The sequence below is a fragment of the Curtobacterium sp. ME-Dv--P-122a genome, assembly GCF_030209645.1.
Taxonomy (GTDB): Bacteria; Actinomycetota; Actinomycetes; order Actinomycetales; family Microbacteriaceae; genus Curtobacterium; species Curtobacterium flaccumfaciens.
In genome coordinates this window covers 172,031-285,557 of the sequence record NZ_JARVRO010000014.1, presented here as the reverse complement: position 1 = coordinate 285,557, position 113,527 = coordinate 172,031, and the positions used below count along the sequence as shown (strand labels likewise).

103 protein-coding genes, 5 tRNA genes and 1 riboswitch (2 of these 109 cut by a window edge) are annotated in these 113,527 nt (G+C 71.5%); of the genes, 41 read left to right on the top strand and 67 right to left on the bottom strand.

Annotation, left to right across the window (positions count from 1 at the left end):
* The 14 genes from QRN49_RS16095 to rplU all read right to left on the bottom strand — a co-directional run.
* Positions 1–996 carry the 5' portion of a DNA polymerase Y family protein gene (locus QRN49_RS16095; protein WP_284756654.1) on the bottom strand. 633 nt of this gene lie to the left of the window's left edge, so 996 of the gene's 1,629 nt are visible here — the first part of the coding sequence; its start codon is at positions 994–996; its stop codon lies off the left edge, out of view.
* The gene (gene imuA' / locus QRN49_RS16090) at positions 993–1,862 is read right to left on the bottom strand and encodes a DnaE2-dependent mutagenesis accessory factor ImuA' (RefSeq protein WP_260689726.1); all 870 of its coding nucleotides are present in this window, start codon (positions 1,860–1,862) and stop codon (positions 993–995) included. The genes QRN49_RS16095 and imuA' overlap by 4 nt, the downstream gene beginning before the upstream one ends.
* Positions 1,863–1,908: 46 nt before the next feature.
* On the bottom strand, positions 1,909–3,426 hold the full coding sequence (locus QRN49_RS16085) for an anthranilate synthase component I family protein (RefSeq protein ID WP_284756653.1): 1,518 nt from the start codon (positions 3,424–3,426) through the stop codon (positions 1,909–1,911).
* Positions 3,405–4,328 carry an aldose 1-epimerase family protein gene (locus QRN49_RS16080; protein WP_284756652.1) on the bottom strand — a complete coding sequence of 308 codons (924 nt, stop codon included), beginning with the start codon at positions 4,326–4,328 and terminating at the stop codon, positions 3,405–3,407. The genes QRN49_RS16085 and QRN49_RS16080 overlap by 22 nt, the downstream gene beginning before the upstream one ends.
* A gap of 80 nt (positions 4,329–4,408) precedes the next feature.
* Positions 4,409–4,481 (bottom strand) — tRNA-Ala (locus tag QRN49_RS16075).
* 108 nt (positions 4,482–4,589) lie between these two features.
* On the bottom strand, positions 4,590–4,964 hold the full coding sequence (gene rsfS / locus QRN49_RS16070; RefSeq protein ID WP_027464721.1) for a ribosome silencing factor: 375 nt from the start codon (positions 4,962–4,964) through the stop codon (positions 4,590–4,592).
* A 132-nt stretch (positions 4,965–5,096) separates the two neighbouring features.
* Positions 5,097–6,614, bottom strand: a complete 1,518-nt coding sequence (locus QRN49_RS16065) for a hypothetical protein (protein WP_284756651.1) — start codon at positions 6,612–6,614, stop codon at positions 5,097–5,099.
* Entirely contained in the window at positions 6,611–7,210 is a 600-nt protein-coding gene (gene nadD, locus QRN49_RS16060) for a nicotinate-nucleotide adenylyltransferase (protein WP_027464719.1), read from the bottom strand. Before nadD ends, QRN49_RS16065 begins: the two co-directional genes overlap by 4 nt.
* 11 nt (positions 7,211–7,221) lie before the next feature.
* Positions 7,222–7,422 (bottom strand): hypothetical protein, encoded by a 201-nt coding sequence (locus QRN49_RS16055; protein WP_035807661.1) that lies wholly within the window; start codon positions 7,420–7,422, stop codon positions 7,222–7,224.
* Positions 7,423–7,462: 40 nt separating this feature from the next.
* Positions 7,463–8,728, bottom strand: a complete 1,266-nt coding sequence (locus tag QRN49_RS16050; protein ID WP_282820246.1) for a glutamate-5-semialdehyde dehydrogenase — start codon at positions 8,726–8,728, stop codon at positions 7,463–7,465.
* A gap of 402 nt (positions 8,729–9,130) precedes the next feature.
* Positions 9,131–9,949 carry a glutamate 5-kinase gene (gene proB / locus QRN49_RS16045; RefSeq protein WP_284756650.1) on the bottom strand — a complete coding sequence of 273 codons (819 nt, stop codon included), beginning with the start codon at positions 9,947–9,949 and terminating at the stop codon, positions 9,131–9,133.
* Positions 9,950–9,956: 7 nt separating this feature from the next.
* Positions 9,957–11,534, bottom strand: a complete 1,578-nt coding sequence (obgE, locus tag QRN49_RS16040; protein ID WP_284756649.1) for a GTPase ObgE — start codon at positions 11,532–11,534, stop codon at positions 9,957–9,959.
* A gap of 104 nt (positions 11,535–11,638) precedes the next feature.
* Positions 11,639–11,890 (bottom strand): 50S ribosomal protein L27, encoded by a 252-nt coding sequence (gene rpmA, locus QRN49_RS16035; RefSeq protein WP_017885976.1) that lies wholly within the window; start codon positions 11,888–11,890, stop codon positions 11,639–11,641.
* Between the two features lie 12 nt (positions 11,891–11,902).
* Positions 11,903–12,211 carry a 50S ribosomal protein L21 gene (gene rplU, locus QRN49_RS16030; protein WP_027464715.1) on the bottom strand — a complete coding sequence of 103 codons (309 nt, stop codon included), beginning with the start codon at positions 12,209–12,211 and terminating at the stop codon, positions 11,903–11,905.
* 179 nt (positions 12,212–12,390) lie between these two features.
* Here rplU and QRN49_RS16025 point away from each other — a divergent pair, with 179 nt between their 5' ends.
* Complete coding sequence (locus QRN49_RS16025; protein WP_128781310.1) at positions 12,391–12,663, top strand: DUF4031 domain-containing protein; 273 nt, start codon at positions 12,391–12,393, stop codon at positions 12,661–12,663.
* A gap of 215 nt (positions 12,664–12,878) precedes the next feature.
* On the opposite strand, the gene QRN49_RS16020 is transcribed toward QRN49_RS16025, so the two are convergent.
* Positions 12,879–13,808, bottom strand: a complete 930-nt coding sequence (locus tag QRN49_RS16020; RefSeq protein ID WP_284756648.1) for a hypothetical protein — start codon at positions 13,806–13,808, stop codon at positions 12,879–12,881.
* A 1-nt stretch (position 13,809) separates the two neighbouring features.
* Positions 13,810–16,821 (bottom strand): Rne/Rng family ribonuclease, encoded by a 3,012-nt coding sequence (locus QRN49_RS16015; RefSeq protein WP_284756647.1) that lies wholly within the window; start codon positions 16,819–16,821, stop codon positions 13,810–13,812.
* Positions 16,822–17,168: 347 nt separating this feature from the next.
* Between QRN49_RS16015 and QRN49_RS16010 the strand changes: the two genes are divergently transcribed.
* Both QRN49_RS16010 and QRN49_RS16005 read left to right on the top strand, forming a co-directional pair.
* On the top strand, positions 17,169–17,771 hold the full coding sequence (locus QRN49_RS16010; protein WP_244993419.1) for a vitamin K epoxide reductase family protein: 603 nt from the start codon (positions 17,169–17,171) through the stop codon (positions 17,769–17,771).
* A 31-nt stretch (positions 17,772–17,802) separates the two neighbouring features.
* Entirely contained in the window at positions 17,803–18,666 is an 864-nt protein-coding gene (locus QRN49_RS16005; protein ID WP_284756646.1) for a DsbA family protein, read from the top strand.
* A 71-nt stretch (positions 18,667–18,737) separates the two neighbouring features.
* Here QRN49_RS16005 and QRN49_RS16000 read toward each other — a convergent pair whose 3' ends face one another.
* Genes QRN49_RS16000 through ileS form a run of 5 tightly spaced genes read right to left on the bottom strand, consistent with a single transcriptional unit; the run spans position 18,738 to position 25,276 of the window.
* Positions 18,738–19,586 (bottom strand): DsbA family protein, encoded by an 849-nt coding sequence (locus tag QRN49_RS16000; RefSeq protein WP_282819037.1) that lies wholly within the window; start codon positions 19,584–19,586, stop codon positions 18,738–18,740.
* A 14-nt stretch (positions 19,587–19,600) separates the two neighbouring features.
* A complete protein-coding gene (gene ndk, locus QRN49_RS15995) occupies positions 19,601–20,020 on the bottom strand; it encodes a nucleoside-diphosphate kinase (protein ID WP_017885984.1) in 420 nt (139 codons plus the stop codon).
* 35 nt (positions 20,021–20,055) lie between these two features.
* Complete coding sequence (locus tag QRN49_RS15990; RefSeq protein ID WP_051596525.1) at positions 20,056–20,472, bottom strand: DUF4233 domain-containing protein; 417 nt, start codon at positions 20,470–20,472, stop codon at positions 20,056–20,058.
* Positions 20,469–22,022, bottom strand: coding sequence for a bifunctional folylpolyglutamate synthase/dihydrofolate synthase (locus tag QRN49_RS15985; RefSeq protein WP_284756645.1), 1,554 nt, complete (start codon positions 22,020–22,022; stop codon positions 20,469–20,471). The genes QRN49_RS15990 and QRN49_RS15985 overlap by 4 nt, the downstream gene beginning before the upstream one ends.
* Entirely contained in the window at positions 22,019–25,276 is a 3,258-nt protein-coding gene (gene ileS / locus QRN49_RS15980) for an isoleucine--tRNA ligase (protein ID WP_284756644.1), read from the bottom strand. Before ileS ends, QRN49_RS15985 begins: the two co-directional genes overlap by 4 nt.
* A 244-nt stretch (positions 25,277–25,520) precedes the next feature.
* On the opposite strand from ileS, the gene QRN49_RS15975 reads away from it, so the two are divergent.
* A complete protein-coding gene (locus QRN49_RS15975; RefSeq protein ID WP_214541139.1) occupies positions 25,521–26,543 on the top strand; it encodes a cation diffusion facilitator family transporter in 1,023 nt (340 codons plus the stop codon).
* Positions 26,544–26,595: 52 nt separating this feature from the next.
* On the opposite strand, the gene QRN49_RS15970 is transcribed toward QRN49_RS15975, so the two are convergent.
* Complete coding sequence (locus QRN49_RS15970; protein WP_284756643.1) at positions 26,596–27,195, bottom strand: acyl-CoA-like ligand-binding transcription factor; 600 nt, start codon at positions 27,193–27,195, stop codon at positions 26,596–26,598.
* A gap of 32 nt (positions 27,196–27,227) precedes the next feature.
* Between QRN49_RS15970 and QRN49_RS15965 the strand changes: the two genes are divergently transcribed.
* From QRN49_RS15965 to QRN49_RS15950, 4 genes are read left to right on the top strand one after another with little or no spacing between them, the layout of a single operon-like run.
* Positions 27,228–28,847, top strand: a complete 1,620-nt coding sequence (locus QRN49_RS15965; protein WP_284756642.1) for an ABC transporter substrate-binding protein — start codon at positions 27,228–27,230, stop codon at positions 28,845–28,847.
* Between the two features lie 5 nt (positions 28,848–28,852).
* Positions 28,853–29,848, top strand: a complete 996-nt coding sequence (locus tag QRN49_RS15960; protein ID WP_284756641.1) for an ABC transporter permease — start codon at positions 28,853–28,855, stop codon at positions 29,846–29,848.
* Entirely contained in the window at positions 29,845–30,744 is a 900-nt protein-coding gene (locus QRN49_RS15955) for an ABC transporter permease (protein WP_284756640.1), read from the top strand. The genes QRN49_RS15960 and QRN49_RS15955 overlap by 4 nt, the downstream gene beginning before the upstream one ends.
* A complete protein-coding gene (locus QRN49_RS15950) occupies positions 30,741–32,426 on the top strand; it encodes an ABC transporter ATP-binding protein (RefSeq protein ID WP_284756639.1) in 1,686 nt (561 codons plus the stop codon). The genes QRN49_RS15955 and QRN49_RS15950 overlap by 4 nt, the downstream gene beginning before the upstream one ends.
* Positions 32,427–32,573: 147 nt before the next feature.
* Here QRN49_RS15950 and proP read toward each other — a convergent pair whose 3' ends face one another.
* Positions 32,574–34,139 carry a glycine betaine/L-proline transporter ProP gene (proP, locus tag QRN49_RS15945; protein WP_284756638.1) on the bottom strand — a complete coding sequence of 522 codons (1,566 nt, stop codon included), beginning with the start codon at positions 34,137–34,139 and terminating at the stop codon, positions 32,574–32,576.
* 289 nt (positions 34,140–34,428) lie between these two features.
* Between proP and valS the strand changes: the two genes are divergently transcribed.
* Both valS and QRN49_RS15935 read left to right on the top strand, forming a co-directional pair.
* A complete protein-coding gene (valS, locus tag QRN49_RS15940) occupies positions 34,429–37,023 on the top strand; it encodes a valine--tRNA ligase (protein ID WP_284756637.1) in 2,595 nt (864 codons plus the stop codon).
* Between the two features lie 65 nt (positions 37,024–37,088).
* Complete coding sequence (locus tag QRN49_RS15935) at positions 37,089–37,340, top strand: hypothetical protein (RefSeq protein ID WP_284756636.1); 252 nt, start codon at positions 37,089–37,091, stop codon at positions 37,338–37,340.
* Between the two features lie 141 nt (positions 37,341–37,481).
* On the opposite strand, the gene QRN49_RS15930 is transcribed toward QRN49_RS15935, so the two are convergent.
* A complete protein-coding gene (locus tag QRN49_RS15930; protein WP_209079825.1) occupies positions 37,482–38,321 on the bottom strand; it encodes an alpha/beta fold hydrolase in 840 nt (279 codons plus the stop codon).
* Between the two features lie 122 nt (positions 38,322–38,443).
* Between QRN49_RS15930 and QRN49_RS15925 the strand changes: the two genes are divergently transcribed.
* On the top strand, positions 38,444–39,025 hold the full coding sequence (locus QRN49_RS15925; protein WP_284756635.1) for a TetR/AcrR family transcriptional regulator: 582 nt from the start codon (positions 38,444–38,446) through the stop codon (positions 39,023–39,025).
* A 227-nt stretch (positions 39,026–39,252) separates the two neighbouring features.
* Positions 39,253–41,277 (top strand): M3 family metallopeptidase, encoded by a 2,025-nt coding sequence (locus tag QRN49_RS15920; protein WP_284756634.1) that lies wholly within the window; start codon positions 39,253–39,255, stop codon positions 41,275–41,277.
* A gap of 230 nt (positions 41,278–41,507) precedes the next feature.
* Here QRN49_RS15920 and clpX read toward each other — a convergent pair whose 3' ends face one another.
* Positions 41,508–42,788 (bottom strand): ATP-dependent Clp protease ATP-binding subunit ClpX, encoded by a 1,281-nt coding sequence (clpX, locus tag QRN49_RS15915; RefSeq protein ID WP_017886000.1) that lies wholly within the window; start codon positions 42,786–42,788, stop codon positions 41,508–41,510.
* Between the two features lie 236 nt (positions 42,789–43,024).
* Between clpX and QRN49_RS15910 the strand changes: the two genes are divergently transcribed.
* Together QRN49_RS15910 and QRN49_RS15905 are read left to right on the top strand one after the other, a co-directional pair.
* Entirely contained in the window at positions 43,025–43,753 is a 729-nt protein-coding gene (locus tag QRN49_RS15910) for a YcnI family copper-binding membrane protein (RefSeq protein ID WP_284756633.1), read from the top strand.
* A 50-nt stretch (positions 43,754–43,803) separates the two neighbouring features.
* The gene (locus QRN49_RS15905) at positions 43,804–44,412 is read left to right on the top strand and encodes a copper resistance CopC family protein (protein ID WP_284756632.1); all 609 of its coding nucleotides are present in this window, start codon (positions 43,804–43,806) and stop codon (positions 44,410–44,412) included.
* A gap of 63 nt (positions 44,413–44,475) precedes the next feature.
* Here QRN49_RS15905 and QRN49_RS15900 read toward each other — a convergent pair whose 3' ends face one another.
* The 5 genes from QRN49_RS15900 to QRN49_RS15880 all read right to left on the bottom strand — a co-directional run bounded on the left by QRN49_RS15900 (position 44,476) and on the right by QRN49_RS15880 (position 47,766).
* Positions 44,476–45,135, bottom strand: a complete 660-nt coding sequence (locus QRN49_RS15900; protein ID WP_027464696.1) for an ATP-dependent Clp protease proteolytic subunit — start codon at positions 45,133–45,135, stop codon at positions 44,476–44,478.
* 26 nt (positions 45,136–45,161) lie between these two features.
* Positions 45,162–45,791, bottom strand: a complete 630-nt coding sequence (locus QRN49_RS15895) for an ATP-dependent Clp protease proteolytic subunit (RefSeq protein ID WP_035807635.1) — start codon at positions 45,789–45,791, stop codon at positions 45,162–45,164.
* Between the two features lie 167 nt (positions 45,792–45,958).
* Positions 45,959–47,266 (bottom strand): trigger factor, encoded by a 1,308-nt coding sequence (tig, locus tag QRN49_RS15890; RefSeq protein ID WP_027464695.1) that lies wholly within the window; start codon positions 47,264–47,266, stop codon positions 45,959–45,961.
* A gap of 53 nt (positions 47,267–47,319) precedes the next feature.
* Positions 47,320–47,396 (bottom strand) — tRNA-Pro (locus tag QRN49_RS15885).
* A gap of 94 nt (positions 47,397–47,490) precedes the next feature.
* Positions 47,491–47,766 carry a hypothetical protein gene (locus QRN49_RS15880; protein WP_284756631.1) on the bottom strand — a complete coding sequence of 92 codons (276 nt, stop codon included), beginning with the start codon at positions 47,764–47,766 and terminating at the stop codon, positions 47,491–47,493.
* A 54-nt stretch (positions 47,767–47,820) separates the two neighbouring features.
* On the opposite strand from QRN49_RS15880, the gene QRN49_RS15875 reads away from it, so the two are divergent.
* A tRNA-Gly gene (locus tag QRN49_RS15875) sits at positions 47,821–47,894 on the top strand.
* Between the two features lie 155 nt (positions 47,895–48,049).
* Here QRN49_RS15875 and QRN49_RS15870 read toward each other — a convergent pair.
* The 7 genes from QRN49_RS15870 to QRN49_RS15840 form a co-directional block, all read right to left on the bottom strand.
* Positions 48,050–48,340 (bottom strand): DUF1905 domain-containing protein, encoded by a 291-nt coding sequence (locus tag QRN49_RS15870; protein ID WP_284756630.1) that lies wholly within the window; start codon positions 48,338–48,340, stop codon positions 48,050–48,052.
* A gap of 245 nt (positions 48,341–48,585) precedes the next feature.
* Positions 48,586–49,557 (bottom strand): endo-beta-N-acetylglucosaminidase H, encoded by a 972-nt coding sequence (locus QRN49_RS15865; protein ID WP_284756629.1) that lies wholly within the window; start codon positions 49,555–49,557, stop codon positions 48,586–48,588.
* A 52-nt stretch (positions 49,558–49,609) separates the two neighbouring features.
* Positions 49,610–52,636: an alpha-mannosidase gene (locus tag QRN49_RS15860; protein ID WP_284756628.1), complete on the bottom strand. Its 3,027-nt coding sequence runs from the start codon at positions 52,634–52,636 to the stop codon at positions 49,610–49,612.
* A gap of 14 nt (positions 52,637–52,650) precedes the next feature.
* Positions 52,651–54,012 carry a glycoside hydrolase 5 family protein gene (locus QRN49_RS15855; RefSeq protein WP_284756627.1) on the bottom strand — a complete coding sequence of 454 codons (1,362 nt, stop codon included), beginning with the start codon at positions 54,010–54,012 and terminating at the stop codon, positions 52,651–52,653.
* Positions 54,012–54,989 (bottom strand): carbohydrate ABC transporter permease, encoded by a 978-nt coding sequence (locus tag QRN49_RS15850; RefSeq protein ID WP_284756626.1) that lies wholly within the window; start codon positions 54,987–54,989, stop codon positions 54,012–54,014. Before QRN49_RS15850 ends, QRN49_RS15855 begins: the two co-directional genes overlap by 1 nt.
* Complete coding sequence (locus QRN49_RS15845) at positions 54,986–55,864, bottom strand: carbohydrate ABC transporter permease (protein WP_284756625.1); 879 nt, start codon at positions 55,862–55,864, stop codon at positions 54,986–54,988. The genes QRN49_RS15850 and QRN49_RS15845 overlap by 4 nt, the downstream gene beginning before the upstream one ends.
* Before the next feature lie 33 nt (positions 55,865–55,897).
* Positions 55,898–57,172, bottom strand: a complete 1,275-nt coding sequence (locus QRN49_RS15840; RefSeq protein WP_284756624.1) for an ABC transporter substrate-binding protein — start codon at positions 57,170–57,172, stop codon at positions 55,898–55,900.
* A 118-nt stretch (positions 57,173–57,290) separates the two neighbouring features.
* Here QRN49_RS15840 and QRN49_RS15835 point away from each other — a divergent pair, with 118 nt between their 5' ends.
* Positions 57,291–58,322 (top strand): LacI family DNA-binding transcriptional regulator, encoded by a 1,032-nt coding sequence (locus QRN49_RS15835; protein ID WP_284756623.1) that lies wholly within the window; start codon positions 57,291–57,293, stop codon positions 58,320–58,322.
* 251 nt (positions 58,323–58,573) lie between these two features.
* Here the strand turns inward: QRN49_RS15835 and QRN49_RS15830 are convergent, their stop codons facing one another.
* A complete protein-coding gene (locus tag QRN49_RS15830; protein ID WP_284756622.1) occupies positions 58,574–59,404 on the bottom strand; it encodes a helix-turn-helix domain-containing protein in 831 nt (276 codons plus the stop codon).
* 132 nt (positions 59,405–59,536) lie between these two features.
* Between QRN49_RS15830 and QRN49_RS15825 the strand changes: the two genes are divergently transcribed.
* From QRN49_RS15825 to QRN49_RS15815, 3 genes are read left to right on the top strand one after another with little or no spacing between them, the layout of a single operon-like run.
* Complete coding sequence (locus QRN49_RS15825) at positions 59,537–61,105, top strand: sensor histidine kinase (protein WP_209049551.1); 1,569 nt, start codon at positions 59,537–59,539, stop codon at positions 61,103–61,105.
* A gap of 39 nt (positions 61,106–61,144) precedes the next feature.
* Positions 61,145–61,807: a response regulator transcription factor gene (locus tag QRN49_RS15820; protein ID WP_214561486.1), complete on the top strand. Its 663-nt coding sequence runs from the start codon at positions 61,145–61,147 to the stop codon at positions 61,805–61,807.
* A gap of 13 nt (positions 61,808–61,820) precedes the next feature.
* Positions 61,821–62,678 (top strand): EamA family transporter, encoded by an 858-nt coding sequence (locus QRN49_RS15815; RefSeq protein WP_284756621.1) that lies wholly within the window; start codon positions 61,821–61,823, stop codon positions 62,676–62,678.
* 67 nt (positions 62,679–62,745) lie between these two features.
* On the opposite strand, the gene QRN49_RS15810 is transcribed toward QRN49_RS15815, so the two are convergent.
* The 9 genes from QRN49_RS15810 to QRN49_RS15770 all read right to left on the bottom strand — a co-directional run bounded on the left by QRN49_RS15810 (position 62,746) and on the right by QRN49_RS15770 (position 72,135).
* Positions 62,746–62,898 (bottom strand): hypothetical protein, encoded by a 153-nt coding sequence (locus QRN49_RS15810; RefSeq protein WP_017886018.1) that lies wholly within the window; start codon positions 62,896–62,898, stop codon positions 62,746–62,748.
* Positions 62,899–62,999: 101 nt separating this feature from the next.
* Positions 63,000–63,329 (bottom strand): hypothetical protein, encoded by a 330-nt coding sequence (locus QRN49_RS15805; protein ID WP_035807629.1) that lies wholly within the window; start codon positions 63,327–63,329, stop codon positions 63,000–63,002.
* A 243-nt stretch (positions 63,330–63,572) separates the two neighbouring features.
* Entirely contained in the window at positions 63,573–65,234 is a 1,662-nt protein-coding gene (locus QRN49_RS15800) for a dipeptide ABC transporter ATP-binding protein (RefSeq protein WP_284756620.1), read from the bottom strand.
* On the bottom strand, positions 65,231–65,821 hold the full coding sequence (locus QRN49_RS15795; RefSeq protein ID WP_111024188.1) for a GbsR/MarR family transcriptional regulator: 591 nt from the start codon (positions 65,819–65,821) through the stop codon (positions 65,231–65,233). Before QRN49_RS15795 ends, QRN49_RS15800 begins: the two co-directional genes overlap by 4 nt.
* Positions 65,818–67,227 carry a serine hydrolase gene (locus tag QRN49_RS15790; RefSeq protein ID WP_284756619.1) on the bottom strand — a complete coding sequence of 470 codons (1,410 nt, stop codon included), beginning with the start codon at positions 67,225–67,227 and terminating at the stop codon, positions 65,818–65,820. Before QRN49_RS15790 ends, QRN49_RS15795 begins: the two co-directional genes overlap by 4 nt.
* An 84-nt stretch (positions 67,228–67,311) precedes the next feature.
* Entirely contained in the window at positions 67,312–68,202 is an 891-nt protein-coding gene (locus QRN49_RS15785) for an ABC transporter permease (protein WP_027464676.1), read from the bottom strand.
* Positions 68,199–69,140, bottom strand: coding sequence for an ABC transporter permease (locus QRN49_RS15780; protein WP_284756618.1), 942 nt, complete (start codon positions 69,138–69,140; stop codon positions 68,199–68,201). The genes QRN49_RS15785 and QRN49_RS15780 overlap by 4 nt, the downstream gene beginning before the upstream one ends.
* A complete protein-coding gene (locus QRN49_RS15775; protein WP_284756617.1) occupies positions 69,140–70,540 on the bottom strand; it encodes a M14 family zinc carboxypeptidase in 1,401 nt (466 codons plus the stop codon). Before QRN49_RS15775 ends, QRN49_RS15780 begins: the two co-directional genes overlap by 1 nt.
* Positions 70,541–70,548: 8 nt before the next feature.
* The gene (locus QRN49_RS15770) at positions 70,549–72,135 is read right to left on the bottom strand and encodes a peptide ABC transporter substrate-binding protein (protein WP_284756616.1); all 1,587 of its coding nucleotides are present in this window, start codon (positions 72,133–72,135) and stop codon (positions 70,549–70,551) included.
* A 179-nt stretch (positions 72,136–72,314) separates the two neighbouring features.
* Between QRN49_RS15770 and QRN49_RS15765 the strand changes: the two genes are divergently transcribed.
* Positions 72,315–72,974, top strand: coding sequence for an FMN-binding negative transcriptional regulator (locus QRN49_RS15765; RefSeq protein WP_284756615.1), 660 nt, complete (start codon positions 72,315–72,317; stop codon positions 72,972–72,974).
* Positions 72,971–74,440, top strand: a complete 1,470-nt coding sequence (locus QRN49_RS15760; protein ID WP_284756614.1) for an amidohydrolase — start codon at positions 72,971–72,973, stop codon at positions 74,438–74,440. The genes QRN49_RS15765 and QRN49_RS15760 overlap by 4 nt, the downstream gene beginning before the upstream one ends.
* Before the next feature lie 28 nt (positions 74,441–74,468).
* Here QRN49_RS15760 and QRN49_RS15755 read toward each other — a convergent pair whose 3' ends face one another.
* Genes QRN49_RS15755 through QRN49_RS15745 form a run of 3 tightly spaced genes read right to left on the bottom strand, consistent with a single transcriptional unit; the run spans position 74,469 to position 76,618 of the window.
* Positions 74,469–75,398 (bottom strand): Fpg/Nei family DNA glycosylase, encoded by a 930-nt coding sequence (locus QRN49_RS15755; protein ID WP_071246661.1) that lies wholly within the window; start codon positions 75,396–75,398, stop codon positions 74,469–74,471.
* A 43-nt stretch (positions 75,399–75,441) separates the two neighbouring features.
* Positions 75,442–75,930: a ribose-5-phosphate isomerase gene (locus QRN49_RS15750; protein WP_111192012.1), complete on the bottom strand. Its 489-nt coding sequence runs from the start codon at positions 75,928–75,930 to the stop codon at positions 75,442–75,444.
* A 46-nt stretch (positions 75,931–75,976) separates the two neighbouring features.
* Positions 75,977–76,618: a helix-turn-helix domain-containing protein gene (locus QRN49_RS15745; protein WP_111024194.1), complete on the bottom strand. Its 642-nt coding sequence runs from the start codon at positions 76,616–76,618 to the stop codon at positions 75,977–75,979.
* Here QRN49_RS15745 and QRN49_RS15740 point away from each other — a divergent pair.
* Entirely contained in the window at positions 76,617–77,135 is a 519-nt protein-coding gene (locus tag QRN49_RS15740; protein WP_259513384.1) for a GNAT family N-acetyltransferase, read from the top strand. The two genes, QRN49_RS15745 and QRN49_RS15740, sit on opposite strands and share 2 nt — an antisense overlap.
* 121 nt (positions 77,136–77,256) lie before the next feature.
* Here the strand turns inward: QRN49_RS15740 and QRN49_RS15735 are convergent, their stop codons facing one another.
* Positions 77,257–77,817 carry a mycothiol-dependent nitroreductase Rv2466c family protein gene (locus QRN49_RS15735; RefSeq protein ID WP_244993485.1) on the bottom strand — a complete coding sequence of 187 codons (561 nt, stop codon included), beginning with the start codon at positions 77,815–77,817 and terminating at the stop codon, positions 77,257–77,259.
* A gap of 213 nt (positions 77,818–78,030) precedes the next feature.
* Between QRN49_RS15735 and pepN the strand changes: the two genes are divergently transcribed.
* From pepN to QRN49_RS15720, 3 genes are all read left to right on the top strand, one after another.
* Positions 78,031–80,610 (top strand): aminopeptidase N, encoded by a 2,580-nt coding sequence (pepN, locus tag QRN49_RS15730; protein WP_284756613.1) that lies wholly within the window; start codon positions 78,031–78,033, stop codon positions 80,608–80,610.
* 73 nt (positions 80,611–80,683) lie between these two features.
* Positions 80,684–81,751, top strand: a complete 1,068-nt coding sequence (locus tag QRN49_RS15725) for a mechanosensitive ion channel family protein (protein WP_111039297.1) — start codon at positions 80,684–80,686, stop codon at positions 81,749–81,751.
* A 53-nt stretch (positions 81,752–81,804) separates the two neighbouring features.
* The gene (locus QRN49_RS15720) at positions 81,805–82,266 is read left to right on the top strand and encodes a globin (RefSeq protein WP_284756663.1); all 462 of its coding nucleotides are present in this window, start codon (positions 81,805–81,807) and stop codon (positions 82,264–82,266) included.
* A gap of 143 nt (positions 82,267–82,409) precedes the next feature.
* On the opposite strand, the gene QRN49_RS15715 is transcribed toward QRN49_RS15720, so the two are convergent.
* Positions 82,410–83,252, bottom strand: a complete 843-nt coding sequence (locus QRN49_RS15715; RefSeq protein WP_284756612.1) for an NAD-dependent epimerase/dehydratase family protein — start codon at positions 83,250–83,252, stop codon at positions 82,410–82,412.
* 46 nt (positions 83,253–83,298) lie between these two features.
* A complete protein-coding gene (locus QRN49_RS15710) occupies positions 83,299–84,000 on the bottom strand; it encodes a DUF8185 domain-containing protein (protein WP_071405518.1) in 702 nt (233 codons plus the stop codon).
* A 91-nt stretch (positions 84,001–84,091) separates the two neighbouring features.
* Between QRN49_RS15710 and QRN49_RS15705 the strand changes: the two genes are divergently transcribed.
* Complete coding sequence (locus tag QRN49_RS15705) at positions 84,092–84,955, top strand: acyl-CoA thioesterase (RefSeq protein ID WP_111030580.1); 864 nt, start codon at positions 84,092–84,094, stop codon at positions 84,953–84,955.
* On the opposite strand, the gene QRN49_RS15700 is transcribed toward QRN49_RS15705, so the two are convergent.
* The gene (locus QRN49_RS15700) at positions 84,942–85,394 is read right to left on the bottom strand and encodes an acyl-CoA thioesterase (protein ID WP_071405517.1); all 453 of its coding nucleotides are present in this window, start codon (positions 85,392–85,394) and stop codon (positions 84,942–84,944) included. The two genes, QRN49_RS15705 and QRN49_RS15700, sit on opposite strands and share 14 nt — an antisense overlap.
* Positions 85,395–85,426: 32 nt before the next feature.
* The gene (gene ettA, locus QRN49_RS15695) at positions 85,427–87,112 is read right to left on the bottom strand and encodes an energy-dependent translational throttle protein EttA (RefSeq protein ID WP_111030561.1); all 1,686 of its coding nucleotides are present in this window, start codon (positions 87,110–87,112) and stop codon (positions 85,427–85,429) included.
* A 189-nt stretch (positions 87,113–87,301) separates the two neighbouring features.
* Here ettA and QRN49_RS15690 point away from each other — a divergent pair, with 189 nt between their 5' ends.
* Entirely contained in the window at positions 87,302–88,039 is a 738-nt protein-coding gene (locus QRN49_RS15690; protein ID WP_071405515.1) for a hypothetical protein, read from the top strand.
* Between the two features lie 72 nt (positions 88,040–88,111).
* Here the strand turns inward: QRN49_RS15690 and QRN49_RS15685 are convergent, their stop codons facing one another.
* The 3 genes from QRN49_RS15685 to msrA all read right to left on the bottom strand — a co-directional run bounded on the left by QRN49_RS15685 (position 88,112) and on the right by msrA (position 89,689).
* Entirely contained in the window at positions 88,112–88,801 is a 690-nt protein-coding gene (locus tag QRN49_RS15685) for a single-stranded DNA-binding protein (RefSeq protein ID WP_284756611.1), read from the bottom strand.
* Positions 88,802–88,920: 119 nt separating this feature from the next.
* Positions 88,921–89,124, bottom strand: coding sequence for a hypothetical protein (locus QRN49_RS15680; protein WP_017886045.1), 204 nt, complete (start codon positions 89,122–89,124; stop codon positions 88,921–88,923).
* A 37-nt stretch (positions 89,125–89,161) separates the two neighbouring features.
* On the bottom strand, positions 89,162–89,689 hold the full coding sequence (gene msrA / locus QRN49_RS15675) for a peptide-methionine (S)-S-oxide reductase MsrA (protein WP_111024217.1): 528 nt from the start codon (positions 89,687–89,689) through the stop codon (positions 89,162–89,164).
* 150 nt (positions 89,690–89,839) lie between these two features.
* Between msrA and QRN49_RS15670 the strand changes: the two genes are divergently transcribed.
* Together QRN49_RS15670 and QRN49_RS15665 are read left to right on the top strand one after the other, a co-directional pair.
* Complete coding sequence (locus QRN49_RS15670) at positions 89,840–90,106, top strand: hypothetical protein (protein WP_017886047.1); 267 nt, start codon at positions 89,840–89,842, stop codon at positions 90,104–90,106.
* 89 nt (positions 90,107–90,195) lie between these two features.
* Positions 90,196–91,524 (top strand): hypothetical protein, encoded by a 1,329-nt coding sequence (locus QRN49_RS15665; RefSeq protein WP_284756610.1) that lies wholly within the window; start codon positions 90,196–90,198, stop codon positions 91,522–91,524.
* Positions 91,525–91,585: 61 nt separating this feature from the next.
* Here the strand turns inward: QRN49_RS15665 and QRN49_RS15660 are convergent.
* A tRNA-Arg gene (locus tag QRN49_RS15660) sits at positions 91,586–91,658 on the bottom strand.
* A 152-nt stretch (positions 91,659–91,810) separates the two neighbouring features.
* Here QRN49_RS15660 and QRN49_RS15655 point away from each other — a divergent pair.
* The 3 genes from QRN49_RS15655 (at position 91,811) to QRN49_RS15645 (ending at position 95,068) form a co-directional block, all read left to right on the top strand.
* On the top strand, positions 91,811–92,554 hold the full coding sequence (locus QRN49_RS15655; RefSeq protein ID WP_259513390.1) for an acylneuraminate cytidylyltransferase family protein: 744 nt from the start codon (positions 91,811–91,813) through the stop codon (positions 92,552–92,554).
* On the top strand, positions 92,551–93,423 hold the full coding sequence (locus QRN49_RS15650) for an N-acetylneuraminate synthase family protein (protein ID WP_071405510.1): 873 nt from the start codon (positions 92,551–92,553) through the stop codon (positions 93,421–93,423). Before QRN49_RS15655 ends, QRN49_RS15650 begins: the two co-directional genes overlap by 4 nt.
* A gap of 211 nt (positions 93,424–93,634) precedes the next feature.
* A complete protein-coding gene (locus QRN49_RS15645) occupies positions 93,635–95,068 on the top strand; it encodes a DUF6716 putative glycosyltransferase (protein ID WP_284756609.1) in 1,434 nt (477 codons plus the stop codon).
* On the opposite strand, the gene QRN49_RS15640 is transcribed toward QRN49_RS15645, so the two are convergent.
* Together QRN49_RS15640 and QRN49_RS15635 are read right to left on the bottom strand one after the other, a co-directional pair.
* A complete protein-coding gene (locus QRN49_RS15640) occupies positions 95,012–95,272 on the bottom strand; it encodes a thioredoxin family protein (RefSeq protein ID WP_284756608.1) in 261 nt (86 codons plus the stop codon). The two genes, QRN49_RS15645 and QRN49_RS15640, sit on opposite strands and share 57 nt — an antisense overlap.
* A 29-nt stretch (positions 95,273–95,301) precedes the next feature.
* Entirely contained in the window at positions 95,302–95,592 is a 291-nt protein-coding gene (locus QRN49_RS15635) for a hypothetical protein (protein WP_071405508.1), read from the bottom strand.
* Positions 95,593–95,675: 83 nt separating this feature from the next.
* On the opposite strand from QRN49_RS15635, the gene QRN49_RS15630 reads away from it, so the two are divergent.
* The 5 genes from QRN49_RS15630 to QRN49_RS15610 all read left to right on the top strand — a co-directional run bounded on the left by QRN49_RS15630 (position 95,676) and on the right by QRN49_RS15610 (position 99,468).
* Positions 95,676–96,125, top strand: a complete 450-nt coding sequence (locus QRN49_RS15630; protein ID WP_111024208.1) for a MarR family winged helix-turn-helix transcriptional regulator — start codon at positions 95,676–95,678, stop codon at positions 96,123–96,125.
* Entirely contained in the window at positions 96,122–97,363 is a 1,242-nt protein-coding gene (locus QRN49_RS15625; RefSeq protein WP_284756607.1) for an MFS transporter, read from the top strand. Before QRN49_RS15630 ends, QRN49_RS15625 begins: the two co-directional genes overlap by 4 nt.
* A gap of 817 nt (positions 97,364–98,180) precedes the next feature.
* Positions 98,181–98,819, top strand: a complete 639-nt coding sequence (orn, locus tag QRN49_RS15620; protein ID WP_111091505.1) for an oligoribonuclease — start codon at positions 98,181–98,183, stop codon at positions 98,817–98,819.
* A 75-nt stretch (positions 98,820–98,894) separates the two neighbouring features.
* A tRNA-His gene (locus QRN49_RS15615) sits at positions 98,895–98,970 on the top strand.
* A gap of 153 nt (positions 98,971–99,123) precedes the next feature.
* Positions 99,124–99,468 carry a metallopeptidase family protein gene (locus tag QRN49_RS15610; protein ID WP_035807616.1) on the top strand — a complete coding sequence of 115 codons (345 nt, stop codon included), beginning with the start codon at positions 99,124–99,126 and terminating at the stop codon, positions 99,466–99,468.
* 70 nt (positions 99,469–99,538) lie between these two features.
* Here QRN49_RS15610 and QRN49_RS15605 read toward each other — a convergent pair whose 3' ends face one another.
* Both QRN49_RS15605 and QRN49_RS15600 read right to left on the bottom strand, forming a co-directional pair.
* On the bottom strand, positions 99,539–100,807 hold the full coding sequence (locus QRN49_RS15605; RefSeq protein WP_284756606.1) for an acyl-CoA dehydrogenase family protein: 1,269 nt from the start codon (positions 100,805–100,807) through the stop codon (positions 99,539–99,541).
* The gene (locus QRN49_RS15600; protein ID WP_209136486.1) at positions 100,804–102,237 is read right to left on the bottom strand and encodes an LLM class flavin-dependent oxidoreductase; all 1,434 of its coding nucleotides are present in this window, start codon (positions 102,235–102,237) and stop codon (positions 100,804–100,806) included. The genes QRN49_RS15605 and QRN49_RS15600 overlap by 4 nt, the downstream gene beginning before the upstream one ends.
* Before the next feature lie 102 nt (positions 102,238–102,339).
* On the opposite strand from QRN49_RS15600, the gene QRN49_RS15595 reads away from it, so the two are divergent.
* A complete protein-coding gene (locus QRN49_RS15595; RefSeq protein WP_284756605.1) occupies positions 102,340–103,731 on the top strand; it encodes an MFS transporter in 1,392 nt (463 codons plus the stop codon).
* Between the two features lie 129 nt (positions 103,732–103,860).
* Here QRN49_RS15595 and QRN49_RS15590 read toward each other — a convergent pair whose 3' ends face one another.
* From QRN49_RS15590 to QRN49_RS15570, 4 genes are all read right to left on the bottom strand, one after another.
* Complete coding sequence (locus tag QRN49_RS15590) at positions 103,861–104,454, bottom strand: nucleoside/nucleotide kinase family protein (RefSeq protein ID WP_284756604.1); 594 nt, start codon at positions 104,452–104,454, stop codon at positions 103,861–103,863.
* Positions 104,447–107,119, bottom strand: a complete 2,673-nt coding sequence (locus tag QRN49_RS17960) for an ATP-binding cassette domain-containing protein (RefSeq protein WP_502869007.1) — start codon at positions 107,117–107,119, stop codon at positions 104,447–104,449. Before QRN49_RS17960 ends, QRN49_RS15590 begins: the two co-directional genes overlap by 8 nt.
* Before the next feature lie 2 nt (positions 107,120–107,121).
* Positions 107,122–107,760, bottom strand: coding sequence for an ECF transporter S component (locus tag QRN49_RS15575; protein WP_027464637.1), 639 nt, complete (start codon positions 107,758–107,760; stop codon positions 107,122–107,124).
* Positions 107,755–107,866: riboswitch (TPP riboswitch) on the bottom strand. It overlaps the preceding gene by 6 nt.
* 81 nt (positions 107,867–107,947) lie before the next feature.
* Complete coding sequence (locus QRN49_RS15570; protein WP_284756603.1) at positions 107,948–108,268, bottom strand: hypothetical protein; 321 nt, start codon at positions 108,266–108,268, stop codon at positions 107,948–107,950.
* Positions 108,269–108,396: 128 nt separating this feature from the next.
* On the opposite strand from QRN49_RS15570, the gene glgX reads away from it, so the two are divergent.
* The 3 genes in view from glgX to treZ are tightly spaced (each overlapping or abutting the next) and all read left to right on the top strand, a layout consistent with a single transcriptional unit that may run on beyond the window.
* Positions 108,397–110,628 (top strand): glycogen debranching protein GlgX, encoded by a 2,232-nt coding sequence (gene glgX / locus QRN49_RS15565; RefSeq protein ID WP_284756602.1) that lies wholly within the window; start codon positions 108,397–108,399, stop codon positions 110,626–110,628.
* A complete protein-coding gene (treY, locus tag QRN49_RS15560) occupies positions 110,625–113,126 on the top strand; it encodes a malto-oligosyltrehalose synthase (protein WP_284756601.1) in 2,502 nt (833 codons plus the stop codon). Before glgX ends, treY begins: the two co-directional genes overlap by 4 nt.
* Positions 113,123–113,527, top strand: the beginning of a protein-coding gene (gene treZ / locus QRN49_RS15555; RefSeq protein WP_284756600.1) for a malto-oligosyltrehalose trehalohydrolase. The gene runs 1,350 nt beyond the window's last position; 405 of the gene's 1,755 nt are visible here — the first part of the coding sequence; it begins with the start codon at positions 113,123–113,125; its stop codon lies beyond the right edge, outside the window. Before treY ends, treZ begins: the two co-directional genes overlap by 4 nt.

Sequence of the window (113,527 nt, the reverse complement as noted above, 5' to 3'; positions counted from 1 at the left end):
GTCGACCACGTCGGCGGCGTCGAACCAGCGCGGGTGCGCCCAGGTCCGTTCGAGCAGGATGTCGCGCTCGTCGACGATCCCCACGCGGATGGTCGTCGCCACGAGCCCCGCGGCCCGGAGTCGCTCGGCGAAGTCGTCGGCGGAACGCCGGAACGCGAACGCGATCTGGTCGGCACGGTCCAGCGGGGGTTCGAACGACGCCTCGACCCGGAGTTCCGGCGGGATCTCCCGCGCCGCGATCTCGCGGGGGTCGCGGCCCCCGGCCAACCGGTGCAGGAACGCCCCGGCCACGCCGAAGCGGTCCCGCACCTGTTCGTCGCCGAGTGCCGCGAAGTCGCCGAGCGTGGTGATGCCGAGCCGGTCGAGCACCGTCGTGAGGTCGGGGTCGCCGAGCACACCGAGCGGCAGGTGCGCGAGGAAGTCCGCCGATCCCCCGACGGGCACGAGCCGCACCCGTTCACCGGGACGCACCGGACGGGCGCGGGCGGCCTGGTCCGCCGCGAACGGGGTGTCGGCCACCCCGGCCCGCACCGCGGGGGCGCCGTGGTCGGCCGCGATGCCGGCGAGGGTCGCCGCCGCCGCGCGCTCACCGCCGTAGTACCGGGCCGGCCCGCGGGCGCGGAGCGCGAGGGTGCCCGGCCGCAGCACCTCGACCCCGGGGACCGCCGCCTCGACCGCACGGATGACGGGCTCGAAGGCGCGGTGGTCGAGGGCGTCGTCGTAGGGCTGCACGAGGAGCTCGGGGCATCGTGCCTGCGCCTCACGCACGCGGAGCCCCCGCACGACACCCTGCTCACGCGCGGACGCGGAGCTCGCGAACACGAGCCCCTTCGCGGTCAGGGCGAGGGGCTGCTCCGGCGGGGTGCCACCGGCCCGAGCCGCCGCGATGACCGGCCAGTCCGGGCACCAGAGCACGATCGTCCGGGTCGGGGGTGGTTCGGGCAGTGCCGCCCCACGCGTGATCGCGTCGGTCCGGACGCGCCCGGAGGCGATCACGACGCCACCGCCACGGGCCGCAGGACGCGGGTGTCCCCGGAGCCCACCGTCGGCACCGCTGTGGCGGCCCGGACCGCACCGTCGGCCGCGGGCAGGAGCAGCTCGGCGGTCGCCGGACGCACCGCGCCGGCACGCCCGGTCGCGGTCACGGTGGCCCGGCGCTCCGTCAGGTGGCCGTGGCCCTGACCGATGCCGCTCCACGTCGAGGACGTGACCCGCAGCGTGACGTCCGCCCCGGGCCAGGAGCCGAGCGCGACGAGTGCGCCACCGCGCTGTCGCAGGCGGGCCGACAGCCGTGCCACGTCGCCCGGCACGACCCGGCCGAGCGGTCGGGTGAGGACGATCTGGGCGACGTCGGCCATCGCCGCCGTCACGGCGAGCCACTGGTCGCCCGGATCGGGGACGAGCACGAGCCGTTCGAGGTCGATCCCCGCGGCGGCGGCGGCTTCGATCCCGAAGGACGGCACCCCGACGACCGCACACCACGCCCCGGCCGCCGAGGCTGCCTGCAGCATGGTGATCGCGAGCAGCACCGACTCGGGGACGGCGTAGGTGCCACCGACCCGGATCGCGCCGCCGGGCAGCAGGGGTTCGAGTGCCGGGGCGGTGGGGAGCCCGGCGGTGTCGACCCGGGTGGACTCCATGTCGGCCACCCGGGACCGCAGGGACGTGATGCGGTCGAGCGCGGCCCGGGCATCGTTCAGGTGGTCCGGCCCACGGCGCGCACCGCCACCGCCCGCACCGCTGCCGCCGCGTGCAGCACCGCTCCGCCCGCCCCGGTCCGGAGTGGGCGACCGGAGTGCCGCCGCCGTCTGCATGCCCTCATATTCGAACATGTGTTCGATGATGTCAATCGCGTCCGACATCCGTGGACAGTCTGGGTCGAACACGTGTTCGGATCAGGGCATCAGCTCACCAGCCGGCGACCGCCCCGACCCCGCCGAGCACCGACCGCGTCTTGGTCTCGACCTCGTCCGCCTCGTCCGCGGGCACCGACGACCAGGTCACCGCTCCCCCGGCTCCGAGGGTCCGGGAACGCACCGCCCCCGACTCGTCGAGCACGGTCACGAGGCTACGGATCGCCACCGACAGGTCGGCCGCCCCGCTTGCCGAGAAGTACCCGATCGCGCCCGAGTACACCCCGCGCGGCGCTCCCTCGAGCCGGTCCGCGATCGCCGTGGCACTGCTCTTCGGCGCCCCGGTCATCGACCCCGGCGGGAACGCCGCGTGCACCACGTCGGCCCGCGACGTCCCCGGCGGCAGCACCGCCCCGATCGTCGAGACCAGCTGGTGCACGCTGGCGTACGTCTCGACGGCACACAGCCGCTCGACGTGCACCGACCCGGGCACCGCGGTCCGCAGCAGGTCGTTCCGCAGCAGGTCGACGATCATCACGTTCTCGGCGCGGTCCTTCGGGCTCGCCGCCAGGTCGTCCCGCGCGGCCGCGTCCGCCACCGCGTCGGCGAGCCGCCGCCGCGTGCCCTTGATCGGCTCCGCGAGCACCGCTCCGGCCGCGTCGATCCGCAGGAACCGCTCCGGTGACCGGCTCGCCACGCGCAGCGGGCCGAGCCGCAGGAACGCGCCGAACGGCACCGGGTCGGCCGCCCGCATCCGCAGGTACTCGCCCAGGTGCGGGTCCGTACCGGGGCCGCCACGGGCCTCCAGTCCGACCGCGAAGGCGGTGGTGAGGCAGACCTGGAACGCGTTCCCCTCGCGGATCTCCGCGCGGCACGCGTCGACCGCCCGCTCGTAGGCGGCGCGCGTGACGCGTCCGGTCGCCGTGGACACCCCGGCCGGGAGGCCCGTGGCCGCGTCCGCGATGTCGGCCGACGTCGCGGGGGTGGGCACGTCCTCCAGCCATGCGCGGTTCCGCGCACTGGCCGCCGGTTCCGCGTCGGCGACGAGCGCGAGCGCCCAGGCGCCACCGGTGTGGTCGACGACGACGGCTCGGTCGACGAACCGCAGGTCGGCGTCGGCGTGCCCGTCGGCGGTGCGGTCCGGGCCGCCGGACTCGCGGCCGAGCTCGTAGCCGAGGAACCCGACCCAGCCCAGCGCGAACCCGCACCCGACGACCGGCTCGGGCAGGCGGGGCGTGCGTCGGAGCAGGTCCGCCAGCACCGCGAAGGCCGGACGCTCCTCGGACCGGGCGGGCCCGAACCACCCTTCGGCGGGCGCGGCGACCGTCAGGTGCGCACGACGGTCCTGGTGCCGGAACCGGGCGGCGAACGGCCCGTCCGTCCACGCCAGCACGGAGAAGCGTGCCCGGGGCCGAGCCGTGGCGGGAGCACCGTCCGGCAGGCCGGAGTCGAGCCACACCAGGTCCCCGGCGACCTGCGCCGCCAGGGCCGCGAGGTCGGGGACCGGGTCGAGTCGGCGGACCTCGACGCGGACGCCGGGGTCGGGGGTGCTCAGATCGCGGCGATCGTCCATGCGGCGGCGTGCGAGGCACCGGGCGCGAGCACCACGAGGCCGCGGTCCTCGCCGTCGTTGAAGGCGTCGGGGGCGCACGTCATCGGCTCGACGGCGAGACCGGCGCGGTGGTACTCGGGGACGACGTGGTCGGCGGTGTGCACCTGCGCCCAGCCGCACTCTGGCCCGAAGATCGCACGGACCCCGTGACCGTCCGCCGCCGTGACCGCGATGGTGGCGAGGCCGGCGGCGTCGCGGTCGAAGCCGGTGAAGGCGTGGTCGATGAACCGGTCACCGATCAGCGTGGGCGTACGCAGGTCGAACTCGTCGTGCACGGGGACCAGGTCGGTCGGGACGAGCCGGTCCGGCGTCACCTCGAGCACCTGGGCGGCGGGCAGGGTCAGGGTCCAGTCGTCGACGGTGCCGGTACCCGCGACGAGGTAGGGGTGCGGGCCGGTCCCCCACGGTGCGTCCTCGGCCCCGGTGTTCGTCCCGGTGATCGTCGTGTGCAGCCCCTCGGCGTCGAGCCGGTACTCCACGGTGACCTCGACGCGGTACGGGTAGCCCTGCTGCGCCTGGACGGTCGTGGCGAGCACCACGCGGTCGTCCGCCTGCTCCTGCACGCGGAAGTCCGTCCACGCGACGAGTCCGTGCAGGGCGTGGTGCCGTGCGGGCTCGGTGAGGGCCAGCTCGTGGTCGACGCCGCCGAACGAGTACTCGCCGTCGACGATCCGGTTCGGCCACGGGGCCAGGACGGCACCGCGGAAGACCGGGCGGACCTCGTCGGCGTCGAACGGGACGACCAGGTCTCGGCCCTCGTGCCGCAGGGTCCGCAGTGTCGCTCCGACGGTGGCGATGTCGGCCGTGTACCCGGCGGAGGCGATCGTCAGCGGGGACCCGGACAGCGGCGCGTCGTTGCTCATGCGCTCAGCGTATCGGGCCGCCGAGGCCCGCCGGGTGCACGAAAAAACCCCGCCGTTCCGAGGAACGACGGGGTTGAGGGTGGATCTGAGGGGACTCGAACCCCTGACCCCCTGCATGCCATGCAGGTGCGCTACCAGCTGCGCCACAGACCCAGATCGTGCTACTTCCGTACCAACCGGTTCCCCGGAGGCACCATAGAAGCGTACACCATGCGAACGCCGGGCAACGAAATCGAAGCCGTCACCCGGGCGCGTCGCTGATCAGGCGGTGTGGTCCACCGGGAGCTCGAGCGGGATCGTCGGGCAGTCGGCCCAGAGACGCTCGAGCGAGTAGTACTGGCGGTCTTCGTCGTGGAAGACGTGCACGATGATCTCGCCGAAGTCGATGAGGACCCAGCGGCCCTCGGTACGGCCTTCGCGGCGGAGCGTCTTGGCACCGAGCTCGAGGAGGCGTTCCTCGACGGCATCGGCGATGGACTGCACGTTGCGCTCGTTCCGACCGGTTGCGAGCAGGAACACATCCGTGAGCTGCAACGGCCCGGTCACGTCGAGAGCGACGAGGTCCTCGGCCTGCTTGGCGTCGGCCGCGAGTGCTGCGGCCTGCACGAGTTCCAGTGCGCGAGTGGAGGCGGTCACGGATTCCTTCCGGTCGTCGAACCGACGGACAGCCGGTTCGCTTGATGGGTCACGATCATAAGCCACCCCGCCGACAGCGGCCAGGCCAGGGTCGGCGGGGTGGTGGAGAACGGACGTCGAGGACGGCAGCGGTCAGCCGCCGAACGCGTGGGTGGTGAGCAGAGCGGTGATGATCACGCCGGCCGCAGCCAGCCCGACCGCGCCGACCGTCACACCGAGGATCAGCGGCGTGCGCGACTCCTTCGGCTTGGCGGCGGCGAGCACGACCTGACGGGTCGAGGTGTGGCTGGACACCGCGCGGCTGGCCCGGACCGGGCTGGCGTCGGTCTCGGGCTGCTCGTCCTGCTGCTCGAGCAGGCGGTCGACCTCGGCGCCGTCGATCGGCCGGTGCGACCCCGTCGACGACAGCGACGCGGGCAGGTCGATCGACCCGGTCAGGATCACCTCGCCCGTCGCGTTGAGCGCACCGGTGGGATCGGCCAGGGCCGAGTTCGGCAGGATGATCGCGTTCGTGTTCGTCACCGCGACGCGGCGGGTGCCGGTCTCGGCGTCGTGCACCTCGGAGTCGTTCGAGTCGTGCGCCTGCTGTGACCAGTGGCCCGCGGGCGGCGCGAAGGCCGTGGTCACCGGCTTCGGCTCGGTCGGACGCTGGAACGCGGCGGGGACCTTCGGGGCCTCGGTCGCGGGCTCGGGCAGCGGCACCTCGTTGGTGTCGTCGTCCTCGGCGTCGAGCGAGAGCGGGAACACCGCGGGGGTCGCCGCTGCGGCGTTCGTCGGGATCGGGACCGGCGTGACGGCGGGCTGCGACCCGGCAGCGGGAGCGGGAGCGTCGTCGGCAGACCGAGCCGGAGTGTCTTCGGACGACTCGTCCGCCGGTGCGACGTCGGTCGTCTCGTCCGCAGGGGCGTCGAACTCCGGGACGTCGTCCGCCGGGGCATCGGTCTCCGGCGCACCGGACTCAGGGACGTCGGTCGCGGACGCGTCGGACTCGGTGACGTCGGCGGGCGGCGACCACGTCGACCGGTGGCGGCGGGGCTCCTCGGCGTGCGCGGCGGCCTCGTCGAGGGGCTCGAGCGCGTCCGGGGACCCGTCGGCCTCGGTGGCCTGGGCGACCGCGGCCTGGTCGAGGACCGTCGGGGCAGCGGGCTGCTCGTCGTGCGCGGCCTCGACGTCCGGAGCGCTCTGCGGCGCGGCGGAGGGGTCGATCGTGTCCACCGACCCGAGGACGTCCTCGACGGTGCGGTCGGACGACTGGGGCGTGGGGTTCTGCAGCGGGACCGGCAGGACCGCCTGGCGCTCGGCAGCACGGAGCTGCCGGATCTGCCGACGGGTGAGCCCACCGCTGCCGGGGACGATCTCGGTCGCGGAGGCCGGCGGGAACGGTGGCACACCGGCCGCGGGTGCCGACACCGGGACGGACGGGGAAGGCCCGGGGTCGGTCTGCGCCGATGCCGGCGCGGACGACTGGGCGGGGCCACCGGGGGCCGGGGCGACGTGCGACCCGGGGCGGCGACGGGACTCGGCGGTCTCGGCGGCGGGTGCGGCGACGGTCGGGGGCGGCGTCGCGGGCTGCGAACCGGCCGCGGCGGCACGCTCCCGCTCGCGCGCCTGGCGCCGCGACAGGGGCGGCTGCGCGTCGGACGAACTCATGCAACGCTCCGATACAGATGGTGCTTGGAGATGTACTGGACGACACCGTCGGGAACCAAGTACCAGACGGGGAACCCCCGTCGAACCCGGTCACGGCAATCCGTCGAGGATATGGCCAGTGCAGGGACTTCGAGCAAGCTTACGTCCCGCTCGGGCAATCCGGTGAGGCTCAAGGCGTGTCCCGGACGCGTCACGGCCACGAAGTGCGCGAGGTCCCAGAGACCATCATGGTCTTTCCAGTCGACGATCTGCTGAACGGCGTCTGCGCCCGAGATGAAGACGAGCTGGGCATCCGGTCGCTGTTCGTGCAGGTCCCGCAGGGTGTCGACGGTGTACGTCGGCCCCGGGCGGTCGATGTCCACGCGGCTGACGGTGAACATCGGGTTCGACGCGGTGGCGATCACGGTCATCAGGTACCGGTGCTCGGCGTCGGTGACGTCGGACTTCATGTACGGCTGTCCGGTGGGGACGAAGACGACCTCGTCGAGGTCGAACGCCCGCGCCACCTCGGACGCCGCGACCAGGTGCCCGTGGTGGATGGGGTCGAACGTGCCACCCATCACGCCGATGCGTGGCCGTCCGGTGGTCTCGAGCATCGAGTGGTCGGTCAGATCTTGGTGTGACCGAACTCGTCGACACCCGTCTCGTGGTGGCGGGTGGCCTCGAACTTCTGCGAGTGGCGGTAGGCCACGTCGCGGAAGCTCCAGGTCACGAAGCCGAGGAAGATGAAGAAGAGGGCGCCGACCATCGGGAACACGAACGCGGGCGCCCCGGAGGCGTGCTCAGCAGCTTCTGCGAGGAGGGTCATCGTTCGTGCTCCGTTCGGTCGGGGAAAGACGCCGTTCAGTCTAGCCGCGGATCTGCCCGGAGCCGCGCACGATCCACTTCGTGCTCGTGAGCTCCGGCAGGCCCATCGGACCGCGCGCGTGCAGCTTCTGCGTCGAGATGCCGACCTCGGCACCGAAACCGAACTCGCCACCGTCGGTGAACCGGGTCGACGCGTTCACCATCACGACCGCCGAGTCGACGGTCGCCAGGAACCGTTCGGCGGTGTCGACGTCGTTCGTGACGATCGACTCCGTGTGGTGCGTCGACCACCGGGCGATGTGCGCCATCGCCGCGTCGACGTCGGGCACGACGCGGATCGACAGGTCGAGGTCCATCGACTCGGTCGCCCAGTCGTCGTCGGTGGCGCGGAGCACCCCGGGCACGATCGCCCGCGTGGCGTCGTCGCCGCGCAGCGTCACACCGGACGCCCGCAGCCGGTCGGCCAGCAGCGGCAGGAGCCGTTCGGCCGCGGCCTCGTGCACCAGGAGGGTCTCGAGGGCGTTGCACACGCTCGGCCGCTGCACCTTGCTGTTCAGGACGATGTCGACCGCACGCTGCTCGGGCGCGGACGCGTCGAGGAACACGTGCACGACGCCCGCACCGGTCTCGATGACGGGCACCTGCGACTCGGTGACGACGGTCTGGATGAGCGCGGCGCTCCCCCGTGGGATCAGCACGTCGACCAGGCCACGTGCCCGCATGAGCTCGGTGGCACCGGCGCGGCCGAACTCGTCGATGGTCTGCACCAGGTCGCGGGGCAGCCCGACCGACTCGACCGCGTCCTGGATCCTGGCGACGAGCACGGCGTTCGTGTGCTGGGCCGCCGACCCGCCGCGGAGCACGACGGCGTTGCCCGACTTGAGCGCGAGGGAGGCGATGTCGACGGTGACGTTCGGGCGTGCCTCGTAGATGGCCCCGACGACACCGAACGGCACGCGCACCTGGGTGAGCTGGAGTCCGTTCGGCAGCTGCGACCCGCGCACGTGCTCGCCCACGGGGTCGGTCAGTCCGACGACGTGTTCGACCGCGGCGGCGAGGGCCTCGATCCGGACGGGGTCGAGTCGCAACCGGTCGAGCAGCCCGGACGAGAGTTCGCCGTCCTCGCCGGCGACCAGGTCGTCGTGGTTCGCGGCGACGATCTCGTCGGTCGCGGCACGCACCGCCGCGGCGATCGCACCGAGGGCCGCGTCCTTGACGGCGGTGGTCGCGGTCGCGAGCGCCGACGAGGCGGCCCGTGCCGCCACGAGCTTGTCGGTGAGGGTCGGGGCGGGCGCGATCGACGACATGGACCGATTGTAGGTCCGCCCCTCGGTTCGTGACGGGCGTGCCGGACGCTCGCCGTGCCTCCAGGCCCGGTCCGCCCCACCGACCGGTCACGAAACGTCGTCATCTGCCTGCCGAGCGGTCACCGATCGTCGCTCCGCGGCGACCGTACCGACGGTTCCCGACCACACGACCGCGTCCCGACGGGGAGTCGTGACCGCCTGGAGGCCCGGCACCGGTCCCCGGGACCCGCACCGGGCCTCCAGGCGGTCGCGTCCACCCCGCCGGCCGGTCACGACACGTCGTCCTGCGCCGCGCGAGCGGTCACAGTCCGTCGCTCCGCGACGCCCACACCGACGGTCTCCGACCAGTCGGCACCGTCCCGACGGCGCGTCGTGACCGTTTCGGGCGCGGTGCGGGCTGCGTCAGGGACGCGGTGCGGCGTGGAACCAGGTGCCGAGGTGTTCGCCGGCCAGCGCGCGGTCGACCAGCGCCGTGTCGGTCACGAGCACCGCGGTGCCCGCCTCGGCCGCGAGCCGCGCGGCGGCGACCTTGGTCTCCGCTCCCCCGGTGCCGACGCCGGCGGTGCCGATCGAGCCGAAGGTGACCCCGGCGAGCTCGTCGCCGAACGGCACCTCGTCGATGCGGGTCGCGCCGGGCTGCTCCGGGGGTGCCGTGTAGAGCGCCTCGACGTCGGAGAGCAGCACGAGGGCGTCGGCACCGAGCAGTCGGGCCACCAGGGCCGCGAGCCGGTCGTTGTCGCCGAAGCGGATCTCGTGCGTGGCGACGGTGTCGTTCTCGTTCACGATCGGCAGCACGCGCAGGGCGAGCAACCGGTCGATGGCGCGCTGGGCGTTCACCCGGTGCGTGGGGTTCTGCAGGTCACCGGCGGTGAGCAGGATCTGCGCCGCGACGACACCGTGCCGGTCGAGTTCCTTCTGGTACCGGAACATCAGGACGTTCTGCCCGGTGGCGGCCGCCGCCTGCTGCGTGGCGAGGTCGTCCGGCCGACCCTCGAGCCCGAGGAACGGGAACCCGGTCGCGATCGCACCGGACGACACGAGCACGACCTCGGTCCCCCGGCCGTAGGCGGCTGCCAGCGCGTCCACCAGGGGGCCGATCTGGCCGGCGGCGTCACCGCTGACCGAGGACGAGCCGACCTTGACCACGATCCGCCGCGCACGCGGGATGTCCTCGCGCCGTGTGACGGGTCCGAGGTCGGTGCGGGCGGTCGTGTCGGTCATGCCGCGGTCACTCCTTCTGGTCGCTGGTCTCGACCTGGTCGGCGTCGAACTGGTCGCCGGTGCCGAGCTGGTCGCTGGTCACCACGTCGTCGTCCACCCAGAGCCCGGAGACGCGCTCCTGCTCGAGCTCGGCACGGGCGGCCGCCTTGGCGTCCATCCGCTCGAAGTACTCCTCGCGCCGCTCGTTGCGGGTCGGACGCGACGTCGCACCGATGCGGGCGTCGGTGCCACGGGCGCTCGTGATGAGCTCCGCGGTCGACGTGAGCGTGGGCTCCCAGTCGAACACCATGCCGCCGTCGCCACCGATGACGACGGTGGAGCCGGCGACGGCTCCGGCCTTGAACAGGCCGTCCTCGACGCCGAGCTTCGCGAGCCGGTCGGCCAGGTAGCCGATCGCCTCTTCGTTGGTGAAGTCGGTCTGCTGGACCCAGCGCTCCGGCTTCGCGCCCCGGACGCGGTAGAAGCGGTGCTCCTCGCCGCCCTCGGCGCGCACGGTGAACGGCTTCTCGTTGACCGACCGGGGGCGGAGCACGATGCGCTCCGGGACCGGCTCGGCCGCACGGGCGGCGCGGGCCTGCTCGACGATGTCGGCAAGGGCGAACGTCAGCTCGCGGAGCCCCTTGCGGGACGCCGTGGAGATCGGGAAGACGCGGTAGCCGCGGCCCTCGAGCTCGGCGGTGACGAACTCGGCGAGCTCCTGCGCCTCGGGCACGTCGATCTTGTTCAGGGCGATGAGCTGCGGGCGCTCGAGCAGCGGCACCTGGCCCTCGGGGACCGGGTAACGCTCGAGCTCGCCGAGGATGACGTCGAGGTCGCTGATCGGGTCGCGGCCCGGGTCGAGCGTGGCGCAGTCGATGACGTGGAGCAGTGCCTCGCACCGCTCGACGTGGCGCAGGAACTCCAGGCCGAGGCCCTTGCCCTCGGACGCGCCCTCGATCAGGCCGGGGACGTCGGCGACGGTGAAGCGGGTGTCACCGGACTCGACGACGCCGAGGTTCGGCGTGAGGGTCGTGAACGGGTAGTCCGCGATCTTCGGCTTGGCGGCGGAGACGGCCGCGATCAGCGAGGACTTGCCGGCGCTCGGGAACCCGACGAGGGCCACGTCGGCGATGGTCTTCAGCTCGAGGCTGATGTCCCCCGCCCAGCCCTCGGTGCCGAGCAGCGCGAAGCCGGGGGCCTTGCGCTTCGTGGTGGAGAGCGCCGCGTTGCCGAGGCCGCCCTGTCCACCGGGGGCCACGACGACGCGCATGCCGGGCTCGGTGAGGTCGGCGATGACCTCGCCGGACTCGTCGTACACCACGGTGCCGACGGGCATCGGGAGCTCGAGGACCTCGCCGCTCACACCGCTGCGGTGGTCACCCATGCCGGGCTGCCCGTTCTTCGACGAGCGGTGCGGGGAACGGTGGTAGCCGAGCAGCGTCGTCACCTGCGGGTCGGCCACGAGCACGATGTCGCCGCCGTCACCGCCGTTGCCGCCGTCGGGCCCGGCGAGGGGCTTGAACTTCTCACGGCGGACCGACACGCAGCCGTTGCCGCCGTGCCCCGCGCTGAGGTGCAGGGTCACGCGGTCGACGAAGGTCGCCATGGGTCCACTCCAGGTGTTTCGTTGTGCCGACGGGATCGTCGGCGGGAAAAGCGAAGGAGGGGCGGGCACTCGGCCCGCCCCTCCAGCTGCAGTCGTTCGAACGACTACGCGTTGACGATGTTGATGACCTTGCGGCCACCCTTGGTGCCGAACTCGACCGAACCGGACGAGAGGGCGAACAGCGTGTCGTCGCCACCGCGGCCGACGTTGGCGCCCGGGTGGAAGTGCGTGCCGCGCTGGCGGACGATGATCTCGCCGGCGTTGACGACCTCGCCACCGAAGCGCTTCACGCCGAGGCGCTGTGCGTTCGAGTCACGACCGTTGCGAGTGGAACTCGCACCCTTCTTGTGTGCCATGAGTTGACTCCCTTACGCGATCTTGGTGATCTTGACGCGGGTCAGCTCAGCGCGGAAACCCTGGCGCTTCTTGTACCCGGTCTTGTTCTTGAACTTCTGGATGATGACCTTGGGACCACGGAGGTCGTCGAGCACCTCGGCGGTGACGGTCACGTTCGCGAGCTCGGAAGCCGCCGACGTGATCTTGTCACCGTCCACGAGGAGCACGGGGGCGAGGTCGATGTTGCCCTTGTCGTCCGCCTTGGCACGGTCGATGGTCAGGATGGTGCCGACCTCGACCTTCTCCTGACGGCCGCCGGCGCGCACTACTGCGTAAACCACGTGGAAATCCTTACGTAACTCTGCTTGAGGGAAGTCTCGGGTGCCCACTTCTGCACGAGCGGCTCCCGGAAGGCCGGGCCCGATCGGCGACGCAGGCAGAACGGCCCGCTGACACCAGGGACCGAGAATACTCGATCACCCTGGGTCCGGTCAAACGGCGACACCCGTACGATTGCACGGTGACCGTGTTGATCGACCCACCGACGTGGCCCGCCCACGACACACTGTGGTCGCACCTCGTCAGTGATGAATCCTACGCGGAACTCCACGCGTTCGCTGCGCGGGCCGGTGTGCCGCGCCGTGCGTTCGACCACGACCACTACGACGTCCCGCTCTCGCGGTACGACGAACTGGTGGCCGCTGGCGCCTCGGCCGTGACCGGTCGCGAGCTCGTGCTGCGGTTGATCCGCAGTGGGCTACGCGTGGCGCAGCGGGACAAGCGCGGCATCTGACCGCGCGTCCGGACGGCCGGGAGGGGCGGCGCGCGTCCGCCCCGCCCGGCACCGCACACGGTGCGCCGCCGGCTCGCAGGGCCGCGCGAACGGTGCGAGGTTCCGGGTTCGGTGCGACGCGGAGACCGGCGCACCGAGTACGGAACCTCGCACGGCTCGAAGGGGCGGCGGTGTCGCGGCGGGGCGTCGCTCCGTGCGAGGGGCCGCGAACGGGCTCAGCGGGGCGCTGGACCGCCCCAGGGGTTCGCCGGGGGCTGCTGCTGGTCTGGGCGCGGCCCGGCGCCGTACTGCCCGCCGTACTGGCCGTGGGGGTCGGGCTGCACGCGCCCCTGCCCGTACGGTGCCGGCGGCTGCTGCTGTGGCTGCTGTGGTGCCTGCGGCTGGATCGTCGAGGGCGGGACCGCGTCGGCGGGTCGGACGGTGCCCGGCATCCCCGGGGTCGTCGACGAGCCACGTCCGCGGCGCGGCCGACCGAGCCAGAGCCAAGCCGCCGTGGCGGTCGCCAGGAGCATCACGGTGAACGGCAGACCGTTCTGCAGCGGTCGTGTGAGCACGTCGATGACGAGCTGGGAGCCGCCAGCGGTGGCCGCTCCGAACGAGCCGGTGAACACTCCGACGAGCATCAGGGCCACCGTGCCCGCGGCGCCGGCGAGGACCACGCGGAGCAGGAGCCTCGGCAGCGGGCTGCGGCGGTCGATCGGCGTCAGGAACGCCAGGGCCAGGAACGCGCCCACGTAGTACGGGAACGGTGCCACGAAGACCCCGGTCGTGAAGCTGCCGAGCAGACTCGTGCCGGCACCGTAGTGCCGGAACGGACTCACCACGAGCGAGGCGCCGAGCAGCCCGAAGAGCCCGGACACGAACTCGACGAGCACCAGGGCCACCACGGCGATGAGCGCACCGGCCGTGTTCGTCACCGAGGCGCCGGGCGCGAAGGCCCGGCGCGGGTCGGCCGGGACACGGGGCGGCCGCGGCGGAGCATACGGCGCGCCGGCACCGGGCTGACGCCCGTACTGCGGCACACCGCCCTGCTGCGGCGGCACCGGGCCGCCGGGCTGCTGGGCACCCGGGCCGGGCGGTGCGGGCTGGGACCAGCCCGCACCGTAGTACCCACGCTGCTGCTGCGGGTCGCCCGGGTTCGTCACGTCAGTTCCCCAGGATCACTGCGCCGTCGGAGCCGTCGGCGTCGTCGGTCGACTCCTCCGTCGGCGTGGCGGGAGCACTGATGCTCGGCGACGAGACCCGGCGGGAGCGCGAGCGCCCCTGTCCGGGCTGCTTCGGCTCCGGGAGCGCCTGGAGCACCGAGTCGAGCAGGGACTCGGCATCCGGGGCGACCGCGCGGGGCTCGCGCTTGGGCGCCGCGGCGATCGGGATGTCCAGGATCGCCACGGTGTTGTCGGTCGGCGTCACGGTGGCGCTCGAACTCACGCGACGGCGGGCCGGGGCCTTCGCCTTCGGTGCGGCTGCGGGCTCGGTGACGGCCGGAGCAGCACCCTTCGGCGCGCGCGCCTCGGGCTCGACGATCACGGCGGGCTCAGCGGTGACCGACGACCCCGGCGCGTCCGACTGCTCGGCAGCGGGTGCCTGCGGTGCATCGGTGGCCCGAGCGTCGGCAGCGGCCTGCTGGTCGCCGCTCTGCTGGTCTCCGGCGCGCTGGTCTCCGCTCTGCTGCTCTGCCCCGCGGCCGCCACGACCACGGCGACGACGCTTCGAACCGGTCGGCTGCTCGCCACCCGTGCTGTCCGGGCCGGTGGACGCGTCGGCCGACGACGGTGCCGTGGCCTCCGTCGCGGTCACGGCAGCGGCTGCTGCCTCTTGTTCGTCGTGCGAGAGGGTGGAGGCGGCGATCCGCGACAGCGCGTTCTTCACGTCGTCGGTGATCTGGTGCGCCTGGCCGGAGGCACCGTTCGACTGCCCCGAGGAACCGGAGTTCCCCTTGCCACCGTTGCCGTTGCCGTTGTCGGATCGGCCGTTCTCGTTGCCGTTCCCACCACGACCCTTGCGACGCCCCTTGCTCGGACCCGGGTCGGCGTTGTTGTCGTTGACCTTGGCGTTGACCTCGTCGAGGGACTCGCGCAGGCCGACACCGATCTTCTTGCGGGTCATCTGCACGAGGCCGAGCGAGGTGATCTCGGCGACCTGGTGCTTCGTGCGGTCGCGGCTCAGGCACTCGACCAGGCGGCGGAGCACGAGGTCGCGGTTCTCCTCGAGCACCATGTCGATGAAGTCGACGACGATGATGCCGCCGATGTCGCGCAGGCGGAGCTGGCGGACGAGCTCCTCGGCGGCCTCGAGGTTGTTCTTCGTGACCGTCTCTTCGAGGTTGCCCCCGGAACCGACGAACTTGCCGGTGTTGACGTCCACGACCGTCATGGCCTCGGTGCGGTCGATGACGAGCGAACCACCGGAGGGCAGCCAGACCTTGCGGTCGAGCGCCTTGTCGATCTGCTCGTTGAGGCGGAACTCCTCGAAGGAGTCGGGGCCCTCGTACCGGACGACGCGGTCCTTGAGGTCCGGGGCGACGGCCGACAGGTACTCGTCGATGGTGCCGCCGGCGGCCTCGCCGTCGATGATCAGCTTCGTGAAGTCCTCGTTGAAGACGTCGCGGACGATCTTGATGAGCAGGTCGGGCTCGGAGTGCAGCATCACCGGGGCGTGACCGCCGGCGACCTTCTTCTGGATGGCCTCCCACTGGCTGGTCAGGCGCTGCACGTCGCGGGTGAGCTGCTCCTCGGTCGCGCCCTCGGCGGCGGTGCGCACGATGACGCCCGCGTGCTCCGGCAGGACTTCCTTCAGGATCTTCTTCAGTCGGGCACGCTCGGTGTCCGGCAGCTTGCGCGAGATCCCGTTCATCGAGCCGTTCGGCACGTAGACCAGGTAGCGACCCGGCAGCGAGATCTGGCTGGTGAGGCGGGCGCCCTTGTGGCCGACCGGGTCCTTCGTGACCTGCACGAGGACCTTGTCGCCCGGCTTGAGCGCTGCTTCGATGCGGCGACCGTGGTTGCCGGTCTCGACGGAGTTCCAGTCGACCTCACCGGCGTAGAGCACGGCGTTGCGACCGCGACCGATGTCGACGAACGCCGCCTCCATCGAGGGCAGGACGTTCTGCACCTTGCCGAGGTAGACGTTGCCGATGAGCGACACGTTCTCGGACTTGGTGATGTAGTGCTCGGCGAGGATGCCGTCCTCGAGCACGCCGATCTCGATCGTCGACGAGCTGGAGCGGACGATCATCTGGCGGTCGACGCTCTCGCGGCGGGCGAGGAACTCGTCCTCGCTGACCACCTGGCGGCGGCGTCCGGCGTCGCGGCCGTCACGACGACGCTGCTTCTTCGCCTCGAGCCGGGTCGAGCCCTTGATGCGCTGCGGCTCGGTGATGAGCTCCGGCTCGCGACGGCGCGGCTCCTGGTGGTCGCGCGGCTCGCGGGCCTCGCGGTCGGCGCTCGAACCACGGCGACGCGAGCGACGGCGCGAGCCGCCCTGGTCGTCGCGGTCGTCACGGTCGCGATCGCGGTCGAAGCGGTCCTCGCGGTCGTAGCGGTCGTCCTCGTCGCGGTCACGATCACGGTCACGGTCGCGGTCGCGCTCGAACCGGGGCGCGCGCTGCGGCAGCTCCGGCAGCACCGGCGCGTGGAAGATCAGGCTGAGCGTGCTCGTGGCCTTCGGCACGAACGGCTCGTCGGCGGGTGCGGCGTCGTCGCTCGCCTCGGCCGTCGGTGCGGCGTCGGCCGGACGGGAGGCGCGGTCCGCGTCCGCCCCGTCGGTCGCGGTGCCCGACCGGTCGCCCGTCACGACCGGCAGGTCGCCGGTCAGCGTGCTCACGTCGTGCGGCTGGGCACCGCTGTCGGCGACGGCCTCGACCGCGACGGAGACCGCCCCGGTGTCGGTCGGCTCGACGGGCGACGCCGGCGATGCCGGGGAGTCGGGCGAGTCCGGCGAACCGGGAGAGTCCGGCGAACCGGCCGACGCGACGCTGGCCGCGGGACGGGCGTCAGCGCCGCCCGTCAGCGCGAGGGTCTCGTCGGCGTGGGGTGCCTGCTCGGCGCCCCCACGGGCCTCCTGGCCGGACGACCGGGCGCGGCGACCGCCGAACAGGCGGCTCCGGCGCTTCGGCGCGTTCTCGTCGTTGGTCGTGTTGTCGTTGTTCTGCTCCACCATGGACTGGTGCACTCCTCGGCCCCACTCGCACCCTTTCGGGTGGCGGGAATTCTGTGTCGTGGCGGGCGGCGTCGACGCCCCCGCGCTCGCTGTCTCGTGATCGGTCCGCGTCAACTTCTCGTTGCGTCCGCGCCCGTTCCGGTCCGGGCACCCGGCCCGTTCCGGCTCGGCATCGGAGTGACGCTGCCCGACCACAGTGCGCTCTCACCGCACCGGATCGTCCGGGTTCGGCCCGGTGGGGCGTCACTCGGAAAGCTCTCTTCGGTGTGCGGTTGGCCGCACGACCTCCAGGCATTATCGCATGCCGCACCCGGAAAGCACCGGAACCCGCATGCGATGATGACCGCGTGACCGCGTCTGCACCTGCCCCCCGTCGTCCGATCGCGATGGCGGTCTTCCTGCTCGTCACCGGGATCGTCGGCCTGTTCGGCTCGTTCCGGCTCGTCCTCGACGAGTTCACGAAGTACGAGAACCCGAAGGCCGTCCTGAGCTGTGACGTGAACCCGTTCATCAACTGCTCCGACGTGATGGCCAGCTGGCAGGGGCACCTGTTCGGGTTCCCGAACCCGCTGCTCGGCGTCATGGGGTTCGTCGCCCCGATCGCCGTCGCCGTGCTGCTGCTCGCCGGGTTCCGGAACGGTTCGCGCTGGTTCTGGATCGTCTTCAACGCCGGGGTCTTCCTGGCGTGGGTGTTCGTGACCTGGCTGTTCACGCAGACCGTCTTCGTCATCGGCGCCCTGTGCCCGTGGTGCATGCTCGTCTGGTCGATGACGATCCCGATGTTCTGGGTGTTCACGATCTGGAACACGGCCCAGGGTCGCTTCGGCGCCGGGGCGCAGCGTGTCGGGCGGTCGCTCCTGCCCTTCAGCTGGGCGTTCGCGCTGGCGAACTACCTGGTCATCATCGTCACGATCATCATCAAGTTCCCCGCGGTCCTCACCAGCTTCTGAGCCGTCCCCGCTGCCCCTACGCTCGGGATCGATGAGCGAGATCGAGAGCAGCAGGGCGCGCCGGGACGCCGCACGGGAACGTGCGCGAGCGGCACGGGCGGCGGAGCAGTCGCGCCGCCGTCGCCTCCGCACACTCGGCATCAGCGGGATCATCGTCGCGGGCCTCGCGGTGGTCGCGGTGGTCGCCCTTGTGCTCGCGAACTCCGTGCAGCCCGCCGGGCCGGGTCCGCGGAACACGGCGAGCGACGGTGTCCTGCTCACCGGGGCGCACGGCAGGATCGTGCCCGTCGAGACGCGAGCGGTGCCCGACGGCGGGACCCCGACGCCGACCGAACAGGACGGCTCGAAGACCGCGATCACGATCTACGCGGACTACATGTGCCCGTACTGCAACCAGTTCGAGACGGCCCAGATGCCCCGGATCCGGCAGTGGGTGGAGGACGGAACCGCCACCCTCGAGCTGCATCCGCTCGGGCTGCTCGACCGCGTGTCGCTCGGATCGCGGTACTCCACCCGCTCGGCCGCGGCTGCCGCGTGCGTCGCGGACCACGACCCGGACGCGTTCCTGGCCTTCAACAGCTCGCTCTACGACCACCAGCCCTCGGAGAGCACGCGCGGACTCACGAACGACGAGCTGGCGTCCCTCGCGCGCGAGGCCGGGGCGACGGACCCGGCCGTGACACCGTGCATCACCCGGCAGGACTTCGCCGGGTGGGTCGCCGACGCCACGAACCGGGCGATGAACGACCCGGTGCCGAACTCGTCGCTCGACGGGATCACGAGCACGCCGACGATCATCGTCGACGGCGAGCAGTACAACGCGGACGGTGCGGCGTCCCTCGCCGACGTCGACGCGTTCGCGGCCTTCGTCCGGGAGCACGGCCGGACGTCCTAACCTCCCCCCACTCACGACGAACGGCCCCCGCTCCCGGATGGGAAAGAGGGCCGTCGGTCGTTCGGGGCGTGCTACTTCGCCGCGGCGTCGATCGCGGTGATGACGGTGCTCAGGTCGTCCAGGCGCTTGCCGTCGACGACGATCGTCGGCGTGCCGAAGCCCTGCGTGCCCGCGAGCGCCTCGTTCGTGGTGACGGCCTGGGTCGACTTCGTCACCCAGCCCTTGAACTGCTCGGACGACAGGCACTCGGACAGGTCCGAACCGGTCGCGCCGCCCGCCTTGACGAGCTTCGCGATCTCGGAGTTGGTCAGGCCCTTGGTGCCCTCGGCCGGCTGGTTCTCGAAGAACTGGGTCTGCACGTCGAGGAACTTGTCCGGCGCGTAGTTCGCCACGCACATGGCGGCGTTCGCGGCACGGCTCGCGTAGCGGGAGCCCGCGTAGCTGCGGTCGAGGATCGACACCGGCTGGATCGCCAGGGTCGCGTCGCCTGACTTCACCTTGTCGAGGATCTGGTCGGAGTAGGCCGCCTCGAACTGCTTGCAGACCGGGCAGGCCCAGTCGACGTACTCGGTGACCGTCACGGCGCCGTCGCTGTTCGCCGTCGGGACCGGCGAGGCAGAGCCCGTCGCGGAGACGGCCGGCGTGGTCACCGGGGTGACCTTGCCGTCCTGGCCGGTGAACTGGATCGCGCCGGTGGCCATGTTCTTCGGCCCGGCTGCGGACACCACGGGCGCGTTGTTCACGTTCACCGCGACGATCGCGATGATCGCGGCGACCGCCAGGATGCCCAGGCCGATGCCGCCCTGCAGGAACCACTTGTTGCGGCGCTTGCGGCGCTTCTCGGCGTCGGCGCGCTGCCGAGCGACCTCTCGGGCGTGCTGACGCCGCTCGTTCTTGGTGGGTCGGTCGTTGTTCGTCACGTCGTCCCCGTCGCTCAGGCGAACCAGAGCGCGAGCTCGCGCGCGGCCGACTCGGGGCTGTCCGAACCGTGGACCAGGTTCTGCTGCACCTTGAGGCCCCAGTCGCGGCCGAGGTCACCACGGATGGTGCCGGGCGCGGCCGAGGTCGGGTCGGTGGTGCCGGCGAGCGAGCGGAAGCCCGCGATCGCACCGTTGCCGGCGACGCGCACGGCGACGACGGGACCGGACTGCATGAACTCGACGAGCGGCTCGAAGAACGGCTTGCCCTGGTGCTCCTCGTAGTGCGCGTCGAGCAGGTCACGCGGCGCGGTGAGCATCTTCAGGTCGACGAGCTCGTAGCCCTTCGCCTCGATCCGGCGGAGGATCTCACCGGTCAGCTGGCGGGCGACGCCGTCGGGCTTGACGAGGACGAGGGTCTCTTCGAAGTCGGACACGCAGTACTCCCTGTGTTCGGGGTCGAATGTGGTGGTCAGTCCTCGCCCATGGCCGCTCGGCGCGCGGCGTTCTGACGGTCCAGTTGACCGCCCTTGACGAAGCAGAAGACCCACAGCGCCAGGAACACCACGGCGACCGCGAACATGAACGGTTCGATGAACCCGGTGGCGAGGATGGCCGCCTGCAGCAGCCACCCGAACCATACACCGGCCCGGTTGCCCGTCAGACGTGAGGCAGCTGCGAGGACGATGATCGCGCCGATGCCCCCGCCGAAGGCCGCGGCGGGCGGCAGCGTGCCCTTGCCGAAGACGACGAGCATGGGGAAGAAGAACATGATCGCCTCGAGCACGAGCGTGATCGAGAGCAGGCTCTCCTGCGCCCCGCGTTCGCGGCGCGGCTTCCGGGTGCGCGGTGCGCGGCCCGGCCGGGAGGCCCGTGGTGCGTCCGTCACTTCGCCTCGCCTTCGCGGTGCACGAGGTCCATGACCGCGCCCACCATCACGATGGAGCCCGCGACGAGCACGAGGGCGTCCTCGGCGTCCGCCTCGTCGGCCAGGCTGCGCGCTTCCTGCAGTGCGGACGCCAGGGACGGCTCGACGACGACGCGGTCCTCGCCGACCTCGTCGACGACGACCCGGGCGAACTCGTCCGCGTCGAGCGCACGCTCCCCTGGCGGCTGCGTCACGACGAACGTGGCGACGGTGTCCTTGAGCGCGCGGACGAACCCGCGGGCGTCCTTGTCGCCGAGGATCCCGACGACGCCGACGACGTGCTCGGACGGGAACGCGACCGGCAGCGCCTCGGCCAGGGCCTTCGCACCGTGCGGGTTGTGCGCGGCGTCGACGACGACGGTCGGGTCGGTCGCGATGGGCTGCAGGCGACCGGGGCTGGTCGTGCCGGCGATGCCCTCGGACAGGACGTCCTCGTCGAGGGCCTGGGCCCCGCGGCCGAGGAACGACTCGACCGCCGCGATCGCCACGGCGGCGTTCTCGGCCTGGTGCCGACCGAACAGCGGCAGGAACAGGTCGTCGTAGCGGCCGGCGATGCCCTGCACGGTGATGAGCTGTCCGCCCACCGCCGGGGTGACGTCGACGACGCTGAATCCCTGCGAGCTCGGCCTGCCCGCCGCTTCGCGACGGTCAGGTACCGGCTCGAAGGGGCCCACCGTGCCCTCGACGGCCAGGGTGGACTCGGTGAGCTCGGCGGCGCGCTCGAGTTCGGCGAGGGCCTCGGGGACCTGCCGGCTCGACACCACGGCGGACGACGGCTTGACGATGCCCGACTTGGTGCGGGCGATCTCGGCCACCGTGGCACCGAGCTGCTTCGCGTGGTCGATGGCGATCGGCGTGAACACCGACACCTGGCTCTGCACGACGTTGGTGGAGTCCCACTCGCCGCCCATGCCGACCTCGATCACGGCGACGTCCACCGGGGCCTCGGCGAAGCACGCCAGGGCGAGCACGGTGAGCGCCTCGAAGAAGGTCAGCGGGAGTTCGCCCTTGTCGGCGAGCTCGCGGTCGGTGATCTCGAGCACCGGGGCGATGTCGTCCCAGTTCTCGACGAACCGGTCGGCCGCGATCGGCTGGCCGTCGACCACGATGCGCTCCCGGATCGACACCAGGTGCGGGCTCGTCATCAGGCCGGTGCGCAGACCGTGGGCCCGGACGATGCTCTCGATGGTGCGCGCGGTCGACGTCTTGCCGTTCGTGCCGGTCACGTGGATCACCGGGTACGCCAGGTGCGGGTCGCCGAGCAGCTCGACGGCGCGGCGCGTGGCGGTCAGCCGGCGCTCGGGGGCCTGTTCGCCGATGCGGGCGTACAGGGCGGCCTCGACGCGCCGGACCTCGTCGTCGTCGCCGCCGTAGGGCACGGCGTCGGATGGAGCGTCGCCGGAGGGGCCGACCGGGATCCGGATGCCGTCCTCGTCGCGACCGTCGAGCTCGTCGTGTCCGACGAACTCCTCGTTCGCCTCGTGGTCGTCGTACTGGTCGTGGTCACTCATGCGCGTGCTACCTCCACGGATACCTTCGCACCGTCACCGACGTCGGTGGTGGTGTCGTCCACCCCGAGGGGCACGATCTCGACGCTCGTCGCCAGGGTCTCCCCCGCGATGAGCTCCTGGTGCGCGCGGACCGCGCCGTCGGCCGTGTCGTCCACCCGGAGGGTCAGGGCGATGCGGTCGCTGACGTCGAGGTCGGCGTCGCGGCGGGCCTGCTGGACGGCGCGGACGACGTCACGGGCGAGCCCCTCGGCCTCGAGCTCGGGCGTCGTCACGGTGTCGAGCACGACGAAGCCGCCCTCGTCGAGGAACGCCACGGCCACCGAGGCGTCGGCCACGGTGAGGTCGAGCGAGTACTCGCCCTCGATCAGGTCGACGCCACCGACGGTCACGCCGGAGTCGGTCGCGGTCCAGTCGCCCTTCTTGGCGGCCGGGATCACCTGCTGCACCTGCTTGCCGATGCGGGGGCCGGCGACGCGGGCGTTCACGGTGAGCTTCCGCTCGATGCCGTACTGCGCCAGCGATTCCTCGGCCTGGGCCTCGAGCACCACGCGCTTGACGTTGAGCTCGTCGCGCAGGATGTCGGCGAACGGCTCGACCCCGGCCGGGTCCGGCACCACCAGGGTCAGCGTGGCCAGGGGCAGGCGGACGCGCTTGCCGGTGGCCTTGCGGAGCGCCAGACCCTTCGAGGCGACGTCGCGCACGCGGTCCATCGCGTCGACGAGGGCGTCGTCGGCCGGGAACTCGTCGGGCTCCGGGAAGTCCGTCAGGTGGACGCTGCGTCCGCCGGTCAGGCCCTTCCAGATCTCCTCGGTGACGAGCGGCGCGAGCGGGGCGGCGACCCGGGTCAGGGTCTCGAGCACGGTGTACAGCGTGTCGAACGCCGCACGGGTCTCGGCGCCGGCGTCCGCGTCGGCCCCGGTCCAGAACTTGTCGCGCGAGCGGCGGACGTACCAGTTCGTGAGTACGTCGGCGAAGTCGCGGACGGCCTGGGCCGCGAGCGGGGTGTCGAGCGCGTCGAGGTGCGTCCGGACGTCGGTGACGAGGACCCGGGTCTTCGCGAGCAGGTACCGGTCGAGCACGTCGGTCGAGTCGGTCCGGCGCTGGGCCCGGTACCCGTCGGGACCCGAGGCGTTCGCGTACAGGGTGAAGAAGTAGTACGTCGACCACAGCGGCAGCATGAACTCGCGGACGCCCTGGCGGATGCCCTCTTCGGTGACGACGAGGTTGCCGCCGCGGATCACCGACGAGGACATCAGGAACCAGCGCATGGCGTCGGCACCGTCGCGGTCGAAGACCTCGGAGACGTCCGGGTAGTTCCGGAGCGACTTCGACATCTTCTGGCCGTCCGAGCCGAGGACGATGCCGTGGCTGATGACGTTCTGGAACGCCGGCCGGTCGAACAGCGCGGTGGAGAGCACGTGCATGACGTAGAACCAGCCGCGCGTCTGCCCGATGTACTCGACGATGAAGTCGGCCGGGCTGTGCGACTCGAACCACGCAGCGTTCTCGAACGGGTAGTGCACCTGGGCGTACGGCATCGACCCGGAGTCGAACCACACGTCGAACACGTCGGTGATCCGGCGCATCGTCGAGTTGCCCGTGGGGTCGTCGGGGTTCGGCCGCGTCAGGTCGTCGATGAACGGCCGGTGCAGGTCCACTTCGCCCTCGGCGTTCACCGGCAGCCGACCGAAGTCGCGCTCGATGTCGGCGAGCGAGCCGTACACGTCGGTGCGCGGGTACTCGGGGTCGTCGGACTGCCACACCGGGATCGGCGTGCCGAAGTAGCGGTTGCGCGAGACCGACCAGTCGATGGCGTTGCCGACCCACTTGCCGAACTGGCCGTCCTTGACGTTGTCCGGCACCCAGTTGATGTCCTGGTTGAGCTGGCCCATGCGGTCGCGGAGCTCGGTGACGCGGACGAACCACGACGAGACGGCCTTGTAGATGAGGGGCTTCCGGCACCGCCAGCAGTGCGGGTAGCTGTGCTCGTAGGACGCCTGGCGGAGCAGTCGCCCGGCGTCGCGGACGGCCTTGGTCAGCGGCTTGTTCGCGTCCGACCAGAGCATGCCGGCGACCTCGCCGAACTGCGACGTGAAGACGCCGCCCTCGTCGAGGGACAGCACGACGGGGATGCCGGCGGCGGCGCAGACCTCCTGGTCGTCGGCACCGTAGGCCGGGGCCTGGTGCACGATGCCGGTGCCCTCACCGGTCTCGACGTACTCGGCGACCAGGATGCGCCACGCGTTCTCGTAGCCTTCCTGGTCGGCTAGGAAGTCGAACAGCCGCTCGTACTCGACGCCGTCGAGCTCGGTGCCCGTCAGCGTGCGCGCGACGGCGGCGAGCGCCTCGTCACCCGAGGCGTAGCCGAGCTCCTTCGCGTGCGCGGCCACGGTGTCGGACGCGAGCAGGTAGGAGACGGAACCGGCGTCGGCACCGTCAGCCGCGCCTCCAGGCCCTGCCGGGACGACCGCGTACGCGATCTCCGGACCGACCGCCAGGGCGGCGTTCGTCGGGAGGGTCCAGGGGGTCGTCGTCCAGGCGAGCGCACGCACACCGGTCAGGTCGAGCGCGGAAGCGCGGTCGCCGTGCAGCGGGAACGAGACGGTGACGGACTGGTCCTGGCGCATCTTGTAGACGTCGTCGTCCATGCGCAGCTCGTGGTTGGACAGTGGCGTCTGGTCGTTCCAGCAGTACGGCAGGACCCGGAAGCCCTCGTACGCCAGCCCCTTGTCCCAGAGCTGCTTCCACGCCCAGAGCACGCTCTCCATGAAGGTGACGTCGAGGGTCTTGTAGTCGTCCTCGAAGTCGACCCAGCGCGCCTGGCGGGTGACGTACTCCTGCCACTCGTCGGTGTACTGCAGCACGGACTTCTTGGCGGCGGCGTTGAAGACGTCGATGCCCATGGCGTCGATCTCGTGCTTCTCGGTGATGCCGAGCTGGCGCATCGCCTCGAGCTCGGCGGGCAGGCCGTGGGTGTCCCAGCCGAAGCGGCGGTGCACCTGCTTGCCGCGCATGGTCTGGTAGCGCGGGAAGACGTCCTTCGCGTACCCGGTCAGCAGGTGCCCGTAGTGCGGCAGGCCGTTGGCGAAGGGCGGGCCGTCGTAGAAGGTCCACTCCGGGCAGCCCTGTCGCGCGTCGATGGACGCCTGGAACGTGTCGTCGCGCTTCCAGAAGGCGAGGATGCCCCGCTCGACGGCGGGGAAGCTCGGCGAGGGGACGACGCCATCGGCATCGGCGTTCAACGGGTACGGCACCGGGACTCCTTGTGGGTTCGCTCGATCTCCACGAGGACGGAAACAGGTTCCGCGGTACCACCTCGTTTGCCGCCCAACGTGCGCTGTGCGACCACTCTGTGTCGGGGATGGTGACGGTCCCGAACCCGCCCGGTTCTACTGACGGAGGCGCTGGCGCGCTCCGCGTTCTTCCGGAAGCTCCCCGGTGATGGCCGGATCGACGCTCGTGGAACACGACTTTACCGGACGGGAGCATGCTTGAGCGATGCCCGCAGAAGAACGCCCCGAGTCACTCGTCACCGTCCTGATCGCGTTCGGGGCGAACCTGCTCGTCGCGATCGCGAAGACCGTCGCCTCGCTCGTCTCGGGTTCGGCGTCGATGGTGGCCGAGGCGGCGCACTCGTGGGCGGACACCGGCAACGAGGTGTTCCTGCTCGTCGCGGAACGACGGGGCGGCAAGAAGCGGGACACCGCGCACCCGCTCGGGTACGGACGCGAGACCTACATCTGGTCGATGTTCGCCGCGTTCGGCCTGTTCACGGCCGGTGCGATCGTGTCGATCTACCACGGCATCTCGGAGTTCGGGGACACCGGGCCGGCCGAGGACGTCGTGCTCAACTACGTCGTGCTCGGGGTCGCGTTCCTGCTCGAGGGCACGAGCTTCCTGCAGGCGTACCGGCAGGCACACGGCGCCGCGACGAAGCGCAGGGTCCCGGTGCTGCGGCACGTGCTGCAGTCGTCGAACCCGACGCTCCGTGCGGTGTTCGCCGAGGACGCGGCGGCGCTGATCGGCCTGGTCGTGGCGTTCCTCGGGGTGTTCCTGCACCAGGTCACCGGGCTGGCGGTCTTCGACGCGCTCGGCTCCATCGCGATCGGTGTGCTGCTCGGGGTCGTCGCGATCGTCCTGATCGACCGCAACCGCCGGTTCCTGCTCGGCGAGAGCACGTCCCCGGAGCTCGAGAACGCGGTGCTCGTCGAGCTGCTGGGCCGGTCGCAGGTCGAGCGGGTCACCTACCTGCACCTGGAGTTCGTGGGGCCGTCGCGGGTGTACCTCGTCGCGGCCGTCGACCTGACGGGCAACGAGACCGAGGAGCACGTGGCGGTGCGGTTGCGCGACGTGGAGCAGTCGCTCGAGGACAGCCCGTACATCGAGGAGGCCGTCCTCACCCTGAGCTACCCGGGCGACGAGTCGCTGGTGCCGACCGACGGCGACGTGCCCGAGGTGGTCAGGGACGGCACGGCTTCGGACGTGGCGTCCGGCGGCGCGGGGACCCTGCGCACGGAGTGAGCGTCGACTGGGCGCGCGGGTGGCCGGGTTCGTGTCGCAATACGCCGGCGTGTCAGCGGGCGTCGAGGCCCGCGACCACCGGGGTGAGCGCCGCCGCGACGTACTCGACGAGCGCACGGCGGCCGACCCCGTCGGTGACCCACACCCCGAACGCCGCGGCGGCGGCACCGAGCATCGCGCCGGACACCGTCTGCGGCCAGAGCGAGCGCGGCTGCTCCCCCGTGCGGCCCGCGACGAAGGCGGCGACGGCCTCGTGCTGCGCCGTCACCCGGACCGCGACTCCCGCCACCAGCTCGGGCCCGATGTCCATCACCTCGGCCTGCGCGACGGCCCACGGCACCCGCTCGGGGTCGTGGGCACGGGCAGCGGCGAGGAGCGCCTGCTCGACGGCCCGGACGACGCTCGGCTCGGTCGAGGCGGCGAGGTACCCGGGCAGCCCGGCGACGGCGGCGTCGAGTTCGAGCCACATCACGTCGGCCTTCGCCGGGAAGTAGTTGAAGAACGTCGCACGGCTGACCCCGGCGCGGGCGGCGATCTGGTCGACCGTGGTGCGTCCGTACCCCTGCTCGAGGAAGAGCTCGGCGGCGGCGTCCGCGAGCACCTCGGCGCTCGAGCGTCGGGGTCGGCCACCGCGGCGGATCGGTTCGTCCATGGGCCCCAGTAAACCGCTAGACTCGGTCAGCCATGATCTTGGACTCAGTACAGAAAACCCTCACCGCCGTCGCGGGCGCCTCGGCGGTCCTGCTCGTCCTGGCTGCCTGCAGCGGACCGGGCACGAGCACCGGGAGCAGCACCCCGGTCGCCGGCGGCACGCTCACCTACGCCTCCGGCGACGCCGAACCGACCTGCCTCGACCCGCACGTCGGGGGCAACTACCCGCAGGCACTCCTCGCGACGCAGTACATCGAGGAACTCGTCGGGCTCGAGGACGGCAAGCCCACGCCGGAACTCGCGACGAAGTGGAGCACGAGCGACGACGGGAAGACCCTGACGTTCACCCTGCGTGACGACGTCTCCTTCACCGACGGCACCCCGTTCGACGCCGCCGCGGTCGTGGCGAACATCGAGCACGTGCAGGACCCGGCCACCGCCTCGAGCACCGGTTACCTGGCGCTGCAGTCCATCACGAAGGCGACCGCCACCGACGAGCACACCGTGACGCTGACGCTGAGCCGGCCGGACAGCGCGCTGCTCGAGTCCTTCTCGCAGCCCTGGGTGGGCATGGAGTCCCCGAAGGCGCTCGAACGGAAGCAGGCGACGAACTGCGAGTCCCCCGTCGGCACCGGCCCGTTCCGCGTCACCGGCTGGAAGCACGGCGACCGCGTCACCCTGACGAAGAACACCGACTACTGGGGGGCGACGAAGCCGCGCCTGTCCGGCATCACGTGGCGGTTCCTGCCGGACTCGACCTCGCGCTACGCCGCGTTGCAGTCCGGTCAGGTCGACGTGATCGACAACGCCCAGCCCGACCAGCTCAAGGCCGCGTCGGCGAAGGGCGCCATCCGCGACCTCGACGCCCCGCGCCCCGGCGCCTCGAACCGGCTCGAGCTGAACTCCGGCCACGGGGTGTTCCGCGACGCGGCGGTGCGCCAGGCCTTCATCGCCGGTGCCGAGATCGACCCGGGCCTGCAGTCGCTGTTCCTCGGCACCGCGAAGCGCTCGTACTCGGTGCTCTCGAGCGCTGAGCCGCTCGCGTACTCCGAGAAGAGCCGGTTCGAGTACTCCCCCACCAAGGCGAAGCAGCTCCTCGACGACGCCGGGTGGAAGGTCGGGTCGGACGGCATCCGCGAGAAGGACGGCCAGCAGCTCACCGTGACGTTCCCCGTCTCGACGAACCAGTCGGTGCCGGCCGAGCGCAGCCTGTTCCAGCAGATCCAGGCGTCCGAGAAGGCCGTCGGGTTCAAGGTCGTGCTCGACGAACTCGACCTGTCCAGCTGGTACGCCGCCCTCGCCGCGAACGAGTACGACGTCGTCAGCGCCCCGTACACGAAGGTCGGCCCCGACGTCCTGCGCATCCTGTACGACAGCGCGAGCATCGAACCCGCACCATCCGGCTACTTCGCGAACCTGGCCCAGCTCGACGACCCCGCCGTCGACCGGCTGCTCGAGCAGGCCGCCCGCACCTCGGACGCCGACGAGCGCGCCGCCCTGTACGAGCAGGCCCAGAAGGCGATCCTGGCGAGCGACACGGTGCTCCCCCTGTACGACCAGCAGAACCACTTCCTGGTGCGCTCGGCCGTGCACGGCATCCGGACCACCCCGGTCTCGACGCCCTGGTTCGGCACCGCCTGGATCGACCGCTGACACGGATGCGATGGGTCTGGTGGGCCGTCCGGCGGCTCGCCGGGGGCATCGGCGTGCTCTGGGCCGTCGCGACGATCGTCTTCGTCGCGATCCGGCTGATCCCCGGTGACCCGGCGCTCGCGATCCTGGGCGGACCGGGGTCGCAGGCCTCGGCCGAGGCCGTCGCCCAGGTCCGCCACGAGTACGGCCTCGACCAGCCGGTCCTGGTGCAGTACGCGGTGTTCCTCGGACGCCTGGCGACCGGGCAGCTCGGCGACTCGTACGCCTTCCGCACCCCGGTCGCGACGCTCCTCGCCCAGCAGCTGCCCGTCACGCTGACGCTCGCGGTCGCCGGCCTCGTCGTCGCCTGGGTGCTCGCGATCGTCGCCGCGTGGGCCTCGACGCAACGCGGCCGGATCGCCGCCGGGCTCACCAGCGCCCTGAGCGTCACCGCGAGCGTGATGCCGCACTTCTGGCTCGGCAGCGTGCTCATCGTGGTGTTCGCCACGTCCCTGGGGTGGGTGCCGGCGGTCAGTGACGGCACCGCTCGCGGCTGGGTGCTCCCGGTGCTGACCGTGGCCGTGCCGGTCGCCGGGTACCTGGCCGAGACCGTGCGCGACGGCGTGGTCGACGCGCAGCGCTCCGCCTTCGCACTCGCCGCCCGGGGTCGGGGCGAGACCCGCCTCGGCCTGTTCGGACGGCACCTGCTCCGGCACGCCGCCCTGCCCGGGATCGCGCTGTCCGCGTGGGCCTTCGGGTCGCTCGTCTCCGGAGCCGTGGTCGTCGAGTCCGTGTTCGCCCTGCCCGGCATCGGCCGTGCCCTGGTCACCGCGGTCACCCAGCGGGACATGCCGCTCGTCGCCGGCATCGCGATGGTGTCGGCGGCCGCGTACGTCGTCGTGCTCGCCGTGGCCGACCTCGTCGAACGTGCCGTCGACCCGCGCAGCACCGCACGGAACGCGGCCCTGCGCTCCGGTGGTGGGCGACGCCGTGGAGCCGGCCGTCCGGCGGGCGCGCGGTGAGCGGGATCGCCGACCCGGGCCTCCAGACCGGAGCGCCCGGCCACCAGACCGCCGTCGGCACCGAGCGCGTCCGTGGGGGGACGCTCGGCGCCGGCGGCATCGCCGCGGGGGTGGTCGTCCTGGTCGCCGTCGTGGCGGCGGTGTGGCCCGCCCTGCTCGGCGGCGGGGACCCGCTCGCGGTGCACCCCGCTGATGCCCTGGCCGCACCGAGCGGCGCGCACCCGTTCGGCACCGACGAGTCCGGACGTGACGTCCTGGCGCGGGTGGTCGCGGGGACCCGGGCATCACTCGTCGTCGGCGTCGCCGCGACCCTGATCGGTGGCGGCGTGGGCGTCCTGCTCGGCGTCGTCGCCGGGCTCGGTGCCGGGGCCGGACGACTCGGACGCCTGCTCGACGCCGTCATCGGTCGCGTCACCGAGGTCGCGTTCGCCCTGCCGCTGCTGCTCGTCGCCCTGGTCGTCATCGCCGTGACCGGTCCGGGTCCGGTGCCGGCGGTGCTCGCGGTCGGGTTCGCGACCGCTCCCGGGTACGCCCGGATCGTGCGCGGCCTGGTCCGGGCCGCCCGGAGTTCGCAGGTGGTCGAGACGGCCGTACTGCTCGGCCGCTCCCCCGCCCGCACCGTGGTCCGGCACGTGCTGCCGACGGCGCTGTGGCCCGTCGTCGCCGTCGCCACGCTCGGGGTCGGGCAGGCGGTCGTGTGGGCCTCGGCGCTGAGTTACCTCGGCGTCGGCACGCCCCCGCCTGCGCCGGAGTGGGGCGCGATGCTCGCCGACGGTCGCACCTACCTGCAGACCGCGCCGTGGATGAGCACCTTCCCCGGACTCGCGATCGTGGTGCTCGCGACCGCCGTGACCGTGCTCGGCCGGGCGATCCGACGGACCGGGGCCGCGCGGTGAGCGCCGTCCTCGACGTCCGCGGGCTCACCGTCGCCATCGGCGGCACCCCGATCGTGCACGGTGTCGACCTGCGCGTCGACGCCGGCGAGTGCGTCGCCCTGGTCGGGGCGTCCGGCTCCGGCAAGACCGTCACCGCCCGCGCCGTGCTCGGCCTGTCCGCGCCCGGCGCCGCCGTGCACGCCGACGTGTTCGCGGTCGACGGCGTCGACGTGGGCGGGTACACGGACCGGCGGTGGCGCCGGCTGCGGGGATCACGGGTCGGCTACGTCGGCCAGGAGGCCCTGGGCGCGTTGGACCCGCTGCGCCCCGTCGGGCGCGAGGTCGCCGACAGCCTCCGCCTGCACACCGAGATGCGTGCGGCCGAGCGCGTGGACGCCGTGCGCGACGCCCTGGCCGCGGTGGGCCTCGACCCGGACATCGCGACCGACGGCCGGCTCGCCGGGACGCTGTCGGGCGGGATGCGACAGCGGGCCCTCATCGCCGCGGCCACCGTCGGGTCCCCCGCGCTGCTGGTCGCCGACGAACCGACGACGGCGCTCGACGCCGGGGTCGCCGTCACCGTGATGGGACAGCTGCGGGCGGCGCAGACACGGGGCGCCGGACTGCTCGTCATCACGCACGACCTGGGGCTCGTCGCGGGGTGGGCCGACCGGGTCGCCGTCGTGCACGAGGGCCGGATCGTCGAGCAGGGCGCGGTCGCCGAGGTCTTCGCGGCGCCGCAGCACCCCGCGACCCGGGCGCTGGTGCGTGCGGCCGGCGCTGCCGCGGCGCCGGGTGCCGCGTCGCCCGCTGCCGTTCGGTGCGAGGTTCCGGATGCCGTGCGAGGCGTCGAGGCTCGCACGGGAGCCGGATCCTCGCACGGTTCGGAGCCGACCTCGCACGGTGGGAGGGACGTGCTCGCGGCGGACGGGCTCTCGCGGGAGTACGGCGGGGTGCTCGCGGTCGACGACGTGTCGTTCGGGCTCGAACGCGGCCGGGTGCTCGGGGTGATCGGCGCCTCGGGCTCGGGCAAGACGACGCTCGCGCGGATGCTCCTCGGGCTCGAGACACCCGACGCCGGTACGGTCACGCTCGACGACGAACCCTGGGCTCCACTGCCCGAACGCGAGCGACGCCCCCGACGGCACCGGGTCGCGGCCGTCGTGCAGGACCCCGGCGCGACGTTCGACGAACGGTGGAACGTGGAGCGGGTCCTCGCCGACGCGTTCTCACGCGGAGACGAGCGGCGGGCACGCGGTGCGCTCGGCGACCGGGTCGACGCGGCACTGCGGCAGGTCGACCTCGACCCCGTGCTGCGGTCCCGCTCCCCCCGCACCCTGTCCGGCGGGCAACGACAGCGGCTCGCGATCGCCCGTGCGCTGGCGACCGACCCCGAGGTGATCGTGCTCGACGAGCCGGTGACCGCCCTCGACGCCACGGTGCAGGACGCCGTGCTGCGGCTGCTCGAACGGCTCCGCGACGAGACCGGCGTGGCGATGGTGTTCGTGTCGCACGACCTCCGGGCGGTCCGGCGGATGGCCGACGACGTCCTCGTGGTGCACCGCGGCGCGGTCGTCGAGCACGGCCCCGCCGCCGAGGTCTTCGCGCGCCCGGCGCACCCGGTGACCGCGCGGCTGCTGCACGCCGCGGAGCGGCTGGCAGCGGGCCCCGCCGCGGGGACCGCAGCCGACCTCACGGACTGAGCGACAGTCCACGCGCGCTCCTGCCCGTGGACTGTCGCTGCGCGCGTGACGTCACCGACGGCCCTGAACGGCCAGGAGGCCCGGTGCGCGTCCGTGACGGACGTGCACCGGGCCTCCTGGCCGGGTTGCCGCGGGGCGGCCCCGTGGTCAGGAACCGGAGGGTTCCTTCTGGGCGGCGTCGGACGAGATGATCGGGATCTCGCTCGTCGAGAAGTCCTTCGCCCAGTCGGACTGCGCGAGCTCCGACGTCGGGTCGTTGTAGTCCTCGATGACGCCGGCGATCTCGTCCTCGGAGCCGACCGTCGGGCCGGAGCCCATGAGCGGGCTCGCGGCGGTCTCCTTGGTGAAGTACACCGCGACCAGGCCGATCACGGCGGCGAGCATCAGGTAGAACGCGGGGATGTCCTCGGCCCAGCCGTACCCGGCGTCCTTCGCGGCGTTGATGAGCGCGGCGGTCGCGAGCGGGGTGGTCCCGCCGAAGAGCGACACCGACACGTTGAACGCGATCGCCAGGGCGCCGTAGCGGATGATCGTCGGGAACAGCGCGGGCAGCGTCGACGGCATGGTCGAGGTGAACGTGACCAGGACGACGCCGAGGATCAGCAGGCCGGCGAAGACGCCGACACCGGTGCCGGTCTGGACCAGCTTGAGGGCCGGCCAGGACAGCAGGATGAAGCCGATGCAACCGGCGGCGAGCACCGGACGGCGCCCGAACTTGTCGGACAGCCGGCCGCCGAAGGTGATGACGACCATCATGAGCAGCATCACGATGACGATGAGGATCAGGCCGAACGTGGCGTTCTGGCCGAGGTTCTGCTCGAGGTAGGTCGGCATGTACGACAGCAGCATGTAGTCGGTCACGTTGAAGACCAGGACCAGGCCGATGCAGATGATGAGCGAGCGCCAGTTCTCGGCGAAGAGCTTGAGGAACGGGGTCTTCTGGCCCTCGCGCTCGGCGGCCTGCTCCTGCTGCTTCTGGAACGCCGGGGTCTCCTCGAGCTTGAGGCGCAGGTAGAGGCCGATCAGGCCGAGGGGGCCCGCGACGATGAACGGGATGCGCCAGCCCCAGCTGAGCAGGGCGTCCTCGGACAGGCCGAACTGCAGGCCCGTCACGATCGAGGCGCCGAGCACGTAGCCGGCGAGGGTGCCGAACTCGAGCCACGAGCCCATGAACCCGCGGCGCTTGTCGGGCGAGTACTCGGCGATGAAGGTCGCGGCGCCGCCGTACTCACCACCGGTCGAGAAGCCCTGCACGAAACGGGCGACGAGCAGCAGGACCGGGGCCCAGAAGCCGATCGTGTCGTACGACGGGATCAGGCCGATCATGAGCGTGCCGGCGGCCATCAGGATCATCGTCAGCGCGAGGACCTTCTGGCGGCCGATCTTGTCGCCGATCGGGCCGAACACGGCACCACCGATCGGGCGCACGATGAACGCGGCGGCGAAGAAGCCGAACGTGGCGACGATGTTCGCGGCCGGGTCGCCCTGCGGCAGGAACACCTGCGAGATGGTGACCGTCAGGTACGCGAAGATGCCGAAGTCGAACCACTCCATCGCGTTGCCGAGCGCGGCAGCCGCGACGGCACGCTTGAGCAGCGACTCCTCGACGACGGTGACGTCGTCCTTCGTGAGGTCGCGACGAGCGCGCTTCGCGGCGCCCTTCGTGCGCAACGGCCGATCGCCGTGCGGGTGGGGTGCGTTGTTCGGTGCCAAGTCGTTCCTCCGGGGTGCGGTGCTTCCTTCGGGCGTCCGGCGGACGGCGACGTTGCAGCTCCTGCGAACTCCGCGCTCGCCGGACAAACTCCGACAGACTACCAGGCTCCTGGCGTGTCCGACAGTTCGGTGTGCTAGAGGCTTGCTCGGCGATGGCCGCGTCCGACCGGTTCGTCCGCCTGCGTGCGCGTGCGCGGCCGCTACGATTGGGGCACCGCGCGTCAGGCGCGGAACACTCAGGCACCTCATCACGGACTCGGTGCCGCACACACGTACGGAAGGCACACCCATGACCAAGCCCATGCCCGAGAAGCCCAGCGTCGACGGACTGGAGCAGGTCTGGGGGCCGGTCTGGGAACAGGACGGCACCTACCGCTTCGACCGCGAGGCCGCCGGTCACCGCGACGCCGTCTGGTCGATCGACACCCCGCCGCCCACCGCCTCCGGCTCGCTGCACATCGGGCACGTGTTCTCGTACACGCACACCGACCTCAAGGCCCGGTTCGAGCGCATGCGCGGCAAGCACGTCTTCTACCCGATGGGCTGGGACGACAACGGTCTGCCCACCGAACGCCGTGTGCAGAACTACTACGGGGTCCGCTGCGACCCGACCCTGCCGTACGACCCCGACTTCACGCCGCCGTTCGAGGGCGGGGACGGCAAGTCCTCGAAGGCCGCCGACCAGCAGCCGGTGTCGCGCCGCAACTTCATCGAGCTGTGCGAGCGCCTGACCGTGCAGGACGAGCAGCAGTTCGAGGAGCTCTTCCGCACCCTCGGCCTGTCGGTCGACTGGACCCAGTCGTACCGCACCATCGACGACACCTCGCGGGCCAGCGCCCAGCGCGCGTTCCTGCGCAACCTCGAGCGCGGCGAGGCCTACCAGGCCGACGCCCCGACCCTGTGGGACGTCACGTTCCGCACCGCGGTCGCGCAGGCCGAGCTCGAGGACAAGGAGATGCCCGGCGCGTACCACGGCATCGCCTTCCACCGCACCGACGGCGGCGACGACGTCGTCATCCAGACCACCCGCCCCGAGCTCCTGCCGGCCTGCGTCGCCCTGGTGGCCCACCCGGACGACGAGCGGTTCCAGGACCTCTTCGGCACCACCGTCCGCTCCCCCCTGTTCGACGTCGAGGTCCCGGTGCTCGCACACCACCTGGCGCAGAAGGACAAGGGTGCCGGCATCGCGATGGTCTGCACCTTCGGTGACACCACCGACGTCGTGTGGTGGCGCGAGCTGCAGCTGCCGAACCGCGCGATCATCGGCTTCGACGGCCGCGTGCGCTCGGACGAGCCCGCCTGGATCGAGTCCACGACGGGCCGGGAGCTCTACGCCGAGATGGCCGGCAAGACCGTGTTCTCGGCCAAGAAGGTCGTCGTCGACGCGCTGACCGAGTCCGGCGAGCTGATCGGCGACGTCAAGACCATCCAGCACCCGGTGAAGTTCTTCGAGAAGGGCGACAAGCCCCTCGAGATCGTGTCGACCCGCCAGTGGTACATCGTCAACGGGGCGCGCGACGAGCAGCTGAAGAGCACGCTCCGCCAGCGCGGCGAGGAGATCGCGTTCCACCCGGACTTCATGCGCGTCCGTTACGACAACTGGGTCGGTGGCCTGTCCGGCGACTGGCTCATCTCGCGCCAGCGCTTCTTCGGCGTGCCGCTGCCCGTCTGGTACCCGCTCGACGCCGACGGCAACCCGGTGTTCGACCAGCCGATCGTCCCGACCGAGGCGCAGCTGCCGGTCGACCCGGCCTCCGAGCCCGCCCCCGGCTTCACCGAGGACCAGCGCGGCGTGCCCGGCGGGTTCCAGGGCGAGCTCGACGTCATGGACACCTGGGCCACCTCGTCGCTCACGCCGCAGCTCGCGGGCAAGTGGGAGACCGACCCGGCGCTCTACGACCTGGTGTACCCGTACGACGTCCGCCCGCAGGCGCAGGACATCATCCGCACCTGGCTGTTCACGACCGTGCTCCGCAGCCAGCTCGAGGCCGACGTGGTGCCGTGGAAGCACGCCTCGATCTCCGGCTTCATCGTCGACCCCGACCGCAAGAAGATGTCGAAGTCGAAGGGCAACGTCGTCACGCCGCTGTCCATCCTCGAGCAGCACGGCGCCGACGCGGTCCGCTACTGGGCGGCCTCGTCCAAGCTCGGCACGGACGCGGCGTTCGACCCGCAGAACCCGAAGCAGATCAAGGTCGGCCGTCGTCTGGCGATCAAGGTGCTCAACGCGGCGAAGTTCGTCTACGGCTTCCCGCTGCCCGAGGGCGCCACGAGCGTCACCGAGGCGCTCGACGTCGACATGCTCGCCGAGCTCGGCGCCGTCGTCGAGCAGGCCACCGCCGCGTTCGACGGGTTCGACCACGCCCGTGCCCTCGAGATCACCGAGCGCTTCTTCTGGACGTTCTGCGACGACTACCTGGAGCTCGTGAAGGAGCGCGCCTACGGCACCGCGTCCGACGCGACGCACGAGACGCAGGCGAGCGCGGTCCTGGCGCTGCGCGGCGCGATCGACGTGCTGCTCCGACTGCTGGCACCGTTCCTCCCGTACGCGACGGAAGAGGTGTGGGCCTGGACCCACGACACCAGCGTGCACCGGGCCTCCTGGCCGACCGCGGCCGACCTGCCCACCGACGCGGCCCCCACCGGGCTGCTCGCGGCCGTCGGACAGGCGCTCATCGGGATCCGCGGTGCGAAGACGGCGGCGAAGGCGTCCCAGAAGACGCCCGTGACGCGTGCGGTCGTCGCGGCGCCCGCCGAGACGCGGGTGCTCATCGAGCGCGCGGCGGTCGACCTGGCGGCCGTCGGCCGCATCGAGAACCTGTCGTTCGTCGACGGCGACGAGCTCGCCGTCACCGAGATCGAGCTCGCGGAACAGCAGGCGTAACCTCGCCTGTCCGGGCCGGGTCGCCTTGGTGACCCGGCCCGTCAACCACCGGAATGGAGGCACGGATGCAGTTGGGCACACGCTGGAACGTGGGTGGGGAGCCGCCTGCGCGACTGCCCGAGACGATGGTCGTCGCCGTGCGCGGGGTCGAGGACGAGCTCGCGGCGGAGTCCGTCGACACGGCGACGTGGGGCTGGACCCTGACGTTCCTCGAGGGCAGGCCGATCGTCGAGCTCGAAGACGGCACCTCGATCCACCTCGACGACGCCGGGCACGCCCAGGTGACGAACCCCGACGACGCGGGCGAAGAGGACTAGCGCGGGGCGCGGCGCGGCGCGCGCTGCTCGCTGCGCGGCGCTTGGAGTGCAGAAATGGTCGGGTCCCCGGTGGGGACCCGACCATTTGTGCTCACGATGCGGGCGCCCCCGCCGGGGAGCGCCCGCGTGATCGCCGAGGGATCAGGACTCGGCGAGCCAGGTGCGCAGGACCTCGTTCACCTCGGCGGTGTGCGTGGTGAGCAGGCCGTGCGGGGCGCCCTCGATCTCGACGTACTTCGCCGCGGGCAGTGCCTGGGTGAAGCGTCGGCCGGTGGCGTCGATCGGGAGGATGTTGTCCGACGTGCCGTGCACGATCAGTGCGGGGACGGTGACCTTCGGGATGTCCTGACGGAAGTCGGTCGGCCAGGTCAGGGGTGCTGCAGCAGAGGCGATCGAGCCGGAGCCAGCTGCGACGTTCCAGGCGTTCCGGACCTGCTCCTCGGAGATGCGGGTGCCGAGGTTCTCCGACAGGTTGAAGAAGTCCTGGTAGAAGTTCGTGAAGTACGCGTAGCGGTCCTTCGCCACGTCCGCGGCGATGCCCTCGAAGAACGACATCGGGCCGGCGCCGTCGGGGTTGTCGTCGGTGATCGCGAGGAACGGCTCGAGCGAGGCGAGGAACGCGACCTTCGCGATCCGGTCCTCACCGTGGCGGCCGATGTAGCGGGCGATCTCGCCGGTGCCCATCGAGAAGCCGACGAGGATCACGTCGCGCAGGTCGAGGGTCTCGAGGACCGTGTGCAGGTCGTCGGCGAAGGTGTCGTAGTCGTAGCCGGTGGACGGCTGCGAGGACTGGCCGAAGCCACGACGGTCGTACGTGATGACGCGGTAGCCGGCCTCGAGGAGCATCGGGACCTGCCCCTCCCACGAGTTGCCGTCGAGGGGGAAGCCGTGGATCAGCACGATCGGCTGCCCCTGGCCCTTGTCCTCGTAGTGGAGTTCGATGTCGACGCTGTTCTCGGTTCCGACGGTGATGGCACCCATGATCGTTCCTTCCCTGAGTATCGCGGAGAACGATCGTTCTCCGCCGATGTGGACTACAGTAGAGAACGCCCGTTCCCAGCGCAACTCGAGAACGGTGAACACTCAGGGAACGGGGTACACACATGGCCACCAGCACCGTCGAGCCGGACGTCCGAGCACACATCGTCGAGGTCGCGGACCAGCTGTTCTACACGCGCGGGATCCAGTCCGTGGGGATGGACGAGATCCGCACGGGCGCCGGGGTCTCCCTCAAGAAGCTGTACGCGGCGTTCCCCGGCAAGGAGCAGCTCATCGCCGCGGTGCTCGCCGGCCGCCACGACATGTGGGAGCAGGGCGTGCACGGCGCGGTCGAGACTGCGACCAGCCCGCGCGACAAGCTCCTGGCGGTCTACGACTTCCTGGAGTCGTGGTTCGGCGACGACACGTTCCGCGGCTGCGGGTTCATCAACGCGTTCGGCGAGCTCGGGGCGACCTCGCCCGCGGTCGCCGAGATCGCGCGTGAGCACAAGGACTCGTTCCAGCAGTTCGTGCAGCAGCTCACCGCCGAGGTCGTCGCCGACCCCGAGCACGCCGAGGAACTCGCCGCGCAGCTCGCGCTGCTCGCCGAGGGCGCGCAGACCACCGCGGCCATCGCCGGCACCACGGCGCCGGCCGCGCACGCGCGTCGTGCCGCGGTGACCCTGATCGACGCCGCGATGCGCTGACACGCGACCGCGATGCGGACGGGAGGCCCGTGGCGGCGCCGCCACGGGCCTCCCGTCCGTCCGCTGGTCGCGCCGGGCGCGGGTGCGCTCGCCGGGCCGTTCCGGGCGTACCTGGTCGTTCCGGGCGTACCAGGTCGGTTCTTTCGACCAGGTATGCCCGATTCCGCTTCCCAGTCCGGGCGTCATGGGAAGGAACGGACTCCAGCACCCGTGCATAGGGTGGGCAGATGGCAACCCCGTTCGACGTCCCGAGCACCCTCCCCTACGCCCTGCCGCCCTTCGGCGACGTGCGACTCGAGCACTACCGACCGGCGTTCGAGGCCGGCATGGCCGAGCAGCGCGCCGAGGTCGAGGCCATCGCCACCGACCCGCACGCCCCGACGGTCGAGAACACCCTGATCGCACTCGAGCGATCCGGGCAGCTGCTGACCCGCGTCAGCCACGTGTTCTTCACGCTGTCGTCGGCCGACTCGACCCCGGAGCTGCACGACCTCGAAGCCGAGATCTCCCCGCTCCTCGCCGCCCACCGTGACGCGATCACGCTCGACTCCCGCCTGTACGCCCGCGTGCAGGAGGTGCTCGACGGCGCCGAGGCCGCCGGACTGACCGGTGAGGCGCTGCGCCTGGTCGAACGGACCCACGCCGAGATGACCCTGGCGGGCGCGGGCCTCGACGACGCGGGCAAGGAGCGTCTGACCGCGATCAACCAGGAGCTCTCGACCCTCACGACGACCTTCGAGCGGAACCTGCTCGAGGACACCAACGACTCCGCCGTGCACGTGACGAACGAGGACGAGCTCGAGGGACTCGACGACGGGGCGAAGTCCGCCGCGGCCGCCGCTGCCGCCGACCGGGGCCTGGACGGCTGGCTCGTCACGCTGCCGCTCTACACCGGACACCCGTGGCTGTCCTCGCTGGCGAACCGTGACCTGCGCGAGCGGATCATGCGCGCCTCGCTCGCCCGCGGTCGTCGCGGCAACCAGTACGACAACCGCGAGGTGCTGCTCCGCATCGTCCGGCTGCGGGCCGAGCGCGCCGAGCTGCTCGGGTTCCCGAACCACGCCGCCGTGGTCACCGCCGACGAGACGGCGAAGACCCCCGAGGCCGTCGACGGGCTGCTGTCCTCGCTCGTCGGCGCCGCCGCCCGGAACGCCGACGACGAACGCGCGGTCCGGTCGCGCACGGTCGGGTTCGACATCGAGTCGTGGGACTGGGCGTACGCCACCGAGATCCTGCGTGGCGAGCAGTTCGCCGCGGACAGCACCGCGCTCCGCCCGTACTTCGAGGCCGACCGGGTCCTGCACGACGGGGTCTTCCACGCCGCCGGCGCCCTGTACGGCCTGAGCTTCACCGAGCGCCCGGACCTGCACGGCTACAACGACGAGGTCCGGGTCTTCGAGGTCACCGGCGACGACGGCGAGCCCGTGGGGCTGTACCTGCTCGACCTCTACACGCGCGACGGCAAGCGCGGCGGCGCGTGGATGAACCCGGTCGTCGAGCAGTCCGAGCTGCTCGGCACCCTGCCCGTCGTGGTCAACAACCTCAACGTCGCGAAGCCGTCCGCCGGCTCCCCCACCCTGCTCATCCAGGACGAGGTCGAGACGCTCTTCCACGAGTTCGGGCACGCCCTGCACGGCCTCATCGCCCGCACCACCTACCCCCGGTTCTCCGGCACGAACGTCGAGCGGGACTTCGTCGAGTTCCCGAGCCAGGTGAACGAGATGTGGCTGTCGTGGCCGTCCGTGCTGGCGAACTACGCGAAGCACCACGAGACCGGAGCGCCCCTGCCGCCCGAACTCGTCCTGGGGCTCAGCGAGTCCGAGGGGTTCAACGAGGGCTTCGGCACGACCGAGTACCTCGCCGCAGCGCTGCTCGACCAGGCGTGGCACCGGCTCTCGGCGGCTGACGCCGCAGCGGTGACGTCCGTCGAGGACTTCGAGCGGGACGCCCTGGCCGCCGCCGGCATCGCCGTCGAGGCCGTGCCGCCGCGCTACTCGTCGACGTACTTCGCGCACACGTTCTCGGGCGGGTACGACGCCGGCTACTACGGGTACATCTGGTCCGAGGTGCTCGACGCCGACACGGTGGAGTGGTTCCGCGACAACGGCGGGCTGGACCGGGAGGCCGGCAAGCGGTTCGCCGAGCGTCTGCTCGGGGTCGGCGGGGCGAAGGACCCGCTCGAGGCGTACCGGGACTTCCGCGGCCGCGACGCCGAGGTCGGCCCGCTGCTGCGGCGCCGCGGGCTCGAGTAGGCGCGCCCGCGCACGCTGCCGCCGGCGGCGGACGCCGGCGGCGGACGCCGGCGGCAGGTGGCGCGGGCACCGCACAACCAAAGTCACCCCGAACCACGCAACCGCGTTGTTCGGGGCGACTTTGGTTGTGCGCAGCGCTCCCGCACCGACTCGCGCGACAACGCGGCACGAACGACGAAGGCCCGCACCGATCACGGTGCGGGCCTTCGCTCTGAGGACGACGGAGCGGGCTACGCCGACTTCTCGACGCGCTTGGCCCGAGGCCGCGGCACGATCGTCGGCGCCGCGTTCTCGAGCACGGACTCGCGGGTGATCACCACGCGCGCGACGTCGTCGTCGGACGGGACGTCGAACATCACCGGGCCGAGGACCTCTTCGAGGATCGCCCGGAGCCCGCGGGCACCCGTCTGGCGCAGCACCGCGAGGTCCGCAATGGCCTCGAGCGCGCCCTGGTCGAACTCGAGCTCGACGCCGTCGATCTGGAACATCCGCTGGTACTGCTTGACCAGCGCGTTCTTCGGCTCGGTCAGGATCTGCATGAGCGCCGCCTGGTCGAGCTGCGACACCGTGGTGACGACGGGCAGACGACCGATGAACTCGGGGATCAGACCGAACTTGTGCAGGTCTTCCGGCAGCACCTCGGAGTACAGGTCCTGGTGGTCGGTCGCGCTGTGCAGGGGTGCCCCGAAGCCGATCCCGCGCTTGCCGACGCGCGAGGACACGATGTCCTCGAGCCCGGCGAACGCGCCCGCCACGATGAACAGCACGTTCGTCGTGTCGATCTGGATGAACTCCTGGTGCGGGTGCTTGCGGCCGCCCTGCGGCGGGACCGAGGCGACCGTGCCCTCGAGGATCTTGAGCAGCGCCTGCTGCACGCCTTCGCCCGAGACGTCGCGGGTGATCGACGGGTTCTCGGCCTTGCGGGCGATCTTGTCGACCTCGTCGATGTAGATGATGCCGGTCTCGGCACGCTTCACGTCGTAGTCGGCGGCCTGGATGAGCTTGAGGAGGATGTTCTCGACGTCCTCGCCGACGTAGCCGGCCTCGGTCAGGGCTGTGGCGTCCGCGACGGCGAACGGCACGTTGAGGCGCTTGGCCAGCGTCTGCGCCAGGTACGTCTTGCCGCAGCCGGTCGGGCCGATGAGCAGGATGTTCGACTTGGCGATCTCGATGTCGTCGCGGTCTTCGGCGGCGGTGATCTGGCCCTGCGCCCGGATGCGCTTGTAGTGGTTGTAGACGGCCACGGCGAGGGCGCGCTTCGCCGGGTCCTGCCCGATGACGTACTCCTGCAGGAAATCGAAGATCTCCCGCGGCTTGGGCAGTTCGAAGTCCCCGCTCGAGGTGTCCTCGCCGGCTTCGGCCAGACGTTCCTCGATGATCTCGTTGCAGAGCTCGACGCACTCGTCGCAGATGTAGACGCCCGGTCCGGCGATGAGCTGCTGGACCTGCTTCTGGCTCTTGCCGCAGAACGAGCACTTGAGGAGATCGCCGCTCTCTCCGATGCGTGCCATTCCCGTGCCTCCCTGATTGGACATGCCGGCCGCGCTGTCGCACCACCGCTGGTGCACCGCTGCTGGTGGGCACCTCGTCGTGGACACGAGCCTAACCGCAACCGGTGACACCGACCGCGATGCCCCTCCGGAATCCGCCCGCGCGTTCGCCCAGGGCGTGCGAGCCTGCTACGGTGATCCGGACTTCTCTACATCTTGTAGAACAGCAGGTGCAGAACCACCCCGGAAGGAACCCCATGCAGAAGCGTCTCGCCGCCGGCGGCGCCGTCACCCTCGGTGTCGCAGCCGTCATCGTCCTCGGCAGCGCCACGGCGGCCAGCGCGCACGTGTCCGCCACGGCCACGTCGACCGCAGCGAACTCGTACACCACGGCGACCTTCTCGGTCCCGCACGGCTGCGACGGCTCCCCCACGACGAAGATCCAGTTCCAGGTGCCGGAGTCCGTCATCGAGGTCACGCCCACCGTGAACCCGAACTGGACGATCACGAAGGCGACCGAGCCCTACACCGACCCGTCGGCCTCGGCTTCGGACGAGGACCACGCCGAGACGGCCGCCGAGCGCGTCACCAGCGTCACGTACACCGCGAAGACCCCCCTGCCCGCCGACGAGCGCGACACCTTCGCGCTCTCGTTCTCGCTGCCGGACGGCAAGGTCGGTGACCTCGTCGAGTTCCCCGCGATCCAGACCTGCGAGAAGGGCAGCGTCGAGTGGAACCAGGAGCAGCAGGCCGGCGAAGCCGAGCCCGAGCACCCGGCCCCGTCGATCACGCTGACCGCCGCCGAGGCGACGGACGACGACGGCGACCCGATCGCCGCGACCCCGACGGCCGAGGCCGCCGGCTCGACCACCTCGAGCGACCCCGACCTGGTCGGTCGCTTCCTCGGCCTCGGCGGCCTGGTGCTCGGCGCCGTCGCCCTGGTCGTCGCCGTCGCCGGCACGCGTCGTCGGAGCTCCGCCAAGTGACGCAGCGCGGCTCGCGTCGGACCCGGTCACGGTCCTCTGCCTGGAGGCTCGTGGCCGGGTCCGCCGCGGCCGTCGCGATCGCCGGTGGTGCGGTCCTCGGACTCGCCGGTCCGGCCAGCGCGCACAACTACCTGATCTCGTCCGACCCGGAGGTCGGCGGCACCCTGACCGAGCTGCCGAAGACGTTCGACATCACGACGAACGACAAACTGCTCGACATCGGTGACTCGGGGTCGGGCTTCGCGTTCCGCATCGTCGGCCCCGACGGCAAGTACTACGAGGACGGCTGCGTCGACGTCGAGGGGCCCTCGATGACCACGGCCGCCGCACTCGGCGACTCGGGCAAGTACACCGTCGAGTGGCAGATCGTCTCCGCCGACGGGCACACCGTGTCCGACGAGTACCCCTTCACGTGGAAGGCGCCGTCGGGTTTCACCCCGGCCTCGGGTGCGGCGAAGCCCCCGACCTGCGCCACCGCCGGTGACGACGACGCCGGCTCGGACACCACCACCGGCACCGCCTCGGGATCGAGCGACTCGGCGGCGTCCGACGCGATCTGGATCGGCGCCGGTGGCGTCGTGCTGGTCGGGGTGGTCGTCGCGGTACTGCTGCTCCTGCGCCGCAAGCCGGCCCCGGAGTCCGACGACACCGAGGACTGACCACCGCGCAACGACGAAGGCCCCGCACCGTTCGGTGCGGGGCCTTCGTCGTTCCTGCTGGTGCTACTTGACGAGCGCCGGCAGGTTCTTGCGGCTGGTGAGGACCTGGTCGATCAGGCCGTACTCCACGGCTTCCTGCGCGGACATGATCTTGTCGCGCTCGATGTCGTGGTTGATCTCCTCCGGCGTCTTGTTGGAGTGCTTCGACAGCGTCTCCTCGAGCCAGGTGCGCATGCGGAGGATCTCCGCTGCCTGGATCTCGATGTCGGACGCCTGACCGCCACCCTGCTGGGTCGCGGGCTGGTGGATCAGCACACGGGCGTTCGGCAGCGCGAGGCGCTTGCCGGGGGTGCCACCGGCGAGGAGCACCGACGCGGCCGAGGCAGCCTGTCCGAGGCAGACCGTCTGGATCTGTGGACGGATGTACTGCATCGTGTCGTAGATCGCCGTCATCGCGGTGAACGAGCCACCGGGCGAGTTGATGTACATCACGATGTCGCGGTCGGGGTCCATCGACTCGAGCACGAGCAGCTGGGCCATGACGTCGTCAGCCGACGCGTCGTCGACCTGCACGCCGAGGAACACGATGCGGTCCTCGAACAGCTTGGCGTAGGGGTCCTGGCGCTTGTAGCCGTAGGCCGTGCGCTCTTCGAAGCTCGGCAGGATGTACCGATTGGACGGAGCCGGGACGTTCTGCGCGCCACCGAGCATGGGGAGATGCATTCTCGTTTCCTTTTCTTCGGTGGTGATCAGGACTGGGCGTCGGGCTCGGCTGCGCTGGTGGGCGTCTCGCCGTCGCCGACGGTGCCACCACCGCCGATGACCTCGGCGCTCGAGGCGCGGAGGTGGTCGACGAAGCCGTACTCGAGCGCTTCCTGCGCCGTGAACCAGTTGTCGCGGTCGTTGTCCTTGAGGATCTGCTCGACCGACTTGCCGGTCTGCTCGGCCGTGAGCTCCGCCATGCGCTGCTTCATGTCGAGGATGACCTTGGCCTGCGTCTGGATGTCGGCAGCGGTGCCGCCGAAGCCACCGGACGGCTGGTGGAGCAGCACGCGCGCGTTCGGCGTGATGTAGCGCTTGCCGGGCGTGCCGGAGGACAGCAGGAACTGTCCCATCGACGCGGCGAGGCCGATGCCCACGGTGACGATGTCGTTCGGGACGAACTGCATCGTGTCGTAGATCGCCATGCCGGCGGTGATCGAACCACCGGGCGAGTTGATGTAGAGGTAGATGTCCTTCTCAGGGTCCTCGGCGGCGAGTAGCAGCAGCTTGGCTGCGATCTCGTTCGAGTTGTCGTCGCGGACCTCGGAGCCGAGCCACACGATCCGGTCTCTCAGAAGGCGGTCAAAAACACTGGGGTTCAGTGTTGCTTCGGCCATGGAAAAGCTCCCGTTCAGTTGTCGCTTGTTGTCGAACTTATCGGGTGCAACGCACCAGTTCTCGTCTGTTCGCCGACAGCAATGCGGTGGTGCGGAAATACGGACGGGAGGCGCGGTGCCAGCTGGCACCGCGCCTCCCGTCTGTCGTACTGGTGGCGTCGAGATCGTTACTCGGCGTCCCCTGCCGGCTCCTGCGCGACGCCCGCCGTGAAGGCGGACAGGTCGACGGCGTCGCCGTTGGTGTCCTTGACGGTCACCTTGGACAGGACGGTCGCGACCGCCTTCGAGCGGGCGACCTCGCCGACCATGCCGGGGATCTGGCCGTTCTGGTCGATGACCTTGATGAACTCGGCCGGCTCCATGCCGTACTGCGCGGCGGCCTGGATGAGGTACTGGGTCAGTTCCTCCTGCGAGACCTGGATCTCTTCCTTCTCGGCGATCGCGTCGAGGAGGATCTGCGAGCGGAAGGCGGTCTCGCTGGACTCGGAGACCTCCTTGCGGTGCTCCTCGTCCTCGAGGCGGTTCTCCTGCTCGAGGTGACGGTGCACCTCGTCGGCGATGAGCTGCTCCGAGATCGGGATGTTGACGTCCTCGGTGAGCTTCTCGACGAGCTTGTCGCGAGCCGCGGCGCCCTGACCGAAGGTCTTGGACTTCGCGATCTGCTCCTTCAGGTCGGCCTTGAGCTCGTCGATGGTGTCGAACTGGCTGGCGATCTGGGCGAACTCGTCGTCGGCCTCGGGGAGCTCGCGCTCCTTGACGGCGGTGACGGTGACGGCGATCTGGGCGGTCTCGCCCTCGCGGTCGCCACCGACGAGCTTCGACTCGAAGGTCGTCGACTCACCGGCGGTCAGGGACTCGAGTGCCTCGTCGATGCCCTCGAGCAGGTCGCCGGAGCCGATCTCGTAGGAGACGCCGGTGGCCGAGTCGACCTCGTCGTCGCCGATGCTGGCGGTGAGGTCGATCTGCGCGAAGTCGCCGGTCTTCGCCGGACGGTCGACCGTCACGAGCGTGCCGAAGCGGGTGCGGAGGTTCTGCAGCTCCTCTTCGATCTCGTCGTCCGACACCTCGACGGCGTCGACGGTGAGCTCGTACGAGGAGTAGTCCGGCAGGTCGAACTCGGGGCGGACGTCGACCTCGAAGGTGAGGACGAGGTCGCCGGTGAAGTCCGCGACGTTCGGCAGCTCGGCGACGTCGGCCTCGGCGCGGCCGAGGATGCGCAGCTCCTGCTCTTCGACCGCCTGGCGGTAGAAGTTGTCGATGGCGTCACCGACGGCGTGGTTCAGGACCTCGCCGCGGCCGACGCGCTGGTCGACGATCGCCGGCGGGACCTTGCCCTTGCGGAAGCCGGGGATGTTGATCTGCTCGGCGATGTGCTTGTAGGCGTGGTCGATGCTCGGCTTGAGATCGTCCGGCGTCACGTTCACGGTGAGCTTGACGCGGGTGTCGCTCACCTTGTCGACGGTGCTGGTGGCCAAGGGATGTTCTCCTGTTGGTTGACGTTCGTGTGGTCGGTGGTGCTCGGAGGACCTGGTCGGGGCGACAGGATTTGAACCTGCGACCTCCCGCTCCCAAAGCGGGCGCTCTACCAAGCTGAGCTACGCCCCGTTGCTTCGTGCCAGGGATCAGCCGCGCACGCCGAGGGGCGCATGCGACCCCGGTGAGTCTAGCGGTCCGACGGCGCGCTGTTCCCGGGGGTTGCTCAGTCGTCCTCCGCGGCGCGTCGCAGACCCCGCCGCCACCGGATCCCGACGGCCACCTGGACCCCGAGAGCAGCCGCCGCGAGCAGCAGTCCGACGACGATCCGCCAGACGTGCAGCAGTACGTGGGCGGGTTGCGACTGCGGGTCACCGAACAGGTCGGGACGCAGGGACAGCACCGCGGCGGCGAGGACCACCAGCACGTACGAGACCACCCGCGACCAGCGGATCGTGCGCTCGGCACCGCCGTCCGGCTTCGGGATGACGCGCGTCGGCATGTCGGTGCTCGTTCGTCCGCTACGATGGTCGGGCTGCGCCTGGTGCGCAGGCGCGGGGATGTAGCTCAATGGTAGAGCCCCAGTCTTCCAAACTGGCTACGCGGGTTCGATTCCCGTCATCCCCTCCACAACACGGGCGCTCCGCCGACAGCGATTCCCGTCATCCCCTCCACAACCCGGGCGCTCCGCCGACAGCGATTCCCGTCATCCCCTCCACAACCCGGGCGCTCCGCCGACAGCGATTCCCGTCATCCCCTCCACAGAACCCCTCGGCGCACGCGCGTCAGGGGTCGGCGAACTCGAGGGTGATGTCCGGGGAGTCGCCGAGTTCCACCCGGGCACGCTTCCGCTCCGCCGCACGCAACGGCACGAGGTACCCGCCGTCCTTCGGGAACAGCGACGTCGTCCACGTCACCGCGCCGATCGTCACGCGTGCCGGGATCACACCCCACCCGTAGGTGAGCACCGGCGCGAGGTCGGCGATGACCTCGGCGACGTCCGGCGGCACGACGGCGAAGAAGAACGGTGACGGGCCGCGCCACTCGATCACCTCGCCGCGGAACTCGAGCTCCATGCCGCGATCGTACGGCCGCGGCGTCGAGCGCGCCGGGCGGGGATTCGTTCTCGGTGGATGACGGTTCCGGTTCACGATCGCCGGGTTCTGCGAACCGGAACCGTCACGGGCGAGAAAGAACTGGTGCCTCCCCCCCCCCCCCCCCCCCCCCCCCCGCCCAGCGGGACCCGGACGACGGACGCGCCCCGTGCCTCCAGGCCGGAGCCGGGGAGCACGGGGCGCGAGTCGCTGTCAGTACGCGAGCGTCAGCGGTACGACGCGGCCTGTCCGTACAGCACCTTGGTGAAGGAGGAGACGGAGGCGGATTCGTCGCCTCCCGGCAGGTTGTACGTCATGAAGACGCCGTACCCGTCGGCCTTCGTGCGCTGTGCGAGCGACACCGCCGTCGCCTGCGGGGTGTTCTGGATGTCGACCGCGGCGGCGGAGACCTTCGACTTCGGCAGGCCCGGGATCGTCGGCGCCGTGTAGGTGCCATAGTACGGGTTCCAGGCGTAGTCGAGCTTCCCGCCGATCGACGGGCTCGCGGTCTTCAGGGCGTCGGAGGACGGGCCGATGTCGTAGAACGAGATGATCTTGCCCGGCATGTCCGCACGCAGGGCACTGATGAGCCAGCCGATGGACTGCTGGTTCGGCTGCGGGGTGCCGTTCACGCCGTAGTCGGAGTACTCGTCGTCCAGGTCGACGCCGTCGAGTCCGTACTTCCTGACCGTCGCCGACACCTGCGCCGCGAAGTCCCGCGCCGCGGCCCTCGTCGGGAAGTTCGCCAGGCCGGCGCCCTGGTGGTTGCCGAGCACCGAGAGCGTCACCTTGATGCCCTTGGCCTGCAGCGGGCGGATCTGCGTGGCGGCCTGGTCGAGGGTCCGCTGCACGTTCTCGTTGTTGTACAGGACCGCCTTGCCGTCCTCGTAGTTGATGTTCGCGGCGAAGATGATCGCCACGTCGAACGCGTTCGCGCCGTTCTCCAGCGTGTACCGCCCGACGTTGGCGAGCTCGTCGTTGTTCACCTCGACGTAGGCGATGCTCGTCGGCCCCGACTTGGTGGGCGCAGCGTGGTGCCCGTGGCCATGACCGTGGCCGTGCCCACCGCCATGGGACGCACCGTGCCCGTGGCTGGATCCGGACGAGGAGGGCGCCGCGGATGCTGCGGCGGGCACCAGTGGTGCCGCGAGCATGGCGACCAGTGCGGTCGCGATGCTGAACTTCGTGGACTGCTTCATGTGGTTCCTCCTTGGGTGGGACGGGCGGTCGGTCAGTCGGTCAGTCGGTCGGTCAGTTGCGCGGGAACCGGAAGGTGCGGACCTCGTAGGCGTCGACGGCGAACGAGGACGCGGCCGCGTCGGACGACGCCCCGGCGTCACCGAGCGGTTCCTCGAGCAGGGTCACCTCGACGGCAGCGCCGAAGGTCGCCTCATCGGCTGACACCGCGATGCCCCCGGTCCCCCGCTGCCCGGACGGCTCGTAGACGCGCACGACCAGGTCGCCCGACCGGTCGTCGGCGAGCTTGACGCTCGACAGCACGACGTCGCCGGAGACCTGCACCAGCGGGTCGAAGCCGTGCGCCCCGGTGATCGTCCGCACGCCCGCGTTCATCCGCACGCCGGCCGACGTGGCTCCGAGCTGGTCGGTGCCGATGACGATGCCGTACCGGTGCGTCTGCACGCCCTGGTCGGTCTCGGGGTCCGGGAACCGCGGTGCCCGCAGCAGCGACAGCCGCACGGTCGTGGTGACGTGCCCGTCGACGGCGTCGCGCGTGGTGTCGAAGCCGTGGATCGAGTCGTTCACGAGGGCGACACCGAAGCCCGGCTCGGACACCAGCACGTAGCGGTGCATCGAGGTCTCGAACTTCGCGGCCTCCCACGAGGTGTTCGTGTGCGTCACCCGCTTCTGCGCGCCGAACTGCGTCTCGGCGACGGTGTGCTCGGCGCGGACGTCGAGCGGGAACGCCACCTTGAGGAACTTCTCGGTCTCGTGCCAGTCGGTCACCTGGTCGAACTCCAGGGTGCGGGACGCCGGCGCCAGGACGATCTCCTGCGTCACCGTCGAGTCGCCGAACGCCCGGGACACGACGACCCGTGCGATCCCGGACTCGTCGACCGACGCGCTCAGCCCGGTGGTCGACACGAGGTCCTCGACGCGGTTGCGGTAGTACCGGTCGACGTCCCACGCGTCCCACATGTTCGGGAAGTCCTGGTGCAGCTGCAGCAGGTTCGCCGCCTGGCCGGCCGCGATCGCCTCGCGCCCGCTCGCCAGGTCGACGGCGCTCGTCACGAGCCCTTGCGCGTCGACGACGACCCGCACCAGGTCGTTCGCCAGCACGTACCCGCCGTCCTGCTCGGTCAGGGACACGGCGGTCGCCGCCGCCACGTCGGTCGCCACGACGGCGCCCTGCGCGGGTGCACCGGCCTGGAGGAACGGGGCCGGGTTCACGACGACGGCCGCGTCCCCGGTACCGGCGAGCGCCGAGAGCGCCTGGTCGATGATCGTGGTCAGCGCCGCGGCCGTCTCGGCGTACCGCTCGACCGCTTCGCGGTGCACCCATGCGATCGAGGTGCCCGGCAGGATGTCGTGGAACTGCTGGAGCAGGACCTGCTGCCACAGGGCGTCGAGCTCGTCGTACGGGTAGGTGAAGTCGGTGCGGGCGGCGGCGGTCGCGGCCCAGAGTTCGGCCTCGATGAGCAGCTGCTCGCACCGGCGGTTGCCCTGCTTCGTACCGTGCTGCGACGTGAGCGTGGCCCGGTGCAGCTCGAGGTACAGCTCCCCCACCCACACCGGCGGGTCGGTCAGCTCGGACTTCGCCCGGTCGAAGAACGTGTCCGGGTGCTCCCAGCGGACCTTCGCGCTCCCCTCGAGGTCGGCCAACCGTGCGGCGGTGCCGGTCATCTCGCGGGTGGTGCCCCCGCCGCCGTCGCCCCAGCCGACCGGGGCGATCGAGCCGGTCGCGAGTCGGTTCTCGCGGAACTGGCGGGAGGCCTTCGCGACCTCGCTGCCGGACAGCCGTGAGTTGTAGGTGTCCATCGACGGGAAGTGCGAGAACACCCGCGACCCGTCGATGCCCTCCCACAGGAACGTGTGGTGCGGGAACTTGTTCACCTGGTTCCACGAGATCTTCTGCGTGAAGAACCACTCGAAGCCCGCACGGCGCATGAGCTGCGGCAGCGCCGGCGAGTACCCGAAGCTGTCCGGCAGCCAGACGCCCTTGGGCCGGATGCCGAACTCGCGCTCGAAGAACCGCTGGCCCTGCGAGAACTGCCGGACGATGCTCTCGCCGGTCGGCATCACGGTGTCGGACTCGACCCACATGCCGCCGATCGGCAGGAACCGGCCGGCCTCGACCGCGGCCTTGACGCGGGCGTAGACCTCGGGGCGGTGCTCCTTGATCCACGCGTACTGCTGCGCGCTCGACATGCCGTACAGGAAGTCGTCGGTCTGGTCGATGAGCTCGGTCATGGTCGATGTGGTGCGGGCGACCTTGCGGATGGTCTCGCGCACGGGCCAGAGCCAGGCGGAGTCGATGTGGGCGTGCCCGACGGCCGAGATCGTGTGCGCGGAGGCCTCGGCGGGAGCGGCCAGCACCTCGGCGAGCGCCGCACGGGCGTCCCCGGCGGTCTCCGGGATGTGCTGCAGGTCGAGCGCGTCGAGGGCGTCGTCGAGGGCCTGCAGGATCCGCATGCGTCGGGGTCCGGCGGGCAGCTCGGCCTGCAGTTCGAGCAGGACGTCGATGTCGAGGGCGAGTTCGTGCACCTCGGACTCGAAGACGGCGAGCTCCATCCGGCGGGTGGCGTAGAGGCGCTTCGAGGACGAGGTCTGCACGTCGCCCTCCTGCGTCGGCAGGAAGGGGTGGTAGTCGAGCAGGACGGGGTTCGACGCGGCCTCGACGAACAGTTCGACGGTCTCGCCGCCCTCGGCCCGTTCGGTGACCAGGACCCACTGGTTGCGCGGGTTGATCGACTTCACGGGGGTGCGGTCGGCCAGGTAGACGAGTCCCTCGCACTGGAACCCGGGCATGTTCTTGTCGAAGCCGAGGTCGATCACGGCCTCCACCCGGCGTCCGGCCCACTCGGTCGGCACGGTCCCGGTCAGCCGGAACCACGTCGTGCCCCAGGCCGCGCCCCACGCGGTGCCGACCTCGTAGGGCTCGAACGTGAGCGCGAACCCCTCGGTCGGCGGGACCGGCTCCCCCGGCAGCTCGTGCCACGCGGCCTCCAGGGCCGTCGTGGTCGCGTGCACCGCGGGGGTGATCCGCTCGTCGAGCACCCGTCGGGCGCGTCCGGTGGTGAGGGGGATGTCGTCGTGCATGGGGCCTTCCGGGGTCAGGGCGTCGTCGCCGGGTGGGCGACGCGGACGGTGGTGGTGTCGAGGTCGGAGGGCACGTCGACGCAGCGGTCGATGCCTCGGGCGGCCAGCAGCGCGGTGTCCGACAGTCGGGAGCGCAGGACGACCTGCGGGCCGCGGCCGTCCGGTGCGGCCTCGGCCAGGGCGAGCCAGGCGGCGGCGAACCGACCGCCGGGGGCGCAGTCGGCACGGGTGCCGTGGCGGTCGGTGCCGTCGGACAGCACGTCGTCGAGGACGAGCGCGGTGGTCGGCGGTGCGGCACGGACGTCGCGGGTGTGCTCGGCGCGGGCGAGGGCGGCGAACGCCTCGCCGGCGGGCTTCAGGCGTCCGTCGTTCGTGAACAGCCCGAGGTCGTACTCGAGCTCGGGGAAGTCGGCGAGCGACCGGGCGACGTCGTGGGAGCACCACCACGTCACCCCGAGCACCTGCTGCGCGCTGAGGACGTGCCGGATGGTCTGCTCGGTGAACGCGGCGGCGTCGGCGGGGTCGACGACGTTGGTGGGGGCGCCGACCTCCTGCAGCCAGTTCGGTCGGGCGGCGTCGCGGTTCCAGGCCGCGGCGAGCTGGAGCAGGTACTCCCCGTGCCGCACCGACCCGGCCCCGAGGGCGCCGTGCAGGGCCGCCGAGCCGTTGAACACCCACGAGTGCGTGACCGTGGCGTCACCGTGGTCCGCCGCGTGCTCGGGGCCGAAGGGCTGGGCGTCGTCGTACCAGGCCGCGTCGTACTGCGCGACGGTGACCAGTGGCCCGGGGCGCGACCCGGTGGCGGACGGGACCGACGTGGCGGGGTCGAGCCGCGCCTCCAGGCCGGATGACAGCCCCGCGCGCGCCGCCGCGACCATCGCCGCCGCCCACGCGTGCCCCTGCTCCGCTGTGATCGTGTGCGGTGCGGGGTGCGGCGCGTGTGCGAACTGGTTGACCTCGTTGCCGATGGTGATGCCGAGCAGGTTGGGCTTGTCGGCGACGGCTCCGGCGAGCGCCCGGACGTACGCGGCGGTCGACGCGACCACGTCCGGGTCGGTGAACATGTTGCGGCGGTGCCAGCTGTCCAGCCAGGACGGCACGAAGTCGAAGCTCGACAGGTGCCCCTGCAGCGCGTCCACGTTGACGTCGAGTCCGAACGACCCGGCGAGGTCGACGACCGTCGCGACGTCGTCGAGGGCCTGCTGCCGGATGAGCGTCCGGTTCGGCTGGACGACCGGCCAGAGCGGGAAGATCCGCACGTGGTCGGCGCCGATCGACGCGATCGCCTCGAGGTCCCTCGCGGTGTCCGACCGCGAGAAGTCGAGCCACGAGTGGAACCAGCCGACCGAGGGCGTGTAGTTGACCCCGAACCGCATCAGCCCTTCACACCGCCCTCTTCGACGCCCTTGAAGAAGAAGCGCTGCAGGACGGCGAAGATCACGGCGATCGGGATGAAGGCGATCATGGTGCCGGCCGCGATCATCCGCTGGTCGGTGGCGAACGTTCCCTGCAGGTACTGCAACCCGACGGTCAGGGTGAGGTTCTCCGGCGACTGCAGCACGATGAGCGGCCAGAGGAAGTCGTCCCACGCGCCGATGAACGAGAAGATCGCGATGACCGCGATGGTCCCCTGCACGGCGGGCAGCGAGATGTAGCGCAGACGTTGCATCGCGTTCGCGCCGTCCATCACCGCGGCCTGGTCGATCTCCTCGGGGATCTGCCGGAACGCGTTGAACATGAGCAGGACGTTGAGCGCCGCGATCATGCCGGGCAGGGCGACGCCGACCAGGTTGTCGGCGAGGCCGAGGTCCTTCACGGTGACGAACTGCGAGATGATCGTCGCCTCGCCGGGCAGCACGAGGGTGCCGAGGAACAGGCCGAGCACGAGCTTCCGGTGCCGCCACTGCAGACGGGCGAGGGCGAAGCCGGCCAGGGTCGCGAACACGATGTTGCCGAGCACGTCGATCGCGGCGACGAGCAATGAGTTGCCGATGTACCGCCACACCGGGATCGCGGCGGCGACCTTCAGGTAGTTCTCGATGGTCGGCTCGGACGGGATGAACGACGGGTTCGCCGTGTAGATGTCCTCACCGGCGCCCTTGAGCGACGTGGACAGCTGCCACAGGAACGGGCCGATCGTGATGAAGAGCACCACGATGAGCAGGACGTAGCGGACGACCTTCTCGCGGGTGGACATGACGCCCCAGACCGCGCGGCGCCGCTTGCGTCCGCCTCGTCCGTTCTGCCTGGAGGCCCGTCCAGCGCCCGTCGCGCCGGTCACGTCCGGCGTCGGGCTGGCTGCGCCCTGCGCGCCGCCGATGACGGGTTCGGTCGTGCTGGTCGTGTTCGTCACTTGTCCGCCTTGCTGTTCATCCGGGCGAGGGCGAGCATCGGCACGAGCGTCACGACGAAGAGCAGGAGGCTCAGGGCGGACGCGTAGCCGAGGTTGCCGGTGAAGCCGCGGGCGTACTGCTGGATGAGCATGACGAGCGAGTTGTCCTGCCCGCCGGGTCCACCGGTGCCGTTGGTGAGGATGTAGAGCTCGCTGAACACCCGGAGCGCGGACACGCACACCAGGATCCCGACGAGCGTCATGGTGCCGCGGACCCCGGGCATCGTGACCGACCAGAAGCGCCGGACGGCTCCGGCACCGTCGAGGGCGGCGGCCTCGTGCAGGTCCTTGCCGACGTTCCCGAGGGCGGCCAGGAAGATGATCATGTAGTAGCCGAGCCCCTTCCACACCGTCAGGCTGATGGCGCTGAGGAGCAGCAGCCACCGGTCGGTCAGGAACGGGACGCTGCCCTGCACGACGCCGAGGGCCTGCGCCATCTCGTTGATGACACCGCGGTCGTCGAGGATCCACGTCCAGATGAGCCCGACGACCACCGCGGACGCGATGACCGGCGTGTAGAACGCAGTGCGGAAGAACGCGATCCCGGGCAGCTTCTGCTGCACGAGCACCGCGATGAGGAGCGGGAGGACCGTCAGCAGCGGCAGGCACACCGCCATGTAGATGACGCTGTTGAGCAGCGCCTCCCACACCTGCGGATCGGCGAGCAGGGTCTCGAAGTTCTGCGCCCCGACCCACTGGCTGACGCCGCCGAGCGGGCTGGCGTTCGTGAACGACAACCGGACCGTGTTGATCGAGGGCCACAGGCTGAACGCGACGAGCCAGATCAGTGCCGGCAGGACGAGCAACCAGGGCGTGTACCAGCGGTTCGCACGCATGACGATCCTCCCTCTTCCTTCTCCGGGGCCGGATCAGCCGTTGGCCAGCAGGCTGTTCATCTTGGTCTGGGCGGTCTCGAGCGCCTGCTTCGGCGCCACCTGGCCCTTCATCGCGAGGGCGATCTGCTGGTCGAGGAAGTCCGTCATCGCGGAGTTCGCCTCGACCGGGTTGATGACCTTCGCCGTCTTCAGGGCTTCGTTCGCCAGGACCCGGGCCTCGCCGTTCACGGTGCCGTCGTCCTTCGAGAAGTACGGGTCGGACTGCGACGACGTGGTGGACGGGAAGATGTTGACCTTGTGGGCGAACGCCTCCTGGTTCTCCGCGTTCGTCATGAACTTCGCGAAGGCCTCGGCGGTGGCGAGGTGCTTCGACTTGCTCGAGACCGACAGGCCCTGCACGTAGAGCGGCGGGGTGTCGAGTGCGGGGCTGACGGTGACCTTGCCCTTGAGCGACGGGTTGTTCTTCTCGAAGTCGGCGAGCGAGGTGGCACCACCGGTGGTCCAGGCGACCTTGGCCTGTGTGAACAGGGTCGAGTTGCCGAGGTAGTCGCTGTTCAGCACGTTGGAGGGCATGTAGCCGTCCTGGTACGCGTCCTTGTAGCGGTCGATCAGGTCGGCGGCCTTCGACGAATCGGCGAAGGTGAACTTCGTGCCGTCGGCGTTGAGCACCTTGACGCCGGCGAGCGTGAAGTCGCCGAGGCCGGGCTTCCGGCTCATCAGGTAGTCGGTCGGGCAGTTGTCGTGCATTGTCTTCGCCTGCGTGAACAGCTCGTCGGTGGTCTTCGGCGGGTTCTTCGCATCGAGGCCGCACTTGGCGAACATCGTCGAGTTCCAGTAGTTCACGTCGGTGTTGAGGTACCAGGGGTACCCGAACGTGCCGTCGACGCCCTTGTACTCGTAGGAGTCCAACGCGCCGGCGACGTACGTGCTGGCGAGCTTCGAGTCGTCCTTCGCGACGTCCTGCAGGAACCCGCGCTTCGCGAGCGGCAGGGCGATGTCCGGCGGCAGGTTGATCACGTCGGGCAGGCTGTTCGACGAGGCCTGGCTGAGCACCTTGTCGGCGTACCCGTCGCCGGGCTGGTCCTGCAGCTTGACCTTCGCGTCCGGGTGGGCCTGCTCGAAGTCCTCGATGACCCCGTTGAGGTAGCCCGTGTAGGTCGGCGTGAGCGCCCAGGTCTGCAGGGTGATGGTGCCGCTGATCTCGCCGCCGCCGTTGTCGGCCGCGTTCCCGCCGCTCGAGCAGCCGGTCAGGACGAGCGCCGTGGCGGCGGCCGTCGCGAGCAGCGCGGTGGCGCGGCCCCTCGTCATGCGTGTGGTGGTCCTCATGGCGTCTGACTCCCTCGTCATAGCTGAACCGGTTCAGCAGCAGTCACCGAACCCGTGTGTGGCAGCCACTGTGAATGACTAAAGCGCTATAGTCAACCCCGTGGCCACCAAGCGTCGAACGACGATCGCCGACATCGCCGCGCGGGCCGGCGTGTCCATCAGCGCGGTGTCGTTCGCGTTGAACGACCGCCCCGGCGTCTCCGACGAGACCCGTCGCCGCGTGCGCGAGATCGCCCGCGAGCTCAACTGGCAGCCGCACACCGCGGCCCGGGCGCTCGGCGGCGCGAAGGCCGGTTCCATCGGGTTCGTGCTGAACCGCCCGGCCCGGACCCTGGGCACGGAGTCGTTCTTCGGTGACCTGATCTCCGGCATCCAGCTCGGGCTCGCCGGCACCCACGTCGGCATGAACCTGCTCGTCGCGCGTGATGCCGAGGAAGAACTCGAGACCTACCGGGACTGGTGGCGCGGACACCGTGTCGACGGCGTGATCGTGATCGACCCCCGTCGCGACGACGCCCGGCTCGCCCTGCTCGCCGACCTCGGCATGCCGACCGTCGTCGTCGGCTCGCACCCCTCCCCCGACGGTGCCGCCCCCACGGTCTGGATCGACGACTCGGACGCCACCGACACCGTTCTGCGGTACCTGCACGCCCTCGGGCACCGACGCATCGCGCACGTCGCCGGGCGGCCCGAGTTCGAGCACACCGCCATGCGCATGGACCGGCTGCGGGCGTTCGCTGCCGAGGAGGGGCTCGACGACGCGGTCTCGGTGCCGACGGACTACTCGGCCGAGGCCGGCGCGAGCGCCACCCGAACCCTGCTGTCCCGGAGCGTCCGACCGACCGCGATCGTCTACGACAACGACGTGCTCGCCGTCGCCGGGCTGGGCGTGGCGAGCGAGATGGGCGTCGCGGTGCCCGGGGACGTCTCGATCGTGTCCTTCGACGACTCGGCGATGATCCGGCTCGTCCGCCCGGCGATCACCTCGCTCACCCGCGACACCGTCGAGCTCGGGCAGCGTGCGGCGACCCTGCTGCGCGCGCAGATCGACGCCAGCGCCCCGCTCCCCTCACGCCCGGGCCCCTCGCTCACCCTGAGCGTCCGCGAGTCCACCGGCCGCGCCCCCGCCTGACCCGCTCCGGACGTCGGCACCGACGCCCCACTCCCGCTCCCGCTGCCGCCGCTCCCGCCGCCGCTCCCGCCGCCGCTCCCGAAGCGCGGCGTGGCTGCCTGCATCTGGCGCACGCACCGCACTGCACTGCGCCGACGCGGGATGACGTGGTCTTCTCCGCGCCGTGACGGTTCTGGTTCACGAAACCCGAGGATCGTGAACCAGAACCGTCATCGATGCGGATCGGAACCTCCTCCCCCCGCCCTCGACGGTCACCGGCGGTTCGTCGGGGGTCGGACCCGCTCGAGGGCCCGCCGCATGGACGACGTCGTGCTGCAGCCGAAGCGGGTCGCGACGTCGGACGGGCGGTCGCCTCGGGTGAGTGCGCTGCGGACGGCGAGACTGCGGTACCAGCGGCCGAGCTGCGCGGGCGAGCAACCCGTCGCTGCGACGCACCGGCGCTCGAGGGTGCGCTCCGACATCCGGACACCGACGAGGAGGGCCTGCAGAGACGACGGACCGGCCGGATCGAACAGGCGGTCGAGGATCCGCGCGAGACCGTTGTCGCCGAGCATCGGGGGTGGGTTGTCGCGGAGCACCGTCGTGACGACGAGCCGGGCGAGGGCCTGCTGCTGCGCGCCGTGCCACCTCCCGCCGTCGAGGTGTCCGACGTGGCGGAGCGCGACGCCGACGCCGGGCGAGGGCGCACCGGGTGGGCCGGTGCTCGCGAGGGGTGGGAGCGCGAGGACCTCGTCGGCGAGCGGGCCGAGCGTTGCGGCTCCGACGAGGACACCGGTCAGCGCGAAGAGTGCCTCGTGCGGGAACGCGTACGTCTCTGCGACGCGGGGCGGGCCGGAGCGCTCGGGGGCCGTGCTGATCGTGATCGTCGCGTGCCCTTCGACGAGGGCAGCGGTGCCGGCGTCGACGATCGCGATGTCGTCTCCGTGCCGGACCCACACGGAGCGGGACCGCGTCGCCACCCAGACGTGGGTGCCCGTCGGTTCGACGTCGAGCGTCCACGCCTCGTCGTCGGACCGGACCTCGGTGCCCGGCCCCACCTGGAGCCCGACGGCGTCGATCAGTGCTCGGAGCGCGTCACCCATCCGACGAGCGTGATCCATGGGCAGCACGCGTGGGCGTCGATCGGGTGGCCTGTGGAAGAGGGGGGATAACCCCACCCGGGGTGGGGAGAGGGCAGGATGGGGGAACGGCTCCGCGATCGCGAGGCTGGATGCATGACCGACACCGACCGCCTCGACCAGGCGCGAACCGTCCCGCTGGACGACGTCACGCCTTCGCCCGACCAGGCCCAGACCGTCCCGCTGGGCGGCTCCGTGCCCCCTGGAGCCACCAAGCCGATGCCCCAGTACCCGCGCCAGCACCAGCAGGACCCCCAGGACGACCGGCAGTCCCCGCCGGCGTCGTGGAGCGCCACCCCGCGGGTCGGGTCCGGTCCGGTCGGTGGTTCCGGTCGCGGGTCCGGCATGACCGCCGGGCAGTTCTACCGCGACGCGTGGAAGCGCCTGCCGCGGGACTTCGGCTACATGGCGCTCACCGCCGTGCTGCTCTGCACGCTGTACTTCGCGTTCCCGACGGCGATCTTCGGTGGCGGGTTCCGCGACCTCTTCAACCCCTTCGTCCTGCTCATGTTCTTCATCGCGCTGTTCGTGGCGCGGTGGCTCGGACAGTTCGAGAAGCTCCGCATGAGCTGGGCCGACCGACGCCCGATCCGCCCGGTGGACTGGACGCCCCGGTGGCAGCAGAACTGGTGGACCCGCACGGGGTCGGCCGTCGCCAACCCGCACTACTGGCTCTACCTGCTGCACGCCGCGGTCGTGTACCCGCTCGTCGCGGTCGTGACCGTCGGGACCGGTGCGCTGCTGCTCGTCGGCTTCGCCTGGCCGATCGTCGTGGGCGGACTGTACTTCGCGAGCAACGTCCGGGTCGGCTACTTCCCGGACAGCGTCGGGTTCGTGACCGGCGTCGGCGCCCTCGGGCTGCTGTCGATGACCGCCTCGGTCGTGCTCTTCCCGCTCTGGGCCCGCGGCTCCGTCCTGGCGCACTACTGGGTCGACTTCGGCTTGCTGGGTGGCTTCCGTGCCGAGCAGCTCGAGCAGCGCGTCGCCGGACTGCAGGCCTCCCGTGCCGGTGCCGTCACCGCCGAGGGGCAGGCACTCCGCCAGATCGAGCGCGACCTGCACGACGGCCCGCAGCAGCGGCTGGTGCGACTCCGCATGGACCTGTCCGCCGCCGAGCGCGCCTTCGAGAAGGACCCCGAGAAGGCCAAGCAGCTCATCGGTGAGGCATCCGAGCACGCCCAGGACGCCCTCGACGAACTGCGCGCCCTGTCACGCGGCTTCGCCCCGCCGATCCTGCTCGACCGCGGACTCGTCGCGGCGCTCGAGGCGCTGGTCGCCCGCACCCCGATCCCGGTGGGTCTGGACGTCCGGCTGCCCGAGGGCCTGGAGCTCGCCACGGAGATCCAGCGCAACGTGTACTTCACGGTGAGCGAACTCCTGACGAACACCATGAAGCACGCCGGCGCCACCACCGCCGGGGTGTACCTCGGCCTGGTCGTCGACGCCTCGGGCCTCTGGTACCTGACAGTCAGCGTCACCGACGACGGCCGGGGCGGTGCCCGACCGCAGCAGGGCCACGGGATCGAGGGCCTGATCGGCCGCATGCGGGCCCTCGACGGCGACCTGGTCGTCTCGAGCCCCGAGGGTGGCCCGACCGAGGCCACCGCCCGGATCCCCCTCGGTGCCCTGAACGGCGTCCCGACGGCGGCGAACCAGCGGTCGTGACCCCACGGGGGCGCCCGCGCTCCCACTAGGCTGGTCGGCATGACAGACGGCCCGGATGCAGCACGCATCCGGGCCGTCGTCGTCGACGACGCCGTCCTGCTGCGCGAGGGCCTGGCCCGCGTGCTCGACGAGGCCGGCATCGACGTCGTCGGGCAGTACTCCGACGCCCGGGCCTTCCTGGCGACGCTGCCCGAGGGTGCGCCCGACGTCGTGGTGATGGACGTGCGGATGCCGCCGACCTTCACCGACGAGGGCGTCCGCGCCGCCGTCGAGACCCGCCGGATCGCTCCACGGACGGGCGTGCTCCTGCTCTCCCAGTACGTCGAGGCCACCTACGCCGAAGACGTCCTGGCCGCCGGCGCGACCGGCATCGGCTACCTGCTCAAGGACCGCGTCACCCGGCTCGAGGAGATCGACGACGCCGTCCGCCGCATCGCCGCCGGCGGCACCGTGCTCGACCCCGAGGTCGTCACGCAGCTGATGAGCCGCCGCCGCGACCCGCTCGCGGCCCTGACCCCGCGCGAGCGTGACGTGCTCGGACTGATGGCCGAGGGCCGCACGAACGCGGCGATCGCCCGCGCCCTGGTGATCGGCACCGGTGCCGTCGAGAAGCACGTGTCGAGCATCTTCGGCAAGCTCGCGCTCGAGGACACCGGAGAGGACCACCGCCGCGTCCTCGCCGTCCTCGCCTACCTCGGATGAGCCGAGCCCGAGGATGAACCGGGTCCCCGCACCCCTGCTGGCCCTCACCGCGATGGTGTCCGTCCAGCTCGGCGCCGCGATCGCGAAGACCCACTTCGACGACGTCGGTGCGGTCGGGGCCGCCACGCTCCGGCTCGTCATCGGTGCCGTCGTGCTCGCCCTGGTGGTCCGTCCCCGCGTCCGGCACTGGACGCGAGCGCAGTGGCTCGGTGCGGTCGGCCTCGGCCTGGCGCTCGGCGGCATGAACGTCTTCATCTACCTGTCGTTCGCGAGCATCCCGATCGGTGTCGCCGTGACGATCGAGTTCCTCGGGCCGCTCGCCCTGTCGCTCGTGCACACCCGGCGCTGGCGCGATGCCCTGTGGGCCGTGCTGGCGCTCGCGGGGGTCGTGCTGCTCGGCGTCGGCCCGACCGCGGTGACCGAGGTGGGCGGGGTCGTCTGGGCGGTCCTCGCCGCCGCGTGCTGGGCGGGCTACATCGTGATGAACCGGCACGTCGGCGCCGCGATCCCCGGCGTCGACGGGCTCGTCGTGTCGATGGTGGTCGCGATGCTCGTGTCGTTGCCGTTCGGGCTCCGGTCCGCGGTCGACGGCGTCCTGCGCGAACCGACGCTCCTGATCGTCTTCGGCGCCGTCGCCGTGCTGTCCAGCGTGCTGCCGTACGCCCTCGAGATGCTCGCGCTCCGCCGGATGCCGACGCGGGTGTTCGGGGTGCTGCAGAGCCTCGGCCCGGCGATCGCCGCCCTGGCCGGCCTCGTCGTGCTGGCCGAAGGGCTCTCGGTGCTCGAGACGGTCGCCCTGGCGTGCGTCACCGCCGCGAGCGTCGGCGTGACGCTGTCGGCCCGTCGCCGACGCGGCGGACCGGTGGGGTGAACGAAGAGGAGGCCCGGATCACGTCCGCCGACGGCGGTGCGTGATCCGGGCCTCCTGAGAAGACCGTCTACTCGTCGCGCAGGAAGTCTGCGTACGTGGGTTCCGACTGCTCACCCGACAGGAGGGCCGGATCGTTGATCCGACGCTCGACGTAGGCGCTGATGACCTCGGGCGGGGTGAGCACGTGGGCGACCCAGGACGGCACCGCTGCGTTCTTCATGGTGCCTCCTTCGTGAGCACGGGTCCGGATCGAATGCCTCGATCAGTGAGTTACTTGCTGAACCCGCGTTCGCTAAACCATCCTCGGAGTGCGGGTGGAAGTCAACGCAGTGCGTTCTGCGGACTCCGGTTCGCGCTGTCCCGGTCGGCACGGAGCGTGCGGTGCTTCACCGCGGAACGCCACACCCACGCCTCGGCCTGCTGCCCGAACTGCGCCCACTCCACCAGTACGGCGTCGCGGGTCCAGCTCTTCGCGAAGGCCTTCACCCGGACGTGGAAGGTCGGGAACTGGATCCACGCCCAGACCGGCTTCGGGGTGACGGCGTGGCAGACGTCGCCGCCGCGGGCGTCCTCGGACAGGGAGTACGCGCGCGGACGCTCGACCTCCGGGTGTTCCGGGGGCTGCCACCGGTTCTCGCGACGCCGTCCCACGACGGTATTCGAACGTGTGTTCGAACGACAGTCAAGTCGACCGCGCCGTCTGGACGACGACCTCGCGTCGGACGGGCGTGTCGTCGGCGGGCGGCGGGGCGGGCGGGGACGCGTTCCCACGTCGTTGACGGTTCTGGTGCACGATCCCCGGGCGGCGCGAACCGGAACCGTCATCGCGCGGACACGAACGCCCGTCCCTCGCCGGTCGGAGCAGCGGGAGCGGACGCGCACTCCGGCTCCGGCTCAGCCCGCGCGGGCCGCCAGGCGCTCGGAGCGTCGGCATGCCTGCTCCGCGGGGTCCGGCACCGGGGCGGCCTGGATGAGCCGTCGTGTGTACGGGTCCTGCGGCGAGCGCAGGATGGCGTCGCGGGTGCCGTGTTCGGCGACCCGGCCGCCGTGCAGCACGACGACCCGGTCGCACAGGGTGTCGACCACGGCGAGGTCGTGCGTGACGAACAGGCACGCGAACCCGAGGCGTTCCTGCAGCTCGCGGAACACGTCGAGCACGCGGGCCTGCACCGACACGTCGAGCGCGCTCGTCGGCTCGTCGGCGATCAGGAGCGCGGGGTCGAGGGCCACCGCGCGGGCGATCGCGACGCGTTGCCGTTGGCCCCCGGAGAGTTCGTGCGGGTAGCGCTCGGCGTACCCGCCGTCGAGACCGACGTCGGCGAGGAGTCGCTCGACACGCTCCTCGACCTGCACCGCTGGCAGCCGGAGGATCTGACGGAGCGGCTCCGCGACGGTCTGCCCGACGGTGTACCGGGGGTTGAGCGACCGGAGCGGGTTCTGGAACACCACGCCGACGTGCTGGCGCATCTGGCGGCGGGCGGCTCGTCGTGCGCCGGCGACGTCGGTGCCGTCGACGACCACCGAGCCGGAGGTGATCGGCGCGAGGCCCACCGCGGCCCGGCCGATGGTGGTCTTGCCGCTGCCGGACTCCCCCACCAGGCCGACGATCTCGCCACGGCCGACGGTGAACGACACGTCGTCGACGGCACGGAAGCGCCCGCGCAGGGCGCCGCCGTACTCGACCACGAGGTGCCGGACGTCCAGGACGGCGGCCGGGGGCGCCGTGGCGGAGCCGAGCCGGGCCTCCAGACCGGACCCGGTGCCCATCCGCGGGACCGCAGCGAGGAGTTCGCGCGTGTAGTCGGCGGACGGAGCGGCGAAGACCGCCTCGGCGGTGCCGGTCTCGACGACGCGGCCGCGGCGCATCACGACCACGCGGTCGGCGAGGTCCGCGACGACGCCCATGTCATGGGTGATGAGCAGGATCGCGGTGCCGGTGCGCTCGCGCAGCGCGCGGAGGACGTCGAGCACCTCGGCCTGCACCGTGACGTCGAGGGCGGTCGTCGGCTCGTCCGCGATGAGCAGGTCCGGGTCGGCGGCGAGCGCCATCGCGATCATCACGCGCTGGGCCTGCCCACCGGAGAGCTCGTGCGGGTACTGGCCCAGGCGGCGTTCGGGTTCGGGGACCTCCACGGCGCGGAGCAGCTCGAGCGAGCGTTCCCGGACGGCGGCGCGGTCGTGCTGGCCGTCGGTGCGTCGGACGGCCTCGGCGAGCTGGAACCCGATCGTGAACACCGGGTTCAGCGCCGCGGACGGGTCCTGGAAGATCATCGACACGCTGCGGCCCCGGACCGACCGGAGGGTGCGCTCGTCGGTGCCGATGACCTCGAGGTCGCCGAGCCGGATGCTCCCCGAGGCGCGCGCACCGTCGGGGGCGATGCCCATCGCGGTCATCGCGGTCATGCTCTTGCCGGATCCGGACTCCCCCACGACCGCGACGACCTCGCCCCGGGCCACGGTGAACGAGGCGTCGTCGACGGCGCGGACGACCTCGCCGTCGACGTCGAAGGTGACGGTGAGGTGCTCGACGGTCAGGACGTCGGTGGTGCCGCTCATGGGGTCTCCGGAGGGTCGGTGTCGTCGCGGGCGGCCTTGAAGGCCTCCCACTCCTCGAGCATCTTGCGGTGGTAGCCCTGCAGCCACTGCATGTAGTCGCGGCCGTTGAGCAGACGCTCGCGGACCTCGGCGTCCACGTCGCCCGTGCCGGTGCGGCCGGCACCCTCGACGACGGCGAGCCCGCGGCCGATGATGTCGCGCTGCCGGTCGAGGTACTTCCGTTCGCTGGCGAGCCAGGAGCCCCAGACGTCGGCTTCGGCGCGGAAGTAGTGACTGCGCTCGCCGGGGACGATGTGGCGCTTCACGAACCCGGAGTCGACGAGCCGCCGGGTGGCCATCGACACCGACCCCGAGCTGGCGCCGAGCGCAGCCTGCAGGTCGGACGACGACGAGTGCGGCGCGCGGGTCATCATCAGGTAGCCGAGCACCCGGGCGTCGGTGAGGGGCATGCCCGCGCCGTCGTTGAGCATCAGGGCGAACTCCTCGACGAACGCCTGGCGCTCCGGTCCGAGCAGCCGGTCGTCGTCGGCGTCGGTGCCGGCGCCGTCGGTGCCGTCGGTACCGTCGGTGCCCCGGTCGTCGGTCACGAGGCCAGCCCGGCGGCCACCTCGGGTCGCTCGTCCGGGATCGACCACGGCTCCTGCGACATGCCGCCGCCGCCACGGATCGCCCGCACGGTGCCGTCCTCGTCGCGGGTGTAGGTGATGTCCTCGTCGACGGAGCCGAAGCGGTTGCCGTGGGTCATCCGCAGGGTGTCGGCGTCGACGATCTCGAGCCGGGTGGGGGTGTCCATCGGCTCGGGGCCGGACGGGTCGACCTCGACCAGCCGGTCACCGATCCGGGCGACGTCGGTGACGCCCCACGGGTTGGCGAAGCGTCCGGTGAAGGCGGCGGTGTCGACGTCGTCGGGTACCGGGGTCCCCGGGGCGTCGGCGTCGGCCGCGGCGTCGAGCATGGCGATGACCGCGGTGGCGATGAGCGTGGCGGGTCCGGCGGCGGCACTCGTGAGCACGGACACGACGAGCCCGGACGCCGGGTCGAACATCGACTGGGTGATGTGGCCGGGGAACCCGCCCGAGTGGCCGCGGATCTCCCGTCCGCCGATCCGGTCGACGATGAACCCGGCACCGTAGCCGCGGGCCGCGGGGTCGTCGGTGGCGCTCCAGGCCTTCCGCTGCGCGAGGCGCTTGGAGTGGTCGTCGAGCAGGGTGCCCTGCCCGATGACGTGCTGCGAGAAGTAGCGGACCAGGTCGGACGCGGTGCCGTGGAAGCCGGTGGCGGCGGCCATCGCGCGGGTGTCGACGTGGTCGATGCGCTGCCGGTGCCGGGCGGTGTGGAAGCCGGTGTACCCGACCACGAAGTCGTCGGCGCGTGCGGGGTCCCAGTCGGGGCCGGTGTTCCGCAAGCCCAGGGGTTCGGTGATCGACTCGCGCACGAAGTCGTTGTACGACTGCCCGGAGACCGCGGCGATGACCAGGCCGAGCAGGGAGTAGCCGAGGTTCGAGTAGTTGAACGACGAGCCGGTCGGCACCTTCTGGCCGCGGTCGAGCACGAGCGCCAGGAGTTCCTGCTCGTCGGGGAACGGACGGAGCAGGGACCAGTAGTCGCCGTCGTGTCCGTCGCGGATGACGCCGGCGCCCATCTCCATGAGCTCGCGCAGGGTGGCGTCGGCGAGCGGGGAGCCGCCGTCGACCAGGGCCGGGACGTACGTGCCGACGGTGTCGTCGAGCCGGAGCGACCCGCGCTCGGCGAGCTGCAGCAGGGCCGTCGCGGTGAAGGTCTTCGAGTGCGAGGCGATGCGGAACAGGTCGGTGGTGGTCAGGCGGCGCCCGGCCTCGACGTCGGCGTAGCCCCAGGCCTCGTCGAACAGGACCTCGCCGCCGTACCCGACGGCGACCTGCACGCCGGGCACCCGCAGCTGCCACACCTTGTACGACACCCACTCGCGGATGTAGGGCAGGGTCTTCCGGTACGCGGAGAGGGTGTCGGTCACGGTGGTCCTTTCGAAGGGCGGTGGTTCGAGTCTGGCGCGTCCGTCGCGACGGTGCCCGCCGCGACGCGGCGTGTGCCGTGCCGGTCAGCGCCGACGTGGGTCGAGCGCGGCGCGCAGCGTGTCGCCGAGCGCGATGACGGCGAGCACGGTCACGGCGAGGAACGCCGCCGGGGCGATGAGCATGTGCGGGGCCCGGAGGAACTGCGACGTCGCCGCGGACAGCTGCAGCCCCCACGAGATCGCCGGACGCTCCAGCCCGATGCCGAGGTAGGTCAGCGACGACTCGGACACGATGACCCCGCCGACGGTGATGGTGGCGAGCACGAGCAGTGGCGAGATCGACGACGGCAACACGTACCGGGTGGTGATCCGCCACGTCGATAGCCCCATGGTCCGGGCGGCGAGCACGAACTCGGCGCCCCGGACGCTGCGGACGCTCGACCGCACGAGCCGGGCCATCGTCGGCCACCCGAACAGGGCGAGCACGAGCGACACGGTGAGCACCGACCGCTCCCCCACGCTGTTCAGCACGACGACGGCGCCGAGCAGGAACGGGAACCCGAGGAACACGTCGGTGAGCCGGGCGAGGACGGCGTCGACCCACCCGCCGACCATGCCCGCGACGGTCCCGACGACGACCGCGACCATGCCGGCGAGCAGGGTCGTGAGCACCGCGACGGCGATCGACGACCGGGTGCCCCAGACGACGTTCGCGTACACGTCGCAGCCCTGCAGGTCGAAGCCGAACGGGTGCCCGGCGGTCGCTGACGCCCCGCTCCGGCCGAGGTCGCACACCCGGGGGTCGCCGTGGCCGAACAGGCCGGCGAACAGCTGCGGGAACGCCGCGATGAGCAGGACCACCACGAGCACCGACGCGGGCACCCAGAACCCCGGCGTCCGTGCGGCGGCGAGCAGTGGCCGACGCCGGACCCCGACGACGGGTTCGACGGTGGCGCCGAGGGCTTCGGTGGTCATCGGGAGGCTCCTGTCCGGACGCGCGGGTCGAGGGCGGCGTGCAGCAGGTCGACGAGCACGCTCGTGACGAGGAACACCAGGATGAGGGCGGTCGAGATGCCGACGACGACGGCGCCCTCGTGCGAGCGGATGCCCTGGAACAGCAGGTTCCCGACGCCCGGCAGGTTGAAGATGCCCTCGATGATGACGGTGCCGCCCATCAGGTACCCGAGGTCGGTCGCCAGGTAGGTGGCGGTGGGGATGAGCGAGTTCCGCAGCACGTGCACGCCGACGATCCGGCCCGGCGCGAGCCCCTTGGCACGGGCCGTCCGGACGTAGTCGGCGTCGAGCGTCTCGATCATCGACGTCCGGGTGAGCCGGGACACCGCGGCCAGGCCGAACAGGGCGATCACGAACGCCGGCAGGACGTACGCGGTCGGCCACCCGGCGGTGACGCCCGCGACCGGGAACCAGTGCAGCCGCACCGAGAACACCAGCTGCAGGGCCACGCCGAGCACGAACACGGGGACCGCGCCGACGACGATGGTGCCGACGAGCACCGTCTTGTCGAGCACGGTGCCGCGCTTGAGCGCCGAGACCACGCCGAGCCCGATGCCGAGGACGATCTCGAGCGCCCACGCGCTGATCGCCAGCGTGATCGTCACCGGCCACCGCGAGGCCATCTGCTCGCCGACGGACTGCCCGTTGAAGTCGGTGCCGAAGTCACCCCGGAACAGGCCGCCCAGGTACTGCACGTACTGCAGCCACAGCGGCTGGTCCAGGTGGTACTCGGCCCGCAGCGCCCGCACGACCGAGTCGGTCAGGGGGCGCTCGCCGCCGAGCGCCTTGATCGGGTCGCCGGGCAGCGCGAACGTCATCGCGTAGATGAGGAAGGTCACCCCGAGGAACACGATGACCAGGCCGCCGAGTCGTCGACCGACGGCGAGCGTCGGACGCATCACGCGCCTCCCGCCCGTCCCGTGGTGACCAGTGACGGTCGGGAGGCGCGGGTCGGGTCCGCCACGTGCGCCGCGCAGGCGAGGATCGCCCCGTACTGCACGCCCACGAGCTTCCCCACCGGGATCGGCTGCGCACCCGTCGACGCGTCCGCCTGCCAGCGCGCGTAGCGCTCGGCCAGGCGGTCGCGGAGCCGGCGGAGCGGCGCGGACGCCGTGCCGGCGGTCGTCTCCGCCTCGACGGCACGCAGGAGCATGCCGCCGTAGCGCAGGCGGAAGCAGCGGACGAGGTCCTCGCAGCCGAAGCGCTCCGCGACGGTGGCCGTCCGGTCGGCCGGTTCCCGTTCGGCTCGGCGGCGGTCGGTGTCCGCGATCCCGGCGAGCATCGGGACGAACGCACGGGAGGCCTCGACGAACGGGGACGGGATCGAGAGCATCGGCGACGCCTCGTCGAGGAACGCCTGCAGCTCCGCGCCCGAGGCACCGAGGTCGTCCGCGCACCGACGGAGCAGGTCGGCGTACGACTCGTCGGTCGGGGTCTGGTCGTCGGCGTCGAGGTGGCTCCAGTACGGCAGCTCGGCCACCATGCAGAGGGCCCCGTGCCGCATCGCCCACGCCGCGCTCGACCCACCGTGGATGTGCTCGCCGGGGTCGACACCGAGCTCCTCGAGGTAGGCGTACGCCGTCTCGATCCCGTCCATCGCGAACACCGCCGGGGCGAGCTCCCGCAGGTACGGGGACTCCGGCTCCCCGGTGTCGAGCGGCAGCCCGAGTGCGGCCGGCACCGCGTGCAGGGTGTCGACGACGGCGGGCAGGTCCTCGGACAGGTAGTAGTAGACCCCGCCCATCTCACCGTTGTGCAGGCTCACGAGCAGGTCCGGCTCGGTGTCGTCGATGAGTCGCATGAACGCGAGCGTCTCGGGCAGCACCTGGTCGAAGTACACCGACTTGTAGCTGTTCGGGAACGTCCACTCGACCTGGCTGTCCGGGGCCGGCCGGTAGAAGTGCCGCGAGTAGAACACGCGGTCGTGCGGGTCGTGGAACCACGCCTCGTTGAGCCGCATGCCGTCCGGGTCGATCGTCGGGACGATGTGCCAGGTGACGTCGAGGGCCTGCACCCGCTCGTCACCGAGGGCCGTCTCGGCGAGGTGCAGCGCCGTCCACGAACCGATCGGCTCGTTCGGGTGCACCCCGCCGACCACGACGGCCGCGTGCGACCCGGTGCCGATGCGGTAGCTGTGCAGGGGTTCGCCGAGGCGGCTCGTGCCGATCCGGGTGACCGTGACCCGGTCGGGGTGCGCCGCGGCGAGCGCGGCGAACCGGGCGTGCAGGTCGTCGACGAGCGGGAAGCCGTCGCGGTCGGGGACGTCGCGGACCAGGTCGAGGACGGTGTGCTGCTCCATGCCCCGCCCTACTTCACGGCGATCTGCGCGATCACGGGGCTGCCCGCCACCGCCGGCAGCTTCGCGATCTTGTCGCTCGTGACGTACGAGTACTTGTCGAAGAAGGTCGGGACGATCGGGAAGTCCTGCAGGACCGCCTCCTGCGTCTTCGTGTAGTACCCGTTCGCCTCGTCCTGGGACCCGGCGGAGTCGGCCTTCGCGAGCAGCGAGTCGACGTCGTCGGACTGGTAGTAGCCGGTGCACGGGGAGCAGCCGCCGGCCGTGGTGAACAGCGCACGGAGCGTGTTCTGCTGGCTGATGTACAGCGCGCCCCAGTGGCCGAAGTGCGGGCCGGCGACGGTCTTGTCGGTGAGCTCCGAGTAGTAGGACGCCCAGTCGGTGGTGGCCTTCGCCTCGGCGTCGACGCCCAGGTTCTGCCGGATCTGGTTGGCGTACGCCTCGTACAGGGAGTCGAGGCCGGTGCCGCCCGGGTAGACGAGCGTCATGGTGCCGTCGAACCCGCCGGCACTGGCGAGGAGCTTCTTCGCCGCTGCCGGGTCGAACTCGCAGGCGTCGCCGCAGATGCCCTCCTCGGTGCCGGACATCGACGGCGGGGTGAGTGCGGTGGCCGGGTCGTACAGGCCGCCGTAGATCGCGTCGTTGACCTCGTCACGGTCGATCGACATCGAGATCGCGCGGCGCACGTCGGGGTCGGAGTACCGGTCGTCCCACAGCGGGAACCCGAGGTAGTCGATGCCGGGGGCGTCGAAGGAGTGCAGGCGGTCGCCGAAGTCGGCCTTCGCGCTCGTCATCTTGTCGGTCGGCAGGAACAGCACGTCGGCGTTGCCGGCCAGGACGTCGGTGTACGCGGTGTTCATGTCGGAGTAGCTGCGGAAGGTCACCTCGTCGGTGGCGGGCTTCGTGCCCTCGTAGTCCTTCCAGGCCGTGACGGTGAACTCCTGGTCCGCCTTCCACGCCTTCGTCATCTCGTACGGGCCGTTGCCGATCGGCTTCTTGTCGTACGCCTTCAGGTCGTCGTACGCGGCCTCGGGCATCGGGTAGAACGCCGTCTGGGCCTGGCTGAGCTGCAGGGGGAACTGGCTGTCCGCGTGGGTGAGCGTGACCGTGAAGGTGTCCTTGCCGGTGACCTTGAGTCCCGACATCTCCTTGGTCTTCGGGGTGCCCTTCGCCGGGTTGAGGTCGGTGTACCCGACGATCCCGGCGAGCTGCCCGCTGTTCTCCCACGCGTTCGGGCCGTAGGCGACGTGGTTCCAGGCCTTCACGTAGCTCTCCGGTGTGACGGCCTCGCCGTTCTGGAACGTCCAGCCGTCCCGCAGCGTGATCGTCCACGTGGTGGCGTCGTCGCTCTCGACGCTCTTCGCCGCCACGTCCTGCAGGTCACCGTCGGCGTCGGTCTGGGTGAGCGGCGCGAAGACGCTCATCACCTGGTCGAAGGCCACGGTCTGCCGCCCCGGGGTCAGGTGGTCGGGTTCGCCGGTCGCGTAGACCAGGCTCGAGGGAGCGTCGTCGTCGGCCGCGCCGCCCGCCGAACAGCCGGTCGCCACCAGTGCCAAGGTTGCCGTCGCGGCCAGCGCGGCGATCGTCCTGCGTCGCATGATCTCTCCTCGATCGGGTGCGGCCGGATCCCTGCCCGGTCGTCGTGGTGGGAAAGCTAGGACGGTTCGAATCCCGACCACAAGACTTCTTTCAATGCGCTCTGAGAGTTTTACCGCGCAGAAACACTGACGAAACGACACCCGTCGCGCGACCGGGCCCGTTGTGCCACGCTCGGAACATGCGCCACACACCGCACTTCCTGATGACCGACGTCGACGAGGTCCGACGCCTCATCACCGGGAACCCGTGGGCGACGATCGTGTCCCACACCGCGGCCGGACTGGTCGCCTCGCACTACCCGGTGCTGCTCGAGACCCCCGGCCCCGACGACGACCCGGACGCCCTCGTCCTGGTCTCCCACGTCGGCCGCCCCGACGAGGTCGCGCACGAACTCGGACAGCACGAGGTCCTCGTCGTGTTACAGGGCCCGCACGGCTACGTCTCCCCCGCCTGGTACCCGCCGGAGCAGTTCGTGCCCACCTGGAACCACGTCACCGCCCACGTCTGGGGCACCCCCGAGATCCTCTCCGATGACGAGAACTTCCGGGTCCTCGGCGAACTCGTCGACCACTTCGAGCACGTCATGCCGTCGCCCGTGTCGTTGCAGATCGACGAGGAGACCGCCCGCCGGATCGCCAAGGGCACCGTGGGCATCCGGATCCGCGTCACCCGGTTCGACGCCCGCGCCAAGCTGTCGCAGAACAAGGCCCCCGAGGTGATCGACCGCATCGTCGCCGGGCTGCGGGGTGACGGCCCCTACGCGTCGCCGGCGCTCGCCGACGAGGTCGAGCGGGTCCGGCCCGTCCCGTCCCCGGCGAACGGCCTGGAGGCGTCGTGACGGAGACCCTGCTCCGCACCGTCCGCAGGGTGGGCACCTCCGGAGCCCCTGCCGACGTCCGCATCGTCGACGGGCGCGTCACCGAGATCGCACCGACCGGCACCCTCGACCCCACGAGCGTCGACACCGACGTGGTCGAGGCCGCCGGTGCCTGGCTCGGTCCGGGCCTGCGCGACCACCACACGCACTTCGACCAGTGGGCACTCGTCCGCCGTCGTGTCGACGTCACCGGCTGCGACTCCCCCGAGGCGACCGCCGACCTGCTCGCCGCCGTCGCGCGGGCGGGCGTGACGGACCGCGTCCTGGTCGGACACGGCTACCGCGACGGGATGTGGCCGCGCCCTGCGCGACGCGAGCTGCTCGACCGTGCCGCCCCGGGCCTCCCGGTCGTCGTCATCAGCGCGGACCTGCACGCCGTGTGGTGCAACGCGCTCGCGCTCGCGCACTTCTCGGCTGCTGTCGGCCGCCCGCTCGAGGCGGGCGAGGACGGGGTCCTGCGCGAGCAGGACGCGTTCGACGTGACCGGAGCGCTGTCGCAGGTGCCGGACGACCTGCTCGACGCCTACGTGGCGGACGCTGCCGAGGCCGCGGCCGCCCGCGGGGTGACGGGCGTGGTCGACCTCGAGATGCGCTTCGGACTCGACCGCTGGCGCCGCCGGATCCACGCCGGCACCGACGCGATCCGGGTCGCGTCCGGGGTGTACCCGGCCGAGCTCGACGAGGCCATCGGCCGGGGGCTGCGCACCGGCGACGTGGTCGACGGCACGCGGGGCTTGCTCACGATGGGACCGTTCAAGGTGGTCACGGACGGGTCCCTCGGCACCCGGACCGCCGCCATGACCGACGGCTCCGGTGTGCTCGCCTGGCCGTTCGAGGACCTCGTCGCGATCACCCGCCGTGCCGTCGACGCCGGACTCGTCCCCGCGATCCACGCGATCGGCGACCGGGCGAACACGCTGGCGCTCGACGTCTTCGAGACCGTCGGGGCCCGCGGCACGATCGAGCACGCGCAGTTGCTCGTCGACACCGACGTCGACCGGTTCGCCCGGCTCGGGGTCGCCGCGTCCGTGCAGCCCGAGCACGCCATGGACGACCGGGACATCGCCGACCGGCACTGGGCCGGGCACACCGACCGGGCATTCGCCTTCGCGTCGCTCGCACGGGCCGGAGCGCGCCTGCTGCTCGGCTCGGACGCTCCGGTGGCGCCGCTCGACCCGTGGGTGTCGATGGCGGCGGCCGTCGGTCGGGACCGCGACGGGCGGGACCCGTGGCACCCGGCCGAACGGCTCTCGGCACTCGTCGCCTGGCAGGGGTCGACCGACGGGCGCGTCGGGGTGTCCGTCGGCGACGTCGCGGACCTGGTGCTCGTCGAGTCCGACCCGCTGGCGTCCTCGTCCGCCGCACTGCGCGGCATGCGGGTGCTCGGGACGGCCGTCGCCGGACGGTTCACCTACCGGGAGCTGTGAGCGGGCGGGCGTGCCCGTGCCCCGTGGACTACTTCTGGTCCTTCGGGCACCAGTAGAGCTTCCGGCCGGCCATGTCCGCCATCCGGATCTCGGTGCCGCAGACGCGGCACGGCTCGCCCTGCCGGTGGTACACCCAGTGGCGGTCCTTGCGGGAGCGCAGGGCCTTCTTGTGGTCGGCCTCGGACAGGTCGTCCATCGTCATCATCAGGCCGTCGCGGACGCCGTCGTGCAGCAGCTTCGACCAGTCGGCCCAGAGCGCCTTGGCCTGCTTGACGGTGATCTTCTTGCCCGGCTTGTACGGGTCGATGCGCTGCCGGAACAGCAGTTCGGCGCGGTAGATGTTGCCGATGCCGGCCACGACGGACTGGTCCATGAGCAGCTGCCCGATGGCGACGTTCCGACGGCGGACGTTGTCGACGAAGGTCTTCTCGGCCTCGGGCCCGTCGTCGTTCATCGGGTCGGGGCCGAGCTTGTCGAGGGCACGCTGCACCTCGGCCGGGGTCTCCACGACGCACGCGGTCGGGCCGCGCAGGTCGGCGACGGTGTCCTCGGTGAGGATCCGCACCCGGACCTGGCCCACCGGGTCCGGCGGGAAGGACTCGATCGGGTCCTCCGCCTTCTCCTGCTCGGCCATCCGGTAGCGGGCGAGCCGCGGTGCGCCGATCGAGCTGAGCGACTCTTCGCGGTCGTCGTCGTCGGACAGTGCCTCGGCGGTGGAGATCACACCCGCGAAGTCCCAGGCCCCGTACAGGCCGAGGTGGACGCGGAGGAACAGGTCGCCCTCGAACTCCAGGAACATCTGCTTCGCCACCGCACGCGCGGCGATCATGCGCTTGCCGTCGAGCTGCGCGGCCCCGGCGGCGAAGCGACCCTGGGGGCTCGACACCTCGCAGCGCTTGCCGACGAAGTGCCGGGTGAACTGGTTGGCGATGCGGTGGACGGAGTGACCCTCGGGCATTGGTCTTGTCTACTCGGTGTTGCTGGGCCGCTGGGTCGCTGTCCTACTGGTCGATCTGGCGGCCGGCGATCAGCCCGGTGGTCTCGTACTCGGCCAGCTGGGCGATGCGGCGGGCGTGGCGCTCCTCGCCCGAGAACGGCTCGGCGATGAACAGGTCGACGAACCGGATCGCCTCGTCCTCGGTGTGCTGGCGCGCACCGATGGAGATGACGTTGGCGTCGTTGTGCTGACGGGCGAGCAGGGCGGTCGACTCGTTCCACACGAGCGCGGCGCGGATGCCCTCGACCTTGTTGGCGGCGATCTGCTCACCGTTGCCGGAACCGCCGAAGACGACGCCGAGGGCCTGGACTCCGGCGCGCTGGTCCTGCACCACGGCGTGCGCGGCGTTGATGCAGAACGAGGGGTAGTCGTCGAGCGCGTCGTACTCGGTCGGACCGTGGTCCACCACCTCGTGCCCGGCTTCGGTCAGGTGGGTTGCGAGGGTCTTGTTGAACTCGAGGCCGGCGTGGTCCGTTCCGAGGTGGATGCGCATGGAACCGATCCTATTCCTGCGGCTCCGGGGGCCGGACCACCACGGACTACGGCGCGCGGACCACCACGACGAGGTACCGGGTGGGGTCCTCGCCCGGGTTGCGGTAGACGACGTCGGCGGGGTCGCCGAGCTCGATCCGGTCCCCCGCCGCCAGGCGCGTCGGCTCGCCGCCGACGACGACCTCGAGCACGCCGTCGACGACCCAGATGCAGTGCCGCAGGAACGCGTAGGCGGACGCCGGGTAGGCCACTTCGCGGCCGGCCGGGAGGCGCACCTCGGTGACGTCAGCGGGGAACGCCGCGCTCGAGACCGGACGGCGGCGGTACCCGGTGTCGGGATCGGTCCAGGAATCGGCGGTCGCGCCGCGCTGGACCCCGCGCGCCTCGTCGGGGTCCGTCACCCTGGGCACCTCGTGCTCCAGGGCATCGTCGAGGAGCTGCGAGATCGTCAGACCGAAGGCACCCGACAGGCGACCGAGGATCGTCGCGGTGGGGCTCGAGACCCCGCGTTCGACCCGGTTGATCATCGCGCGGGAGACGCCGGACTCCTCGGCGAGCTCGGTGAGGCTCCACCTGCGCTCGGTGCGGAGGCGCTGGAGGCGTTCGCCGAGCGCCCGCTGCTCGGCGACCGAGGTGTCGTCGGCGCCGGTTGCGGGATCGGCGTGCGCGTCGTCTACGATGTGAGACATGACGACAGCATATGCGACGAACGGGGTCGTGATCCGCGACTGCTCCCCGACCGACCTCGACGTCGTGCACGCCCTGCACGTCGAATCGGTCCTGCACTCCACCGCCATCTGGCAGGACACCCCGCACCCGCGTGCGTACTTCGACGGGTGGCTCACCGAGCGGCAGGGCGGCGGGTACCCGGTGGTCGTGGCCGAGGTCGACGGCACCGTGGCCGGCTACGCCACGTACTCCCAGTGGCGGCCGCACCAGGGGTACCGGCACACCGTCGAGCACAGCGTCTACGTGGTCGAGGCGTTCCGCGGCCGGGGCATCGCGACGACCCTGATGGCCGAGTTGGTCGCGCGGGCCACCGCCGAGGGGCGGCACGTCATGATGGCCGGGATCTGCAGCACCAACACGGGGTCGATCGCCCTGCACGAACGCCTGGGGTTCACCACGGTCGCGGTCGTGCCCGAGGTCGGACGCAAGTTCGACCGCTGGCTCGACCTGACGCTCATGCGCCTGCCGCTCGTCTGACGCGACGGGCGGGGCGGGCGCACCACGGGCCTCCCGGCCGCCCGTCGACGAACGGAACCTGGTTCCGGACACGGAACCACGCGATCCCGCGGTGCTGTGTCCGGAACCTGGTTCCGGAGCGTCAGTCGGTGGTGTCGAAGATCGGGCCGACCGTGCGCGAGCGCTTGAGCTCGAAGAACCCGGGGTACTTCGCGACGGCGACGACGCCGTCCCACAGGTCGAGCGCCTCCTGGCCCTTGGGCGCCGGGGAGATGACCGGTCCGAAGAACGCGGTTCCCTCGACGGCGATGACCGGCGTGCCGACGTCCTGTCCGACGCGGTCGATGCCGTCCTGGTGGCTGGCGCGCACGGCGGCGTCGACCTCGTCCGTCCAGGCGTACTCGAGCAGGTCGGCGTCGAGGCCGAGCTCCGCGAGCACGGCGGGGACGACCTGCTCCGGGTCGGACTCCTGGCGGTGGTGGATGTGCTCGCCGAGGGCGTCGTACAGCGGCTTCACGACGTCCTGCCCGAGCCGGAGCCGCGCCGCCGTGACGATGCGCGGGTAGACCTGGCCGGCGTGCAGGCGCTCCTTGTAGCTCTCCGGCACGTCCTGGTCCTCGTTGAGGACGAACAGGCTCATCACGTTCCAGGTCACGTCGAGGTCGCGGTGCTCGGCGACCTCACCCACCCAGCGGCTCGTCATCCAGCCCCAGGGGCAGTTCGGGTCGAACCAGAACTCCACGGCGGTGCGCTCGGTGGTGGGGTCGGTCGGGTTGTCCACAGTCGTCTCGGTCACGATCCGAGCGTACGCGGCGTCGCTAGGCTGGAACCCATCGTCCCGCCGGCGCACGACGCCGTCCGGGGCCCCGTACGCGGACACCGATCGTCCGCGTCCCCAGCGAAGATGGAGCGTTGCGTGCCCGGAGAGAACCTCACCCGAATCGAAGCCCAGGAGCGCGCGGCCGTCGTCGCCGTGCAGACGTACGACGTCGAGCTCGACCTGACCCGCGGCGCCGACAGCTTCGGCAGCACCACGCGGGTGCGCTTCACCGCCACCGCCGGCGCATCGACCTTCATCGACGCCATCACGAACACCGTGCACTCGATCACCCTGAACGGCACGGCGCTCGACGTCGCCGCGGTGAACGACGGCGTGCGCATCCAGCTCGACGACCTGCAGGAGCAGAACGAGCTCGTGGTCGTCAGCGACGCGCTGTACACGAACACCGGTGAAGGCCTGCACCGCTTCGTCGACCCGGTGGACGACGAGGTGTACCTGTACTCCCAGTTCGAGGTCCCGGACTCCCGCCGCATGTTCGCGGTGTTCGAGCAGCCCGACCTGAAGGCCGAGTTCTCCTTCACCGTGACGGCGCCGTCGCGGTGGCAGGTCGTCTCGAACTCCCCCACGCCGGAGCCGCACGTCGACGGCGACGTCGCGACCTGGGCCTTCCCGCCCACCGCGCGCATCTCGAGCTACATCACCGCGCTCGTCGCCGGCCCGTACGAGGTCGTGCGCGACGAGCTGACCAGCCGCGACGGCCGGACGATCCCGCTCGGTGTGTTCGCGCGCAAGTCGCTCGCCTCGTACCTCGACCCCGAGTACGTGTTCGACATCACGAAGAAGGGCTTCGCGTACTTCGAGGAGAAGTTCGACGTCGCCTACCCCTTCGACAAGTACGACCAGCTGTTCGTGCCGGAGTTCAACGCCGGTGCGATGGAGAACGCCGGTGCGGTCACCTTCACCGAGACCTACGTGTTCCGGTCGAAGGTCACCGACGCCATCAAGGAGCGCCGGGTCGTCACGATCCTGCACGAGCTCGCCCACATGTGGTTCGGCGACCTGGTCACCATGAAGTGGTGGAACGACCTGTGGCTCAACGAGTCGTTCGCCGAGTGGGCCTCCACGATCGCTACGGCCGAGGCCACCGAGTGGACCGAGGCCTGGACCACGTTCCAGGCGATGGAGAAGTCCTGGGCCTACCGCCAGGACCAGCTCCCCTCGACGCACCCGATCGTCGCGACGATCAACGACCTCGAGGACGTCCAGGTCAACTTCGACGGCATCACCTACGCGAAGGGCGGCTCGGTCCTCAAGCAGCTCGTCGCCTGGGTCGGCATCGACGCGTTCTTCGCGGGTGTCTCCGCCTACTTCAAGAAGCACCACCACTCGAACACCGAGCTCCGCGACCTGCTCGTCGAGCTCGAGGCGACGAGCGGCCGTGAGCTGACCGAGTGGTCGAAGCTCTGGCTCGAGACCGCGGGCGTCAACACCCTGCGCCCCGAGATCGAGACCGACGAGTCCGGTGTCATCACGTCGTTCACCGTCCTGCAGGAAGCCCCCGCCGACTACCCGACGCTGCGCCCGCACCGTCTGGCGATCGGCGTGTACGCCTTCCGGAACGACGAGTCCGCGCCGTTCGGCGCCGACACGGCGTCCGCCGGGGGCAAGCTCGAGCGGGTCCACCGCGTCGAGATCGACGTCGACGGTGCCCGCACCGAGGTGCCCGAGCTCGTCGGCGTCCAGCGCGGCGACCTCGTGCTCCTGAACGACGACGACCTGGCCTACGCCAAGATCCGTCTCGACGAGCACTCCCGGCGCACCGCGATCGAGCACCTCGCGTCGATCGCGAACCCGCTCGCCCGTTCGATCGTCTGGGGTTCCGTGTGGGACGCCACGCGCGACGCCGAGTCCCCGGCCAGCGATTACGTCCGCCTGGTGCTCGGCAACATCGCGACCGAGACCGAGTCGACGACCATCCGGACGACGCTCTCGCAGCTGCTGCTCACCGCACGCAACTACGTGGCACCGGGCTCGGTCGAGGCCACGGTCCGCACCGTCGGCGACACCCTCTGGCAGCTCGCGTCCTCGGCCGAGGCCGGTTCGGACGCGCAGTTCCAGTTCGTGAAGTTCTTCGCGCAGGTCCCGTCCACGCCCGAGCACGTCGCGACCCTGCAGGGCCTCCGCGACGGATCGGTCACGCTGCAGGGCCTCGAGATCGACACCGACCTGCGCTGGGAGCTGCTCGAGGGCCTCGTGCTCGCGGGTGCCGCGGACAACGCCGAGATCGACGCCGAGCTCGCCGCGGACAAGACCGCGTCGGGTGAGCAGGCCGCGGCACGCGCCCGGGCGACGATCCCCACGGCCGAGGGCAAGCTGGCGGCGTTCTCGTCGCTGGTCGACTCGTCCGAGCTGCCGAACGCGATCGTGCGCCAGACCACGGTCGGGTTCCAGCACGTGAACAGCCCGGTGCTGCTCGAGGGCCTCGTGCCGAAGTACTTCGAGGTGCTCACGCGCATCTGGGCCGAGCGCAGCTACCACATGGCGGACACCATCGTCTCGGGCCTCTACCCGGCGCCGCTCGCGTCGGCCGAGCTCCGCGACGCCGCCGCCGCGTGGCTCGAGGAGCACCCGGAGACGCCGGCGCTGCGCCGCATCGTGTCCGAGAGCCTCGCGGGCACCGAGCGCGCGCTCCGGGTCCAGGCCGCCGACGCCTGACCCCTGCTCTGATCCGGCGGGGTCTTGGTGTTCCTCCAGGGACGCCGAGGCCCCGCCCTTTACGATCGTCCGGATGATCTTCCTCGCTGCTTCGACCGACGACGCGTCCAAGTGGATGTCGAGCTCCTTCACCGAGTTCGTCACCGTCTGGCGTGTGCCGATCGTCATCGTGGTGACCGTGCTCGTCGCCATCGTCGTCCGGCTGATCCTGCGGCGCACGATCAAGCAGGTCGTCGACCGGATCGTGAACGGCGTCAAGAAGCGTCAGGGGGCCGCCGACACGCAGGCCCTCATCGCGTCGCCCGTGCAGACCGCGCGGGTGGTGCAGCGGACCCGGACGCTCGGCAGCGTGCTCGAGAACCTGGCGACCGTCGCAGTCGTCATCATCGCCCTGGCCGTGATCATCCCGCAGGTCCTCCCGAACGCCGCGGTCGGCATCGTCGGTGGCGCGTCCCTCGTCGCAGCCGGCCTCGCCGTCGGCGCCCAGTCCATCGTGAAGGACCTGCTGTCCGGCATCTTCATGATCCTCGAGGACCAGGCCGGCGTCGGTGACGTCGTCGACACCGGGCAGGCCACCGGTGTCGTCGAGAACGTCGGGCTGCGCGTCATGCAGATCCGCGACGTGAACGGGATCCTGTGGTTCGTCCCGAACGGCCAGATCCTGCGCGTCGGCAACCTGTCGCAGGGCTGGTCGCGCGTGCTCGTGGACATCACCGTGCCCTACGACACCGACATCGACGCCGTGCAGGACGCACTGCTCAAGGCCGCCGTCACGATGTCGCAGGAGTCCCGCTGGCGGCAGCGGATCGTCGAGAAGCCCGAGATCTGGGGCCTGCAGTCGATCACCGACGCCGGCATGGTCTTCCGCCTGGTCGTGAAGACCCGCGCGTCCGAGCTCGACGTCGTCGGCCGGGAGCTCCGCACCCGCCTGAAGCACGCCGTCGACGAACTCGGCATCACCCTGCCGGCGATGGCGATGATCATGCCAGAGGGCTGGGAGAACGCCACCTCGATCAACGGCCTGCGCACCGTCCGGACCCAGCCGACGCCGGCCCCCACGAAGCCCCGGCGTCCCAAGCGCAACATCCTCGGGCAGCCGATCCGCACCGACGACCCCGACAGCGGGAAGGACCCCCGATGACCGACCCCACACCCCCGAGCGGCACAGGCCCCGGAGCACGCGGCTCGCTCGGCATGCCCGGCGCCCCCGGGATGCCAGGCTCGGTCAGCGTCCCGGCGCAGCCGATCACCCTGCGCGTCGGGGAGCACGGCGCCTCGGCCACCGGGTCGCTGTACGAGCGGATCGGCGGCGCCCCGACCTTCGACCGGCTCGTCCGGCGCTTCTACGAGGGCGTGCAGCAGGACGAGGTCATCTGGCCGATGTACCCGGCCGACGACCTCGAGGGTGCGATCTGGCGCCTCTCCGCGTTCCTGCAGCAGTACTGGGGCGGCCCGGGCACCTACAGCGAGCAGCGCGGCCACCCCCGCCTGCGGATGCGGCACAACCCGTTCCGCATCACGCCCGAGGCCCGGGAACGCTGGCTCCACCACATGCACGAGGCGGTCGAGTCACTCGAGCTCGCACCCCTCGACGAAGCCGAGCTCTGGGGCTACCTGGACCGCGCTGCCCACGCGATGACGAACACCTTCGACTGACGCGCGCCCGGCGCGACGCCGGCGTGCAGTGATCGTCACGAGCGGCGGACGGGAGGCCCGTGGCGGCGCCGCCACGGGCCTCCCGTCCGCCGGTTCCCGCGTTCTCGTTCCCGCGGGACGCCGGCGTCTTCGGGCAGCGCGGGTCAGCGCACGGACGAGCCGGAGGCGAGGTCCTCGACCAGGGACGGCCGCGACGGCCGCCAGCCGAAGGCCGACCGGGCGTGTGCGCCGGACGCCTCCTGGTGCAGCAGCAGGGCGTCGGCGAAGTCCCGCCCGAGCCGTTCGCGGCTCGCGTCGACGCTCTCGGCGACGACCGGTGCACCGTGGGCCCCGGCCTCGGCGATCCGACGGACGGTCGGGTTGTCGCCGGTCGCGGCGACGATGTACCCGTCGGGCTCGCCGCGGTGCAGCGCGAGGACGTAGAGCTCGCCGAGGTCGTCGACGTGCACCGTCGTCCAGCGCTGCGAGCCGTCGCCCACCAGCCGCACCGGCTGCTCGCCGTCGCTGACGAACATCGCCGGGATGCCGGCGCCGCGCCCGTAGACGATGCCAGGGGCGACGATGGTGCTCCGCACGTCGCTCCCCCGCAGCAGGGCCTCGTTCGGTCCGCGCCAGGCGGTCAAGGCCGGCGGGTCGATCGGCGACTGCTCGGAGATGTCCGTCGAGTCGCCGAAGGTGAAGATCCCGCCGGTGTGCACGAACGGCTTCGGCGTGCCGGCCAGGGCACCGATCGCGGTGCGGATGAAGTCCGGGTCGACGCCGGGCGCCGATGCCGTGTGGACCACGCCGTCGCTCTCGTGCAGCAGGCGCTCGACGACGTCGGTGTCGGTGACGTCACCGACCAGGGCCCGGCCACCGGCGTCACGGACGTGCTGGGCCTTCTCGTCGGACCGGACGAGCGCGGTGACCTCGTCGCTGTGGGCCACGAGGGAGCGGAGGACGGAGGAGCCGATGTAGCCGGACGCACCGGTGAGGAAGACGTGCATGCGGCCAGCCAACCACGGCGGCCGGGCGGTGTGGTCGTCGGCGTCGCTAGGAGCTCAGGGTCCAGGCGCGGCGCTTCACGAGCACGTGGCCGCGCGACGTCGTGAGTCGGCTCCACGGGCCCGTCTCGAACAGCCGGACCGGGTCGTGCCCGAGGAACCCGAGGCTCTCGCCCGCGAAGCCCGCACCGGCGGGCAGGTGTTCGACGCCGGGGACCGGTCGACCCCAGACCTCGGCACGGATCCGTCGGACGATGGCCTCGCCGGCGTTGGACGGCACGGCGTCGGCGACCTCGGCGATGCCGTCGCGGGTGGCGCGGCGGAGGAGTTCCGGCGAGACGTCCGGCAGCGGGACCCAGCCACCGCGGGGCGGGGAGATGGCCGCCCACGTCACGGTGTGCACCTCGTGCGGCAGCTCGACCTCGATCGGGGTGGCCCGCGTCGGGTCGGCACCCTCGGCGTGTTCTGCGTCCTGCGCCTCGGCCAGCAGGCGGAGGCGCTCGAGGAGCGACTGCAGCGGGACCACGGTGTCGATCGACGCCGGCTCGGTGAGCGAGAACGTGCGGAGGCCGAGCACCGTCGGCAGTTCGTCGAGCAGCCCGAGCGGGTAGAGGATCGCCGTGTAGACGGCCAGGACGCCGGAGTCGGCGATGAGCCGGACCGAGCCGTCCTCGATCCGAGCGGCACGTCCGAGGTACGTGCGGAGGTCACCGAGGGAGGCGGCGTCGGGAAGCGTGAACGAGTTGCCCATGTCGTCCCCGATCCTACCGGCCGTCGATGCCGCAGCACCTGGGCGTGGCGACCTGCGACGGCGGCGGGCGGCCGTTCGTAGACTGCACAGCGTGAACGGCGAACCCGACTTCCTGCGGACCCTGCGACTCGAGGACACCGGCGCGAGCACGGGCGAGACGATCCTGACCGGTGCCAGCCACTGGTCCCCCGGTGGACGGGTGTTCGGCGGGCAGGTGCTGGCGCAGTGCATCGTCGCCGCGCAGCGCACGATCGAGGGACGCGACGTCCACTCGATGCACGGCTACTTCCTGCGGCCCGGCGACATCGACGTGCCGATCACCTTCGGGGTCGAGCGCATCCACGACGGCCGGTCGTTCGCGGCCCGACGTGTGCAGGCGTACCAGCGGGGTGTCCCGATCTTCTCGATGATCGCGTCGTTCCAGGTGCCGGACACCGGCATCGAGCACCAGGACCCGTACCCGGTGGACACCCCGGACCCGGAGTCCCTGCCGTCGGCCGCGTCGATCCTGTCCGCGATCGACCACCCCGTCGCACGTGCCTGGGCCGCACGGTCCATCGACCTGCGCCACGTCGAGGGGCCGGTGTTCGTCGACGTGCAGGGCGAGCACGTGCCGCACCAGGCGGTCTGGTTCCGGGTGCAGGGGGACCTGCCGGACGACCCGGCGCTCCACCGTGCGGTGCTCGGGTACGCGAGCGACCTGTCGATCCTCGAGCCGATCATGCGGCGGCACGGCGTCGCCTGGGGCACCCCGGGGGTCAAGAGCGCGAGCCTCGACCACGCCATGTGGTGGCACCGCGACGGTCGCGCCGACGAGTGGATCCTGTACACGCAGGAGTCCCCGAGCGCACAGGGCGGACGGGGACTCGCGTTCGGCCGGATGTTCTCCCGCGACGGGCAGCTGCTGGCCACCGTCGCCCAGGAGGGCATGATGCGGGTGCCTACGGCCGGCTGAACTGCACCGGCTCCTCGAGGTAGCGCTCGCATGCGGCACGCTCGGTGTCGGTGAGCCGACGCGGACGGTTCGTCGCCGCGTCGACCATCACGAGTGCCGTCGTCGCCCGGGTGTACAGGACGGCGGGGTGCTGCCCCACCGGCGACCAGACCTCGTACGAGACGTCGATGCTCGCGCCGCCGAGCCGCCCGATCCACATCTGGATGTCGAGCGGTTGGCGGAGGTACGGGATCGACGCCAGGTACTCGAGGCGCTGCCCGGCGATCACCGTCATGGTGCCGGAACCCGGCCGACCGTCGATGATCGGCTCGGGCAGGTCGCCGTCGGGGTCCTCACCGGGGTCGGCACCCCAGAACCCCACGATGCGCGCCTCTTCGAGGAGGCGCAGCATCGCGGAGTTGTTGACGTGACCGTAGGCGTCGATGTCGCTCCACCGCATGCGGATGGGAGCGTGCAGTCTCGCCACGAGGGTCAGTCGCGGGTGAGCTTGCGGTACGTCGCGCGCCCGGGCTTCGCGGCATCGGCGCCGAGGCGCTCGATCTTGTTCTCCTCGTAGGCCTCGAAGTTGCCCTCGAACCAGTACCAGTTCGGCGTGCCGTCCTCGTTGAGGCCTTCCCACGCCAGGATGTGCGTGGCGATGCGGTCGAGGAACCACCGGTCGTGGGTGATGACCACGGCGCAACCGGGGTACTCGAGCAGGGCGTTCTCGAGGCTGCCGAGCGTCTCGACGTCCAGGTCGTTGGTCGGCTCGTCGAGGAGCAGCAGGTTGCCGCCCTGCTTGAGCGTCAGCGCCAGGTTCAGACGGTTGCGCTCACCACCGGACAGGATGCCGGCGCGCTTCTGCTGGTCCGGGCCCTTGAAGCCGAACTGCGACACGTAGGCGCGGGACGGGATCTCGGTCTTGCCGACCTGGATGTAGTCGAGTCCGTCGGACACGACCTCCCACAGGTTCTTGTTCGGGTCGATGCCACCACGGCTCTGGTCGACGTACGAGATGTCGACCGTGTCGCCGATCTTCAGCGTGCCGCCGTCGAGGGGCTCGAGGCCGACGATCGTCTTGAAGAGCGTGGTCTTGCCGACACCGTTCGGGCCGATGACGCCGACGATGCCGTTGCGGGGCAGCGTGAACGACAGGTCGCCGATGATGACGCGCTCACCGAACTGCTTGCGCAGGTGCTCGGCGTCGATGACCTGCGAACCCAGGCGCGGGCCGACCGGGATCACGATCTCCTCGAAGTCGAGCTTGCGGGTGCGCTCGGCCTCGGTGACCATCTCCTCGTACCGGGCGAGACGGGCCTTCGACTTCGCCTGACGGCCCTTGGTGTTGCTCCGGACCCAGTCGAGCTCCGAGGACAGGCGCTTCGCGAGCTTGGCGTCCTTCTTGCCCTGGACCTCGAGGCGAGCGCGCTTCTTCTCGAGGTAGGTCGAGTAGTTGCCCTCGTACGGGTACAGGCGGCCACGGTCGACCTCGGCGATCCACTGGGCGACGTGGTCCAGGAAGTACCGGTCGTGGGTCACGGCGAGGACGGCACCGTGGTACTGCTGCAGGTGCTGCTCGAGCCAGAGCACGCTCTCGGCGTCGAGGTGGTTGGTGGGCTCGTCGAGGAGGAGCAGGTCGGGCTTCTGGAGCAGCAGCTTGCAGAGCGCGACGCGGCGCTTCTCACCACCGGACAGGTGGGTGACGAGTTCGTCCCCCGGGGGGCACTGCAGCGCGGCCATGGCCTGCTCGAGCTGGGAGTCGAGGTCCCACGCGTCGGCGGCGTCGATGTCCTCCTGCAGGGTGCCCATCTCGGCCAGGAGCGCGTCGAAGTCGGCGTCCGGCTCGGCCATGAGCGCCGAGATCTCGTTGAAGCGTGCGAGCTTGCCGTGGATCTCGCCCACGCCTTCCTGCACGTTCTCGAGCACGGTCTTGCTCTCGTCGAGCTCCGGCTCCTGCATGAGGATGCCGACGCTGAAGCCCGGCGTGAGCTTCGCCTCGCCGTTGGACGGCTGGTCGAGACCCGCCATGATCTTCAGGATCGTCGACTTGCCCGCACCGTTCGGTCCGACGACGCCGATCTTGGCACCGGGGAGGAACGACATCGTGACGTCGTCGAGGATCAGCTTGTCGCCGACCGCCTTGCGGGCGCGGACCATCTGGTAGATGTACTCAGCCATATCGGCCCCAAGTGTAGTGACACCGTCGGAGCACCGCTCGCCCGACGCCGGATCGCCGCTTCCCGCACCTGTACGAACAAGCCTGTTGTTCGCGACACGGACGACGTAGCTTGGCCTCACCCCGCTACCTCGGGCCCGTCGCCCACCACGACGAGGACCAGGATCAGGACCACGGACAGGACGAGGACCATGACCACGCACACGACCACGACCCCGTCGCGGCTCCGCCGCCTCGCGCTCCCCTTCGTCGGAGCGATCGCACTCACCGTCGCGCTCATCGCCCCGGTGTCGCCGGCATCGGCCGCCGGTGCCGTGCCGAAGGGCAGCCCGTACCTGCTGTACACGGCGAGCATCAGCGCCAACGGCACGGGCACCGGCTACTCGTCGTACATCAACGTGCACGACGCCCACAACAACGCCTACTCGTTCGGGATCCAGTCGGACAAGGGCTCCCCGCAGAGCAAGGGCAAGCCGCGCTACATCTGGGAGCGCGTGCAGAACGGCAAGTTCACCTACGGCTACCTGGGCCTGGCCACCAACAAGCTCACGCCCATCGGCATGCGCTGGTACAAGAACGACGTCGCGACGATGATCGTGAACCACAAGACGATCGGCACCCTCAAGCTCAACCTCGACGGTCGCCTGTTCTTCAACGCCGAGGCCAACGCCCGCCTGAACGGTGACGTCGTGCACTCCACGGTGCAGAACACCCGCATCACGGTCGGCGACCGCAAGTCGAACACCGGCCTGAACGGCAAGTGGGACACGAGCTTCTCGTTCCACGGACTGAAGGCGAAGCAGACGAACAGCCCGCGGGTGCAGGGTGCCAGCTTCACGATCGACGGCCGCGTGACCGGGCTGCCCCGTGGCGGCAACTGGGACACCGCCCAGGTCTCCGGCATCGGGATGATCGCCCAGAAGTGGTGACCGACGCGACGCGGTGAACCGCACGCGTCCCCGGCGGCCTGACCCGCACCCCGACTCCGGTCGGCGTGCGGGTCAGGCCGCTTCGGCGTCGTGGGCGTGGTCGTCGAGGGGCGGCGCGGGGTCCCAGGGGGCGGCGTCCTGTTCGAGGACGTGCTCGGACGGCCCCGCGGGCTCCTCGCCGTGGCCGAGCGGCGGTGCCCCGTGGACCCCGTCGACGTCGCCGTCACCGTTACCGTTACCGTCAGAATCACCGTCCGGAGCGTGCTCGGTCGCCGGTGCATGCTCGTGCGCGCCGTCCGGCTCCGCCCCGTGACCGGCGCCGTGCCCCGCCGGGTCGCGGACCTCGCCGGTGCGGGGGTCCACCCCGCGCAGACCACCCTGCCCCGAGGCGCCGTCGCCGACCTGCCGCGGCACCCGCAGCCAGTTGCTGATCCCCCACGCCAGGTCGTGGCCGATGCCGTCGGCGTCGATCTCGACCGAGGTCCCGCCGCGACCGTCGCGTTCCCACGTGCGGATGCGGACCCGGCCGGCGACGACGATCCGGTCGCCCTTCTTCAGGGACTTGTACACGTTCGACGCGAGCGACCGGAACGCGGTGACGGTGTACCAGTTGGTGGCGCCGTTGACCCAGGCGGCGGTGGCCCGGTCCCAGCGGCGCGAGGGTGAGGCGAGTCGGAGACTCGTGATGGCGATGCCGGTCTCGGTGACGAGGTGCCGGGGCTCGGTGGCGACGATTCCGCAGACGGTGATGATGTCGTTCATGCGTCGATCGTCACGGAGCCCGGGGCCGCGTCAGCGACCCCGGGCTCGATCTGTGGCGTGTGGACCCGATCAGGTGACCTGTGGAGGACGAGTCCCCCGGGCCTCCTGTCCGGACCCGGTCAGTGCGCTCGGAACTCGGGCCGGGCGGCCAACGGTCCGAGCGCGGCGTGGACCGCGCCCTTCGCGGACTCGAGGGACGGGTACGGCCCGCCCGCCCGTCGTCGTCCGTAGAGCTCGACCTCGAACCCGTCCGCCGCGCGGTGGATGCTGCCCACCGCTCCGGCCGGACCGATCGCGACCCAGGTTCCCGTGTTGTCCGTCATGTTCGAACCACCTCCTCGTGGCCCTGCCGCCCCGGGGTCAGGACGCCAGGATGTACTGACTGTAGGCCTTCCGGACCTTGTTCACCTTGGGCAGCGCGACTGCGAGGCAGTAGCCCTGCCCGGGGTTCTTCGCGAAGAAGTCCTGGTGGTACTCCTCGGCCGTCCAGAACGTCGAGAGCGGCTCGATGGTGGTGACGATGCCGCCGTCCCAGATGTCCGACGCCCGCTCGATGGCGCGCTCGAACAGCTCGCGCTGCGCGTCGTCGGCCGGGAACATCGCCGAGCGGTACTGCGTGCCGACGTCGGCCCCCTGGCGGTTCAGCTGCCGGGGGTCGTGCAGCGTGAAGAAGACGTCGAGGATCACGTCGGCCGGGATCACCGACTCGTCGAACGTCACCGCGACCGCCTCGGCGTGCCCAGTCGTCCCGGTGCACACCAGTTCGTACGAGGGCTCCTCGACCTGTCCGCCGACGTAGCCGGACACCACGTCCTGCACACCCTGGAGCGTGCGGTACACGGCGTCGAGACACCAGAAACATCCACCTGCGAGCACGAACGTGGTCATGGCCACAACCTCTCTCCGGACTGCCCGTGCAGCCCCGTCGTTCCTCCACAACAGTGTGCGCGGAGACCCTGTTCCCCAGATCGGACGTTGCCCCTCGGCGTGTCGGTGGTCCCCCGTAGCGTCGGCACCACACCGACCAGGAGGCCAGCGATGCAGACCATCACCGAACCCGCACTGCGGATCCGCACCGTCCCGCTGGCCCGCGCCCGGGGCGACTACCGCATCCTCGACGTCCGCGACGACCTGAGCCGGGTCACCCGGGCCAACGGTGAGATCGTCGGCTACGTCGACCGCATCGACGTCGCCGGCGACACCGCCTACCGTGCCCGCCGGTACGTCGCGACCGAGCGCCGGTTCGTCGAGCTGCCGAGCGTGTGGTCCGCCGACGACGCCGTGGACACCCTGCGCTGGTCATGATGTTCCACATTGGAATCATCTGCACCGGGATGCACGGAACGCCGTCCGGCCTCCCCGACGCCTGACCGTTCCGTGGGTATGGTGCGCGCATGGACTGGTGGAACGACCTGACCGACTGGACTTCGTCCGACACGGGTTGGCGGGTGCTCTCGGGCGCTGTGATCCCCTTCGTCGCCATCGTCGTGGCGGGCGTCATCGCGGCGCTCATCGGGCGCAGCGCGACCAAGCGGGTCGTGGCGCTGCAGGAGCGGGAATCGAAGAACGCGGCCGTCGCCGCGATCCTCACGGCTGCGCGCAAGGCAGCGGCATGGGGATCGCTCGGACACGACGAGCGCGCCTACGCCGACCACCTCGCCGAGGACGCCGACATCCGGCTGCGCCTGCTCCCCGTGCAGGGCGCGCCACTGGCCGCCAACTGGGCCCAGCACGAGATCGCCGACATCAAGAAGAACTCGTCGACGTTCAGCTTCCAGGCGGACCAGTCCCTCGCCGAGTTCCGTGACCGCCTGCTCGACTGGCAGGCGCGACCGAGCCGTGCGCGCAAGCTCTTCAAGGCCGACCTCGAGCGCTGGAAGTTCGAGTCCCCGGACCCCGACGCCGACCTGATCAAGCGCCAGCAGGACTGGAACGCCGACCAGGCCGAGGCCCCTCGCACCCAGGCACCCGCACCGGCCCCGGCGCCGGCGCCGGCTGCTCCCGCCGAGCGTCCCACCCCGACGACGACCTCGCTGCGTCCGGCCCAGCGCCCCGCGTCCGCACCGTCGACTCCTCCGGCGCCGGCCGCTGCCGCACCCGGTGCTGCTGCGCCCGCTGCGTCTGCCGGTGCCGCCGGCGGGACGACCCCGTCGTTCTCCGTGAACCGTGGCGCGGGCACGAACCCGAACCGCGGCAGCGCCGACCAGAACGCCACGCGCTCCTTCGGTGACAACACCACCCGCGTCTACGGCGACGACGAGGCTGCACCGCCGGTCCGTCCGGCACTCGGCACCCCGACCTCGCCCGCCCGCTCCGCCCAGGGCCGCGGCACGGACGACAGCGAGGTCGTGGACGACGACAGCGCCACGCGGGCCTTCGGCGACGCGAGCGCCACGCGGGCACCCGGCGACGCGAGCGCCACCCGCGCCTTCGGCGACACCGACCGCGCACCGCGGAACGACCGCCCGTCCTCGTCCGACCGTCCCGTCGCGACGCCCACCTCGGCCGACTCACACGTCAACCGGGCGCCCGCGAACGACGTCCCGCCCGCATCGGCACCCCGGGTCGACACCCCCGGCGCGACGAACACCACGTCCGTCCCGACGCGTCTGAACCAGGCCCCCGCCGAGCCGGCCGACGCGAACGAGACCTCGGAGGCGCCGTACACGCAGCCGATCAGCGCCGCCGAACTCCGACGCCGCGCCGCGGACGACGACGAGTAACCGCCCCAGGACGAGAACAGGGCCGCCATCCGGAGAGGATGGCGGCCCTGTTCGTCTTCGGCGCCCCCGGCAGGAATCGAACCCGCGGCACGGTGGGTAGAAACCACCTGCTCTATCCACTGAGCTACGGAGGCGAGCAGCGTCGATTGTAGCGGCGAGCAGCCCCGGGACGCTCGATGCGCGCCCCGCCGCGTCGCCGTGACAGGACCCGGCGGTCGCCCAACGGTCGGCCGCCGTCTGCTCCCCGTTCCCCTCCGCGACACCCGCGCTTCGTAGCGTCCGGAGCATGCGCACCACCGGTTCCGTCCTCGCCGTCGTGCCCGCACGTGCCGGGTCGAAGGGGATCCCCGGCAAGAACCTCCGCACGGTCGCGGGACGTTCGCTGGTCCGGCGAGCGGTCGACTCGGCACGACGTGCCACCCGCATCGACGAGGTCGTCGTCACGACCGACGGTGACGCCATCGCTGCCGAGGCGGTCGCCGCCGGTGCCGCCGTGGTCCGCCGTCCGGCCGAGCTCGCCGGTGACGAGGCGTCCTCGGAGTCCGCCCTGTTGCACGTCCTCGACGCGATCAGCACGCCGCTGCCCGAGGTCCTCGTCTTCCTGCAGGCGACCTCGCCGTTCATCGACCCGGCCGACCTCGACGCCGCCGTCGAGCGCGTGGTCGACGGGCACGCCGACGCGGTGTTCGCCGCCACGCCGTCGCACGCGTTCCTGTGGCGGACCGCCCCGGACGGCACCGCGGTGGCGGTGAACCACGACGCTGCGACCAGGCCCCGCCGGCAGGACCGCGAGCCCGAGTACCGCGAGACCGGCGCCTTCTACGTGATGCGGACGGCGGGGTTCCTCGAGAACCGACACCGGTTCCACGGCCGCGTCGAACTGGCCGTCGTCGACGGTGCCGGCGCCATCGACATCGACGACGAGGCCGACCTTGCCCTCGCCGAAGCCCTCGCCGAAGCGCCCGCCCCCACCACGACCCGAGACCCATCCCCGACGCGGGCCACCCCCGCACCGAACGGAGCACCATGACCGTCACCATCGGTACGTCCACGATCGGCGCGGGCCACCCCGCGTACCTCATCGGCGAGATCGGCCTCAACCACAACGGCGACGTCGACATCGCGAAGCAGCTCATCGACGTCGCTGCCGACGCGGGCCTGCAGGCCGTGAAGTTCCAGAAGCGCACCCCCGCGATCTCCACGCCGGAGCACATGAAGAACACCCCGCGCAGCACCCCGTGGGGCGACATGACCTACCTGGAGTACCGCTACCGCGTCGAGTTCGACCGCGACCAGTACATCGAGATCGGCGACCACGCGACCCTCCGCGGGCTCGACTGGTTCGCGTCGCCGTGGGACGAGCCGTCCGTCGACTTCCTCGAGGACCTCAACGTCGTCGCGTACAAGATCGCCTCGGCGTCCGTCACGGACCTCGGCATGCTCGCCGCCGTCGCCGCGACCGGCAAGCCCGTCATCCTGTCGACCGGCATGTCCACGCTCGAGCAGATCGACGCCGCCGTCGAGGCCCTCGGCACCGACCGCCTCGTCCTCATGCACGCGACGTCGACCTACCCGCTGCCGGCCGAGGAGGCGAACCTCCGCATGATCGACACCCTCGCCCACCGCTACGCGGGCGTCCCCGTCGGGTACTCCGGCCACGAGCCCGGCCTGCAGATCTCCATCGCCGCGGTCGCCCTCGGCGCCACGGCCGTCGAGCGCCACATCACGCTCGACCGCACGATGTGGGGCTCCGACCACGCCGCGTCGCTCGAACCGCACGGCCTGAAGACGCTCGCCCGTGACATCCGCATCATCGAGACTGCCCTCGGCGACGGCGTGAAGAGGATCTTCCCCGGCGAGCAGGCACCGCTCGCGAAGCTGCGTCGCGTCGGCGCGTGAGCGGATGCAGTCCCCATCCGACCGCCGGCGAGCAGGCACCGCTCGCGAAGCTGCGTCGCGTCGGCGCGTGAGCGGAGCGCGCGTGAGCGGCGCACACGTGACCGGCCCGGTCGACGGGACCAGCGCCTTGGAACCGCCGGCTGACGGCAGTGGGCCGACGGACGGACGGGAGGCGCGCCTCCCGTCCGACGCGTCACCACGCGTCCGACGCGTGGTCGGCCTGGTCGACACCGACTCGTTCGCGAAGTGGGGCGCCCACCTGCTGGCGAGCGCACCGGCGGACTGGGACCTGGAGCTACGCACCGTGGCGACCCCGAGGTCGGCGAGTCCGAAGCAGCTGCGGTCGGCGTTCCGCGGGCTGGACCGGCGCCTCGCCCACCTGCACCGGGAACCGCCAGCACCGAAGGACGTCGACGCCGTCGTCGAGGAGCTCCGACAGGACCCGCCGGACGCCGTCCTGGTGTCGTTGATCGGACCGGTGGCCGAGCTCGTGATCGACGAGGTGCACCGGCGGATCCCGGACCGGCCGGTGCTGGTGTCGGGGCTGCCGGGGATCTCGTTCCCGTCGAAGTGGAAGGGCATCTTCTTCCGCGCCCGGGCCGACCTGTTCGTGCTGCACAGTCACCGCGAGGTCCGCGCGTACGAGGAGATGGCGCGCGAGGGCGGGGTCGAGCCGCACTTCGCGCTCGCCACGCTGCCCTTCGCGCGTGGTGCCGGCGCGACCGGCGGTGCCGGCGCGAGCGATGGTGCCGGCGCGACCGGCGGCGACTCCGTCGTCTTCGCGGCACAGCCGAGTGTGCCGTTCGAGCGGGCCGACCGTGCCCTCGTCGTGCGGTGGCTCATGGACACGGCGCGGGCGCACCCGGAGTGGCGCGTCGTCATCAAGACGCGCGCTGCGGCCGGTGAGCACCAGACGCACCGCGAGGAGCACCCGTACCCGGACCTGGTGCCCGCGGACGCGCCGACCAACCTCGTGGTGGAGAGCGGCCCGATGGCCGAGCACCTCGACCGTGCGGTGGCGCTCGTGACGATCAGCTCGACCGCGGTGCTCGAGGCGGCGGCGCGAGGCGTGCCCGCGCTCACGCTGACCGACTTCGGGATCGGGCGGCACCTGATCAACGAGGTGTTCGTGGGGAGCGGCCTCGAGGGTGACGCCGTCGACCTGGTCGACGGACGGTTCGGTGTCGTCCGGCCGGAGTGGATGCGGGACAACTACTTCCACCCGGCCGCGGAGGACGACTGGCAGCACCGGCTCGTGGAGCTCATGGCCCGACGGGACGACGGCACGTTGGTGGATCGGGCACCGGCACGGCGGAGTCGCGGTGGGGTGCTGCGCCGGGCGTGGGAGCGGAAGAACGCCCTCGGTGGGGCCGATCGCAGTCCGCTCGGGCTGGTGGCACTGGGCATCGGGGCGCCGATCCGGGGCGCGAAGCGTCTGGCACGACGCGTGCGGGCGCTGGTCGATCCGCCGGAGCCCGTCGTGGTGGCGGCGCCGACGTCGCAGCGTGCGGGGGCGCACACCGCTGTGCCCGTGCCGGGAGCCACCGCTGGGACGGCCACGGCGGCGGCCGCCCCGGCCGCGGCGCGTTCAGAGCGCCTTGGCCACCGCGAGCAGGAGTTGGTCGCGGGTCGGGACGCCGGGTGAACGGAAGACCTCGGTGCCGTCGTCCTGCCGCACGATGATCGTGGGCGTGGACCGGATACCGAGGTCTTCCGCGTCGTCGGGGTGCGCCGCCACGTCGCGTTCGGTCACGGTGAGCCCGGGGACGAGCTCTGACGCCTCGGCCGACACCCGGCGGGCGGCGGCACACGGCGCACAGAAGGCGGACGTCCAGAGGTCGAGCTGCATGTGGTCCTGCAACGCGGCTGGTGGGGGTTCTACTCCCGGTCGAACTCGCCGCTGCGGTCGCCGCGGTCCTGCAGGTCGTCGACCGGGTCGGACTCGCCGGGCTCGTAGGTGAACTCGACCGAGATCTGGTCGAGGACCTGACGGGACTTGGTGGCGCGGTAGGTGAAGGCCGTCTGCAGGCCCTCGACGTCGGCGAACACCGTGACCTCGTCGTCCAGCGCGTCGCTCGTGGCGGTGCGGGTGTCGGTCGTGCCGTCGAAGGGACCGCCGTGGAAGATCGCGGTGTACTCGTCGCCTTCGTGGATGGTGATGTCGCTCATGCCTCCCTTCTACCAGGCGGCGGCTGGTGCAGTCTGTCCAGCCCGCCGTTGCGCGATCCATAGCACGGCTATATAGTTCAGCTATGGAAACACCGCGCGAGCAGACGATCGAGACCCTCCTCGTCTCCGTCAACCGCCTGATCCGCAGCGCCGTCCAGTCGACGGGCAACACCACGTCCACCGCGGTCTGGCGCACGCTCGGCATCCTCGAGACCGACGAGCCCCTGCGACTCGGTGAACTGGCCACCGCCTCCCGTGTGGCGCAGCCCACCATGACGCGACTCGTCGCCGGCATGCTCGCCGACGGCCTGGTCAGCCGCAGCGTCGACCCGGACGACTCCCGCGGGCAGCTCATCGAACTCACCGAGGCCGGACGCGAACGACTCGCATCATGGCGCTCCACCCTCACCAGCACGGTCGGTCCGTTGTTCGCCGACCTGACCGACGACGACTGGGACGTCCTGCACCACGCGGCGAACCTGATCGCCCAGCGCACCCGGACAACCCCCAACGGAACGGAGATCCCCGCGTGAACGCCCACGCACCCGCCGGCCAGTCCGGCTCCATCCTCAAGCAGTCGTCCGCGGTCTGGGCGATCGCCTTCGCCTGCGTCGTCGCGTTCATGGGCATCGGGCTCGTCGACCCGATCCTCCCGGCGATCGCGGCGTCCCTCAAGGCGACCCCCGCGCAGACCGAGCTGCTCTTCACGAGCTACCTCGCCGTCACCGGTGTCGCGATGTTCTTCACCAGCTGGGTCTCCAGCCGCATCGGCGCGAAGCGCACCCTGCTCATCGGACTCGCCCTGATCGTGCTCTTCTCGGTGCTCGCGGCGACGTCGAACAGCGTGTGGAGCATCATCGACTTCCGTGCCGGCTGGGGCCTCGGCAACGCGCTCTTCATCTCCACCGCGCTCGCGACCATCGTCGGGGCGGCGTCCGGCGGCACCGCCTCGGCGATCATCTTGTACGAGGCAGCGCTCGGCCTCGGCATCGCCGTCGGTCCCCTCGTCGGAGGTCTGCTCGGCTCGGTGAGCTGGCGCGGCCCGTTCTTCGGCGTCACGACCCTGATGGCCGTCGCGTTCATCGCCATCGTCGCCCTGCTGAAGACCGGCAGCCTCGAGAAGCACACGCCGACGAAGCTCTCCGCACCCTTCCGCGCCCTGACCCGTCCGGCACTCGCCGCACTGGCCGCGACCGCGCTGTTCTACAACATCGGCTTCTTCGTCCTGCTGGCGTACACGCCGTTCCCGCTCGGCTTCGGCGCGCTCGGCATCGGGTTCACGTTCTTCGGCTGGGGTGTCGGTCTCGCGATCACGTCGGTGTGGGTCGCCCCGATGCTCACCGCCCGTCTCCGGAGGACGACGGTGCTGAAGATCGCACTGCCCCTGCTCGCGCTCGACCTGTTCGCCGCGGCCCTCGTCGTGCGGTCCCAGGTCGGCCTGATCATCTGCGTCGTCATCGGCGGCCTCGTGCTCGGCGTCCTGAACACCGTGCTCACCGAGTGCGTCATGGAGGCCACCGACCTCCCCCGCTCCGTCGCCTCGAGCGCCTACTCCGCCGTCCGCTTCATCGGTGGCGCCATCGCCCCGCCCGTCGCGACCCTGCTCGCCGACGCGTACTCCCCCTCGGCCGCCTACGTCTTCGCGGGTGCATCCGTCGCGGTCGCCTTCGTCGTGATCATCTGCACCACCAGGGTCCTGCGTCGCGTCGACGACGGTCCCGAGCCGGAGCGCATCGAGGCCGAGGCCATCACCGCCGGCGACATGGCCTAGCTGCCGGGGCTGCGGGGCTTCATACGTGCCCTGCTTCCCTCTTCCTCACGAACGGGCGAAATGCCGGAGTGTCCCCCGTGGGCACCCCGGCATTTCGCCCGTTCGTGCGTCCGCGCGCGGGCTCGCTCGCCCCCGTTCCACGCCCCACCCGCAAGCGGGCGAAATGCCCGGCCTCGACCGCAGAGCGACGCCGGCATTTCGCCCGCTCGTGCGGAGCTGGCCAGAACCGTGCGGCAGGCGGGGTGGAGAGCTGCCGCCTGGAGGCGCGGGTCGGCCTGCCGGGGTCGCCCAGGGCCTCCAGGCGGTCACCTGCAGTGCTCGCGGCTCGCGTCCGGACGAGCGGGCGAAACATCCGGGTGCGCCGGCAGGGCACCCTCGGCATTTCGCCCGCTCGGCTGGACACGGGCGGGCGGAGCCGCGACCAGGGCGCGACCGCGGCCGGCGAGCGGGCGAAGTGCCCGGGTGCGTCCGCCGGGTGACCGCGGCATTTCGCCCGCTCGTGGTGACGAGGCGGGGGCGGTCGGGATCGGCGCGGCAGGCGGGGCGGAGGGCGACCGCCTGGAGGCGCGGGGCGGCCTGCCGGGGTAACCACGGGCCTCCAGGCGGTCGCCTGCACCGCGTGCGGCTCGCGTCCCGGACGAGCGGGCAGAACGTCCGGGTGCGTCCGCAGGGCGACCGCGGCATTTCGCCCGCTCGCGCATCCGCTCGCGCATCCGACGCACGGAACGGGCGGGAACGGGCAGGCACGGGCCGGCCAGCGCGAGCGGGCGCAGCGGCACGTACGGGAGGCACACGGGGCGGGAATAGGATCGGGGACATGGCAACCGCGAATGACCGCCTCGTCTGGATCGACTGCGAGATGACCGGCCTCGACCTCGAGGTCGACGAACTCGTCGAGGTGGCCGTGGTCATCACCGACTTCGACCTCGAGCCCGTGCACCCCGGGTTCGACATCGTCATCAAGCCGGACCAGTCGGCGCTCGACAACATGAACGAGTTCGTGACGAACATGCACGTCACCTCGGGGCTCATCGAGGAGATCCCGAACGGCGTGAGCCTGGCGGACGCCGAGTACCAGGTGCTCGAGTACATCCTCCAGCACGTCCCCGCCGAGGGCTCCGCACCCCTGGCCGGCAACACCATCGGCACCGACCGTGCGTTCCTGTCGAAGTACATGCCGCGGGTCGACGGGCACCTGCACTACCGCAGCGTCGACGTGTCGAGCATCAAGGAGCTCTGCCGCCGCTGGTTCCCCCGCGTGTACTTCAACGCGCCGGAGAAGCACGGTGGGCACCGGGCCCTCGCGGACATCCTCGAGTCGATCCGCGAGCTCGAGTACTACCGCCGTGCCGGCTTCGTCGCCGAGCCCGGCCCGAGCACCGACGACGTGCGTGCCGTCCAGGCCGACGTCGTGGCGAAGTGGGAGTCACGGCTGGCGCAGCCCGCGGCCGAGTAGCGACACGGGTGGTCCGCACCCCGTCTCGCATGTACTACTATTGAGTGGTCGCGCCGGTCCGCCGGTTCGAACATGGTGGATATAGCTCAGTTGGTAGAGCGCCTGGTTGTGGTCTAGGAGGTCGCGGGTTCGAGACCCGTTATTCACCCCAGTCGAGGGAGAGTCCTGTTGCGTGTGACGCAACCGGGGCTCTCCCTCAGTGTTTGTCTGGGCACCTCCGGCGCCGCGCGGCTTCGCCGCGAGTGGTCAGCCACCGATGGTCAGCCGCGAGTGGTCAGCGTGGTGTGGGACGATCCCCCACGTGATGGAGATGTCCGCCGACGCGTTCGAGCAACTCGTGACCGACGAACTCGACCTGCTGCCCGACGAGATGGTCGACGGGCTCGACAACGTGGTGTTCGTCGTCGAGGACGAACCGGAGAACGGCGAAGAGCTCTTCGGCGTGTACGACGGCATCGCAGCCACCGAGCGCGGCCAGTACGGCTTCGGAGAACTGCCCGACCGCATCGTGGTGTTCCGGAAGCAGCACCTGGCCGAGTGCGACACCGTCGAGGAGCTCAAGGACGAGGTGCACACCACCCTCGTGCACGAGATCGGCCACTTCTACGGGATCGACGACGAGCGGCTGCACGAGCTCGGCTGGGCGTAGCGGCCGGCGACGCGCCCGCGCACCCGCACCCGCACCCGCACCCGCAGCAGCCCCGGCAGCCAGCGCCCCCTCAGAACCGCGTCGGCCCCACCTCGTGGTACTTCTCCCACGCCCCCACCGGCCCCCGCCCGTGCAGCGCGTACTCCCCCACGAGCCGCTCCTTGTAGACCGCCGGGTTGTGCGACGCCACCACCCGCGCGTTCCGCCAGTGTCGGTCCAGCCCACGCGTCCGGTCGGCCGCTGACGCCCCGCCGACCTCGAACAACTCGGACGCCGACCGCAGCACCCGCGGCCCGATCTCGACCTGCGCCTGGTACACGGCGTTCTCTGCCGCGTCGAGCAGCACGCGGTCGACGCCGACCCCGGGCTCGTTCGTCGCGACGACCCCGTCGAGCAGCCCCGCGGCGGCGATGACGAGTGACCGGGCGGTGAACGCCCCGGCGGACAGCCGCCCGAGCACCGAGAGCACCTGCGGGTCCTCCCCCGGCACGGCCGCGTTGGCGTGGATGTACGTGCGGGTCCGTGGTCGCACGAAGGCCACGGCGTCGTCGGACACGGCCTGCCCGATCCCGGCGAGGACCGCGAGCAGGTACAGCTGGTAGAAGGCCTGGATGTGCGAGAGCGGGGCGTCCCGGTACGCCGACACCGCCGACGGGTCGACCGACACCCCGTCGAACACGGTCGTGCCGGACGCCGTCAACCGCTGCCCGAAGCCGTCCCAGTCGTCGATGCTCGTCACGCCCGGCGCGGAGGCGTCGACGGCGAACGTCACGCGCTCCCCGTCACGGTCCGCCGCCAGGTAGATCCAGTCCGCGTAGAGCGTGCCGGTCGAGTAGTACTTCGTGCCGTCGAGTCGCGCCGCCCCGGGCCCGGACGGCGTCACCGTCGTCGAGATGTCGGCCAGGGTCGTCCCGGTCCGCTCCGAGGTCGCGTTCCCGATGATCGCTCCGTCGACGATGCGCTGGAGCCACTCGTCCCGGCCGGCGGAGGACGGCCGCAGCAGCACCAGTTCGGTGTACCCGAAGTGGCCTCGCCACAGGTGCGCGATGTTCGAGTCCGCCGCCGCCAGGTCCGCCACCAGGTGCGCGAGTTCGACCAGCGTCACGCCGAAGCCGCCGCGGTCCTCCGGCACGCGCAACCGCCCGAACCCTGCGTCGGCGAGCGCCCGGACCTCGGCGTGCGGCAGCGGCCGGTCGCCGGGCGTCCCGGACGCGAGCTCACGCTCGACCGCGCCGTCGCGGATCGTCGCGAACACGGGCGCGAAGCGTTCGCGCAGGGTCGCCAGACGGTCGGCCGGGAGGCCCGCCACACGTCCGTCGGTCGTCGTCGCGGCCGTCACGCGGGCACCTCCACCGCACGGGTCGCGTCGTCCGCGTGGGCCGCGGTCGCGCCGGCACCGCCCGTGAACGCTCCGCGCCACTGCCGGGCGGGGTGCGAGTCCGGCAGCTGTGCGTGGCCGAAGAGCTTCTCGCGCAGGGTGCCCTCGCTGTACTCGGACTGCATCAGCCCGCGCTCCTGCAGGGTCGGCGCGATGTGGTCGACGAACTCCTCGTACGAGCCGGGCAGCGTCCAGTTGATGACGTTGACGCCGTCGACGCCCACCCGCTGCCAGTCGGCGAGCTCGTCCGCGATCTGCTCCGGCGTCCCGACGACCCGGGCGCGGAGCTTCGCGGACAACCGGGCGAGGTCCGCGATGGTCGGTTCGCGGTCCCCGGCGGCCTCGCGGAGCCACTGCAGGTGCGACTGTCCGGCGTGGGTGCGGACCTCGGACAGCGGGGTGTCCGGGTCGAGGGGCTCGCCGGTGTCCGGGTCGAAGCCGAGGTTCGAGTGCACCAGGAACCCGTCGGCGGCCAGGTACTCGTCGATCTCCGCTTCCTTGGCCTTGGCCTCGGCCTCGGTGGAGCCGGTGACGAAGGTCAGGCCGAGGAAGAACGCGATGTCGTCCCGCTGCCGGCCGGCGGCCTCGGCCAGGTCACGGGTCTCGCGGATGAGCTGTTCGGTGGCGTCCCGGTTCGAGGTGAGGATGAACTGGGCCTCGGCGTTCCGGGCGGCGAAGGCACGGCCGGCCGGCGACGACCCGGCCTGGAACAGCACCGGGGTCCGCTGCGGCGACGGTGCCGACAGGTGCGGGCCCTGCACGTCGTAGCGGGTGCCGTGGTGGTCGATGCGGTGCACCCTGTCGGGGTCGGCGTAGCCACGGACGGGGTCCTTCAGCACGGCGCCGTCCTCCCACGAGCCCTCCCAGAGCTTCGCGCAGACCTCGAGGTACTCCTCGGCCCAGACGTAGCGCTCGTCGTGCTCCTCGAGCCGGTCGGCGCCGAAGTTCCGGGCGGCGCTGTCGAGGGCGCTCGTGACGACGTTCCAGCCGATGCGGCCCCGGGTGATGTGGTCGAGCGTGGAGACCTTGCGGGCGAAGTCGAACGGGTGCGCCTGGATGACACTCGAGGTGAACGCGAGCCCGAGGTGCTCGGTCGACACGGCGAGCGCGGAGAGCAGCACGGAGGGGTCGTTCGAGGGGATCTGCAGTCCCTCGCGCAGGTTGGTCGAGTAGTCGCCGCGACCGGGGCCGTAGGTCCCGACGACGTCGGCGAAGAACATCGCGTCGAACTTGCCGCGCTCGAGGGTCCTCGCGAGGTCGGTCCACAGCGTCACGTCGTCGAAGTCCGCCTGCCGGGCGTCGGGGTGCCGCCACAGGCCGTGCTGGATGTGCGAGGTCGTGTTCATGACGAAGGCCGCGAAGCGCAGCGGGCGGTTCGGTGCATCGCTCATGTGTCCCATCGTGGTCGGCGGGCGCCGCCCGACGACAGCGACGTGACCTCCCGTTACGCGCGGTGTTCCCCGCGGCCCTGGACGCGACCATGCTCCTGAGGCATGCCGAGCCAGACCACCGTCACCGCGCCTCCAGGCCGTCCCGCTGCACCGTCGACCACCGCGACCCGTCGTCGGGTCGCCCTCGCGTCGTTCGTCGGGACGACCGTCGAGTACTACGACTTCTACCTCTACGCGACGGCCTCGGCGCTGGTGTTCGCACCGACGTTCTTCCCGTCCGTGACGCCGGCCGTCGGGGTCATCGCGTCGTTCGCGACCTACGGTGTCGGGTTCGTGGCGCGGCCGCTCGGCGGGGTGATCGCCGGCCACCTGGGCGACCGGATCGGGCGGAAGAAGCTGCTCGTCGCGTCGCTGGTGCTGATGGGCATCGCGTCCACGCTGATCGGGGTGATCCCGTCCGCCGCGACCATCGGGGTCGGCGCTGTCGTGGCGCTCGTGTTCCTGCGGCTGCTGCAGGGCGTCGCGGCCGGTGCGGAGTGGGGCGGCTCGGCGCTGCTCTCTGTCGAGCACGCGCCGGAACGGCACCGGGGGCTGTTCGGGGCGTTCACGCAGATGGGGTCGGCCGGTGGGATGCTCCTGGCGACCGGGGTCTTCACGCTCGTGCGGTCGCTGCTCGGTACCGAGGCGTTCCTGGCCTGGGGCTGGCGGCTGCCGTTCCTGTTCTCGGCGGTGATCGTGGCGGTCGGGCTCGTCATCCGGCTCGGCGTGCAGGACGCCCCGGTGTTCCAGGAGCTGCGCGCCTCGGGCGGGGTCGAACGGTTCCCGGTGTGGCAGGCGATCCGGCAGCACCCGCGGTCGATCCTGGTGACGGCGGGCCTGCGCCTCGTGCAGCCGGCGCTGTACTCGATCCTGACGACGTACTCGCTGACCTACCTCGGCAACGTGCGGGGGCCATCGGGCTCGGACGCGGGGCTGCAGGCCGTGCTCGTGATCTCGGCCGTGTCACTCGTGTCCACGCCGTTCTGGGGGTGGCTGTCCGACCGGGTCGGGCGGCGGGTGCTCACGATCTGGTCGGCGGTGGGCATCGCGGTGCTCATCTGGCCGTTCTTCGCGTTCCTCGACGCGGGGCCGCTCGTGCTGCTGCCGCTCGTGGCGCTGATCGGGATGTGCGTGTTCCACGACAGCATCTACGGGCCGCAGGCGGCGTGGTTCGCGGAGCAGTTCCCGACCGGGCGGCGGTACTCGGGGATGTCGCTCGGGTACCAGATCGGGTCGATCTTCTCGGTGGGGCTGACGCCGCTGCTGGCCGCGGTGTTCGTGCAGCTCGGGGGTGGCTCGCCGTGGATCCTGTGCGGGTACCTCGGGGTGTACGCGGTGCTGACGATCGTGGCGGCGGTGTTCGCGGTGGATCCGCGGGCGGTGGCGCGGCGGGCGGCGCGGGCGGGCGCGGCGGGCACGGGGGCGGGCGCGGGAGCGGCGGGCGCGGCGGGCTGACGTTTCGCGCTGGGCGACAGTTCTCGCCTTCCGGAGGCCGTGAGGTGTCGCTGAGCGCGAAACCTCGGTGCTCGCCGTCGGCCTGCGCCGCGGGCCGTCGGCAGCCGCGGTGCGGCGCGGGCCCGCGCGCTACGTCCGCAGGACCACGTCGGCCAGGGCGGCCGGGTCCTCGGCGGCGATGAAGGCCTGCTCCTGCGCGGCCCAGCGGTCCCACTCGCGCGCGAAGACCTCGCCGTCGCGGCCGATCGCCCGGTCCCAGCGCACGGCGTCGTCGGCCTCGAGCCACACCCGCAGGGACCCCAGCGGCGCCGACGCCCGGGACAACGCCCCGCAGCCCTCGACCACGATGGGCAGGTCCGGGTCCACCGACGCCCAGTCCGCGGGCGCATCGGCCGCCCAGTCCCAGCGTCGGTACCCGCTCGGCGCTCCGAGGACGTCCGTCACCACGGCGTCGGCAGCCGCACGCAGGCCGTCCCACCCCGGGTACAGGTCGTCCAGGTGCACGAGCTGCGCACCGAGCTGCTCCGCGACCCGTGCTCCGAGGGTGGTCTTGCCCGCGCCGGACCGGCCGTCGATGAGCACGACGGCACGGCGGCCCGTGGCAGCGGCGACACCGGCAGCAGCAGCGGCCAGGCCGGGGGCGAGGTCACCGGCGGTGGTGGCCGTCGCGCCCGTCGCGCCCGTCGTGCCCGTCGTGCCGGCTGCGCGGTCCGCGTCAGGCACGCCACGTCCCCATGCTCACCGCGACCGCGATCGACACCACGCCGATGCCGACCAGCGCCGCCACCATCGCCCACTCCGGCCCGGCGAACCGTGCGACCCGCGCCCAGGTCCGCCGTCCGGAAGCACCGAACCCCCGTGACTCCATCGCCACCGCCAACGTCGTCGCCCGGCGCAGCGCGAGCACGAGCAGCGCGAACGCCATCGTCGCCCCGCGGCGGAGCCGCCCGGAGTCGGCGAGTCCTCGGGCACGCCGCGCCATCGCGAGCTGTCGCCAGTCGTCGACGAGCAAGGTCATCATCCGGACGGCGGCGAGCGCCCCGAGCACGAAGCGCGCGGGCAGCCGGAGCACCTGCGCGAGCCCGTCGGCCAGGTCGGTCGGGTTGACCCGCACGAAGAGTGCGATGGCCGGCACCCCCACTGCGAGGACCCGGAGTGCCGTCGCCAACGCGAGCGTGAGTGACCCGTCGGTGACGTGCGCGAACCCGAGGTCGAACCACTCCCGACCCGAGGGCCTGCCGTACAGCGCGATGCTCACCGCCGTCAGCGGCACCGCGACGAGCACCGGTGCGAGTCGGAGCAGCAGGGCCCGGACCGGCAGGCGCAGGAGCGGCAGCAGAGCGAGTTCGAGCGCCAGGGCGACGGCGGCGGAGACGACATCGAGGCTGAGCACCAGGCAGATGCCGAGGGCGAGCACACCGATCAGCGACGCGACCGGCTGGACGCCGGGGATGCCGGTCGCGCGGGCCGGCAGCGGTCGTCGCAGGGGGTTCGTCCGGTCGGTTCCATCCGCCGCGTCCGACGCGTCCGTGCGGTCGGTCGTGCGGTCGGCCGTGTCGGTCCGGTCTGGAGGCCCGGGGCGGCTTCCGGCTGTCGGTCCCGTCTCCGGGGTGGTAGCGACCGACGGCCCCTGGTTGCTCCCGACGGGCCGGGCGCCGTCCGGCCCGAGCACGACCTCGTCGGCGTCGAGCGCCCGGACGAGATCACGGTCGTGGGTGACCGCCACCACCGCGGTGCCGGCATCGGCGAGGGCTCCGAGCCGCCCGACGACGGCCTGCCACGTGGCACGGTCCTGCCCGGAGGTCGGTTCGTCGAGCACGACGACCGGCGGCCGAGCCGCGATGACCGAGGCGATCGCGAGTCGTCGTTGTTCGCCCCCGGACAGCGTGAAGGGGTTGGCGTCGGCCAGGTGTGCGAGCCCGAACTCGTCGAGCAGCGCGGTGGCTCGTTCGGCGGCGTCCGGCGCGTCGAGTGCTCGGGGGCCGGCCTCGATCTCCTCGCGGACGGAGCCGGCGACGAACTGGTGCTCGGGGTCCTGGAACACCGTGCCGATCCGGGCGGCGAGTCCCCGGCTCGTCCAGGCGTGGGGCGCTGTGCCGATGCCGTCGGCGAGGGCGTCCGTGGCGCGGAGCTCACCGGCTGCCGGTGTGAGCAAGCCCGCGAGGGTCAGCCCGAGCGTCGACTTGCCGACGCCGTTCGGTCCGGTGACGGCGAGGACCTGCCCGGCCCGGAGCCCGAGGTCGATGCCGTTCCCGACCGCTTGCTTCCCCAGTGCCGTGCCGAGCCCCCGGGCTTCGAGCAGCACCGCTGTCCCCTGGTCACGCTCCCCCGCGCCGAGCTCCCCCTCGCCGAGCGGGCGGAATGCCGCAGTCACCTCATCGGGCCGCCCGGGTATTTCGCCCGCTCGTCCAGCCGCCGTCATCTCCCGCGCCCCCTCGCCGGGCTCCCCCTCGCTGGCCCCCTCGCCGAGCGGGCGGAATGCCGCGGTCGCCCAGCCCGACGCCCCGGGCATTTCGCCCGCTCGTCCGCGCGCACGCTGCAGCCGCCGCGCAGAACCACGCTCCGGCTCGGCACCGGGCACCCAGACCCCGGCCGCCGTGAGTGCCTCGCCGTGGTCCGCCAGCACCCGGGCCGGCGGACCGTCCGCGACCACGCCGCCGCCCGGTTCGAGCAGCACGAGCCGATCGACCAGGTCCAGCCAGGTACCGATCCGGTGCTCCACCACGAGCAGCGTCGCCCCGGTCTCGTCGAGCAGTGCCCGGACGGCGTCGTGCACCTGCGCCACGCCGTCCGGGTCGAGGTTGGCGCAGGGTTCGTCGAGCACGAGCGCACCCGGCCGCATCGCGAGCACGCCCGCGAGCGCCAACCGCTGCCGCTGCCCACCGGACAGCTGCGCGGTGGAGCGGTCGAGCGGCATGTCGAGGCCGACGACGTCGAGCGCCGTCCGCACCCGGTCCCAGGTCTCGTCGCGGGGGACGCCGGCGTTCTCGCAGCCGAAGGCCACGTCGTCGCCGACGCGGGACATCACCGTGTGTGCCTCGGGGTCCTGCATGACGAGACCGACACGCCCGCGGACCGCGCGGGGGTCGGCCTCGTCGACCAGGAGTGTCCCCTGCACCGAAGCAGCGGTGTCGTCCGAGGCGTCGGGTTCGTCGGGCAGCACGCCGGCGACCGCTCGCAGGAGCGTCGACTTGCCGGCACCGGAGGGCCCGACGACGGCGACCCGCTCCCCCGGCTCGACGGTCAGGTCGACGTCACGGACGGCCCACGCATCGCGCTCCGGGTACCCCCAGCCCCAGCCACGGAACACGATGCGCGCCCCGCGGACGCCGGCACCTGCGCCGGCGTCGCCGCCGGTGGAAGGGGACGTCGCCGACGGAGCGGGCACGGTCACACCAGGGCGCGGGGCTCGCGACGGCTGTGCTCGCGGCCGGCCGCGAAGGACGACAGCACCCCGGTGCGGGCGAGTGCCCGGACGATGAGCCACGAGCCCGCCCCCGCGATCACGGCACCGGAGATCACCGCGCAGATCACGTAGACGACCTTGAAGGCGACGTCGAGCCCCGGGTACCAGAGGACGGTGTCGTTGATGCCGAGCGCGAGTCCGGCCGCGGCACCGGCGAGCACGACGACCGGCAGGCGGTAGACGCGGTACAGGAACAGCGCGAGGACGATCTCCGCGCCGAGGCCCTGGACGAGCCCCGCCTCGAGCGTGAGCCATCCCCACTGGGTGCCGAACAACGCCTCGACCGAGGCGGCGACCATCTCGCCGTAGAGCGCGGCGCCGGGCTTGCGGACGACGATCGCGACGATCGGGCCGGCGAGCAGCCAGACCCCGCCGAACAGGGCCTTCGTGCCGGGGAGCACGAGGTCCATGACGGCGCTGATGGGTTCGTAGCCGAACTCCCAGAGCCGGAAGACGACTCCGAGGGCCACCGCGAGGACACTCGCGACGACGATGTCGACGACCCGCCAACGCAGCGATCGCCGCGGAGCGGTGGTGACGGTTGTGGACGTGCCTGAAGGCATGCTGCTGACTCCTCCCTGCGCCGGCATGATCCGGATCAGGTTCGACGGTCGGAGCGCCGATCGCTCCCTCTCAGCCCGGCGGTCCCGGACTCCCGTGTGTGTGCCAGCAGTCTAGACGCGGTCGCGACCGCGTGACGGACGGGAGGCCCGTGGCGGCGTCGCCACGGGCCTCCAGTCCGTCAGGTGGTCACTTCTTGAGCGCGCGCACCAGCTTGCGGAGGACACGCCCGGCCACCCACACGAAGGGGATGCCCACGACGATCAGCGAGATCAGGTTCGGCTCGAACACGAGGTCCTTGCCCGGACGGCGCACGTAGGCGCCGACGGGGGCCGACAGGCCGCCGCCACCGCCGCCACCGTTCTCGTCGTCCCCGCCGCCACCGAAGCCGAACCAGCTGACGGACACGGGGATGAGGGTCTGGTCGCCGACCTCGACGGGTTCTCCGTAGTTCGTGGAGACCCCGAGCGGGCGGACCTGGTCTGCGATCTTCGAGACGATGTTGGCCATGCGCGCGACGCTACTCGTCCGTTCCTCCACAGGCCGCGGGGCGCCTGACGCATCCACAGCTGGGGCTTGTCTGCGGACGCGGACGAGCGCCGCCGATATGTTGGCCGCACCCACACCTGGAGGACCGTTTGCACACCTGGCCCGGAAACCCGTACCCGCTCGGGGCGACCTACGACGGGAGCGGCACGAACTTCGCGCTGTTCTCCGAGGTCGCCGAGCGCGTCGAACTCTGTCTGTTCGATTCCGACGGCAACGAAGAATGCGTCCGCCTGCTCGAGGTGGACGCCTACGTCTGGCACGCGTACCTCCCCAACATCGGCCCCGGGCAGGAGTACGGCTTCCGCGTGCACGGCCCGTACGACCCAGACTCCGGCGCGCGCTGCAACCCGTCGAAGCTCCTGCTCGACCCGTACGCCAAGGCGACGAGCGGCGAGATCGACTGGGACCAGTCGCTCTTCTCGTACACGTTCGGCGACCCGGACTCGACCAACGACGAGGACTCCGCGTCGCACATGATGAAGGGCGTCGTGATCAACCCCTTCTTCGACTGGCAGGGGGATCGCCCGCCGCGCACGCCGTACGGCGAGACCGTCATCTACGAAGCGCACGTCAAGGGGCTCACCGAGACCCACCCGGACGTGCCGGAAGAGCAGCGCGGCACCTACGCCGGCGTCGCCCACCCCGCCGTCATCGAGCACCTGCAGCGCCTCGGCATCACCACGCTCGAGCTCATGCCGGTGCACCAGTTCGTGAACGACTCGACCCTGCAGGACAAGGGGCTGTCGAACTACTGGGGCTACAACACCATCGGTTTCTTCGCGCCGCACTCGGCGTACTCGTCGTCGGGCGACCAAGGCCAGCAGGTCCAGGAGTTCAAGACGATGGTGCGCGAGCTGCACCGCGCCGGCATCGAGGTCGTCCTCGACGTCGTCTACAACCACACCGCCGAGGGGAACCACCTCGGCCCGACGCTGTCGTTCCGCGGCATCGACAACGCGGCCTACTACCGCCTGGTCGACGACGACAAGAAGTTCTACATGGACTACACGGGCACGGGGAACTCGCTCAACGTCGGGCACCCGCACTCGCTGCAGCTCATCCTCGACTCGCTCCGCTACTGGGTGACCGAGATGCACGTCGACGGGTTCCGCTTCGACCTCGCCTCGGCACTCGCCCGCGAGTTCTACGAGGTCGACCGGCTGTCGGCCTTCTTCGAACTGGTGCAGCAGGACCCGATCGTGTCGCAGGTCAAGCTGATCGCCGAGCCGTGGGACGTCGGCCCCGGTGGCTACCAGGTCGGCAACTTCCCGCCCCAGTGGTCCGAGTGGAACGGCAAGTACCGCGACACCGTCCGTGACTTCTGGCGCGGTGAATCGTCGACGCTCGGCGAGTTCGCCTCCCGGATCTCCGGCTCGGCCGACCTGTACGAGCACGACGGCCGCACGCCCAAGGCGAGCATCAACTTCATCACCGCGCACGACGGCTTCACGCTGTACGACCTGGTGGCCTACAACGAGAAGCACAACGAGGCCAACGGCGAGGACAACAACGACGGCGAGAGCCACAACCGGTCGTGGAACTCCGGCGCCGAGGGCCCGACCGACGACGAGTCCGTGAACGCCCTGCGGCTGCAGCGTCGCCGGAACTTCCTGGCGACCCTGCTCCTGAGCCAGGGTGTGCCGATGATCGCGCACGGCGACGAGCTCGGCCGGTCGCAGTCCGGCAACAACAACGTCTACGCGCAGGACTCCGAGCTGAGCTGGATCGACTGGGACAGCGCGGACGAAGACCTCGTCCAGTTCACCGCCGACGTGGTGAAGCTGCGGCACGACCACCCCACGTTCCGCCGGACCCGGTACTTCAACGGCCGTCCGGTTCGCCGTGGCGAGGGCGAGCCGCTGCCCGACGTGGTCTGGCTGACCCCCTCGGGTGACGCCATGGACCCCGAGGACTGGGACTCCGGCTTCGGCAAGAGCGTCGGCATGTACCTGAACGGCGAGGGCATCCGCGGACGCGACGCCCGTGGTGAGCGCGTCACCGACGTCGGCTTCATCACGTACTTCAACGCCCACGACGACGTCGTGACGTTCACGCTCCCGCCCGAGGAGTACTCCCCCGGCTGGACCGTCCGGATCGACACCGCCGACCCCGGTGCCCGCGACGAGGTGCTCGACGCGGGTACCCCGCTCGACGTCCCCGCCCGGTCGATGATCGTGCTGCGTGCGGAGCCCGACCACGAGGTCACGAGCACCCCGGTCGACGCCGAGCAGGACGGCGCGCCCGAACCGGACGCCCCGCAGGACGCCGTCACCCCGGTGAACCCGGCCGGTTCCACCGCACCGAGCGGAACCACCCGATGACCGCCGGAACGCCCGGCGCCGCGAACCGCGTTCCCGCGTCGACGTACCGGCTGCAGGTCTCGGCCGACTTCGACCTCGACGCTGCACGCGACCTGGTCGACTACGTGCACGACCTCGGCGCCGACTGGCTGTACCTGTCGCCGGTGCTGCAGGCCGAGTCCGGGTCGAACCACGGCTACGACGTGGTCGACCACACGCGGGTCGACACCGACCGCGGTGGCGACCAGGCCATGCGGGCGTTGGCCGAGGCCGCGCACGCCGTCGGCCTCGGGGTCATCGTCGACGTGGTGCCCAACCACGTCGGCGTCGCGACCCCCGAGTCGAACCCGTGGTGGTGGTCCCTGCTCGAACTCGGGCAGGGCTCGCCCGTGGCGTGGGCCTTCGACGTGGACTGGGAAGCCGGCGACGGCAAGCTCCGGGTCCCCGTGCTCGACGACCGGCTGCTCGAGGCGGTCACGCTCGACACGTCCGACGCCGAGCGTCCGGTGCTCCGCGTCGGCGAGACCGCCTACCCCACCGCACCCGGAACGGTGCACGACGGCGACACCGTCGAGACCGTCCACGACCGCCAGCACTACGCGTTCGTGCACTGGAAGCGTGCCGACCACGACCTGAACTACCGCCGGTTCTTCGCGGTGAACACCCTCGCGGCGATCCGAGTCGAGGAGCCCGAGGTCTTCGCGGCCTCGCACGGGGTCATCGGCGGCTGGTTCCGCGACGGGCTCGTCGACGGCCTGCGCATCGACCACCCGGACGGGCTGTACGACCCGGCGGGCTACCTGCAGGACCTGGCGGAGCTGACCGGCGGGGCCTACACCCTCGTCGAGAAGATCCTCGAGCCCGGCGAGCAGCTGCCGAGCTCGTGGCCGGTCGACGGCACCACCGGGTACGACGCCCTCGGGGTGCTCGACCGCGTGTTCGTCGACCCCGCGGGTGAACAGGCGCTGACCGCGGCGTCGGGCGCCGAACCGACCGACTGGCAGCAGCTCACGCACGACACCCGACGGGGCATCGCCGACGGCATCCTCGGCAGCGAGGTCGAGCGGCTCGCACGCCTGCTCGCGCCGAGCGCCGCGACGGAGACGATCACGCACGAGCGGATCGTCGACGCGGTCGCCGAGATCGTGGCCTCGTTCGACGTGTACCGCACGTACCTGCCCGAGGGCGCCCACCACCTCATCACCGCGCTCGAGCGCGCCGCCGAAGCCCGCCCGGACCTCGACGACGTCATCGACCGGATCGCACCGGCACTCGTCGACCCGACGAACGCCGCGGCGGTCCGGCTGCAGCAGACCAGCGGAATGGTGATGGCGAAGGGCGTCGAGGACACGGCGTTCTACCGCACCTCGCGCCTGTCGTCCCTGAGCGAGGTCGGCGGCGACCCGAGCGTCTTCGCGGTCTCGGTGGCGGACTTCCACCAGGCCCAGCGCGAACGGCTCGGCAGCTGGCCGCACACCATGACGACGCTCACCACGCACGACACGAAGCGCAGCGAGGACACCCGCGCCCGCATCGCGGTGCTGGCCGAGCTCGGCGACGAGTGGGCCGCCACGCTCGAGCGTCTGCAGTCGCTCGTGCCGTTGCAGGACCGCGTGTTCGCCGACCTGCTGTGGCAGGCGATCGTCGGCGCCCGGCCCGCCAGCCGTGAGCGTCTGCACGCCTACGCCGAGAAGGCCTCCCGCGAAGCCGGTGACAGCACCACCTGGACCGAACCCGACGAGGCGTTCGAGCAGCAGATGCACGCGATCGTCGACGCCGCGTTCGACGACCCGGACGTGGTCGCCGTGCTCGACGCCCTCGACGAGCAGATCGACGCCGCGGGGTGGTCGAACGGTCTCGCCCAGAAGCTCGTCCAGCTCACCGCCCCGGGCGTCCCCGACGTCTACCAGGGCACCGAGTTCTGGGACCGCTCGCTCGTCGACCCCGACAACCGTCGTCCGGTCGACTACGCCGAGCGGCGTCACGTGCTCGCCGAGCTCGACGGCCCGGACGACGACGGCCCCGAGGACCTGCCGGCCATCGGCATCGACGGTGCCGCGAAGCTCCTGGTCACGACCCGTGCACTGCGCATCCGTCGGGACCACCCGGAGCTCTTCACCCGGTACCTGGAGCTCGAGGCCACCGGCAGCGCGGCCGACCACGTCATCGCGTTCGACCGCGGCGGTGCCGTGACGATCGCGACGCGTCTGCCGATCGGCCTCGACCGGGTCGGCGGCTGGGGCGACACGCTGGTGCACGCCGTCCCGGTCGAGCGCATCGACCTGCTCACCGGCCGACACGTCCCCGCAGACCGCGGGATCGCGCTGGCGGACCTGCTCACCACCTACCCGGTCGCGCTGCTCGTGCCCGCCGACGCGGTCGGTGCAGCCGGCCACGCCGACGCGGTGACCGCCGTGACCGCCGTGAGCGGTGCCTCCCGGCCCGCCGCCGACCGCACGACGGACGCCACCGAGACCGACGCGCAGGCCGAGATCGACATCCTGGAGGGTCACGCATGACCGCACCCGACCGTTACGCCGTCTGGGCGCCCGAGCCGGACCGGGTCCGGCTCGTCGTCGACGACGTCGAGTACCCGCTCACCAAGGGCGACGACGACTGGTGGTCCACCGACGCCGTGATGCCGGTCGTCGGCGCCCGGTACGGGTTCCGCATCGGCGACGACGACGCGGTCCGACCGGACCCGCGCAGCCGGTACCAGCCCGAGGGCGTGCACGGCCCGTCCGAGGTCGTCGATCCCGCACGGTTCGCGTGGACCGACGAGTCGTGGACCGGCCGCCCGGCCCGCGGTGCCGTGATCTACGAGATGCACATCGGCACCTACACGCCCGAGGGCACGCTCGACGCCGCCGCCCAGAAGCTGGACCACCTGGTCGAGCTCGGGGTCGAGTTCGTCGAGCTG

What these genes read in the sequence shown, in the direction of transcription:
- QRN49_RS15665 (WP_284756610.1), top strand. Translation starts at nt 90,196, where the DNA reads ATGGACTGGTGGAACGACCTGACCGACTGGACTTCGTCCGACACGGGT.
- msrA (WP_111024217.1), bottom strand. Translation starts at nt 89,689, where the DNA reads ATGACCACGTTCGTGCTCGCAGGTGGATGTTTCTGGTGTCTCGACGCC.
- ettA (WP_111030561.1), bottom strand. Translation starts at nt 87,112, where the DNA reads ATGGCTGAGTACATCTACCAGATGGTCCGCGCCCGCAAGGCGGTCGGC.
- QRN49_RS16005 (WP_284756646.1), top strand. Translation starts at nt 17,803, where the DNA reads ATGAGCGAGATCGAGAGCAGCAGGGCGCGCCGGGACGCCGCACGGGAA.
- QRN49_RS15745 (WP_111024194.1), bottom strand. Translation starts at nt 76,618, where the DNA reads ATGTCTCACATCGTAGACGACGCGCACGCCGATCCCGCAACCGGCGCC.
- QRN49_RS15825 (WP_209049551.1), top strand. Translation starts at nt 59,537, where the DNA reads ATGACCGACACCGACCGCCTCGACCAGGCGCGAACCGTCCCGCTGGAC.
- QRN49_RS15770 (WP_284756616.1), bottom strand. Translation starts at nt 72,135, where the DNA reads ATGCGACGCAGGACGATCGCCGCGCTGGCCGCGACGGCAACCTTGGCA.
- QRN49_RS15935 (WP_284756636.1), top strand. Translation starts at nt 37,089, where the DNA reads ATGCAGTTGGGCACACGCTGGAACGTGGGTGGGGAGCCGCCTGCGCGA.
- QRN49_RS15840 (WP_284756624.1), bottom strand. Translation starts at nt 57,172, where the DNA reads ATGACGAGGGGCCGCGCCACCGCGCTGCTCGCGACGGCCGCCGCCACG.
- treY (WP_284756601.1), top strand. Translation starts at nt 110,625, where the DNA reads ATGACCGCCGGAACGCCCGGCGCCGCGAACCGCGTTCCCGCGTCGACG.
- QRN49_RS15595 (WP_284756605.1), top strand. Translation starts at nt 102,340, where the DNA reads ATGCCGAGCCAGACCACCGTCACCGCGCCTCCAGGCCGTCCCGCTGCA.
- QRN49_RS15810 (WP_017886018.1), bottom strand. Translation starts at nt 62,898, where the DNA reads ATGAAGAACGCAGCGGTGCCGTCCTGGGTCGCCCACGTGCTCACCCCG.
- proB (WP_284756650.1), bottom strand. Translation starts at nt 9,949, where the DNA reads ATGACCGACACGACCGCCCGCACCGACCTCGGACCCGTCACACGGCGC.
- QRN49_RS15965 (WP_284756642.1), top strand. Translation starts at nt 27,228, where the DNA reads ATGATCTTGGACTCAGTACAGAAAACCCTCACCGCCGTCGCGGGCGCC.
- QRN49_RS15830 (WP_284756622.1), bottom strand. Translation starts at nt 59,404, where the DNA reads ATGGGTGACGCGCTCCGAGCACTGATCGACGCCGTCGGGCTCCAGGTG.
- QRN49_RS15785 (WP_027464676.1), bottom strand. Translation starts at nt 68,202, where the DNA reads ATGACCACCGAAGCCCTCGGCGCCACCGTCGAACCCGTCGTCGGGGTC.
- obgE (WP_284756649.1), bottom strand. Translation starts at nt 11,534, where the DNA reads ATGGCGACCTTCGTCGACCGCGTGACCCTGCACCTCAGCGCGGGGCAC.
- QRN49_RS15575 (WP_027464637.1), bottom strand. Translation starts at nt 107,760, where the DNA reads ATGCCTTCAGGCACGTCCACAACCGTCACCACCGCTCCGCGGCGATCG.
- QRN49_RS15925 (WP_284756635.1), top strand. Translation starts at nt 38,444, where the DNA reads ATGGCCACCAGCACCGTCGAGCCGGACGTCCGAGCACACATCGTCGAG.
- QRN49_RS15865 (WP_284756629.1), bottom strand. Translation starts at nt 49,557, where the DNA reads ATGAAGCAGTCCACGAAGTTCAGCATCGCGACCGCACTGGTCGCCATG.
- QRN49_RS15860 (WP_284756628.1), bottom strand. Translation starts at nt 52,636, where the DNA reads ATGCACGACGACATCCCCCTCACCACCGGACGCGCCCGACGGGTGCTC.
- QRN49_RS15985 (WP_284756645.1), bottom strand. Translation starts at nt 22,022, where the DNA reads ATGAGTGACCACGACCAGTACGACGACCACGAGGCGAACGAGGAGTTC.
- QRN49_RS15635 (WP_071405508.1), bottom strand. Translation starts at nt 95,592, where the DNA reads ATGAGCGACATCACCATCCACGAAGGCGACGAGTACACCGCGATCTTC.
- QRN49_RS15870 (WP_284756630.1), bottom strand. Translation starts at nt 48,340, where the DNA reads ATGGAGCTCGAGTTCCGCGGCGAGGTGATCGAGTGGCGCGGCCCGTCA.
- QRN49_RS15820 (WP_214561486.1), top strand. Translation starts at nt 61,145, where the DNA reads ATGACAGACGGCCCGGATGCAGCACGCATCCGGGCCGTCGTCGTCGAC.
- QRN49_RS15855 (WP_284756627.1), bottom strand. Translation starts at nt 54,012, where the DNA reads ATGCGGTTCGGGGTCAACTACACGCCCTCGGTCGGCTGGTTCCACTCG.
- QRN49_RS15780 (WP_284756618.1), bottom strand. Translation starts at nt 69,140, where the DNA reads ATGCGTCCGACGCTCGCCGTCGGTCGACGACTCGGCGGCCTGGTCATC.
- QRN49_RS15710 (WP_071405518.1), bottom strand. Translation starts at nt 84,000, where the DNA reads ATGGGCAACTCGTTCACGCTTCCCGACGCCGCCTCCCTCGGTGACCTC.
- QRN49_RS15720 (WP_284756663.1), top strand. Translation starts at nt 81,805, where the DNA reads ATGCCCGGCGCCCCCGGGATGCCAGGCTCGGTCAGCGTCCCGGCGCAG.
- QRN49_RS15800 (WP_284756620.1), bottom strand. Translation starts at nt 65,234, where the DNA reads ATGAGCGGCACCACCGACGTCCTGACCGTCGAGCACCTCACCGTCACC.
- rpmA (WP_017885976.1), bottom strand. Translation starts at nt 11,890, where the DNA reads ATGGCACACAAGAAGGGTGCGAGTTCCACTCGCAACGGTCGTGACTCG.
- QRN49_RS15740 (WP_259513384.1), top strand. Translation starts at nt 76,617, where the DNA reads ATGACGACAGCATATGCGACGAACGGGGTCGTGATCCGCGACTGCTCC.
- QRN49_RS15685 (WP_284756611.1), bottom strand. Translation starts at nt 88,801, where the DNA reads ATGAACGACATCATCACCGTCTGCGGAATCGTCGCCACCGAGCCCCGG.
- QRN49_RS15680 (WP_017886045.1), bottom strand. Translation starts at nt 89,124, where the DNA reads ATGACGGACAACACGGGAACCTGGGTCGCGATCGGTCCGGCCGGAGCG.
- QRN49_RS15930 (WP_209079825.1), bottom strand. Translation starts at nt 38,321, where the DNA reads ATGGGTGCCATCACCGTCGGAACCGAGAACAGCGTCGACATCGAACTC.
- QRN49_RS15655 (WP_259513390.1), top strand. Translation starts at nt 91,811, where the DNA reads ATGCGCACCACCGGTTCCGTCCTCGCCGTCGTGCCCGCACGTGCCGGG.
- QRN49_RS15735 (WP_244993485.1), bottom strand. Translation starts at nt 77,817, where the DNA reads ATGACGAGCCGCTGGGTGGGTGAGGTCGCCGAGCACCGCGACCTCGAC.
- QRN49_RS15910 (WP_284756633.1), top strand. Translation starts at nt 43,025, where the DNA reads ATGCAGAAGCGTCTCGCCGCCGGCGGCGCCGTCACCCTCGGTGTCGCA.
- QRN49_RS15755 (WP_071246661.1), bottom strand. Translation starts at nt 75,398, where the DNA reads ATGCCCGAGGGTCACTCCGTCCACCGCATCGCCAACCAGTTCACCCGG.
- QRN49_RS15650 (WP_071405510.1), top strand. Translation starts at nt 92,551, where the DNA reads ATGACCGTCACCATCGGTACGTCCACGATCGGCGCGGGCCACCCCGCG.
- QRN49_RS15900 (WP_027464696.1), bottom strand. Translation starts at nt 45,135, where the DNA reads ATGCATCTCCCCATGCTCGGTGGCGCGCAGAACGTCCCGGCTCCGTCC.
- QRN49_RS16050 (WP_282820246.1), bottom strand. Translation starts at nt 8,728, where the DNA reads ATGTCGTCGATCGCGCCCGCCCCGACCCTCACCGACAAGCTCGTGGCG.
- QRN49_RS15775 (WP_284756617.1), bottom strand. Translation starts at nt 70,540, where the DNA reads ATGGAGCAGCACACCGTCCTCGACCTGGTCCGCGACGTCCCCGACCGC.
- QRN49_RS15920 (WP_284756634.1), top strand. Translation starts at nt 39,253, where the DNA reads ATGGCAACCCCGTTCGACGTCCCGAGCACCCTCCCCTACGCCCTGCCG.
- QRN49_RS15670 (WP_017886047.1), top strand. Translation starts at nt 89,840, where the DNA reads ATGCAGACCATCACCGAACCCGCACTGCGGATCCGCACCGTCCCGCTG.
- QRN49_RS15610 (WP_035807616.1), top strand. Translation starts at nt 99,124, where the DNA reads ATGGAGATGTCCGCCGACGCGTTCGAGCAACTCGTGACCGACGAACTC.
- QRN49_RS15880 (WP_284756631.1), bottom strand. Translation starts at nt 47,766, where the DNA reads ATGCCGACGCGCGTCATCCCGAAGCCGGACGGCGGTGCCGAGCGCACG.
- QRN49_RS15970 (WP_284756643.1), bottom strand. Translation starts at nt 27,195, where the DNA reads ATGGACGAACCGATCCGCCGCGGTGGCCGACCCCGACGCTCGAGCGCC.
- imuA' (WP_260689726.1), bottom strand. Translation starts at nt 1,862, where the DNA reads ATGTCGGACGCGATTGACATCATCGAACACATGTTCGAATATGAGGGC.
- QRN49_RS16055 (WP_035807661.1), bottom strand. Translation starts at nt 7,422, where the DNA reads ATGACCCTCCTCGCAGAAGCTGCTGAGCACGCCTCCGGGGCGCCCGCG.
- QRN49_RS15895 (WP_035807635.1), bottom strand. Translation starts at nt 45,791, where the DNA reads ATGGCCGAAGCAACACTGAACCCCAGTGTTTTTGACCGCCTTCTGAGA.
- QRN49_RS15750 (WP_111192012.1), bottom strand. Translation starts at nt 75,930, where the DNA reads ATGCGCATCCACCTCGGAACGGACCACGCCGGCCTCGAGTTCAACAAG.
- nadD (WP_027464719.1), bottom strand. Translation starts at nt 7,210, where the DNA reads ATGCTCGAGACCACCGGACGGCCACGCATCGGCGTGATGGGTGGCACG.
- clpX (WP_017886000.1), bottom strand. Translation starts at nt 42,788, where the DNA reads ATGGCACGCATCGGAGAGAGCGGCGATCTCCTCAAGTGCTCGTTCTGC.
- orn (WP_111091505.1), top strand. Translation starts at nt 98,181, where the DNA reads ATGGCAACCGCGAATGACCGCCTCGTCTGGATCGACTGCGAGATGACC.
- QRN49_RS15715 (WP_284756612.1), bottom strand. Translation starts at nt 83,252, where the DNA reads ATGCACGTCTTCCTCACCGGTGCGTCCGGCTACATCGGCTCCTCCGTC.
- QRN49_RS15700 (WP_071405517.1), bottom strand. Translation starts at nt 85,394, where the DNA reads ATGCGGTGGAGCGACATCGACGCCTACGGTCACGTCAACAACTCCGCG.
- QRN49_RS15765 (WP_284756615.1), top strand. Translation starts at nt 72,315, where the DNA reads ATGCGCCACACACCGCACTTCCTGATGACCGACGTCGACGAGGTCCGA.
- QRN49_RS15975 (WP_214541139.1), top strand. Translation starts at nt 25,521, where the DNA reads ATGCCCGCAGAAGAACGCCCCGAGTCACTCGTCACCGTCCTGATCGCG.
- QRN49_RS15725 (WP_111039297.1), top strand. Translation starts at nt 80,684, where the DNA reads ATGATCTTCCTCGCTGCTTCGACCGACGACGCGTCCAAGTGGATGTCG.
- valS (WP_284756637.1), top strand. Translation starts at nt 34,429, where the DNA reads ATGACCAAGCCCATGCCCGAGAAGCCCAGCGTCGACGGACTGGAGCAG.
- QRN49_RS16085 (WP_284756653.1), bottom strand. Translation starts at nt 3,426, where the DNA reads ATGGACGATCGCCGCGATCTGAGCACCCCCGACCCCGGCGTCCGCGTC.
- QRN49_RS15845 (WP_284756625.1), bottom strand. Translation starts at nt 55,864, where the DNA reads ATGCGTGCGAACCGCTGGTACACGCCCTGGTTGCTCGTCCTGCCGGCA.
- QRN49_RS15640 (WP_284756608.1), bottom strand. Translation starts at nt 95,272, where the DNA reads ATGCAGCTCGACCTCTGGACGTCCGCCTTCTGTGCGCCGTGTGCCGCC.
- QRN49_RS15630 (WP_111024208.1), top strand. Translation starts at nt 95,676, where the DNA reads ATGGAAACACCGCGCGAGCAGACGATCGAGACCCTCCTCGTCTCCGTC.
- QRN49_RS15960 (WP_284756641.1), top strand. Translation starts at nt 28,853, where the DNA reads ATGCGATGGGTCTGGTGGGCCGTCCGGCGGCTCGCCGGGGGCATCGGC.
- QRN49_RS16015 (WP_284756647.1), bottom strand. Translation starts at nt 16,821, where the DNA reads ATGGTGGAGCAGAACAACGACAACACGACCAACGACGAGAACGCGCCG.
- QRN49_RS15600 (WP_209136486.1), bottom strand. Translation starts at nt 102,237, where the DNA reads ATGAGCGATGCACCGAACCGCCCGCTGCGCTTCGCGGCCTTCGTCATG.
- QRN49_RS16065 (WP_284756651.1), bottom strand. Translation starts at nt 6,614, where the DNA reads ATGAGTTCGTCCGACGCGCAGCCGCCCCTGTCGCGGCGCCAGGCGCGC.
- QRN49_RS16080 (WP_284756652.1), bottom strand. Translation starts at nt 4,328, where the DNA reads ATGAGCAACGACGCGCCGCTGTCCGGGTCCCCGCTGACGATCGCCTCC.
- QRN49_RS15690 (WP_071405515.1), top strand. Translation starts at nt 87,302, where the DNA reads ATGACCACGCACACGACCACGACCCCGTCGCGGCTCCGCCGCCTCGCG.
- QRN49_RS15570 (WP_284756603.1), bottom strand. Translation starts at nt 108,268, where the DNA reads ATGGCCAACATCGTCTCGAAGATCGCAGACCAGGTCCGCCCGCTCGGG.
- QRN49_RS15815 (WP_284756621.1), top strand. Translation starts at nt 61,821, where the DNA reads ATGAACCGGGTCCCCGCACCCCTGCTGGCCCTCACCGCGATGGTGTCC.